Source organism: Halorubrum sp. T3, assembly GCF_000296615.1.
Taxonomy (GTDB): domain Archaea; phylum Halobacteriota; class Halobacteria; order Halobacteriales; family Haloferacaceae; genus Halorubrum; species Halorubrum ruber.
In genome coordinates, this window is the sequence record NZ_JH815329.1 from 463,911 (window position 1) to 575,702 (window position 111,792).

The following is a 111,792-nucleotide window of genomic DNA, read 5'->3' on the forward strand; positions in this document are numbered from 1 at the left end:
ACGGCGACGCCCTCGCGGTCGGCGGCCGCCTCGATCACCTCTCGGCCCATGCGGCCGCCCGCGCCGGTGACGGCGATTGACAGCTGCTCTCCGTTCATTCCGCCCCCTCCGCGGCGGGATCGACGGCCGTCGGGTCGATCGTCCCCGGCGCGCGCTCGTCGTACGTGGCCAGCAGCTCGCGGAGCGCGTCGCGGCGGTCCTCGGAGAGCCGCGAGAGCGGCGAGCGGACGTGGGGACCGCCCCGCCCGCGGAGGTGCATCGCCTCCTTCACCGGGATGGGGTTCGTCTCGGCGAACAGCTCGCGGACGAGCGGCGACAGCTCGTGGTGGAGCGTCCGCGCCCGGTCGTAGTCGCCCGAGAGCGCGGCGCCGACCATCGCGCAGGTCCGCTCGGGCTCGACGTTGGCGACCACGCTGATTGTCCCCGTGCCGCCGATCGAGAGGACGGGAAGCGTGAGGCCGTCGTCGCCCGACAGCACCGCGAACGACTCCTCGCGGGTGCGCTCGATCACCTCGCTTATCAGGTTCAGGTCGCCGGAGGCCGCCTTGTACCCGCGAATGTTCGGGTGTTCAGCGAGCTCGACCGTGACGTCGACCGGGATCGACTGCCCTGTGCGGCTCGGCACGTTGTAGACGATCTGCGGGATGTCGACCTCGTCGGCGATGGTCCGGTAGTGTTCGAGGAAGCCGGCGGGCTCCGGCTTGTTGTAGTACGGCGAGATGAGCAGCAGGCCGTCGGCGCCGGCGTCGGCCGCGCGCCGCGACAGCGACAGCGCCTCTGCGGTGTTGTTCGAGCCGGTGCCCGCGATGACGGGGATGTCGTCGAGGGCGTCCCGGACCGTCTCGATCACGGCGACGTGCTCGTCGTGGCTCATCGTCGCCGACTCGCCGGTGGAGCCGACTGGGACGACCCCGTCGACCCCGGCGTGTTCGAGGTACCGGGCGTTCGCGGCGAGCTGGTCGTGGTCGACTGCGCCGTCGTCGGTGAACGGCGTGGTCATCGCCGGGTAGACGCCCTCGAAGGGGGCGTCCGTCGTTTCGCTATCCGTCTCGTCCTGCGTCGCGTAGGGTGTCGTGGTGGTCGTGTCTGTCATGGGTGCTGCGATGGGTTCGGGTCGGTGAACGGACTGGTGCGCGCGGGTCGGGGGTCGTCCGGGACGGGGTCGCCACTCCCGCCGGCGGACGGCTCACGCGCGTTTTTTCGAGAAGAGCCGCGTCGCTACAGTCGACTGCGGACCGCGTGCGGACGCGGGTCGAGTCACACCGACATATGGATCGGTCGCGCGCTTATGCGTTGTGTCTCGGGTGGAAACTGCCGCGCGGTCGGTCGCGCCCCCGCTCGGAGACGGTCACGGGCCTGTTTCGCGGCGGCTCGCGGTCACGCCCCGAGCCGGTCCGCCAGTTCGTGGAGCGTCTCGACAGTGAGGTCCGGGTCGCCGTCGAACGGCTCCCACGGCGTTCCCTTCCTGTCGACCCACGCGGCCTGCATCCCGGCGTGGCTCGCGCCCAGCACGTCGAACCAGCCGGCGGTGGCGTGGACCACCTCGTCGATGGGCGTCCCGGTCCGGGCCGCGCCGTGGCGGTAGAGCTCGGCCGCCGGCTTGAACGTCTCCACCTCGTCGGCGCTGATCGCGTCCTCGATCAGGTCCGCGATGTCGGCGTGTTCGACCATCGACGCGAGCATCTCGGGGTCGCCGTTCGAGAGGACGTAGCAGTCGTACCCGGCGTCGCGGAGCCGTCCGATCGCGTCGCGCACGTCGTCGAACACCTCAAGCTCGTGGTACACCGCGAGGATCTCGTCGCGCTCGGCGTCCGAGAGGTCGACGCCGTGCGCCGCCAGCGCGTACGTCAGCGCGTCGCGGTTCATCTCGTAGAACGGCTGGTAGGCGTCGACCGCGTTCGCGACGAACGTGTACGCCAGCGACCGCGACCGCCACAGTCGCGACACCGGCTCGGGGTCCGGAACCCGGTCCGCGAGCGCCGCCTCGGCGGCCTCGACGTCCACGAGCGTGCTGTACGAGTCGAACGTCACCGTCGAGACGCGGTCGGGATCGAACGCCATACGCGGGGCCACAGCGGGCGGCCGGATAAGCGGCCGGGGCGCCGGCAGGATCCCCGCGATTCGACCGGCGAGATAGTGGCAGTCTGGACAACGGAGCCGCGCGGCTCGCACATTTATCCGGGGCGGGCGACTCTGGGAGACGCATGAGCGACCCTGCCGACGACGCCCCCGACCCGACCGACGGCGACGAAGTCCCCGACCCGACCGCCGAGGACGCGCCGGCCGCGCGCGACGAGGTCGACGCCGGCACCGACGCCGGCCGCCACGAGTACGACCCGGACGCCGAGCACGCGTTCCCCGACGAGCGGCTCAACGAGGTCCTCGCGCGGGTCGAATCGGACGAGGAGGTCGTCACCTACCTGGAGGCGCAGAACGTCAACCCGGTCGCCCGGAAGGGGTACAACGACCACGGGTCCAAACACGTCGAGATCGTCCGCGACCGCGCGCTCCGGCTGTATGACCTGCTCAAGTCCGGCGGCGTCGAGTTCAACGGCGCCCGCCAGCAGGGGTTAGAGGAGGCCGACGAGCCGGTGATCGTCGCGCTGGCGGCGACGCTCCACGACATCGGCCACGTCGTCCACCGCCACGACCACCCGTACTACTCGATCCCGCTGGCCGCGGACCTGCTGGACGACCTGCTGCCCTCCTTCTACGACGTGGCCGATCAGGTGCGGGTGAAGGCCGAGGTGCTCCACGCGATCCTCTGTCACCACACCGAGGAACAGCCGCTCACGCTGGAGGCGGGTGTCGTCCGGATCGCCGACGGCCTCGACATGGAACGCGGGCGCTCGCGGGTCCCCTACGAGGAGGGCGGCCGCGGGATCAACACCGTCTCCTCGCAGGCGATAGAGCGCGTCTCGCTCCGCGAGGGCGACGAGACGCCCGTTCAGGTCGTGATCCGAATGAACAACGCCGCCGGCGTCTATCAGGTCGACTCGCTGTTGAAGGCGAAGATCGACGGATCGCTGCTCGAAGACCGGATCCGGACCGTCGCGATCAACACCCATAGCGACGGGAACGACGGGAACGGACCCATCGTCGACCGTATCGAGCTCTAATCGGTCGCGGCCGTGCCGGACTGTCTGGACTCAGGGCCCCCGGAGCGTGTCGCCGGCCCCGTCCCGGTGGGACGCCTCGTCAGCGACGGTCGTCGCGGCGACGGTCGTCGTCTGCGCGAGGCGGTCGGGCGTGAGTCCCCCGCACAGTTGGCTCCCCTCCGCGGTTCCGCCGCCAAGGACGGGCGCCGCCTCGAACCCGTTCGAGCGCGCGCCCGTCGCCGCGATCCCCGGTTGATTGACGACGAGGCGGCCAGGGGCGAGCCGCTCCGCGGCGCGCCGGGCGCGGCGCTGCTGGGTGGTGTGGACCGCCGCGGCGTGCCGGGACCCGATCTCGGCGGCGAGCGCGGTCGCGGCGTCAAACCCGCTCCGCCCGTGGACCGCGACCGCCGGGATCCCCGGCAACGTCGCGAGGAGGTCGTCCGCGCCGTCGGGCTCGGCGACGAGGAAGGCCGCCTCGCGGGCCGCGCTCGGGAGGTCGAGCGCGGCCGCCAGCCACCCCGGCGAGTTCCCGCGGGGGTCGGTCTCGTCTTTCCCCCTGCCGAGGAGCGCGCGGAGTCGGTCGCGCTCTGCCGCGTCGAGGACGTACCCGCCCTCGTCTTCGAGCGCGGCGCACAGCTGGTCGACCGCCGGCGACACCGTGACGACCGCGGCGTCGCCCGCGGGGTGGGCGCCGAAGTCGTAGGTCGCCCCAACCGCGACCCGCGTCGCCACGGCCTCGGCCGGGACCGATCCGTCCGCGACGGAGACGACGCCGTCGGCACTGGTGGCGACGTTGGGCGTCCCGCAGCGCTGCCCCGCGGCGACCGTCGCCTCGGAGCCGGCCGCGACGACGAAGTCGGCCCGCTCGAACAGCGCGTCGGTCTCGGGCTTCGCCGCCGGCGCGGGCAGCATCGACACCGCGCCGGTCGGCGCGCCCGCGTCGGCGAGCGCGCGGCGGACGGTCTCGACGACGACGTCGCACGTCTCCACGGTCGACGGCGAGGGCGCGAACACGACCGCGTTCCGTGCGGCGAGCCCGTACAGCGAGAGGACCGCGGGGATCACGACCGGGTGCGTCGCGGGGACCGCCGCCCCGACGACGCCGGTCGGCCCGGCGACGGTCACCGTGCCCGCCGCCCCGTCGCGGTCGACCACGCCGGCGGTCGGGGCGTCCCGCACCGTCCGCCGGGCGGCGTCGAGCGCGGTCGCGATCTTCTCGGCCTTCGTTCCCGGGTGCCCCCGCCCGGTCTCGTTGACCGCCGACCGCGCGAGGCGGCTGACCGTCTCCCTGTCGGCCAGCCGCTCGCCGACCGACCGCACGAGCCCGTCGACGTCCTCCGGGGCCCACGCCGCCAGTTCGTCCGCCGCCGTCCGCGCGCTCGCGACGGCCCGCGACGCGCGGCTCGGCAGGTCCGCAGCACTCGTCCCGGACCGGCCGTCCGTCGGTTCGCGGGCGGCGCCCTCCGTCTCGGAGTCGGTGTCCGCGCGGTCGTCGGCCGCGCCCGTCTCGTCCGTCGGCGTCGGCTCTGCGGACTCGGCCGCCCGCTCCGCGTCCGGTCCGGTCGATTCCGCCTCGTCGAGCCCGGTCGACGCGCCCGATTCGTCTCTCCCGCCCGTCGGATCCCCGTCCATGGAGCCGACTGCGTCGGTATCGCCCTTATTCTCACCCCGTGAAACACTGTGTCACCGCGCGCCGAAGCCGTCACCGAAGAAACAGTTATGTCGGTGGGGGCGGTGCGGGGGGACGTATGACGGAGCCGTCGGAACTCGTGGGCGTCGTCGAGCGTCGCCTCGACTTCCTCGAACGGCTCACCGCGGGACCGCTGCGCAAGCACGAGCTCGTGGACGAGCTCGGCCACTCCCGGTCGACGGTGAACCGCGCGATAGACGAGCTGGAGGCCGCGGGGCTCGTCGCCGGCGAGACGGACGGCTACCGGACGACGCTCTCCGGCCGGCTGCTCGCGACCGAGTACCGCGAGTTCCTGACGACCGCCGACGACCTCGCGGCCGCGGGCGACGTCCTCGACCCGCTCGGCGCTGACGTCGACGTCGACCCGGCGGTCCTCCGCGAGGCGGAGACGTACCGCGCCGCGGCCCCGGACCCCTACCGACCCTTAGAGGTGCTCGACGAGGCGCTCGCCGACGCGGACGCGGTCGCCGCCGCGCTGCCCGCGTTCCCCTACCCCCGGCTCGCGGAGCGGCTCCGCCGCGCGGCCGCCGGGGGCGGGACCGTCGACCTGGCGCTGGGGGACCGGGCGTACCGGCACGCGGCCGAGCGCTTCGCGGACGACCTCGGCGCGGTCGCGCGCCGGGACGGCTGCCGGGTCGCCGCGGTCGACACCGTCGACGCGGGGATCGTCGCAGCCGGCGGGACCGCGCTGCTGCTCACCTTCGACGACGACGGCACGCTCCACGGCGCGGCGGCGTCGACCGAACCGGAGGCGGTCGAATGGGCGGAGACCGAGGTGCGCGGGCTGGTCGAGCGCGGACGCGACGCGGGCGGGGCGCTCGCGGCGATGGATCGCTCCGAGACGAAGCGCACGGAGGACGACCGAGCCGAGAGCGACCGAGCCGAGGGCGATCGGACCGGAGGCGACCGAGCCGGGAGCGAAGGGTCCGACGGCTCGGCCGGCGACGGCGGCGCTGACTCGTCCGACCGATCGGGTCGAGACGACGGGGCGAACGGGAGAGGATCGAGCGCCGCGGGCGGGCTCTTCGGGCGGATCGGTTCGGGCGGCGGCGGTCGGAGCGCGCTCTCGGCACAGGGGTTCCACGCGGTCGACGAGGAGCGGCTCTCCGGCGACCCGGACCCGTACGGACCGCTCCAGGCCACGGCGTCGTTCCCGGAGGTCGACGCGGGATACGTCCTCGAAAGGACGACGGTGCGCGACGGCGACCGACGCTCGATCGCCGGGCTGCTCGTCGACGGACTCGCCGAGGGGACGGACCACGCGCTGGTCGGCCCGCCGGGCAGCGGGAAGAGCACCGTCTGCCGAAGCGTCGCGGTCGAGTGGTACCGGTCGGGACGCGGCCCGGTGACGTACCGACCGGGCGACGGCGGCGACCCGTTTTCGGCGACGGAGCGGCTCCGCGAGCGCGTCACCGAGGGCGACGGCCACCACCTCGTCGTCGTCGAGGACGCCGTCGATCCGGGGGCTGCGGAGGCGTTCGGCGTCGCCCGCGAACTGGCCGACCGCGACGACGTGTCCTTCCTGTTCGACGCCCGCGAGGAGCCGTACGACGACCCCGACGGACTTCCGCTGTCGCCGGCCGACCTCCGTTACCGCAGGGAGGTGGCGACCGCGCGGATGCCGCGGCTCGACGGGCGCGAGGTGGAGCGGTTCGTCGACCACGTCGCCGACTGTACGGGCTCCGCGCCGGCGGCCGATCCGGCGGCGCTGCTCGACGACGTGCGGCGCGCCGACGACGAGCGCGTCGGCGAACTGCTCGCGCTCGTCCACCGCCTCGTCCGCGCGACCGGCGACGGCGCGACCGGCAACGGGGAAGCGGGCGAGAGGGCCGGCGGCACGCCGGGGACGGAGGCCGACGCGAGGGACGCGCCGGCCGGCCGCGACGACGCAGGCCCCGAGTCCGGACTGGAGGCGGCGGTCGCGGAGGCGGTCCGGGAGGTCCGGAACCGCCCGCCGCCGACCGCGGACGTCGCGGTGCTGGTGAACCTCCTCAACGTCGCCGGCGTGAGCGACGTCCGCACGCTCGCGTACGCGCTCGTCGACGGCCCGGACGGGAGCGCGGGATCGGAGACCGGGGCAGCGGGGACCGACGGCGAGGGGGCGGACCGCGACCCGTCGCCGACCGTCGACGGCGTTCGCCGCGCGCTCGACCGCCTCGTCGGGACGGCACTCGTTCGCTCGGGCGACGGGGAGTACCGCGCGGTCCACGACGAGTGGTCGGTGCTGTTCTTGGAGCGGCTCGTCGAACGGGAACCGGCGCCGGTCGTCGCCAGACGCGTGGGGCGGGCCGTCTCGCGGGTGCTCGCGCTCGCGGACGACCCTGCGCGCCGCTCGCGGATCCGCCGCGCAGTCGGCGGGGACGCGCCGACGGTGACCCGGATCGAGCGCGACCCGGGCGCGTGGGCGGCCGAGACTGTCCGGGCGGTGTACGGCGTCGGGCGCCGTTACCCCCGCCTCGCGCCGCTGTACGGGCGCGTGCGCTACGCATGGATCGACCTCCCGGACGCGTGCCCGGACGACCTGCGCGACCGGCCGCCGGAGTGGGTGGCGCGGATGTACGTCGAGGCCGGCGATCTCGACGGCGCGACGGCGGCGCTGGACGCGTGGCGCCCGGTCGACGAGGCCGGCGACGCCGAGCGACAGCGCGGGTACGGCGACGTGGCGCGGCGGCGCGGCGAGTACGACGCGGCGCGTGAGCGGTACGAGCGGGCCGAGGAGCTGTTCGCGACCGCGGGCGACCGCGGCGGCCTCGCGGCGGCGGTCCGGGGCCGGGCGCAGGCGGCGCACTTCGACGGCGACTACGAGGTGGCCTACGAGGCCGCCTCGCGGGCGTACGCTATCGCCGCGAGGGCGGGCGACCCGATCGCGCGGGCGAAGGCGCTGATGGACGTCGGGAACGCGCTCGACGGGCTCGACGGGACGGACGCCGTCCTCGACCACTACCGGGTCGCCGGCGACCTCTTCCGCGCCTACGACGACACCCACGGCGAGGCGAACGTCCGGGCGAACCTCGCGGTCGCGCTGCGGCGGCGCGGCGACCTCGACGCGGCCGAGCGCACGGCGAGGCGCGCGCTCGACGGCTACCGGACGGTCGGTGACGAACACCGCGAGGCCATCTCGCATTTGAACCTCGCGGCGGTCGCAGAGCAGCGCGGCGCCGTCGGCGAGGCGGTCGCCCACGCGTCCGAGGCGCGGGCCATCGCCGAGCGGGTCGGCTCGGACATGTACGAGGCGTTCGCGCTGAGCCACCTCGGGAGCGCGGCGCACCTCGCCGGCGACCTCGACCGGGCGGAGCGGTTCCTGACGGCCGCGCTCGACCGCCTCGACCGCCTCGGCGCCGACACGCGGTGCGCGATGGTGACCGCGATCCTCGGCGAGGTAGCGGTCGACCGCGGCGACCCGATCGAGGCGGAGCGGCGGATCCAGCGGACCGCGTCGTTGCTCGACGATCACGCCGGGCGGAAGCGCCTCGCCGAACTGGATCGGATCCGGGGACGGTTGGCACTCGCCCGCGGCGACGCCGAGACCGCGGCGACGGCGCTGACGGACGCGGTCGACGCCGCGAGGGCGGGCGGATTCACACAGGTCGAGGCGCAGGCGCTCGCGTCGCTGGGCGCCGCTGCGGCCGAGCGCGGCGACGCCCTCGCGGCGGCCGAGCGGCTGACCGCGGCCCTCGATCTGGGCCGCCGGATCGAGGACGCGTGGGCGACCGCTTCGGCGGCCGACCGGCTCGCCGACCTGCTCTCGGGGAGCGCCGCCGGGTCGAACTCGGTTGACTGCGAGGCCCTGACCGGGGCCCTTCGGGAGGCCCCGCCGGAAGCGGTCCCGGCGGAGTCGGCCGCGGAGCCTGCGGCGTACCGGAAGATCGCGGACCGCTGGCGCGTCGACGGCGACGGCGTCGCCGCGGCGTACCCCGCGCTCGGCTGAGCGACGAGTCGCGAGCGCCCGGGAGCGCCGTGAGCCGCACCGCGACCGGTCGGTGTCGCAATCGCTTTGGGGGCGCGCGGAGAACCGCGGCCATGACCGACGCCGACACGCTCGCGGACCTGCGGACCGCCGCCGACTACCAGTTCGGGGCCGGCGCGGGCGAGGCCCTGTTCCCGCTGGACGCTCCGCTCACCGTGCGCCGGTCGAGCGGCGGCCGCCCGCGACAGGTGATCGACGGCGATGTCGACGATACCCCCGGCAGCAGCGAGGGCGACCGGCTCGTCTCGTACGGCACCGACGGCCGGTTCACGCTCGGGCTCGCGGGCGGGAAGCGGATCGCCGAGGCGTTCGCCGAGCCGCGACACCGGATGGTCGTCGGCGAGGAGAGCGAGCCGTTCGTGCGCGAGGGGCGCAACGCGTTCGCGAAGTTCGTCACCGCGGCCGACGACGGGATCCGCCCCGGCGACGAGGTCCTCGTCGTCGACGAGAGCGGCGCCATCTTCGGGGTCGGCCGCGCCGAGCTCTCCGGCGCGGAGGCCGAGCAGCTCGGCTCCGGCGTCGCCGTGAAGACGCGCGACGGAAACTCCGCGGACGACGAATAGCGAATTTTTCTGCGGTGATTTCTCTGCGGTGGCGCGTGCCTGCGAGGCCGCCCCGCGGCCGAGCAGCACCGCGCGAGGGACGCGGCGAACGCGAGCGGCGCAGCCGCGAAGCGTGAGCCGCGAGGCTGGGGAGGTGTGAGGTGCGGTGCTGTGTTGGGCGGGACTCGAAGGGGCAGCCGCGAGGCGACCAGAGGTGACGCAAGCACCGCAGGAGCGAGCGACGCGAGCGACGAGGAGCACAGCGAACGTCTGGCCGCCTCGCGGCTGGGGCTTCGGGGGAGTTCGTGGCGATCAGTGGTTTATAAGCTCCTGTCGAAATCCTCAGCAAATGATATATTTTGGCCTCGTTGCGGTTAGTATAGAGGAAGAGACGAGCGATTTCGGGAGTAGGTGTCGTAGGTCGTGAGTAAGACCATTTATAGAGAGAATAGCGGTGTTGCTGTCGGCTGTTTATAAGTGATCAGCGCTGCTGGGATGACGATCTCCAAAGCCCCAGTCGCGACGGCTCGCGCGCCTTGCTGTGCTCCTCGCTCGGTCGCTGTCGCTCCCTCGCTGCGGTGCTTGCTGCGGCGTGCTTCGCCCTCGCGACTGCCCCTTTGAGTCCCGCCCCGCACAGCCCCGCACAGCACCTCACACCTCCCCAGCCTCGTCGCTGGCGGCTGCCGCCGCCAGCGACTCCCTCGCACCGTCGGTTCGCGGCCCTCCGGGCCGCTCACCGGGGCGCGCCACCGCCTGTCATTTATAAGTGCCCGTCGCTGTCGCTCACGACTATTTAAATACGACATCGCGGACGGCGATCTGCGATATCCACTCCCGCTACCGATCAGGAAGCAGCTCTAATCGACCGGCTGTTTCAGTCGATAATATGTCCGAAGGATAGGATTTCAACAGAGCCGTTTATACACCATATCGTCGTACAGCCTCGCGGCTGGGGCTTCGGTGGTGTTCACCACCGATCACCAGTTTATAAAGAAGAACTCGGACATCCGAACGACTTATAAGATCCCTGCGAGCCCCAACGCCTCGATCAGCGGGACGCCGGCGGCGAGCGAGCCGATCAGGTAGCCGCCGATCGCGCCGCCATTTAAAAGCGGAAGCCCCGCGTGCGGCCGGCCCTGAATCACCCAGCGCATGAGCACGAGCAGCCCCGCGAGCGTCCCGACCATCGCGAGCAGCGCGGGGAGGTTGACGCCGAGCAGCGGGACCGCGAGGTCGGCCGCCGGCGAGAACGTCGCCGCGCTCGCGATCAGCACCGTCGGGATGACGGCGTCGCCGAGGCCGATGAAGAAGGCGTCGCGGTCGCCGGCCTCGGCGGGGTCGGCGGTGTCCTCGCCGTCGGGACTCGCGTCGGCCTCGTCCTCCGAATCGGGGTCGGACGTCGGCTCTTCGCCCACGCCGGACGCCTCCTCACTGGCCGACTCGCCGTCGAGCAGCGAGTACGACAGCGACAGCGGGATCACTAACACGACGGGGATGTTCAGGTCCATCACGCCCTCCGCGAGCGACAGCATGTGTTCGGTGCCGTACACGGAGATCGCGTCGTAGACGGCGAGGACGGCGAGGAGGAGTAGCGCGGGCAGCAGGCCGAACGAGATGCCGAACAGCCCGGCGGCGCCCGCGCCCATCAACACTCCGGCGGTGTCGATCACGTACCACTCGGGGTGGACGAGGAGGCCGACCGCGACCGCGACCGCGGGGACGGCGGCCGCGAGCGGCGAGACGAGCGCGGAGAACACGTACCACGAGAGCCACGCCGAGGTGCCGACGATCAGCAGGCGGATCGCCCAGTCGAAGTCGTACCGGAACGCCGCCAGCATCAGCCCGGTCATCGCGACGATGGCGACGACGTACAGCACGCTGTTGGCGGGGTTCTCGGGGTTCTCGACCGCCTGATAGCCGCTCTCGGCGAACTCGGGGACCAGCGCCAGCGCGCCCACCTGGACGATCAGGAACAGCCCGACGACGAAGGCGACGCCGCGGTACTCGCGGGGAAACATTCGACCGTCGGTTCGTCGGCCGCGGGTTTCGTCCTTGCGCTTCGGCGCCGCACCCCGGGCTGCGCCCCGGTCCCACGCTCCGATGGCCGCCGCTGTCCGGTGACGCGAGACACGTACAGAAAGGGGTTCGGGCTCGGTGTGGGAGCGGGTGGACCCGAACCCAAGCCGACGGACGACGGACGGTGGAAGCGAGTGGCCGGCCGGCCCGCCCGGAACGGGATGGGGCCGACCGGATTCGTCCGCGGCGTTTACCTCCTCCTCCGAGCGACGTAAGAACCTACCGCCCGAGTTATCAGTACAGATACTCGGGGAGAGACGGGAACGCAACTGGACGAAGCGAGGAGGAAGTTAGGCGTCGAGGGAACGAGGGAAAGGGGTGGAAGTGGGAAGGGGAGGCGGGCGAAAGGCGAAGCGGCGGGAGGCGGACGGGCGGCGGCCGGACAGCGGACCCCCAGGCTGTCGTCGGCGACGCCGCCCTGTGGTCGGGACGGGCGCGCGGATCGATTAACGCCGAATCCCAACGAGAAAAGCGTCGGTCTTCGGCAAGAGACGGTATGTTCCTCACGCGTATAAATGTGTGAGATCCGGATCTGTGGGATCCGGACGTGTGCGACCCGGAACGTCCTCGACCTGAAGTCGATCGAAGGGCGCCTGCGGACGCCCTCAGCGGCGGTCGCGGAGTGCGGGGAAGTCTTCCCGGACCGTCGCGACCCGATCGGGGTCAACGGTCGCGGTGACGATGCCCGGTTCGTCCCCGACCGACGCGAGCGCGGTGCCCCACGGGTCGTACACCGCGCTCCGGCCACAGAGCGCGTCGTCGCCGAACCGGCCGCTCCCGTTGATTGCGGCGACGTACGCGAGGTTCTCGATGGCGCGCGCGCGGCCGAGCGTCCGCCAGTGTTCGATCCGCGGGTACGGCCACGCGCTCGGCACCAGCACGCACTCGACGCCCGCGTCGACCATCGCGCGGAACTGCTCCGGGAACCGGAGGTCGTAGCAGGTCGTCACGCCGACCGTGACGCCCCCGAGTTCGACCACGGGCGTTCGCTCGCCGGGCACCATCCGGTCCGTCTCCTCGGAGCCGTAGCCGAACAGGTGGTGCTTCCGGTAGACGAGGCGGCGCTCGCCGTCGGCGTCGAACAGCACCGCGGCGTTGGCGAGCCCCGATTCGGCCGGCACGTCGAGCCCATCGGCGGCCGACGCCGACAGGTCCTCGACGACCGTCCCCGCCAGCACCGCCACGTCCTCCTCGTCGGCCGCGGCCGCGAACCGGGCGAGCCGGTCGCCGGCGATACTCTCCGCGGCGCGGCCGTACGCGTCGAACGCGAAGTAGCCGACATCGAACAGCTCGGGCAGGACGACGAGGTCGGCGCCCTCCTCGGCGGCCGCCCGGACGCGGTCGAGCGCGCGCTCGACGTTCCCCTCGACGTCGCCGCCCTCGACGGCCAGCTGGACGCCGGCAAGCTTCATGCCGGCGAGGCCAGCGAGGCGCGGAGCGCGTCCTCCAAGTTGTCCAGCTCGGCGTCGAAGTTGCGCTTGAAGAAGGACTCGACGCCGGGGAGGTTCCCGTCGACGACGAACTCGTTGGCGAGCCGGCAGCCGCCGTCGTCGGTCTCCGTGATCTCGTGTTCGCCCGTGACGCGGAACGCCCGCGACTTCCCGACGAACTTCACTCGGTTCGGGGGGTCGCGCTCGACCTCCTCCGTCTCCACGTCGATCGTCGAGCGGATCATCGGTATCGGGAGCGCGACGTGCCAGGTCGCGTTCCGGTCGTCGTGAACCTCGAAGGAGTCCACCACGCTGATGGCGCCCGCGCGCTGCTCCGCGTCCGAGATGAACGCCCACACGTCGGCCGGCGGCGCGTCGAACTCGAACGTCCGGGAGACTCGAACGGTCATACGATCCCGTTTGGGGCGACGGGGGTTAAAAATGCGCGTCGACGGAGTCGGGTTCGGGGAACGCGTCGACGGATCCGTGGAACGCGGCGAGCGCGTCGGGACGCGACCGCGACCCTCCCCTCTCAGCCGTCCGGCGTCACGCGCCAGGTGGTCGACTTGGCGCGGCCCCACTTCTCGATGTCGACGTCGTCCGACTTCTCGGCGAGCCGCGGGAGCCGCGACCCCACCTGCTTCGCGGTGAGCCCGATCGCGTCGGCGATCGTCTTCGAGCGAACGTACCGCTCGCCACGGGTGACGCTGTCCGTGAGGTACGCGAGGATCCGCTGTTCCTCCTCGGTGTACTCGCTCATTATCAGACCTACGCGTCTGACGTCCTTAACGGTTTCTCGTCGTTCGGACCGGGCGACCGGTCCGCGCCGCGGATCGGTCGCTCAGTCGAACAGCTGGACCGCGCCGACGGCGAGCGTCGCGAAGACGAACGCGCCCGCGAACCCCCACGCCTTCCCGAGCTGTCCGGGGTACGCTAGCATCACCACGGCGCCGACGACCGCGATGGCGCCGAGCGCGAGCGCGACGCCGACCTCCTTGTCCGATTCGATGGAACCCTCGCTCATACGAACCGCTTCGCGGGGGACCACTTAGTTCATGCGAACCGCGCGACACGGGCCGGGGAGGGACCCCCGCGACAGCCGGGGCGGAGAGGAACCACCCGACAGCCGGGGCGGAGAGGAACCACCCGACAGCCGGGGCGCATGCCGGCGACGGCCGGGGCGCGGGCGATGCGCCGCGGTCAGATTATCTCGACGTGGTCGGACGCCTCGTTGAGCGCGAGATTCGCCGCGATCTCCGCGTTCCGCATGGCGTACTCCGCGGTGTGCTGGAGGCTGACGAGCACTTCTCGGGTCATGAGTAGCGTCTCGTTGTCCAGGTCGTCCGGCAGCTCGGCGAGGATCTCCTGTTCGCGGTCCTCCAGCCGCGAGAACAGGTCGCGGCACTCGACGGTGAGGTCGTAGTCGCGCTCGACGACCGCTCGCACCGCGAGCGCGGTCAGCTCGTCCACCTGGTCGGTGAACTCGCGGATCTGCCGCATCGTCGCGCTGTCGACGTCGAGGGTGTGCCCGTCGGCCTCCATCACGATCTCGGCGATGTCCTCCGCGTTGTCCGCGGTGAGTTCGAGGTTCTTCGCGACGGAGCGGTAGCCGATCAGGGGGAACCCCTCTTCGAGGCCGACCGCGCGCGCGAGGTTCGGGTTCTGGTAGGCGGTGAAGATGAGCCGGAGCAGGAGCACGAAGATCTTGTTCGCCTGCCGCTCGCGGTTGAGCGCGCGCTGCGCGAGGTCGGGGTTGCCGTGCGCGAGCGCTTTCACGCCCTCGCCCCGCATCGTCGAGCCCGTGTTCTCCAAGCGTTCGAGCAGGTTGTCGAGGGTGAAGTCCTCGGGGTCGACCGAACAGCGGATCGAGATGTCCTCCGGGGTCTCCTCAATGACGCCGAGCCCCATCAGCTGGGTCTCGGCCTTGTACACCGCGTTGATGTGCTCGCTGTCGAGCGTCCCCTCGCTGCGGACGTGGATCACGCGCCGCCCCAGCACGTACTGCGCGACGATCGCGCGTTCGAGCGAGCGCGCGTCGAGCCCGTCCGCGTTGATGACGGCCTCCGACTCCTCGGTGCTCACCGACTCGGGGAGCACCGTGAGCGTCCCCTTGCCGCCCATCCGCAGCGACACCTCGTCGCCCTTGTTCACGCCGTGTTCCTGTGCCCACTCGGCCGGGAGGGTCATCGCCAGCGTCGACGGCCCCAACCGCTGGACCTTCCGCGTTTCCATACGCGACCGTATCGCGGGATACACCTTAACCTTGTTCCCATGTTCATTATATGCTTCATCGAATATACAAGGGATGACGGTTGCGAGGGGGTCACACCCCGACACCGAGTTGCCCCCACGCCGGTCCCCGTGTCCCAGCCCGTGTCGTGCCGAGCGATCCGCGCGCTTATATCGATCTGGCGGAGAGAACGAGTATGACCGAGCGGGTGCTCGTCGTCGACGACTCCTCCTTCCAGCGGACCGTCGTCCGGGACGCGCTGGCGGACCGGTTCGAGGTCGTCGACGAGGCGGAGAACGGCGCAGAGGCGGTCGATCTCTTCGAGGCGTACGAGCCGGACGCGGTGTCAATGGACGTCGTGATGCCGGAGATGACCGGGATCGAGGCGACCGCCGAGATCAAGGACCGCTGGCCCGACGCGGTGATCGTGATGTGTACGAGCGTCGACCAGCAGGAGAAGATGATGGAGGCGGTGAAGGCGGGCGCCGACGGGTACGTGACCAAGCCCGTCGACGCCGACGAGCTGGTCGGCGAGTTCGAGAGCCATCTCGGGTGAGCAGCCCTTTTAAATGACGTCCAGTGGTCAGGCGTGATCGAACGACCGGAGGATCGCGGCGAGCGCGCTCGCCAGCTCCTCGAACCGGTCCATCTCCATCGAGTCGGTCGTCACCCACACGCCGTGGTCGTTGGCGATGACGCGCGTGAGGTAGCCGTTCTCGAAGACGCGGACCGTGAACCGGTAGTCGCCGAGCTGGGTGTCCGCGTACATCGACTGCGCGTGGAACCCCTGCCGCTCGTTCTCGGCGAACCCGACCAAGTCGGCGGTCCGGCTCAGGTCGCTGCGGAGGTACAGCTGCTCGACGTCCGCCTCCGTGAAGTACGTGAGGCTCCGCAGCTCGTCGCCCGTCGCCGTGCGGGCCGCGCTCAGTAGTTCGTCGGCGCGTTCGTCCGGTGGGTGAGACATACGACCACGATCAATGCTCACATACATGAGCGTGTGGGTGGCCGCAGCGTCGGCCGGCGACCGGGAGGGACAGAGTTTACCGACTCCCCCGTGATCGCTCGCCTGATGAGCGACCACGACGACGTCTGCGTCCTGTTGCCGACGATGAACGAGGCCGAGACGGTCGCACGCGTCGTCACGGACTTCCGCGACGCCGGCTTCGAGGAGGTCCTGGTGATCGACGGCGGCTCGACCGACGAGACGCGGTCGATCGCCCGCGAGGCCGGCGCGCGCGTCGTCGAGCAGTCGGGCCGCGGGAAGGGGCAGGCGGTCAGAGAAGCCGTCCGGGACCACGTCGCGGCCCCGTACGTGTTGATGGCCGACGCCGACGCCACCTACGACGCCGACGACGCCGCGGCGATGCTCGACCCCCTCTTCGAGGGCGAGGCCGACCACGTCATCGGCAACCGGTTCGCGGACATGCGCCCGGGCGCGATGACCCGGCTCAACCGGATCGGGAACCGCCTGATCAACCTTGCGTTCCGGGCGATCCACCGCGAGGGCTACCGCGACATCCTCTCGGGGTACCGCGCGTTCACCCGCGAGTCGTTCCTGCGGCTCCACCTCACCGCGGACGGGTTCGGGATCGAGACCGAGATGGCCGTCGAGTGCGTCAAGAACCGCGTCTCGGTCGCCGTGGTCCCGGTCACGTATCGGGAGCGACCCGGCGGCTCCGCGACGAACCTCCACCCGATCCGGGACGGCGGCGTGATCTTCCTGGAGCTGTACCGGAAGGCGAAGACGAACAACCCGCTGTTCTACTTCGGGAGCGCCGGCGCGGCGGCGACCGCGGCGGGGCTCGGGATGGGGGCGTTCGTGCTGTACCGGTACCTCGCGTTCGGTATCAGCCACAATGTCATCGCCGTCGGCGCGGTCGGCGCGACGATCCTCGGGATCCAGCTGCTCGTGTTCGGGTTCCTCGCGGACATGATACACTCCCTCCATCGCGAACAGATCGCGCGGTACGAGCGGGTGATCGGTGGTGAAGCAGCCGAGGGGCCGTCGGTCGCCGACGGCGACGGTCCGGCGGTTGAGGCCGATGGGAGCACCGAGGCGAACCGTCCGCGGTCGGCTTCTGGTTCCGAGCTCGCCGACGACGCCGGCCGGGACGGTCGCGGCGACTGAGGAACGCTCCCGCGACGGGTCGGGAACGGCCGGCACCGCACCGTTGTCTCCGGAAACTCTCCGGGAAGCGTCGGCTACTTGCGCGCGCGAGGCGAGAGCAGTCAATCGAATTAAATCTCACTCCTCCACCCGCGTCAAACTCTCCGATACGCGATGAAATATGCGGCGGTGGTCCGGTTTTCCCTTCGAATCAGCCAATTATCAAAACAGATGTAAGATGATCGTCCCCGACAACTGTTCCGAAGTCTGAAGTTTTTTATACATCCACTCGTAGTACATGGTATGCCACGGCGAAGCATTAAGGACCGTGAAGATCCCCGGCAGGTTAACCGGCGGCAATGGCTCGCTGCGCTCGGCCTCACGGGCGCTGTCACACTCGCGGGCTGTTCGGGCAACGGCGGCGACGGCGGTGACGGTGGCGACGGCACCGACAGTGACGGTAGTGACGGGGGTGACGGCTCCGACACGAACACCCAACAGGACGTGTACTCGACGGCGACCTCCGCCTCGTTCAGCACGCTCAACCCGATATACAACACCGAGAACGGCGCCGGCGACGCGATCGCTCGGACGCTCGACCTAGGGTACACCTTCGACGAGAACAACGAGTACGTCCCGCTCCTCTACGACATGTCCACCGAGGACGGCGAGGTGTGGACGTTCGAGATCCGCGAAGGGCTGGAGTTCAGCGACCCGTACGGGGAGGTGACCGCGAGCGACTTCGTCTACCTGATTCAGGAGATCCACCAGAGCAGTTGGGCGAACTCGGCCGCGACCACGAGCTGGCAGGGCGTTACCGTCGAGGAGACCGGCGAGTACGAGTTCCAGGCGACGCTGGCGAACCCGTCGCTCCTCTGGCCCGAGAGCTTCGACCCGCTCCTGTATCCGATCCCGCAGGAGCTCCTCGAACCGTACGTCGAAGAGGAAGACAGAGAGGGCCTTCAGGAGGACGAGGAGCTCCTCGAGCTTCAGTTCGCCGGGAACCTCGGTCCGTACGTGCTCGACGAGTGGGAGCGGGACGCCGGGACCCGGTACAGCCGGAACGAGGACTACTACCTCCAGGACGCCGACGACCTCCCGGACGTGTTCGACGACGCGCCGTACTTCGAGGAGTCGGAGATCCGAGTGATCCAAGAGGAGGCGTCCAGGCTCGGCGCCCTGGAGACGGGCGAGGTCGATTCGGCCGCGATTCCGCCGGAGCAGGTCGAGTCGTACCAGAACAACGACGAGATCTACGTCAACCAGGTCCCGCAGCCCTACAACGAGAAGATCTCGATCAACATGCGAGACAACGGGTGGAACACCGGCCCGGGGAACATGTTCCGGCACACCCCGTTCCGGCAGGCCATGGCGGCCGCGATCGACAAAGAGAGGCTAATCCAGGGCGTGTTCCGTGACTTCGCGGAGACGCACTTCACGTGGCAGCCGCGGTTCAGCGAGTTCTACCCGCCGGAAGACGACATTCCGAAGTTCGGCGTCGGCGACAGCTACGGGAGCGAAGTGGCTCGCGGACTGGCGGAAGAGGCGTTCGAGGAGTCGGAGTACGACTACAGCTTCGACGGCGAGACGATGGTCAACCCGGACGGGGACCAAATTCAGCTCGACATCTACCACAGCGCGGGCCAAGACACGGAACAGCTGATGGCCGAGTTCATCGCACAGGAGCTCGGCGAGAACCTCGGAATCGAGGTGAGCGTCGAGGCCATCGACGGCACCCGGTTCAACAACGAGTACTGGACCACGAGCGAATTCCCCACGCCGGAGCGGAACGACGAGGGCGAGATCACCGAGGTGCCGGAGGAACTCGTCGACACCGTGAACGGCGAGGAGGTCGAGTGGACGGCGCCCAGCGCCACCAACCCCGGTCCGCGCAACGTCACGAGCAACCAGGCGTGGGACATGTCGGTCGTGTTCGGACTGAACACGTACCCGCGGAACCCGCTCACCAACAGCGCCTTCTTCGACGGAGCGACGGCGTTCTACAATCCGGTCGGCTACTACCCCGGGTTCGACGCGCAGTCGCTGTTCGACCAAGCACAAGAGGCAACCTCACAGGAGGAGCTGGCGGACGCGCTCGTCGAGCTGTTCGCCAACCTCGCTGAGGAGCAGCCGTACATCATGCTCGCGTTCCCCGACAGCACGATCGGCTACCGCGAGGGACTCGAAGGGCCGATCGAGAACTTCTCGAACGGCTGGAACTTTGCGGCGTGGAGATACGAGTAGGACGACTCGTCTTCACCACACGGCATCTATCACAGCAACATGGGATTTGGAAGGTACGTAACCGCTCGCTTTCTTTGGGCCGGAGTTGTATCGCTAGTCATCACCACGGTCACGTTCCTGCTGCTGTCGGCCGCGCCGAACCCCGAAGTCCAGCAGGCGGCCACGCAGGCGGCGCTCCAGGGCGGAAATCCGGCGGAGGCGACCGAGCGGGCCAGAGAGCTACGGGGGCTCAACCAGCCGCTGTACGTCCGGTACCTCGATTTCATCCGGGGCGTGTACACCCTCGACTGGGGCTGGTCGATGAGCCGGAGCCAGCCGGTGATCGAGGCGGTCAAACAGTCGCTGTACTACACCGCGCAGTACTCCATCCCGTGGACGATCCTCACGGTCATCCTCGGACCGCTCGTCGGCGTCTACTCGGCCGCGAACATGTACAGCTGGAAGGATCACCTCGCGACCGGGTTCGCGTTCTTCGGATTCGCCATCCCGAACTTCTTCTTCGGGATCATCCTGCTTCTGATCTTCGGCGTCTGGCTCGAAGTCATCCCGATCACGTACGACACCACCGTACCGGTGTTCAGCATCGAAAACGCTATCCAGCTCACGATACCCGTATTCGTGCTGGTTACGGGCTCGATCGGGGCAGTCATGCGGGTCTCTCGGAACGAGTCGGCGGAGTTCCAGAACGCAGACTTCATGAAGACGGCGAAGGCGAAGGGCGTCTCACCCCTGCGGGCGTACGCCTACCACGTCATGCGGCCGACGCTCGTCCCGCTTTCGACGACGCTGGTCGGTCAGCTGCTCGCGCTGTTTCTGGGGTCTTCGCTGCTCGTCGAGGTCGTCTTCGCGATCCCCGGGCTTGGCCGACTGACGTACGAGGCGCTGGTCGCACAGGACACGAACCTCGTGTTGGGGACGACGCTGTTCTTCACGTTCGTCGCCGTCATCGGGAACCTCCTCGAGGACCTCGTGTTCACCGTACTCGACCCACGCATCAGCTACGATGACAGATAACACAAGGAAGAAAGATGGCAACTAAAAAATCCGAACAGTTCGACCAAATCGACTGGAACGAGATCTCGCGGTCGGGACGGTTCGATCTGTCGATCAACTCGATCGGGATGCTGTTGACGGCGCTCCCGGTCGTTCTACTGGCCGTTTACGACCAGTTTTTGATCGGGGACCGCACCCAGACGTTCGAGTTCATCGGAATCGAACGGGGACTCGCGAGCATCGACTTCTTTTTCATCTTCACCCTGTTTTTGGCCTTCTGGTACCTCGTCTTGCCGCTGTATCAGAACCCGCGGCGGACGCGGTACTACTGGAAGGAGTTCAAGCGCAACCGCCCGGCGCTCGTGAGCCTCGGCTGGCTCGGAATCGTGTTCGTCGGGGGTATCGTCGGACCGATCGTGATGGATCCACCCCAGCAGCAACTGCTCATCGCCTACCAGCCGCCGGTGTTCACCTCCGTCGTCGACACGACGCCGGCGACCTGCGTCGGCGAGGTGATGAACGGGCGGTGTTACGGCACGTGGGAACATCCCCTCGGCACGACGAACGCCGGCAAGGACGTGTTCACGATGATCGTCTACGGGATGTTGATCAGCATGCAGATCGCGTTCATCACGACGACCATCGTCGCCACGATCGGGATCTCGTTCGGCACCCTGAGCGCGTACGCGGGCGGGTGGGTCGACGAGATCATGATGCGGTTCGTCGACATCATCCTCTCGTTCCCGACGTTCCTGATGTTCCTGCTCATCCTGTACATCTACGGCGCCGGGCTCGGGATGTTCATCGTGGTGTTCTCGCTGTTCGCCTGGGGCGGGACCGCCCGGTACGTTCGGAGCAAGTCCCTCTCGGTGTCCGAAGAGGAGTTCATCAAGGCGAGTCGTATCAGCGGCGCGAGCACGTACCGCGTCATCCGCAGTCACGTGGTTCCGAACGTCGCGAGCAGCATCATCACGCAGCTCACGCTGCTCATCCCCGGCTTCCTGCTCGCGGAGGCCCAGCTCGCGTTCCTCGGGATCGGCGACTCGACGGTCCCATCGTGGGGCCAGCTCATCTCCGCGGGCCGGAGCGACCTCTCCTTCGCCCCGTGGATCGTGCTGGCACCCGGCATCGTGCTGTTCTTGACCATCCTCGCGTTCAACTTCCTCGGTGACGCGCTGTTGGACGCGCTGAACCCCGAAGCGGAGGCCGAGAACGAATAATGGCCGACGACCAACCACTACTCGAGGTCGAAGACCTCAAGACGACGTTCAGCACCGACAACGGAACCCTCACGGCGGTCGACGGGATCGACTTCAGCGTCGACACCGGCGAAACCGTCTGTATCGTCGGGGAGTCCGGCTCCGGCAAGACCGTCGCGACGGAGTCGGTCACCAGGATCATCAACACGCCGCCGGGCGAGATCGAGGGGACCGTCCGCTACAAGGGGCGCGACCTGTTGTCGCTCCCCGAGTCGGAGCTCCGACAGATCCGGGGCAACGAGATCGCCCACATCTTCCAGAACCCGCAGGAGGCGATGAACCACTGCTACACCGTCGGGTGGCAGATCACCGAGGCGCTCCAGATCCACCAGGACGTCTCCGACGAGGAGGCGCGCGCGAAGGCGGTCGATCTCATGGACCGCGTCGGGATCGCGAACGCGAGCTCGCGGTTCGACGACTACCCGCACGAGTTCTCCGGCGGCCAGAAGCAGCGCGTGATGATCGCGATGGCGCTCGTCGGCGACCCCGACCTGCTCATCGCCGACGAGCCGACGACGGCGCTCGACGTGACCGTTCAAGCGCAGATCCTGAAGCTCCTCAACGACCTCCAGGAGGAGTTCGAGATGGGAATCTTATTCGTCACGCACGACCTCGGCGTCGTCGCGGAGATCGCCGACCGGATCGTCGTGATGTATGCCGGGAAGGTGATGGAGCGGGGCGGCGTTCTCGACATCTTCGACCGCCCCACACACCCGTACACCCAGCAGCTGTTGGAGTGCCTGCCGGAGTTCGGTGGCACGGGCGGGGGCATACCGGGGACGCTCCCAGATCCGCACGACCCGCCGGACGGGTGTCGGTTCGCGCCGCGCTGCGAGTACGCCGAGGAGGCGTGCCGGACCGGCGAGCAGCCGGAGGAAGTTGAGGTCGAACCCGGACAGTGGGTCTCCTGTGTCCACTACGGCCCGGGCGGCGATCCCTCAGTGATCGGCGGCGAGGAGTTCGGACCCGCCGGCGAAACCGGCGCGGCCGACGGCGACAGCGAGGTGGGTCCCGCCGATGACTGAACCGCTGCTCACGGTGCGCGACCTGAAGAAGCACTACCCGATCCGGAAGGGGGTATTCAACCGGCAGGTCGGCGCCGCCCGCGCTGTCGACGGGATCAGCTTCGACATCGCGGAGGGCGAGACGCTCGGACTCGTCGGCGAGTCCGGTTGCGGGAAGTCGACCGCGGCGAGCTCCATCATCCACCTCGAAGAGCCGACCTCTGGTGAGGTCGTCTTCAACGGGAACGGCCGCGAGGGCGCGACGCGGAATCCCGACGGGAGCCACCCCAACGACGTGACGGAGTTCAGCGACGAGGAGCTGAAGGAGTTCCGACGAGGGGCCCAGATGGTGTTCCAGGACCCCTCCTCGAGCTTCGACCCGCGGATGTCGGTCGGCAACGCGGTCGGCGAACTCCTCAAGGTTCACGGGATGAGCGACCGCCACCGGCGCCGCGCGATCGTCGAGGACCTGCTCGAACGCGTCGGGCTCTCGGCGAGCGACTTCGACCGCTACCCGCACGAGTTCTCCGGCGGGCAGAAACAGCGGATCGCGCTCGCTCGGGCGCTCGTGTTGAACCCGGACCTCATCATCGCCGACGAGCCGGTGAGCGCCCTCGACGTCTCCATCCAGGCGGAGATCCTCTCGCTGATCAACGACCTCCAGGACGAGTTCGGGCTGTCCCTGCTGTTCATCAGCCACGACATGTCCGTCATCCGCCAGATATGCGACCGGGTGGCCGTGATGTACCTCGGCGAGATCGTCGAGATCGGGCCGGTCGAGGAGATCTTCACGAACCCGCAACACCCGTACACGGAGGCGCTGCTGTCGTCGATCCCGACGCCGGACCCGCGGGCGAGCGTCGGCGGCATCGAGCTGAAGGGGACCGTCCCCAGCCCGACGAACCCGCCGAGCGGCTGCCGGTTCCACACCCGGTGTCACAAGGTGATCCAGCCCGACGGCGTCGACGTCGATCAGGACGACTGGCGGGGGCTGTTGAACCTGCGCGACAAGATCAACACCGGAGAGATCGACGTCGAGCAGGTTCGAGAGAACGTCGCCGCGAGCGGAACCGAGCCGACGGACTCGGAAGTTCAAGCGGAGATCCGGCGGGAGTTCGACATCGGTGAGACGATAGACGACCCCGAGCTCGAGGAGACGCTCACGGAGGCGATGAACCTCCTGTTGGACGACAACGCCGAGATGGCCGGCGAATTCCTGTCCGACGAGGTCACGACTCCGTGCGCCCAGACCGAGCCCTCGAAGACGGCCCACGCGTCCGACCACGAGTCCGCTTGCCTCCTCCACGAGGACCGAGCGTCCGCGGAGCCGAACCCCGCGGACGACTGAACCGGGCGCCCTCACTCGGTCGCCGCAGCGACCGACGCCGGATCGACGCGTCGCGGCTCCGGGACGCTCGTTTTTTCCGAGGCCACCGCCACGTCGCCCCGAGAGTCGTCGCCGCCCTCGTCGGCGGCGCTCGGCGCGGCGAGCACCGCGGTCCCGCCGACGGAGAGGGGAGCGACGAGACCGGCCGCGAGTGCCGGCGCGTCGGAAAACGGGCGCCGGAGGACGACGCGCGTCTCCGCGTCCATCCCGCCCGCCTCGACCGCGGTCGCGGCGAGCGAACACAGTTCGCGGTGGCTGAACTCGCGCTCTGGCCCGACGATAGCGGCGTCATCCGGTTCGACGTCGCTCGGCGGCGTCCCCGGGTTCTCGCTCCACAGCTCCTGTTCCCAGTGCGTGGTCTCGGGACGCTCCGGCGATCCGCCGAACGCGGCGAGGTTCGTGCCCGGGGCCGGATCGAGGTCGGCGGCGGTCGCGACCGGCGCGAGGACGACGCGGTCGCCGGCGTCGATGCCCGCACGCGGATCGAAGCGGACCGGCGCGCCGACGGCGGCCGCGCCGAGGAACGCGAGCGTGGTGTGAAAGCCCGGCGTCGGGTCGACGGCGACGGTCGCGCCCCTGCGGACGCCGAGGTATCGGAGCACGTTCGCCGCCTTGTAGCCGTTCGTGATCAGGTCGTGGTGGCTCCGCTCCCGCCCGTCCGCCGTGACGAGCGCCGTATCGCGGGTGCGCCGGTCGCGCGCGAGCAGGTCCCCGACGAGTTCCATACGCGGTTCTCGGGGCGCGCGAGCCTTAACACTGCGGCGTCGACGGGGAAGGGTCAGGAGGGAGAGCGGGTCAGGGTGCGCCGGCGACGGCTATCATCGAGCCGGCGTCAAGGTGCGCCGGCGACGATCATCTTCGAGCCGTCCGCGGAGAAGGCGAGGTCGCGGGTAGACCCGGGGTCGACGCGGACCGCGTCGCCGGGGTCCAAGTCGACGGCGTCCCCGTCGACGGTGAGCGTTGCCTCGCCGTGGAGCAGCACGTACACCTCCTCGTGGTCGCCGTCGGCGTGGTCGTGTTCCATCCCCTCCCAGCCGTCGTCGGCCTCGACGACGGTCACGCCGAGGTGCTCGCAGTCGAGCGCGTCGCGGAGGAAGTACATCCCGGGCGCGCGCGGTTCGACGTCGTCGTAGGCCGTCGTGTCGTAGCCCATGCGTCGACGATGGGTCCGGAGCGCGGAAAAGGTACGGGCAGCGGAAGCTCAGAAGGAGCTCTTCAGCTTCTCGAAGAAGCCGCCGCCGACGTCGATGTCCTCGCCGCCGGCCTCGGCGAACGCCTCCAGCGCCTCGCGCTGTTCGTCGTTGAGCGACTCGGGGACGACGACGGCGACCTGGACGTAGAGGTCGCCGCGCCCGCGGCGCCGGAGCCGGGGCATCCCCTTCCCCTGAAGGCGGAACGTCTCGCCGCTCTGGGTGCCGGCGGGGACGTCCATCTCGACGCTGCCGTCGACCGTCTCAACCTCGATGGTGTCGCCGAAGACGGCCTGCGGGAAGGAGACGGCCTCGTTGACGCGGAGGTCGTCGCCGTCGCGCTCGAACCGGTCGCCGACGTCGACGTCGACCTCGATGAGCAGGTCGCCCTTCGGCCCGCCGTTTTCGCCGGGCGCGCCCTCGCGCTCCATCCGGAGGCTCTGTCCGGAGCGGATCCCGGCCGGAATCTCGACCGAGAGCGTCGCCTCCTCGCGGACGACGCCGTCGCCGCCGCAGTCGGCGCAGTCCTCGCTGTACAGCTCGCCCTCGCCCTCGCACCGAGGACACGTCGACGTCTGCTGGACGCGGCCGAGCGGCGTCTGCTGGACCTGCTGGACCTGTCCGCGGCCGTTACACTGCGGGCACGTCTCCACGTCCGCGTCCGGGGGGTGGCCCGCGCCGTCGCAGGTGGCGCAGGTCGTCGGTCGCGTGAGCGTGACCTCCTTGGTCGCGCCCTCGAACGCCTCCTCGAGGTCGATCGTCAGCCCCGTCTTGAGGTCGCGGCCCTGTCGCGGACGGTTGCCGCCGCCACCGCCGCCGCGACCGCCACCGCCGCCGAAGAACTGGTTGAAGATGTCCTCGAACCCGCCGGCGCCGCCCGCACCCCCTGCGCCGCCGAAGGGCCCGCCGGCGCCGCCGGGACCGGCACCGCCACCGCCGGTCGCGCCGCGCTTGTCGGCCTCGGTGAACCGGTCGTGGCCCATCTGGTCGTACTGCTGGCGCTTCTGCTCGTCGGTGAGCACCTCCTTGGCCTTCTGGATCTTCTTGAACCGCTCCTCGGCGTTCTCGTCGTCGCTGACGTCGGGGTGGTGTTTCGCGGCCTGCTTGCGGTACGCCTTCTTTATCTCCTCCTCGCTGGCGTCCCGCGACACGCCGAGGACGTCGTAGAAATCTTCGCTCATGCGTTGCGTTCGTTGGTTAGTGTTGATCGACGGGTCGATTTAAACGGCGGGGTCGGGGCGTCGAAAGTCAGCTCGGCGGGGGTTACTCCTCGTCGTCGTCCACGTCACCAGAACTGCGAAGCAGTTCTGGTTGGCTGATGAGAACGACTACTCGTCGTTCTCATCAACGTCCTCGAAGTCGGCGTCGACGTACTCCTCGTCGTCGCCGTCGGCGCCGGGACCGGCGCCGCCGGGGCCCGCCGCGCCGCCCGGACCGCCGGCGCCGCCCATGCCGCCCATCCCGCCGGGACCGGCGCCGCCCGCGCCGCCCGGACCGGCCTGCGCGGCCTGCCCCTCGTACATCTGCTTGCCGATCTCCTGGAGCTCCTCGGTGAGCGCCTCGGTGGCGGACTCGATCTCCTCGGTGTCGGCGTCCTCGTCTTCGAGGACCTCTTCGACATCCTCGATGGCCGCCTCGATGTCGGCGACGAGCTCGTCGTCGTCGAGCTCCTCCTCGTTCTCTTCGAGGAGGGTCTCGGCGCGCTGGATCGTCGTCTCGGCCTCGTTGCGGGCCTCGATCCGCTCGCGGCGGGCCTCGTCCTCCTCGGCGTGCTGCTCGGCCTCTTCTTGCATCTCCTCGATCTCCTCGTCGGAGAGGCCGACGCCCCCTTCGATGGTGATCGACTCGGCGTTGCCCGAGCCCTGGTCTTCGGCCTCGACGTTGACGATGCCGTTCTCATCGATGTTGAACGAGACCTCGATCTGGGGGGTTCCGGCGGGCGCCGGCGGGATGCCGGAGAGCTGGAAGGCGCCGAGCAGCTCGTTCTCCTCGGCGATCTCGCGTTCGCCCTGGAAGACGCGGACGTTGACGGAGGTCTGGTTGTCCGCGGCCGTGGTGAACACCTTCGACTCCTCGGTCGGGATCGTGGTGTTCTTCTCGATGAGCCGCTCGAAGAGGCCGCCCTTCACCTCGATACCCAGCGAGAGCGGCGTGACGTCCAGCAGGACGATGTCGTCGACGTCGCCCGAGAGCACGCCGCCTTGGACCGCCGCGCCGAGCGCGACCGCCTCGTCGGGGTTGACGTTCTTCTTCGGCTCCTGCCCGACGAGCTCCTCGACCTGCTCTTGGACCTGCGGCATCCGGGTGGAGCCGCCGACGAGGATGACCTCGTCGATGTCGGACTTCGAGTAGCCGGCGTCCGAGAGCGCCTGCTCGGTCGGCTCGACGGTGCGGTCGATGAGGTCGGACGTGAGGTTCTCGAACGTCGCGCGGGTGACGGACTGTTCGAGGTGGACCGGGCCGCTGTCGGTCGCGGTGACGAAGGGGAGGTTGACCGTGGTCTCCTTCTTGTTCGACAGCTCGATCTTCGCCTCCTCCGCGGCGTCTTTCAGCCGCTGAAGCGCCTGCCGGTCGTCGCGGAGGTCGATCCCGTGGTCGTTCTGGAACTCGTCGGCGAGGTGGTCGATGAGCGCCTCGTCCCAGTCGTCGCCGCCGAGGTCGTTGTCCCCGTTCGTGGCGACGACCTCGTAGACGCCGCCGCCGAGGTCGAGGACCGAGACGTCGAACGTGCCGCCCCCGAGGTCGTACACGAGGACGGTCTGGTCGGACTCGTCGTCGAGGCCGTACGCCATGGAGGCCGCGGTCGGCTCGTTGACGATGCGTTCGACCTCGAAGCCGGCGATCTCGCCGGCGTCTTTCGTCGCCTGCCGCTGCTTGTCGTTGAAGTACGCGGGGACCGTGATCACCGCCTTCTCGACGTCGTCGCCGAGGTACTCCTCGGCGTCGCGTTTGATCTTCTGGAGGATCATCGCCGAGACCTGCTCCGGCGTGTACTCCTCGTCGCCGATCTCGACGGTGTAGTCGTCCTCGCCCATGTGCCGCTTGATCGACTGGATCGTGCGGTCGGGGTTCTGGACGGCCTGGTTCTTCGCCGGCTTGCCGACGAGGCGCTCGTCGTCGTCGGCGAACGCGACGACCGAGGGCGTCGTCCGGTCGCCCTCGGCGTTGGCGATGATCTCGGGCTCGTCGCCCTCCATCACCGCGAACGCGGAGTTGGTGGTACCGAGGTCGATACCGAGAATCTTGTTGCTCGCCATCTTGCTCATAGGTAGCGGCTTGTTTCGGTTAAAGGTTACTAGATGCTGCCATTCGCCGGAACGAGAGAACCCGCTGCTGTCGTGCGATTTCTCGATCGTGTGAGTCGCTCACATCGGTGTCTTTATACAGATCCGCAAACGCAGCGGCTTTCGGGATCGCTCGCGGAGGGTTCGCGGGCGCGAGCGCGGACGTACATTCGGCGAAGTCGTGTCGCTGAGGCCCGGACCGCCGATTTAGATCCCGCTCACGAGGTCCTCGAGGACGGCCTCGGGGTCGTCCGCCTTCGCGACGCCGGAGGCCAGCAGGACGCCGGCGGCGCCGAGGTCGCCGGCGGTCGACACGTCCTCGCCCGTCGAGACGCCGGCGCCGCAGAACACGTCGACCGCGGGGTCGACGGCCTCGGCGGCCGCGACCGCGTCCTCGACGATCCCCGGGTCCGCGGTGGCGACGGAGACGTCGCCGCCGATGAGTTCCGGGGGCTCGACGGCGACTGCGTCCGGGCCGAGCGCGGCGGCGGCGCCGACCTGCGCGGGGTTGTTCGCGCAGACGATTGTCTCCAGGTCGGCGCGCTCGGCGGCGCGCACGGAGCCGTCGACGTCGGCGAGCTTCAGCCGGTTCTCGGAGTGGTTGATCAGCGTTCCCTCGGCGCCGTTGTCGGCGACGGCCTCGGCCAAGGTCGAGCCCGTGTGCGAGCCGTGCGCGTTCGGCGAGACGTGCTGGGCCCACGTCTCGACGCCGGTGTCCGCGACGCGGGCGACGTCGGCCGCCTGCGGCGAGACGGCGATCCGCGCGCCGGACGCCTCGGCGACGTCGCGGGCCGCGGTCGCTACCTCGATCGGATCGCACGGGTACGCCTTGAGGTTCACCAGGATGAACATACGCCCACTCGGGGAGCGCGGCGCAAATAGGTTCGTGCTTCGCGGCGCGCGTCTCGGTGCCCCGGACGAGCCCTCGACGCCGAGGGACGCGCCCCCGAGAGCAGAAACGTCCTTATACCCCGATGCTGTGGGTCCGGGCAAGGGATGTCCCTCATCGAGCTCATCGCGGGCGTGGAGGCGCACGAGGCCACGCTGACCGTGTTCAACGCCGATCCGGCGGTGACGGACGAGCTCCGGGAGCACTTCGCCGACCGCAACGTCCGGATCGTCGACGACCAGACCGCCTCCGGCCCGGAGGAGTTCGCCGTGCTAGCGCGGGACGGGGAGTTCGTCACGGCCGTGACCGTCGACGACCTGCTGTCGGGCACCGGCGAGGACGGATCGGAGGGCGCGAGGGGCGGGGACGACGCTCCGGGAGGCGCGGGCGCAACCGGGGACCGCGTCGGGCGGCCGGTGTTGGACCACCTCGACGAGACGATGTTCACCTCATACTCCCGCGAAGACATGGTCGCCGCGTCGCGGGAGATCGAGGACCGCGCCTGGCGGGTCGGCGACGGGGCGCTCCACGCGGGGTTCCAGACGCTCGACGTGCTCACCGGCGAGGCGGACACCTACGACCTGCTCGGCGAGAAGGAGCGGCTCGACGTCCACGCGTACGCGGCCGACGAGGGGGACGCGCCCGACGTCGAACACTACACCGTCCACGTCGGCGAGACCGCCGAGATCCGCGAGACGTGGTTCGTCGCGTACGACGGGGGCGGCTACGAGGACGCGAAGTGCGCGCTGCTCGCCGAGGAGCGCGCGCCCGGCGAGTTCTACGGCTTCTGGAGCTACGACCCCGAGACGGTCGACTACATCATCGACTACCTCACCGAGCGGTACGGCGGATCGGAGCAGACGGACGACGGCGGCGCGACGGCGTGACGGCCGCGAGCGTCCGACGACCCGCTCGTCGGAGCCTGGCGGTGCGTCGGAAGGAGGGCGCGGGCGACGGCCCGGTGACTAATCCTTCCGCTTGACGACGTCGCCGAGCGTCATCGTGCCAGCGTCGTTCGTCTCCCAGTCGGCGTCGTCGGACGACTGCCCCTCGACCAAGGAGATGTCGAGCGCGCGTTCGAGCTTGCGCTGGACCTCGTCGGTCGGGAGCGTGTCGCCGCGTTCGAGCTTGCGGATGAGACTCGCCTTCTCGTTGAGCTGGTCGGCGAGCTCCTCCTGGCTCAGCCCGCGCGACTCCCGCGCCTCCCGGATCCGCTCGTCGTAGTCGGTGGCGATCTCGTCCATGTCGTCGAACATGTCGCGTGGGCGGGTCGAGCCGCCGGAACTTCCGGACCCGCTCGACGAGCCGGACGAGCCGGACGACGAGGACGACTTCCCGGTGCTGGAGCTGGTGGAGTACTTGCCGCCGCCGGAGCTCGTCGACTCGTCGCGGACCTCGGTGCCGAAGTCCGTACACGAGCTACAGAGCTCCAGCTCGGCGCCTTCGACCTTCGTCGTCGTCAGCGAGGCCTCCTCGGCGCCGCACATCTCACACTGGGGCATACGCGACGCTAACGCTCCCGATGGTATAAAGGGTGTGCCGCGGCTCCGCGGCGCGGAGGGACGCACTCCGACTGCGTCCCGGCCGCAATCGTGCCGCGGTCGGTACCGACTTGTCGTCGCGGCCGGCAGGGTGGGGTATGGACGTACACGTCACGCGCTCAGAGCTCCGGGGGACCGCCCGCGCGCCGCCGTCGAAGAGCTACACCCACCGCGCGCTGCTCGCGGCCGGCTACAGCGACGGCGCGACCGTCGAGTCGCCGCTGATCTCCGCCGACACGCGGGCGACCGCCCGCGCGGTCACGGCGTTCGGCGGGTCGGTCGCGCCCGCCGGGAGCGAGCGCGGCGGCGACGGCGCGGCCGCAATTCCGGGCGACGCCGACGCGATCGCGGTTGAGGGGTTCGGCGGCCGCCCCGCCGTCCCGGACGACGTGATCGACTGCGCGAACTCCGGGACGACGATGCGGCTCGTCACCGCGGCGGCCGCGCTCGCGGACGGCACGACCGTCCTCACAGGCGACAGCTCTCTCCGATCGCGGCCGCAGGGACCGCTCCTCGACGCGCTCGGCGACCTCGGCGTGCGCGCGGAGTCGACCCGCGGCAACGGGCAGGCCCCGCTCGTCGTCTCGGGCCCGCTCGAAGGCGGCGCGGTCGCGATTCCCGGCGACGTCTCCTCGCAGTACGTCACCGCGCTGCTGATGGCCGGCGCGGTCACCGACGAGGGGGTCGAGGTCGAACTCACGACCGACCTCAAGTCGGCGCCGTACGTCGACATCACGCTCGAACTGCTCGCGGACTTCGGCGTCGAGGCGACCCCGGTCGACGCGGCGGGCGACCCGCTCGACGGCGCCGCCGGCGCCGCGGGCTTTTCCGTTCCCGGCGGGCAGACCTACGAGCCCGCGGGCGGCAGCTACGCCGTGCCGGGGGACTTCTCCTCTATCTCGTACCTGCTCGGGGCGGGCGCGGTCGCGGCCGCGCCCGGCGAGGCGGTCCGGATCGAGGGCGCGCGGCCGAGCGCGCAGGGCGACGCGGCCATCGTCGAGATCGTCGAGGAGATGGGCGCCGACATCGAGTGGGACCGCGAGGCCGGCGAGATCGCCGTCGAGCGCGCCGACCTCTCCGGCGTGACCGTCGACGTGGGCGACACGCCCGACCTCCTCCCGACGATCGCCGCGCTCGGCGCGGTCGCGGACGGCGAGACTCGGATCGAGAACTGCGAGCACGTCCGCTACAAGGAGACCGACCGCGTCGCCGCGATGGCCGAGGAGCTCGAAAAGCTGGGCGCGGAGACGACCGAGGAGCCGGACGTCCTCACGGTTCACGGCGACGCGAGCGATCTCACGGGAGCCACCGTCGACGGCCGCCACGACCACCGGATCGTGATGGCGCTGTCCGTCGCCGCACTCGCCGCCGAGGGGACGACGACCGTCCGCGGCGCCGAACACGTCGACGTCTCCTTCCCCGGTTTCTTCGAGACCATGGCCGACCTCGGGATGACCGTCGATCGCGACTGACGCGCGGAGAAGCCAATGATTATAGCCGTTCGCAATATACACAAGATTACATGGTGGCAGACAGCAGATGAGCGGCGAACCGTCGTCGAACGAAGGGGCGGGCGGACCGAACGCGGCGCTCGTCGTCGGCGTCGTGTTCTCGACGATCGTCGCGCTCACCGTGATCGCGTACACGGTGACGGTAAGCGCGGTCAACGCGTTAGCCGTCGACCTGCTCGCGTACCCGATCGCCGGGGTCGCGCCGTTCGTCGTGATCACGGGGGCCATCCTCACGATCCCGATCATGATCCCGACGGCGCTGGTCTCGATGAAGCGGCTGAGCTGACGTCGACAGCGGCGCCGAACATGTCGACGTCTCCTTCCCCGACTCCTTCGACGCGATGACCGACCTCGGGATGGCCGTCGAGCGCGACTGCGCGACCGAATAACCATTTATAAACAACCGGCTGTGCGGTGGCGCGTGCCTGCGAGCGGCCGCCACCGGCGGCCGCGAGGAGCACGCGCGAGGGAGTCGGGCGCTCCGAGGGCGACCGAAGGGAGCCCGAAGGATGCGCCCGACGAGGCTGGGGAGGCGTGAGGTGGTGCGGTCGCTGTGCGGGGCGGGACTCAAAGGGGCAGTCGCGAGGCGGCCGCAGGCGACGTAAGCACCGCAACGAGAGAGCGAACGAAGTGAGTGACCGAGTGAGGAGCGCAGCGAGCGTGCGGCCGCCTCGCGACTGGGGCTTTGGCGGTGTTCTTCGCCGATCCGCGATCGGTTATTTATAAGTAACCGGTCGGGGCTTTGGAGGCATTCACCGTCGATCTGCCAGTTCTTTTTTATAAGCGAGTGGCTGGGGCTCTGGCGGCAGTCACCGCCACTCCGCAATCGACGATTTATAAACGAGTGGCGGAGAGTTCGAACGTTCTCGCAGGGGGTACAAAGCCGACACCTTATCGGGACCGACGGGTACACAAGCCCGCCGGAACGAGAGGTCGATATGGACGACATCGACGTCGAACCCGTCGACCGGGTCGACGAGCCCGAAGACGAAGGTCCCGTTGAGCCGGCCGACGGCGACGAATCCCTCACCGTCGACGACGACCTCGCCGATCTGCCCGCGGGCGTCGACGCGCCCGACTACGTGCTGTACGGCGGGAAGGGCGGCGTCGGGAAGACGACGATGGCGGCCGCGACGGGGCTCGCCTCGGCCGCGGGCGGCGTCCGCACGCTCGTCGTCTCCACCGACCCCGCGCACTCGCTGTCGGACACCTACGAGGCGGAGATCCCCGCCGAGCCGGCGCGCATCCGCGAGGACGTGCCCCTCTACGCCGCGGAGATCGACCCCGACGCCGCGGTGGACGAGGGGATGTTCGGCGCCGACGGCGACCCGCTCGGCGGGCTCGGCGAGATGGGTGACGCGATGGGCGGGATGGGCGGCGAGGGGCCGATGGGCGGCGCGGGCGGCGACGCCGGGGGGGCGGGCGAGGACGGCGAGGGGCTCGGCGGCCTCCTCGGCGGCACGATGCCCGGCGCCGACGAGGCGGCGGCGATGCGCCAGCTGCTGGAGTACCTCGACGACCCGCGGTTCGACCGCGTCGTCGTCGACACCGCGCCGACGGGCCACACCCTCCGGCTGCTCCAGCTGCCGGAGATCATGGACTCGATGCTCGGCCGCGTGATGAAGCTCCGCCAGCGCTTCTCCGGGATGATGGACGGGATCAAGGGGATGTTCGGCGGCGGCGACGACGAGCCCGACCCCTCGGCCGACCTCGAGGAGCTGCGCGAGCGCATCGAGCGCCTCCGAGCGGTCCTGCGCGACCCCGACAAGACCGACTTCCGCGTCGTGATGATCCCCGAGGAGATGAGCGTCGTCGAGTCCGAGCGGCTCGTCGCGCGCCTCGACGAGTTCGGAATTCCGGTGAACACGCTCGTCGTCAACCGCGTGATGGAGGGCGTCGGCGACGTGACCGGCGGGGACGGGTCCGGGATCGACCCCGACTGGGTGGTCGAGCCGAACCCCGACACCTGCGAGTTCTGCGCGCGACGCTGGGAGGTCCAGCAGAACGCGCTCCGCGAGGCGACCGACCTGTTCCGCGGGCGCGAGGTGAAGCGGGTCCCGCTGCTCGCGAACGAGGTGCGGGGCGAGGCCGCGCTGCGGGTCGTGGCGGCCTGTCTGGACTGAGCTTCGAGCCGCCGGCCTTCTCCGCTGTTCGGCCTCGCTTCCGTCGCTACTCGGGCGCGCTCCCGAGCAGCCGGTCTCGGACCTGCTCCGCGACGCCCGTGAGGTGCGCCTGTCCGAACAGGCCGACGAGGACCGCTCCCGCCGTGTTGTACATGAGATCGAGTACGGTGTCGTCGAGCCCGTGTTGCGCGAGCGGCATGTCGATCCCCGTCTCGGTCGCGACGATGTCGAGCCCGAACTCGAACAGCTCCCAGAGGACGCCGAACGCGAGGACGATGAGGACGATGAAGACGAACGCGAACCGCGCCGGGATGCGGATCCCGTCGCTGTGGAGGTCGACCGCGCGCAGCGTCGTGTACCCGACCGCGGCGACGAGCGAGGCCGACAGCGCGTGCGTCATGTGGTCCCACCACTCGACGCGCTGGTAGAACCCGGCGGACCCGACCGTGTGGAGGAACACCGCCATCGTGATCCACAGGGCGAGCCACGGGTCCAAGGGGAGGTCGTACCGGCGCTCCAGCGTCGCCGGGATCAGCGTGACGAGGAAGGCGATGACCCCGTTGCTTATCGCCTTCTGTTCGCCCGCGAGGAAGCCGTACGCGACGATGGCGACGAGCAGGACCTGCATCGCGCCCGTGAGCCGCCGTTGCGAGGCGAGCGACGGACGGGGGAGCAGCGTCATCGGCGCACCACCCGCCGGATGACGCGGCGGAGGCGGCGCCCTCGCCCTCGGAAGTAGCCGTCGAAGAGGAGCCCGGCCGCGATCCCCGCCAGCGTGACGTAGATCCACTCGATCATCAGCGCGTCGTTCGTCGTCAGGAAGGCGGTGCCGACGCGCTGGTCGAGGTTCCAGCGTAACACCGTCCACACCGCCGCCGTCGCCAGCGTCGCCATCACGACGAACGCGACCGCGAACCAGTGCGTGAGCCGCAGCGTCGTGAACATGTGGAGGTCGACGGCGATCACGAGCGCCAGCGCCGCGATGGCGACGTACGTCGCGAACGTCCCCAGTTCGCCGCCGAAGACGGCCCGCACGAGGACGGGCAACAGCGCGAGGGTGACGAGCTCTGCCGGGAGCATCGCCCGCCAGTCCCGCGCCGCGACGGTCGGCGCGAGCACGACCGCGCCGAGCCCGACGACGATCATCGCCGAGAGCAGGTCGTAGTCGAGCGCGCTCTCGACCAGCACCCCCGTCAGGACCGCGATCATCGCCCACGCGACGAACGCGTTGAGCCGTCCGTCGCGGATCAGCTCCGTCAGTCGGTCCTCGACCGCATCCAACCTGTCGGCTAAGTCCTCGTCGCGCTCCGCGTCACCGACATCCGCCTCGGAGCCGGCGTCGGCGTCGCGGCGTCGGTCTCCGTCCATGTCCGATACGGAGGCCGGGGAGGGTAATAAGGGGTCGCTCCGGGCATCGGGACGGCCTCCGTCTCGGGCGCCGAACGGACGGCCTTTTATTCCGCACGTTCCTCGGATCCGTATGAACTGTCGGCGGTGTGGCACCCCCATCGAGAAGCCGGGGGACTACTGTCTCACCTGTAACACCGCCAACGCCGACGCCGTCGTCGCCGAGTTCGAGACCGACCGCGCGCACCTGACTATGCTCGACGAGGACGACGTGGTCGGCGAGACGACGGTCACCACGCGCCCGGAAGAGGGCGAGCGACTGAGCGAGGTCCAACTGCGGAACTTCGCGGGCCGCGTCGCCGACGAGATCCGACGGAAGCGCCCCGAGACCGTCTACGCCGCCGGCGAGCGCGAGCCGCTCCGCGAGACGCGGGCGCAGCTCCACCACGAGTTCTACCGCGTCCCCGACGGCGGCGCGAGCGGGAGCGGTCAGGGCGGGGCGGCGGCGGACTCCCGTGACGACCGCGAGGCGGACGTGAGCCCGGTCGTCGCGTGGGTGCTCGACCGTCGGGGCGACCGGTCGCTGGCGGTCGTCGAGACGCCGCCCCGGGAGAAGATCGGCGGGTCGCACTCGACGCTCATCGGCGACCGCAAGGGGCGGAAGGCCGTCCAGACCGTCGCGGAACACCCTCACGTCAAGAAGATCGTCCCCGGTCCCATCGACGCCGGCGGGACGGGCTCGCGGACGGGCCTCCGCGCGAAGGCGACGCGCGCGGGGACGAACGGCAACGTCCGACTCCTCTTGCGCGACGGCTCCAGCGTTCAGGAGAACCGGATCGTCACCACGGCGATGGACCGCGAGACCGGCGAACGCGTCCGCGAGGACCTCAACGAGGCGCTCCGCGACGCCGAGCTCCAGGACGCGTAGCCGCGAGCCACGGTTCCGGTCGGGTCTCGGCCCCAGTGTTCGGATCTGTCCCTCGATGCGTCGATCTCGGGCGTGCGGCCCGGAACCGACCGCTACCGACCGCCTCTCTGTCGCGAGGTTTTTCACGAAACCGGGCGTTGCGAGCGGTGTGAGTACCCTCGTTACGCTCGGTGCGGGCGTCGTCTTCGGCTTGGCGCTCGCGGCGCCGCCCGGCCCGATGAACGCGGTGATCGCCGAGGAGTCGGTTCTCCGCGGGCGTCTGGCCGGCTTCCGGGCCGGGCTCGGCGCGGCGACTGCCGACGCGATCTTCTTCGTCCTCGCGTATGTCGGCGTCGTCGCGGTCGTCGAATCGTTCCCGCTGTTACAGGGCGCGATGGTCGCGGTCGGCGGGGTCCTGATGCTGTATTTCGCTGTCGGCGCCGCCCGAGGGGCCCGAGAATCCTTCCGTCCGACCTCGGGCGATGATCCGATGGTCGCGGAGGGGAAGGGGTTCCGCAAGGCGCTGGTGCTCGCCTTGACCAATCCCTACCAGGTGCTGTTCTGGCTGACGATCGGCGTCGGCATGCTCCGGCCGGGCGAGCTCGACGTGCTCGCCCGGCTCCCCGTCGTCGGCGCGGACCTCGCCGGGACGCTCGTGGTCGCCACTGGCTCGCCGGCGCTCATCGGCGGGTTCTTCCTCGGCGTGCTGACGTGGATCGTGAGCTTCCCGACCGGGCTCGTCGCCGCCGAGCGCCGGATCGAGACGTTCGCGCCGCTCGTCGCCGTCGGCTCCGCCGTCGTGCTCGCCGGCTTCGGTGTCTACTTCCTCTACGACGCCGCGACGACGCTGGCGGCGCTCGGCGCGTAGCGGGCGCGGCCGAATCGACCGCGTCGCTCGGCGGCGTGCGACCGATCGATCGCCCGGGTCAACCGACGCTCGCCGGCGCACCGCGCCCGAGCGGTCCGCGACCGCATGGACAACGGCTTTGACCCGTCGGCGAGACCGGCCCGTATGTTCGAGAAGACGACGTGGATCAAGCTCCCGCGGAACGTCCTCGTGGGACACGACGTCATCGACGACCTCGGGGAGGCGGTCGGCGAGCTCTACCTGACGGGGCGGCCGCTGATCGTGACGAGCCCGACGCCCAACGACATCGCCGGCGACCGCGTCCGGGCGCAGTTCGACGACCCCGCGACCGCCGTCGTCGACGAGGCCTCCTTCGACGCCGTCGAGGAGCTGAAGGCGACCGCCGAGGCCGTCGACCCTGGCTACCTGATCGCCCTCGGTGGCGGGAAGCCGATCGACATCGCGAAGATGGCCGCCGACCACCTCGACGTCGGCTTCGTCTCCGTCCCGACCGTCGCCTCCCACGACGGCATCGTCTCCGGGCGCTCCTCGATCCCCGAGGGCGACACCCGCCACTCCGTCGCGGCCGACCCGCCGCTCGCCGTCGTCGCGGACACGACGCTCATCGCGGACGCCCCGTGGCGGCTCACCACCGCTGGCTGTGCGGACATCATCTCCAACTACACCGCGGTGAAGGACTGGCGGCTCGCCCGCCGCCTCCGCAACGTCGAATACAGCGAGTACGCGGGGGCGCTCTCGGAGATGACCGCGGAGCTGCTCGTCGAGAACGCCGACATGATCCGCCCGGGCTTAGAGGAGTCCGCGTGGGTGGTCGTGAAGGCACTCGTCTCCTCCGGCGTCGCGATGTCGATCGCCGGCTCCTCGCGGCCCGCCTCCGGCGCGGAACATCTCATCTCCCACCAGCTCGACCGGATCGCGCCCGGCAAGGCGCTTCACGGCCATCAGGTCGGCGTCGCCTCGATCATGACGGAGTACCTCCACAGCGGCGAGAACGGCCGGTGGAGTGCCATCCGCGACGCCCTCGACGAGCTCGACGCCCCGACGACGGCGAGCGAGTTGGGGATCGACGACGCGGAGCTGCTCGCCGCCCTGACGAGCGCCCACGAGATCCGCGACCGCTACACCATCCTCCAAGGCGGGATCAACGAGGAGGCCGCAGTCGAGGTCGCGACCGCGACGGGCGTCATCGAGCGGTAGTCGTGACGGCGCGGTCGCGGGCGAAACGTCTCGACCGCCGGGAGTACCCGAAGCCGACTTATCGCTCCGTTCCCTCCTCCCAATATGTCCACCGCCAGCGTTCGCAAGCGGGCCAAGGAGCGGGCCACCGCGATAACCGTCCTCCTCACCGTCGTCGGCTACGGCGCCGTCGGCGGCGTGTTTCTGGTCCCCGAGTTCCAGGCGCTATTCCCGACGCTCACACAGGAGACCGTGAACCTGCTCGCGCACGCAATCGCCGCCGTCAACACCGTCACCGTGATCACCCTCTCGCTCGGCTGGTACTGGATCCGCAACGACGAGGTGAAGAAACACGCGGCCGCGATGACGACCTCGTTCGGCCTCATCCTCCTGTTCCTCGGGATGTACCTCCCGAAGGTCGCCGGCGGCGGCACCAAGGAGTTCGTGCTGGACTCGGCGTACGGGTGGGTCCCGCTGTGGGACTGGGTGTACCCCGCGTACCTGATCATGCTCGCGATCCACATCATTCTCTCCGTGATCTCCGTCCCGGTCGTCCTCTACGCCATCGTCCTCGGGCTCACGCACACGGAGCCGGAGCTTCGCAACGAGACCCCACACCGGCGCGTCGGACGGATCGCCGCGGGCGCGTGGATCCTCTCGCTCGCGCTCGGCGTCGTCACCTACCTCCTCCTCAACCACCTGTACGACTCGACGTTCGCGGCCGCCGAGGCCGCGACGGTCCTCCTCCCGGCTGTGCCGGTCTGAGAGCTGCCGCCCTCGATCGCTCGCCGTCTCGTTCCTCGCTTCCGGCCGCCCCCGCCGCCACCGAAACGCTTGAGCGGCGGCCGCGACACGCCTACCCATGACCGACTGGATCGGCGAGACGTTCACGAGCGACGCGGGCTGGAACCACCTCCTCGACCTCGTCGACGTCGGCGACCGGATGGCCGGCTCTGCGGGCGAGCGCGAGGCCTTGGAGCTGACCCGCGACGCGTTCGCCGACGCGGGCGCGCGAAATGCGGCGATCGAGGAGTTCGAGATACAGGGCTGGGAGCGCGGCGACAGCGCGGTCCGGGACGCGACGACCGACGAGCCGGTCGCGGTCGGCCCGAACGAGTGTATCGCGCTGCCGCGCAGCCCGAGCGGCGAGGCGACCGGCGAGTTCGTCGACCTTGGCTACGGCGTCCCCGAGGACTTCGAGGCCGACTTGGAGGGGACAGTCGTGATGGTCTCGTCGGACACTCCGGACTCCGTCGACCGGTTCATCCACCGCCGCGAGAAGTACTACCGCGCGGTCGACGCGGGCGCCGCCGCCTTCGTCTTCGCCAACCACGTCGAGGGGACGCTCCCGCCGACCGGGAGCGTCGGGACCGCCGACGATCCGATTGGGGCGATCCCCGCGGTCGGCGTCTCGAAGGAGACCGGCGCCCGGCTCGCGCGACGCAACGAGGGCGACGACCTGACCGTCGCGGTCGACTGCGAGACGCCGACCGCGACGAGCGGAAACGCGGTCGCCGAGCTGGGGCCCGACACCGACGAGCACTTGATCGTCTCCTCGCACGTCGACGCCCACGACCTCGCGGAGGGCGCGATGGACAACGGGGCCGGCACGGCGACGATCGTCGAGGTCGCACGAGCGCTCGCGGCCCGCGAAGACGAGCTCGACGTGCGGGTCAAGTTCGCCGCGTTCGGCGCCGAGGAGGTCGGCCTCGTCGGCTCGTCGGTGGCCGCCGAGGCGGCCGACCGGGACGCGGTCCGCGCCGTCGTCAACGTCGACAGCAACGTGTTCGGCCGGACGCTCCGGCTCGATCACCACGACTTCGACGCGCTCGAAGCCGCCGCCGAGCGCGTGAGCGACCGCTTCGACCACCCGGTCTCGACGGGCGAGGAGCTGGTCCCCCACAGCGACCACTGGCCGTTCGTGAAGCGGGGGATCCCGGGGTACATGATCTCGGGCGAGACCGAGGGGCGCGGCCGCGGCTGGGGGCACACCCACGCGGACACGCTCGACAAGCTTGAGTCGCGGAACCTCCGGGAGCAGGCGATCCTCCTCACCGAACTCGTCGTCGACCTCGCCGAGACGGACGCGTCGATCCCGCGCCGGGACACCGATGAGATCGCGGCGGCGCTCGAAGCGGAGGGGAAGGCGACGGGGATGAAGCTCACCGGCGACTGGACGTTCTAAGCGGAGGGCGGAAAGGGAAACCGCGGTCGGGGGGCAGAGTCCGTCAGGCGACGACGAACTGGTTCCAGATCCCTTCGACGACGAAGAACAGCGCGAAGTACGACGACCACACTAACACGACGAGCGAGGCGGCGATCGAACTCTTCGGCGCCTCGATCTCCATGTCGTTGCGGGCCTCGACGTTGCGCGCCTCCAGCTCGAAGAAGTCGGCGATGAACATCGCCAGCACGAGCACCGCGAGGATCGTCCCTCTCACGGGCGAGTCGAGGATGAAGACGAACGACAGGAGGACGAGCCCGACGTTGGTGAACACGTGCGGCGTGTACGCCTCCACGCTGTCCGCCTCCTGTCCCTGATCGACGTGTCGCCTGTGCGCGAGGTGCCGCGTCGCGAGGTTCGCGACGGTCATCACGAAGATCGCGTACGGCAGCGCCGGCCCGGCGGCCGCCAGCCAGCCGAGGGGAACGAGGAACTGCAGTGGGTCCATATCCACCATTTCCGTTCACGACGTATTAGAGTGTTTCCGATCGGCGCGCTCGCGCGGGGGTCGCGGACGTCGTTGGGCGTGGGGGAGCAGCCCCCTCACTCCGCCGTCGCCGAGAGGAGATCGACCGTCGCCGCGATCTCGACGCCGACCGCGCGGTGCGGCTCGACGGTCCCGCGGCGCTCGCCGTCGACGACCAGCGCGACCGGTTCCGCCTCGCGCTCGACCGTGACGCGGACGCCGCCGCTCGCGACCCACGTCTCGGGGCGAGTCGTGAACGGCGAGACGGGAACGACCGAGAGGCCGCCGCCGGGCGACACCACGGGCCCGCCGGCCGCCGCCGCGTAGCCGTCGCTCCCGAGCGGCGTCGCGATCACGGCGCCGTCAGCGCGCACCGAGACCGACTCACCGTCGGAAAAGGCGATCCCGTACTCGGAGATCCGGGCCGGCTCCGTCGTCACGAAGGCGACGTCCGCGGCCGCGAACCGGCGGCGACCGTCGCCGGTGCCGTCGACCGCCAAGACCGGGTGCGGGACGCGAGCGAACCCGTCGACCGCGCTCGCCGATCCGCCGAGCCAGTCGTCGGCGTCCGCGATGCGGTCGGCCGCGAGGTCCGGGTTGACCGCGTGACGACCGTCCCCGATCGGGAGGATCGGACTCGAACGCCCGTCATCGGTCGCGGCCGCGCGCATCGCCTTCCGAAGCGCGGCGTCCCCGACGGCGACGACCGCGTCCGCCTCGGTGTGGTCGACGAGACGGGCGCCCGCGCCGTCGACCGCCGATCGGATCGCCGCTGCCGGGTCGCCGTCGCCGAGAACCGCGAGGCGGCGCGTCGGCTCACTCATGCGCGAGGCTGGGGTGAGCGGCGGTGAAAAGCTCTCGGTTCGTCGGCGAGGACCGTCGCCGCCGCTCTCGGGCGGCGGAACAGACGGAGAAAGCGAGACGAGGGGGTGCGTTCAGTTCGCGGCCGCGTCGTCGTCGCCGTCGTCGAGGGCGTCGCGGAGCTGCCGGCTGGCGGGGATGAGTACCCAGAACGTCAGCGCGCCGAGGATCATCAGCCAGAACAACACGTCGCCCGCGAGCAGACCGACCTCGCCGTACGCCGTGTTCACGCCCTCCGCCGGGTTCACGAGCTGTGACACCTGGTAGTACGACGGCGTCCGGTACCAGCCGCCGAAGGTGATCCACCCGAGACCGCCGATCGTGAACAGGGCGAAGCCCTTCATGAACTCGTCTGCCATTATCTCACGTTTCGCTGGGGTCGTCTTGAGACTTTCCCATCCCTTGTCCGCGGAACCGGGTCCCGAGCACGTACACGGCGGTCCCGAGGACGATGAAGCCGACGCCGGTGATCGCCAGTACCGCCACGAGCACGTCCTCCGGCGGCAAGATTCCGGCGCTGTCGAGCAGGTAGACGATGGTCGTCCGGACGAAGCTTATCTGAAGCGTCGCGGCGTCGATGAGCGTGAACCCGACGAAGTAGGTGACAACCGCGGCGAGCGTCGAGAAGACGGTGACGGCCTTGTACAGCCGGAAGGGGACGACGACTTCCCGGCCGCTCGCCCCCTCTCGCGGGCCCGTCGGCTCGTTGCGCGGGTCGGCGTCGTCGTCGGTCGCGATCGGATCGCCGGTCTCGTCGAACGCCTGCGAGGCGTCGCCGTCTGTTGAGGATGACATGGGAATACGGAGCGTCGGAACGGCGGGGGCGGGAGCCCGGCCGCGCTTCGGCAGCGGGACCGCAGCGGACTGGGTCGGCCGCTTACTTCGGCGGCCGCAGCATGTAGTACCGTCGGTTGAGGTCGTACATGTACCCTTCGCGCATCGTCTTCAACACCGCGTAGGTGATGACGCCGCCCGCGATCGGGACCATGAACACGAGCGAGAACAGCAGCTCGGTCGGGACCGGGAAGAAGTTCTGGATGGCCAGCACCGCCAGCGTGATCGCCAAGATTACCCCGGTCACGCCGAGCGCGGCCCACCCCGGCTCCTCGACGGGGCGACGTGCGTTGCCCTTGTTGAGGAAGGGGACGAGCGTGATGACGCCGAAGATGGCGCCGTGGGCGATGAGCCCGTACAGCTCGTTGGACACGATGATGTTACCGCCCAACACCGCGAGCTCGGGGTTGATCGGGCTGAGCTTCAGCAGGCCGAACGACCAGTAGAGGTACCAGTCGGGCAGGATGATCGCCGGCGTGGAGCCGGGGTTCGCCGGGTCGCCGAAGTGCGACGGCAGGATCGAGGCCACGAGCAGGATGACCCCGAGGAAGAACGACGTGATCGCGAGGTTCCGAATGGTCTCGTGGGGCCACGTCGGGAAGCCGAGCACGTCGCGCTCGACGTACGTCGACTCCGCGCGCAGGTCCTCGTCCTCGCGCCGGGAGCGCTCGAAGTACTGGTAGGTGAGCTGTGCGAGCCCCTGGCTGCGCTCCTTCCGGTCGGACCAGGTCGGCGTCTCGTCGTCCGGCGGGACCGTCGCCGGCGGGCCGCCGTCGGTCCGCGCCTCGTCGTCGGTGCCTCCGTCCGTCATGGGTGTGGTGTCGTCGGTCATTGGATTAGTGCGGCTCCGCGATGCCCTGCACCCAGACGATGCCGACGTGGATCGCGATGAGCGCGGTGACCACGAACGGCAACACGAACACGTGCAGGATGTACATTCTCACGAGCGTCGCCTGTCCGAGGGTGAAGCCGCCGAACAGCAGCTGGGCCGCCCACTCGCCCACGATGGGGGTCGCGAGGGCCAGTTCGACGCCGATCTGCGCCGCCCAGAAGGACAGCTGCTTCCACGGGAGGACGTACCCGGAGAAACCGAACAGCAGCGTCAGGGCGATGAGCACGACACCGAGGATCCAGTTGACCTCGCGCGGCTCCTTGTACGCGCCGGTGAAGTAGACGCGCAGCATGTGGAGGAACACCGCCGCCACCATGAACTGGGCCGCCCAGCGGTGGATCGACCGGAGCATGAAGCCGAACTGGACGTCTTTCATGATCATCACCATCGAGTCGTACGCGGCGGTGGGGTCGCCCTGCGCCGCCGCGCCCGCGGTCGACGGCGCGTAGTAGAACCCGAGCAGCGCGCCAGAGACCGCCGCGAGCAGGTACGCGATGATGGAGAGGGACCCGAGCGAGTACAACGGGTACCAGTACCAGAACTTGTTGTCGAGGTCGTACTGCTCGGTGTGGCTCTTCGGCATCTGGAGGTTCGCGCGGTAGTACATCGTCTCCAGCAGCTCGAGGTAGTCGACGATGCGAAGCCGCTTGTCCAGCCAGATGAGCGTGGTCAGGAACGCCGTCTCGATGGCCGTGAGGTCCTGACTCTTGAGCCACGCGTTGTGGTCCATGTCGTCTTGTTTTTTCAGGCTCATTGTCGAATCACTTCTTGTAGTACGGGTACACCGCGCGCTTCAGCGTCTCCGCGAGGCCGCCGGTGTCGATGCCTTTGCCCTCCTTGTCCTCTTCGCGGACGTACAGATCCTCCCACTTGCGGCGACGCTTTTTCACGATCATCACGTCCGGCAGGAACTCCTTCCGGTACAGGAGAAGGATGAACGCGAGATCAATAAAGATGAAGGCCAACAGCGCGCCGACGTACATGTTCCCCGCCTCCGTCGACGCCCACGCGGACATCAGTCCGTAGGTGAACAGGGCGACGAACACGACTTCGATGACGGTGAGGAGGACGATCGCGATCGCGGCGGCGGTGCTCTCGCGGGCCGGCTCGTATCGGTGGATATCGCCGTACGAGGAGCTGCCGGAGCTCATCTGGCACCTCCGTGGCCCGTGTGGGCCGACTCGCCGTACTTGAGCATGTAGAACGTGAACACGAACGTCATCCCGATGCCGAGGATCGCGGAGATGCCGACCCAGTGAGCGTGGAGGGGGACGCCGACCTTGGCGATGTCCTCCGGCCACCCGGTGCTCGCGCCGCCGGTCTCGACGGTGGCGACGTCCTCGCCGACGGCGAGGCCGCCGTGCATGCCAACCGCGGTGTGGGGCACGCAGTGGTAGTGGGTGATGCCGGCGTCCTCGCCGGACGTCTCGTACTCGTAGGTGGCCCCCTCCTCGCCGACGGGGTCGCCGCTGTCGAGGGCTGCCGGACCGCCGCCATCGACGGTCTGGACGTTGTGCGAACCCCCGGCGCCTGTCCATTCCCAGGTGATCGTCGTTCCCTCGTCAACCCACACCAGCGTCGGGTCGAACGCGAGGCCGTCGCTGCCGGCGCCGACCGAGATGGTCACCTCGTCCTGACCGCGGGCGTCGGTGTACGACCCGACGTTCCCGTCGGCCGCCCCGCTGGGCCAGTCGGGCTGTACCTCCTGTGCAGCCACCGTTCCGGTCGCCCCGGCGGAGGCCGCGACGGCGGCGGTCGCGCCGCCGGCCGTCCGCACGAAGTCCCGCCTTTTCATACAGGCTCACTCGGGACGGGGTTCGCTTAAACCCACCGACTGAAACCGCCGACGTGGAGCAGGTCTCGGGGGCTGAAACCGTCGAAATCGTCGGATTACTCCTCTCGGTCGCGCTCCGTTGCGTCGGCGTCCTCGTCGGTCACGGCGCCGTCTTCGACGGGGACGAACCCGGGCCGCTCCTTCGCCTCGCGGAGCGCGCGCAGCCGGTCCCGGTACTCCTCCGAGCGGAACCGGTCCGAGAGTCGCGCGTTCGCCACCATCGCGAAGAGGAAGAGGCCGACCAAGAGGAAGACGACGCCCATCGCCGGCGCGACGATCGTCCCGAGGTCGGCCACGGCGCTCGCGACGAGGAGCGCCGCGCCGGCGAGCACCTGTACCGCGGCGACGGCCTGCACCACGAGGTTGCCGAACTCGCCGGAGCCCTCCGGGACGCTGTCCGGGTGCGGAAGCGACCAGTTCTCCGGCGGCTCGGGCACCTCGTACGACTCCATCGCCGCGAGCGCGACGACCGGCTCGATGTCCCGAAGCACCGTCCCCTCGCCGCGCACCTCGCCCGTGGGGCGGATGATCGCGTACCCCTCGTCGGAGTAGACGAGGATGCGCTCCTCGCCGTCCTCGCGGACGCGCTCCAAGACGCCGAACACGTCGCGGGTCGCGATCCGCGACTTCAGCTCGGCGTCGACGCGCTCGAGGAGTCGGTCGCCGGTGATCCACGTGTCCGGGTCGAAGGCGGCGTCCCACTCCTCGGCGCTCATCTGCGCCATGTCGGAGGGGCCGAAGTCGTCGAAGTCGTACTCCGACTCGACGCGCTCGCGGAGGGCCTCGATGTCGGTCTCGTCCGCTCGCGTCCCCTCGGCATCGGCCGTCGTGGGATCGTCGATATCGCCCGTCGTGGGATCGTCGACGTCGGCCGCCGCGGATTGGTCGCCCTCGCCCGCCGCGGACTCGCCGTCGTCGGGTGACGTGCGGTCGTCCGAACCGTCGGACGCCGGATCGGCCGACTCCTCCGGCGGCGACTCCGACTCCGACCGCGTCGAGGTGTCCTCCATCACCCCGGCGCTACGTGCTCCTGACGCTAACTGTTTTCGTCCGCGCCCGGCCGCCGGGAGCCCGGGACCGCACGTCCGGAGACCGCACCGCCGGACGCGGATCGGGGGGCTTTACGCGCCGGAGCACGTAGCAGCTCGCATGGTCGACGAGTCGGTCATCGCGGCGCTCGCCGGGGTGTCCGTGACGACGAGCCTTCCCTTCCTCCTGTACGGCGCCTGGATCATGATCGACGCGGAGACGGTGTCGTGGAACGTGTTGATGCGGCACCTGCGGTATATCGTCGCGGGACTGGTGCTCACGACGGTTCCCATCGTCGGGTGGATGATCCCGCGCGTCCTCGAACAGCTGACGGGGATGGCGATCCTCCACGCGTTCTTCGGCGTTCAGGCGTACGCCCTCCTAGCGTTCGCGCTCACCGGGATCGTGCGGATCTTCCAGGCGAAGCGGAACGCGGACGCCTACGAGGATCTCGACGTCGACATCGACGAGATCCACGAGGACATGGGCCACTGGCGGAAGCGGCTCCGCGCCGGCGTCGCCGGCTTCATGCTGCTGTGGCTGTGCGCGTGGGTAACCGGGCTCTACCGGCTGTACACGCTCCACCTCGCGTCGATGATCTGACCGCGGCGCCCCGGCGAACGGTCTATTTGCTGCGCGTCGAAACCCGTCTCCCCGACCGACAGGTTCAATCCGGGTTTACCCGTAACAGGGGTATCGTGGCAGTCACCTTCGACCTCTTCGGGACCCTCGTCGACGTCGAGTACCCGTCCGACCCGGCGGAAGCGGTCGCGCGCGAACTGGAGTCCCGCGGCGTGACGGTCCCCGACGACTGGCACGTCGCGTACGGCGAGCAGCACGTCGAGGCGCCGGCGGGCGCGGAGGTCCCCCTCCCCGCGCACGTCGCCCGCGCGCTCGACTCCCGCGGCGTCGACGCGGACCAGAACGTCGCCAGACACGCCGTCATCGCGGCGTTCGACCCCGACGTGACCCGGCGCGACGGCGCGCTCGACGCGGTCCGGGGCGCCGCCGAGCGCGGCTCGGTCGGCCTGCTCTCGAACTGCGCCGTCCCCGAACTCGTCCCGCGGACGCTGATCCGCGCCGGGCTCCGCGGCGAGTTCGACGCGGTCACGACGAGCGTCGGCTGCGGCTGGCGGAAGCCCCATCCCTCCGCGTTCGAGGCCGCGGCCGAGGCGCTCGACACGACCACGACGGGACTCGTCCACGTCGGGGACGACCCCGAGACCGACGGGGGGATCGTCGCCGCCGGCGGCCGCTTCGTCGACGTGACGGAGACGCCGCTGTCGGAGGTCGTCGGCGAACTCGAAGCGGAGCCGTAGGCGGTTCGACGCGCCCCCGGACCGCGAAGTCAGTCGAAGTCGCGATCCGCCAGTCGTGCGCGCCACGCCTCGTCGACCCGCCCCTCCGCGACTAACTTCTCGACGTGCGCGGCGACCGTCGCCAGCGCGAGGTCCCGCACGCCGGAGATGTCCTTCTCGTAGGCGCCGTCGACGACCGCGTCGAGGTCGGCCGCGCCGCCGTCGATCGCGGCGATCACGTCGCGTTCGCGCGCCAAGCGGTGCTCGATCAGTCGGTCGCACGTCGCCACTGGGTCGTCGATCGCGGGCCCGTGTCCGGGGAGCAGTCGGTCGTAGCCGGCGTCGCGCACCCGTTCGAGGCTTTCGAGGTACGCGGACAGGTCTCCCTCGGGGGCGGTGACCGCGACGCTACCCTCCGCGACGGCGAGGTCGCCGCAGCACAGCACGGAGCGGGCCCCAGTCGCCGGGTCTCCGGCCCCGAACGCGACGTGGTCGGGCGCGTGTCCCGGCGCGTCGACGACGCGGACCGCGGTGTCCCCGACCGTCTCCCCCGGTGCGACCGTCTCGTCGGGCTCGACCCCGGCCGCCGCGGCGAACCGGTCCGCGTGCCCCTCGCGGGCGACGACGGTCGCGTCCGTCAGGGCGGCGTAGTCCGCGACCGCGCCGACGTGGTCCGGGTGGGCGTGGGTGACCGCGATCGCCTCGACCGGCGGGGCGTCGGCGGGGTCGGCCGGGTCGCTCGACGGGAGCGACCCGCGCGCCGCGAGCGCGGCGTCGAGCGCGTCGGTCCGGGCCGCCGGGTCGACGAGGAGCCCGTCGAGCAGGTACGCGTTCGTCGTCCCGCCGGGGGCACGCGTGTCGACGGGGACCTCGACGCGGGTGACCGCGGGGGAGTCGCCCGACTTCGGACCGTCGCCCGACATCGCTCAGTCCCCGCGGCCGAGCGACGACCGTACGGCCGGTCCGGGACCGGAGCCGGGGCGCTCGCGCCCCGGAATCGGCACGTCGGTGTCGCCGGCGACGGCGTACGCGGAGAGGTCGACGGTCCCCGGGGCGACCGCGTCGACGGCCTCGACGGAGTCGTACGGTCGGCCGACCACGACGTCGCCGGCCGTACTCCGGTTGATCCCCGGAATGGCGGTCAGCTCGTCCATCGAGGCCGCGTTGATGTCGAGCGGGTACGGGACGCCCGTCACGGAGCGGTAGCCGTGGTCGGTGATCGCCACGTCGATGGTCGTGCCGAGCTCGCGCTCGCCGGGCACCGCGACGAGGAGCGCGTAGGTGCCGAGCTGGCGACCGAACGTCTTGCCGTCCTGGTGGTATTCGAGGTGGAGGTCGGGCAGCACGGTCCCCGGCGGGACGACGCGGTCGAGCATCGGGTTGTCGATGGTCTCGCGGACCTCCCGCTTGTACGCCTGGAACTGGTCTTTGTGCTCCTGCGCGATGTCGGCGCCCGTCTCCGCCATTTCCGTGCCGGCGAACGCCATCACCTGCCGGATGTTGATCCGGCGGAGCATCAGCCCCTCGTCGTAGACGGTCTGGAGGAACTCCTTGTTGTGCTCGTACGTCTCGGGGCGCTCGCCGGTCAGCCCGTGGACGAGGTTGATCCCGGGGAGCAGCTTCGGCAGCCGCGGCGAGGCGTCCGGGCCGGTCGAGGGGCCGGTGACGCGCGTCGTGTCGCCGGGCGTCGTCTCCGGACTGTCGCCCGGGCGCCAGCCGCCCTCCTCGTTGACGACGCGGACGGCCTCTAAGCACTCCTCTGCGGTGACGAGCAGGTTGTTCTCCTCTTGGACCACCGGGTCGGCCGATTCGAGACCGAACGCCGCCGTGTCGCCGGGCGTGTTGTGCTCGGCGATGACGCGGATCGCCTCCCGGGAGGCCTCCGGGTAGTCGGTGATCGTCACCGGGTTCATGTTGTCGAGGTGGAGCGTCCGGAGGTCGGGCGCGACCTCGCGGATCCCGCCGTACAGCTCCCGGAGGGCGTCGGGGTTCGGCGCCTCGCCGTCGCCGCCGAACGCGAGGATGTCGGCCTGCCGCCCGAGCCGGAAGTGGCGCACCCCGCGGTCCGAGAGCGCGTCGACCTCGTCGACGACCGACCGGGCCTCCCGGAACGCCGGATCGCCGTACAGCGGCTCCGTACAGAACGAACAGCGGTACGCGCAGCCGCGCGAGGTCTCCATCTCGCAGATGAGGTAGTCCGGGTGGTTCGGGTGCTGCTCGACGACGAACGCCCCCCGCCGCGCCCACCGGTCGACCTCCTCGTTGGTCCGCATCCGGTTGCCGTACCCCTCTAATCCCTCGCGGACGAGGTCGTGGGCCGCGGCCTCGACGTCGCCCATCGCGACGAAGTCGTAGTCGAGGTCGTCGCGCTGCGTCTCCTGCGCGCCCGCGTTCTCCTCGCCGACGCCGAACCGCACCGGGCCGCCGAGCAGCGTCACGCCGTCGGCGGTCCAGCCCAGCTCGCGCACCTCGTCCGGCTCCGCGGGGGTGCCGCCGACGTACTTGCCGGGCACCGTCATCCCGCCGACGTACACCATGAGGTCGGCGTCCGCCACGTCGGCGTGTTTGCTCCGGTCCTCGCGGAGCTCGTCGATGGTGTGGTAGGTGATCTGCGACTCCGGAACGCCCGCGTCGACGAGCGCGCCCGCCGTGTACCGCGGGTACGTCGAGAGGTACGGCGGGACGCCGAAGTGGGCCGGCTCGTCGACGTACCCGTCGACGATCGTGACGGAGAGGTCGTTCGGGTCGGCCGGGAGCGACCCCCGGGCCGACGCGGGCGAATCGGTCATGTTACCCTCCGTAGTCGGCCGAGCGGGGAAAAGCGTGCGGAACGGTCGACCCGGCGCTCCGCGGCCGGCCACTTATAACAAAGCGCCCGGTAACGACGGCCATGCCCTCCGAGACGGTCGATCGGCGCCGACTGATTGGGCAGTACCTCTCGATCGGCGTCGTCTGCGCGTTCGCCGCGGTACAGTTCTACGCCGCTGACCCTAAGCCGTTGGGCGCCTCGCTCGCGTGGGCGACCGCCACCGCCATCTCCGTTGGACCGCTCGCGTGGCTGGCCCGGGACCGGCTCCCGCCGGACAGATACGAGACGCTGGCGTACGTCGCCGCGGGCGCCGCGATCCTCGTCGCGTCCGTCTGGCTCGGCGTATCGCTCGCGTTCGCCCCGGAGCTTTTCCCGTACGGGCCGGGCTTCGTCACCGGCGTCGCGTTCGGGGCCCTCGTCGTGTCGGTCGCGGAACGGACGGTCGTCCCCGAGCGGTACCGCGGACTGAAGGCGTGACCCGATCGGTTCCCCAATTGTTATGTTGTACTCCGATGAGGACCGGGTATGGTAGATGTTCCCGGGGAGACGGTCCGCGTCCTCAGCGTCCCGGAGAGCGGCGACGCGCGCTCCTTCGGGACGGAGTGGCCGAACGCGGAGTTCGACGTCACCGTTGAGTCGAGCATCGAGTCGGCGGTCGAACGGCTGCGGCGGAAGCCGGTCGACTGCGTCGTTGCCGGACATGATCTGCCCGACGGAGACGGGATCGAACTCCTCAGGGAGGTCCGGGACCGCGACCCCGAAGTGCCCGTCGTCCTCGCCACGGCGTCCGGTTCCGAACGGGTCGCGAGCGAGGCGATCGCGAACGGTGTCGCCGACTACGTCCCTCTCGACGCGACCGACGGGGGCGAAGGGCTGCGCGAGCGGGTCCGGCAGGCCGTGGCTCACGGTCGAAGCCGCGAGGCCGAGGAGGCCCGCAAACGCGACAGGCGGCGGTTGGAGACGCTCATCGGGAACCTCCCCGGATTCGTCTATCGCTGCCGGAACGCGCCCGGGTGGCCGATGGAGCTCGTCCGCGGCGAGAGCGAGCCGATCACCGGCTACACGACGGCGGAACTCGCGAGCGACGCGGTCGTCTGGGGCGAAGACGTCATCCATCCGGACGACCGGGAACGGGCGTGGGAGGTCGTCCAGGCGGCGATAGACACGGGCGAGGAGTTCGAGATCACCTATCGGATCCGCACGCGGGACGACGAGCTGCGCTGGATGTGGGAGCGCGGCTGTCTCGTCGAGTCCACCGTCGACGGCACCGCCGTGTTGGAGGGGTTCATCACGGACGTGACGGAGCGGAAGGAGTACGAGGCGGAGCTCGAACGTCGCAACGAGGAGCTGGAATCGTTCGCCAGCGTCGTTTCCCACGACCTCCGGAATCCCATCGCGGTCGCGAAAGGGCGAGTCGATCTGGCGCGCGAGCGGTACGACGATTCCGACCTCGACCGCGCCGCGCGCGCACACGACCGAACGCTCGAACGGATCGACCAGCTGCTCACGCTCGCGAGAAACGGGAAGCGGGTCACGGACGTCGAGCCGGTCGACCTCGACGACGCCGTCGACCGCTGTTGGTCGGGCGTCGCCACGGGGGACGCGAGCCTCGACGTCGAGGTGGACTCGACTGTCGACGCTGACCGTGAGCGGCTCGTCCAGCTCCTCGAGAACCTCGTGCGGAACGCCGTCGATCACGGGGGCGACGACGTCGCCGTCCGCGTCGGCGAACTCGACTCGACCGCGGGGTTCTTCGTCGCCGACGACGGGCCGGGGATACCCGAGGACCTGCGCGATCAGGTCTTCGAGGCCGGATTCACGACGGCCTCGGAGGGGACCGGATTCGGCCTGAGCATCGTCTCCCGGATCGCCGAGGCGCACGGTTGGAGCGTCGAGGCCGTTGACGGAGCGGAGGGTGCGCGGATCGAGGTGCGGACGGGCCCGACTCCTTGAAACGGCGACGCGACCGCCGCCGCCACGCCGTTTAAGCCGTCGCCGACACAATACGTCGATATATGCCATCGACGATGGAGGTCAAGTGCGTCAGCGACGACTGCGAGCTCGACATGTTCGAGAATCACTACACGTACGACGTGCCGGACGACCACGCGGTCGAGGACCTCTCGTGTCCGTACTGCGGGGGGAGCGACCTCGTCGAAATCGAGGTGTGAGCCCGTGAGCCGACTCGTCGAGACCGGTCGGTCCGCGCTCCGGAGCGCCCTCGAACGCGTCGGCCGCGGGTGGGGCCGCGTTCAGGAGCGCCGCCCGCTCTCGCACGACCTCCTCGAGAGCGACGACGCCTACCTCGTCGTCTTCGACGCGCCCGGCGTCCGCGGCGAGGACGTCGACGTCACCTTCCTCGACCGCACCGTTGAGGTAAACTTAGAACGCTTCCGCGACTTCTACGACGGCTACGACCTCGTGTTCCCGGGCCGCGGCGTCTCGCTGTCCGGGAGCGTCGACCTCCCGCGCGACGCCGACGTGACCCCGGAGGGCGCGAACGCGACGCTCACGCGCAACGGCACGCTCCACGTCGAGATCCCCAAACGCGGCGGGTCGAGCGACGTCGACGTCGTCGAAGAAGACGACTGACGCGGCGGCTGCCTTTTAAGTATCGTCCGTCCGGGTCGACAGCGACATCCCCTCGACGATCTCGAACTCCTCGTCGCCGTCGAACCGCCCCGGGTCGAACGCGCCGATCCACGGGGAGTCCGGATCCCCGAACCCGACGCCCGCGAGCGACGCGAGCACGCCCTCGGCGACCGTCTCGCCGATCGCCGGCGCGCGCATGAACCCGTGCCCCTGCCAGCCGGCGGCGACGAATAGGCTGGGGGCGGGAGCGCCATCCGCGTCCACCGGTCCGACGACCGGGTCGCCGTCCGGCGTCGCGGTACAGAGCCCGGCCCACGCTCGCGCGTCGGCGAGGTCGCGGTCGGTCCGCTCAGGCGAGTCGCCGCGGGCGAGTCGCTCGTCGAGGACCGCACCAACGTCCTCGCGGAACCAGTCGTCCGACTCGCGTCGGTAATCGTCGGGGTCGGCCGCGACCGGCTCCGTGCCGTCGCCCGCGAGCAGCCCCTCCGGGTGCGGGCGGAGGTACGCGTCCGCGGTGGCGTCGTAGACCATCGGCCCGTCGTACGGGCGGGAGGTCACGAGCGCCTGAACGCGGTAGGGGACGACCGGGACCGAGACGCCGGCGTCCGCGAGCAGCGACCGGGTGTGCGCCCCGGCCGCGACGACGACGGCGTCGAATGCGCGCGTTTCGGTCCCCGAACTTCCGTTTTCACCGTTGTGAATCGAGATTTCTCGCCCCGCGTCGGTCCGCGGACCGAGCGCGACAGCGGTCTCCGTCTCCATCGCGACCCCCTCCCGAGCGGCCCGTTCGCCGAGCGCGCGGACGTAGCTCGGCGGGTTGGTCCACCCCGCACCCTCGGCGACCGCCGCGACGCTGAGGTCGTCGGTGCGGATGGCGGGGAAGCGCTTACCGAGCGCGTCGGGGTCGACGAGCGACACCTCGCGGCCGTGCTCGCGCATGCGCTCGACCATCGCCGGGACGGCGTCGGCGTCGGGGTCGCCCTTGCGGACCGCGATCACGTACGGGCACGCGGAAAACGAGAACCCGGGCAGCGAGCGGTCGAACGCGCGGAAGCGCTCCAGCGCGCGGGCGCCGACCGCGGCGTCGACGTCCTCGGCGTAGGCGTCGTAGAGGACCCCCGCCGCGCGCCCGGAGCTCTCGGCCGCTAACTCCCCGCGCTCGAACAGCGTCACGTCGGCGCCGCGCGCCGCGAGGTCGCGGGCCGCCGTGACGCCGACCGCGCCGCCGCCGACGACCGCGACCGTCGGTGCGGACTCGTCTTCCTCGGTCATGCCCCGAGACACGCGAGCGACGACGAAAAGCCACCGGGACGGCGATAGAAACACTGCGGCGGCGCGCCTGCGAGCGGCCGCCTTCGGCGGCCGCGAGCCAGCCCGCGAGGGAGTCAGTCGCCGGAGCGAAGCGACGGCGACTGACGAGGCTGGGGAGGTTTGAGGCGCGGTTGCTGTGCTGGGCGGGGCGGGACTCAAAGGGGCAGCCGGGAGGACGAAGCCCGCCGACGTAAGCACCGCAGGAACGAGCGAAGCGAGTGACGAGGAGCGCAGCGAGGCGCGCGAGTCCTCCCGGCTGGGGCTTTGGAGGTGTTCTCCGCCGATCCGCCCGCGACGATTTATAAACAAGCGGCGGGAGCTTTGGAGGTGTACTCTGTCGGTCAGCGGTCACTTATTTATAAGCGACCGATTGGGAATTTGGCGGTTCTCCCTACCGATCTGCGGTCGATTATTTATAAGTAAACGGCTGGGAATCAGAAGCTGTTCTCCGGCGATCCGCGGTGACTCATTTATAAACAAGCGACTGAAACCACCACGCTATCGTCGACGCCGCCGATCACCGGACGACCGCCTCATCCACGATCTACTTATAACCCGAATCCGGTCGCGGCCTGCGAGGCCGCCGAGAGGTCGAGGTCGAGGTTGACGACGTAGGTGTGGATCGCCCAGAAGCCCGCCAGCTCGATCGCGGTGATGATCACGGTGACGAGGTCGGCGTACTTGCTGCTCGTCGTCACGCCGCTCGGCAGCCCGTACTCCTTGTCCGAGAGCGGGTGGAACAGCGCGATGCCGCGCCGGCTCCCGACCACGTCGAGGAGGTAGTGGGTCAACACGCCGATCCACACGTACTGGAGGTTCCCGAAGACGATCGGGTACGCGAGGAAGATCGCCAGCACCGGGAGGCTGTGGAGCGTCTTCCGGTGGCGCCCGAAGGCGGTGTCGACGTCGGGGAACAGCGCCCCCAACACGACCGGGACGGTGATCTCGGCGACGGTGGTCGCGGTCGCCGCGTCGAGGCCGGGCTCGACGATGAACCCGAGCCCGAGGGCGAGCAGCAGGCCGTTGAGGACGTGGCCGCGTTTGTTCATACCGCTCGCTGTGCGTGTCGATAGGTCAAACCACCGGATCGCGGCGACGGCGGTAGACGGCGCCTACCTCTCAGGGAGTCCCGGAGTTCGGGTCGAAAGAGCCACGGCGGGCGCGCCCGACCCGCCCGTATGGAGTACGAGGAGCCGAAGTTCTTCCACGTGATGCAGTACGCCGCGGCCGCCGACGGCGACGTCATCGACATGGTGAGCGGCAACCCCGACTGGGAGCCCCCTGCCGCGCTCCGCAACGCGCTCCGCGAGTACGCCGACTTGCCCCCCGCCGACTTCCAGTACCCGCCGAGCGACGGGCTCCGCGAGCTCCGGGAGGCGATCGCCGAGCGCCGCGGCGTCGATCCCGAGCGCGTGGTCGTCACCAACGGCACCGGCGAGGCGAACTACCTTGCCATGGCGCGCGCGCTCGACCGCGGCGCCGGCGACGAGGCGCTGCTCATGGACCCTGTGTATCCGTACTACCCCGGGAAGACCCATCTGCTCGGCGGGGAGCCGATGCTCGTCCCCACGGAGCGCGACGGCGGCCTCGATGTCGACGCGGTCCGCGAGGCCGCGAGCGAGGACACCGCCCTCGTCGTCCTCAACACGCCGAACAACCCCACGGGCGCCGTCTACGACCTCGACGCGGTCCGCGAGGTCGTCGGTGTCGCCGAGGCGGTCGACGCCGTGGTCGTCGTCGACGAGGTGTACGACCGGTTCGACCTCGCCGGCTCGTTCGAGTCCGCCCTCACCCTCGATTCGGACCGCGTGATCGTCACCAGCGGCTTCTCGAAGTCGATGGCGATCACGGGGCTCCGCGTCGGCTACGGCGTCTTCCCCGAGGCGCACGTCGACGCGGCCAATACGCGACACATGCTCGTGAACGTCACCGGCGCGCGCCCCTCCCAGTACGCGGTCCACCACGCGCTCGCCGAGACGCCGCCGGACTACTACGCCGAGTCGCGCGAGCTGCTCGCCGAGCGCGTCGACGCGTTCACCGACGCGCTCGACGCGGCCGGCGCGGAGTACAGCCGCCCGGAGGGCGCCTTCTACGTGCTCGCGCGCTTCGACGGGTTCCCCGGCACGATGGCGAACGTCAAGCGGCTGGTCGACGAGGCGGGCGTCGCCGGCATGCCGGGCGAGGCGTTCGGCACCGCCCGCGACGAGTGGATCCGGTTCGCCTTAGTGACGCCGCGCGCGACGGAGGCGGCCGAGCGGCTCGCGGACTACTTCGCCGACGGCGCGCCGGAAACGCCGGCCGACCCGCGGTGAGCGGCGACGCTATCGACCGGCTCTGATCCTCCTCTCAACCGGCCGCTTCATCGACCGCGGACTCGGCTCGCAGCGCCGACCGCGAGCAGGGCGAGGACCGCGACGACGACACCGAATCCGGGGCTCCCGTCGTCCGTGGTCCCGTTGTCGCCCGCGCCGTCGGAGCCGTTTCCGGCGTCGTCAGAGCCGTTCCCGTCATCCGTGTCGGTCCCGTCCGCCTCCGACGCGCTGTCGACGCCCTCGACCATCACCGGGTCGGAAGCGATGTCACCGTCCCGGGCGACGATCGTCCGGTTTCCGGCCGACGCTATGGACACGTCGACCTCGCCGCGGTCGTTGGTCTCCTCGACGGCCTCGCCGTCGACCTCGACCGTCGCGCCCGCGACCGGCTCCTCGTAGGCGTTCCGCACCGTCACGCGGGTCGTCTCGCCGACGAGGACGCGCTCGTTCGCCGGCGTGACGGTCAGCGCCGCGGTCCGCTGCGCGGTGGCGTTCACGCTCGCCGGCGACTCCCGCACCCTGACCCGCTCGGCCGAGGCCTCGTACCCCTCCTTGACGACCTCGACGCTGTAGGCGGCGTTCACGGGGACGTTGAGCGAGGCCGTCCCTTCGGTCACGCTCACCTCGCCGTCGTACACCGACGAGGAGACTCGGACCGCTCCCGTTTCGATCGGGATGGGCGGGTCGAAGTGGTCGTCGAGGGCGCGCACGTCGAGCGTCACGGTGCCCCGCTCGACGGCGACCGTCGTCGCCGTGTCCGGTCCCACCTCCACCTCGCGTTCCGCCTCGAAGTACCCCGGCTTCACGACGACGGCCTCGTACGCCCCCCGTTCGAGGCGCGCCGTCTCGTAGACGCCGTCGGCGTCGGTCTCGCCGCGGTCGACCGTCCGCCCGTCCTCGCGGATCCGCACCGTCGCGTCGGGCTGCGACCGGTTCTCGTCGTCGACAACGGTCACCGTCGCGGTCCCGCTCCGGGCGACGCCGAGCGCGACGCTCGACTCGCTCGCGTTGGCGATCCGGAGCGGTCGGTTCCGAACGTACGTGTCGTCGTCGACGTCCAGTTCGACGCTGGCGCCCTCGGGCACGTCGAGGAGCACGTTCCCGTTGTTCGCCGTCGTCCCCGACGCGGTGCCCGTCTCGCCCGCCTCGGTCTCCCACGTCGCCTCGACGGTCGCGCCGCCGACGGCGCCGCCGTCTTGGTCGGTCACCGAGACGGTGAGCGTCACCGGATCGGCGGCGAGCGCCCCGCCGGTCGCGGCGACCGCGACGAACAGTACTGCCGCGCCGACCAGCGTCGAACGTGCGACGTTCATACGCGACGTACGGACGCCGTCGGTATTGGTATAGGCCGATTACTCGCCCGGAGAGGGCGCAGACTGCCCCGTCGCCCGGGCGGTTCGACGGGCCGGCGGCCGCTGTGTACCCCTCAGCTACCCGCCGCCCCCGCCGAAGCCGCCCTTCCCCGCCTCGGCTTCCCGCTCGCGGCGCTCGCGCTCGTCGTCCGTGTCCGACGCCGATCGCTCCGACGTCGACCGCTCCGACGCCGACCGCCGCGCCGAGAGCGCCCACCCGAGCGCGTACGTCGCGACCGCGGCGACGATGCCCGCGACGGTGCCGAATAGCACCGCGCCGGCGACGAACGAGACGGCGGCCAGCGCCGGCCCGCCGAGGAGGGTGTACCCGAGGTTCTCGCGCACGACTCGCGGCATCTCCATAGCCGGAGCGTTCGGTTCCCGGCAGAAGTGTCTTGTCCCGTTCCGCCTCGTTCGAACCGTTCCGGCGAGTCCGCCGCCGCTGAACCGTTCCGGCGACTCCGTCGCCGCTGAACCGTTCCCACGACTCCGCCGTATTCAAATACGCGCGCGCAGACCAACGCGTATGGAGCAGATCGACGACCAGTACGCGCCCGCGGACGTCGAGTCCGCGGTCGACGAGTACTGGGACGAGCACGACGCCTACGAGGCGGCGAAAGAGGCGCACGCCGACGACCCGCCGTTCTTCTTCGTGGACGGGCCGCCGTACACCTCCGGGCAAATGCACCTCGGGACCGCCTGGAACAAGACGCTGAAGGACGCCGTCATCCGACACAAGCGGATGACCGGCCACCGCGTCACCGACCGCCCCGGCTACGACATGCACGGGCTCCCGATCGAGGTCAAAGTCGAGGAGGAGCTCGGCTTCGAGAACAAGCGGGACATCGAGGCGTACGGGATGGAGCCGTTCATCGAGAAGTGCAAGGAGTTCGCCTTAGAGAACCGGGCGGCGATGGACGAGGACTTCAAGTCGATCGGCGTCTGGATGGATTGGGACGACCCCTACGAGACCATCTCGCCCGAGTACATGGAGGCCGCCTGGTGGGCGTTCTCCGAGGTCGCCGACAACGGGCTCGTCGAGCAGGGGAAACGGTCCATCTCGCAGTGCCCGCGCTGCGAGACCGGGCTCGCCAACAACGAGGTCGAGTACGAGGACGTCGAGGACCCCTCCATCTACGTGAAGTTCCCGCTCGCGGACCGCGAGGGGAGCCTCGTCATCTGGACGACGACGCCGTGGACGGTCCCCGCGAACACCTTCGTCGCCGTCGACGAGGAGCTCACCTACAACGCCGTCCGCGCGGAGAAGGACGGCGAGGAGGAGCTGCTGTACGTCGCCGCGGAGTGTGTCGAGGACGTGTTACAGAAGGGCCGGTACGAGTCCTACGAGGTTGAGGCCGAGCTCACCGGCGACGAGCTCGTCGGCTGGGCGTACGACCACCCGCTCGCCGACCGCGTCGCCGAGTACCCCGACTTCGAGGGCGCGGGGCAGGTGTACGCCGCCGACTACGTGGAGGCCGACCGCACCGGGCTGGTCCACTCCGCGCCGGGCCACGGGGAGGAGGACTTCCACCGCGGCACGGAGCTCGGGCTCGATATCTTCTGCCCGGTCGGGCCGAACGGCGAGTTCACCGAGGCCGCCGGCGAGTACGCCGGCCAGTTCGTGCGCGACGCCAACGACGACATCGTCGACGACCTCGTCGCCGACGGCCACATGCTCGCGCACGGCACCGTCGAGCACAGCTACGGCCACTGCTGGCGCTGTGACACCGGGATCATCCAGCTCGTCACCGACCAGTGGTTCATCTCGATCACGGACGTGAAGGAGGACCTCCTCGACAACATGGAGGACTCCGAGTGGCACCCGGCATGGGCGCGGGACAACCGGTTCCGCGACTTCATCGAGGACGCGCCCGACTGGAACGTCTCCCGCCAGCGCTACTGGGGCGTCCCGATCCCCATCTGGGTGCCGGAGGACGCGGAGGCCGGCAACCTCGACGAGGAGATGATCGTGATCGGCACCCGCGAGGAGCTCGCCGAGCGCGTCGAGGAGGACATAGATCCCGACTCGATCGATCTCCACCGCCCCGCCGTCGACGACCTCACGATCGTCGAGGACGGAACGACGTACCGCCGGGTCGAGGACGTGTTCGACGTGTGGCTCGACTCTTCGGTCGCGACGTGGGGCACGCTCGGCTACCCGAGCGACGAGGCCGCCCACGACGAGCTGTGGCCCGCCGACCTCATCATCGAGGCGCACGACCAGACCCGCGGCTGGTTCTGGTCGCAGCTCGGGATGGGGACCGCCGCGGTCGATGAAATCCCCTACGAGGAGGTGCTGATGCACGGCTTCGCCAACGACGAGGACGGCCGCAAGATGTCGAAGTCGGTCGGCAACATCGTCACGCCGGAGGAGGCGATCGAGCGCGCCGGCCGCGACCCGCTCCGCACGTACCTCCTCAGCCATGACCAGCAGGGGGTCGACCTCGCGTTCGAGTGGGACGGGCTCGGCGAGATCCAGGGCAAGCTCAACATCCTCTGGAACGTGTTCCGGTTCCCCTTGGAGTACATGGAGCTCGACGGCTACGACCCCGCCGACGCGGACCTCTCGGACGGCGAGCTCGAGCTCGTCGACGAGTGGGTGCTCTCGCGGCTCCAGTCGGTCGAGGCCGAGGTCGCCGACGCGTGGGACGACTACCGCGTGAGCGACGCGGTCAACGCCGTGATCGAGTTCGTCACGCAGGACGTCTCGCGGTTCTACGTGAAGGCCGTCCGCGACCGCATGTGGGAGGAGGCCGACTCCGCCTCGAAGCGCGGCGCCTACGCCACGCTCGCGACGGTCCTCGACGAGGTGATCCGGCTGCTCGCGCCGATCGCCCCGTACCTCACCGAGCGGATGTACCAGCGGCTCGACGGCGAGTCGACGACCGTCCACGCGCTGTCGTACCCCGAGCCGGACGCCGACCTGCGCGACCCGGACCTCGAACGCGACGTGGCGGTCTTCCGCGACGTCGAGGAGGCGGCCGCGAACGCGCGCCAGCAGGCCGGCCGCAAGCTGCGCTGGCCCGTGCCGCGCGTCGTCGTCGAGACCGACGACGAGACGGTCGCGGCCGCGGTCGACCGGCTCGAAGCCCTGATTGCCGACCGCGTCAACGCCCGCGAGGTCGTCGTCACCGACGCCTTCGACGAGCTGGTCGAGACCGCGGAGCCGCAGATGGCCGCCATCGGTCCCGCGTTCGGCGGCGACGCGCAGAAGGTGATGGAAGCGGTCCAGGGCGCCACCCGCGCGGCGGTCGAGGGCGGCGAGGTCACCGTCGACGGCGAGCCGGTCGACCTCGACGACGAGATGGTCGAGTACGTCGCGGAACCGCCGGAACACGTCTCCGGCGCCGACTTCGAGGGCGGCACCGTCTACGTCGACACCTCGCTGACTCCCGAGATCGAGTCCGAGGGGTACGCCCGCGACGTGATCCGCCGCGTTCAGGAGATGCGCAAGGAGCTCGACTTGGACGTCGAGGCGCGGATCCGCGTCGGCGTCGCCGTCGACGACGAGCGCGTGGCCGGCTTCGTGGACGACCACGCCGACCTCATCGCCGGTGAGGTCCGCGCCGACGCCTGGCTGGACGACCCGATCGACGCCGCCGAGGCCGCGGGCGGCCTCGTCGAGGAGTGGACGGTCGAGGAGACGACCGTCACGATCGGAATCGAGCCGGTCGCGTAAGGGCTCGGTAGCTCCCCGCTCCCCCGGCTCCTTCTCCCGGCGGTACTGTGCCAACAGTTCGCATCCCGAAACCTATAGGTGCGTTCTTTACTCACGGTCGAACATGGATGTCCGGGCGGCTCGGCCCGACGACGCGGAGGACCTGCGAACGGCGGTCTCGCGAGCCCGCGAGGAGACGGTGTTCGACGACATCGGCGCGCCCCTGCTCGACGTGTCCGCCGCCGGCGTCCGCGAGGCCGCCGCCGAGGCGGAGTGGTCGTTTCTGATGGAAGACGTCGAGGAGGGCCCCGTCGGCATCGCGATCGCACACCCCGATCAGGGCGGGACGGAGGCGGAGCTGCTGGCGCTGTGGGTCCACCCGAACCGCGCGGGCGAGGGCGTCGCGGACGAGCTGCTCTCCCGCGTGGGGGACGCGCTCGTCGACCGCGACATCGAGGCGCTCCGCGCGACGGTCCCGCCGGACCGTCCCAGCGCGGAGGAGTTCTTCAGCGCGCACGGGTTCACGCGGCGGGGAACCCGCCGGGGTCCCGCCGGCGACGAGACGGTCGTCGTCGCGGACCCGCACACGCTCACGTAACCCGCGAGCGCGACGTCGGAAAACGGGGTTTTTGCGTCGGCTTACTTCAGGCGCTCCTGGAGGAACGAGGGGTGCGCCGCGGTGACGCCGTCGACGCCGAGCAGCTTCTCGGAGATGACGTCGCCGAGCTCGTCGCCGTCGCCGGCGCGGACCTCGGCCATCAGCATGTGGTCGCCGGAGGAGGTGTACAGCGCCTGGACCTCGTCGAGCGACTTCAGCTCGCGGGTTGCCTCCACGTACTGTCCGGAGTCGACGTCCATCCCGACCATGGCGATCGACTGCGACGAGAGCTTCTTCGGGTCGACCTCCGCGGAGTAGCCGACGATCACGCCCCGCTCCTCGAGGCGGTCGATGTACTTCCGCACCGTCGGCTTCGAGACGTCGGCCTGCTCGGCGATCTCTCCGCAGGACGCCTGTGCGTCCTCTTCTAACACGGAGAGGATCCGTTCCTCCGTCGATACGGTACTCATACTACTTCGTTTGTCACCAATGAAAAAATACCTTGCGAATCAAAAAACGAACGCACTGCGCCGTGAACGGCCGCCGGTCCCGCTCAGGCGTGTTTGTCGAGGAACATGTCGTGGGAGCGCTCCCACTCGTAGTCGTCGTCCCAGTAGCGCTCGGCCAGCGGCTCCTCGGGCATCTCGCCGATTTCCTGCTTCTCGGCCCCGTAGGAGGGTCGCTCCTCGTCGACGTAGAAGCGGCCGGTGAGCACCTCGCCCTCGTACAGCGACTCCTCCGTCTCGCGCATCATCTCGGCGGCCTCGACGCGGTCCGTCTTGTCGAACTCGTAGTCGTCGGACTCGTTGACGTCGATGTACGGGACGTACTGGCGCGCGTCCTTGTTCCACGTCGGACACTGGGTGAGGAAGTCGACGTGCGCGAACCCGTCGTGTTCGATCGCCTCGATGAGGATCTCCTTCGCCTGGTTCGGGTTCACCGCGGCCGTCCGGGCGACGTAGGAGGCGCCGGCGTTCAGCGACATCGAGAGCGGCTTGATCGGCTCCTTGGCGCTCCCGTGGGGCTGCGTCTTCGACTTGTGGCCCTTCGGGCTGGTCGGGGAGGTCTGCCCCTTCGTGAGCCCGAAGATCTCGTTGTTGAACACGATGTACGTCATGTCGTGGTTCTCCCGGGCCGTGTGGATGAAGTGGTTCCCGCCGATCCCGTAGCCGTCGCCGTCGCCGCCGGCGGCGATCACTTCGAGGTCGGGGTTCGCGAGCTTCGCGGCGCGGGCCACGGGCAGCGAGCGCCCGTGGATCGTGTGGAACCCGTACGTGTCGAGGTAGCTGTTCAGCTTGCCCGAACAGCCGATCCCCGTGCACAGCAGGGTCTCCTCGGGCGTGCGCCCGACCTCCGGCAGCGCCTGTTTCAGCGCCTTCAGGACGCTGAAGTCACCGCAGCCGGGACACCACGTCGGCTGCGGCTCCACGCCGGGGGTGTACTCGTCGCGGTCGATCTCTCGCTCCTCTCCGATCGCTGAAAACGTGCTCATTGGTTAGTCACCTGCGGCTGGGACGAAGGTGGTCTGATGACCGGACGCGTCGCCGTCGCCCTCGACGATCGCGGCCTCGAACCCGTCGACGACCTCCGCCGGCTCGAACGGGTTCCCGTTGTACTTCAGCAGGCTCGACAGCTTCTCACCGTACTGACCGAGGTTCTTCTGGACGAGCCCGCGGAACTGTCCGGACGCCGTCATCTCGACGACGAGGACCTCGTCGACGCTCCCGACGAACTCCCTGACCTGTTCGGTCGGGAACGGGAGCATGTCTGAGACGCCGTACGACTTCACCGATATCCCGGCGTCGTTGAGGCGACCGACCGCCTCCTCGACGGTCCCCTGCTGGCTGCCGAACGTGAGAATGCCGTACTCGGCGTCCTCGGCGCCGGCGTACGAGCCGGTGTCCTCCTGGTCGAGGTCGTCGCGGATCGCCTCCAGCTTCTGGGTCCGCCGGTCGATCTGCGCGACGCGGTTGTCGGGCGACTCGGCGATGTGCCCGGTGGGGTCGTGCTCGTTGCCGGTCGCGAGGAAGCGACCGCCCTTCTGGCCGGGGATCGACCGCGGGGAGACGCCGTCCTCGACGTCGTGCTGGAACCGGTGGAACTTCCCGTCGGGCGAGTGCGGCTCGTCGGCGAGCGCGTCCTCGGAGAGCGTCTTCCCGAGCGTCGGGTTCGGCTCGCGGTCGAAGTGGCTCTTCGGGACGTTCTTCAGCTCGCCGCCGAGCTTCTGGTCGTACAGGAGGATCGACGGGATCTGGTACTCGTAGGCCAGCCGGAAGGCGAGCCGCGACTGCTCGTACGCCTCCTCGACGGTCCCCGGGGCGAGGACGACCCGCTGGGAGTCGCCCTGCGAGGTGTAGAGGACGTGTTCGAGGTCGGACTGCTCCGGCTTCGTCGGCATCCCGGTCGAGGGGCCGGCGCGCATGGCCTCGACGAGGACGACGGGCGTCTCCGTCATCTCCGCGAGCCCGAGCGGCTCCGACATCAGCGCGAACCCGCCGCCGGAGGAGCCGGACATCGCCTTCACGCCGGCGTGCGAGGCGCCGACCGCGAGCGCGGCCGCCGCGATCTCGTCTTCCACCTGCTCGGAGATCCCGCCGAGTTTCGGCAGGTTCTGCGTCATGATGGTGAACACCTCGGTCCACGGCGTCATCGGGTAGCCGGCGATGAACCGGCAGCCCTCGTCGATGGCGCCGTAGGAGATGGCGTCCGAGCCGGACATGAGCAGCTGGGTCTCGTCGTGTTCGCCCGTCGGTACCGACACGTCCGGGGCGTTCACGTCGTACTCCTCTTTGACCTGGTCGTACGCGATCTGGAGGATCTCGAGGTTCGGTTCGAGGATCTTCTCCGGCATCGCGTCGCGCATGAGGTCCTGGACGTGGTCGAGAGCCATCCCGGTCAGCGCGCAGGTCGCGCCGACGCCGGCGGTGTTCCGCATGACCTCACGACCCTGATCGCGGGCGAGCCCGCGGAGGTCGAGGGGGTACACGTGCCAGTTGTTCTCTTCGACGCGCTCGTCGAAGTTCGGAATCTCCGAGGCGTCGAGGAGTCCCTCGTCGTAGACGATGACCCCGCCCTCGCGGAGCTCGTCGAGGTTCTCCGAGAGCGGCTTGATCTCCTCGTTGCCGTAGACGGCCTCCTCCTGCGGGTTGCGGGCGAACGAGTCGCCCAGCGCGAGCAGGAAGTTGTAGCCGTCGCCCCGGGATTCGACGGGGTCCGCCGACGCGCGGACCTCGGTGTAGGTGTGACCGCCGCGGATCCGCGACGGGTAGTGCCGATGCGTGAAGACGTTGAGCCCCGATCGCATCAAGGCCTTCGCGAAGTTCTGGCTTGTCGAAGCGATCCCGTCACCGGACCCCCCCGATATCCGCCAGATGAGTTCGTCGTCAGTCATAGTGGTGTGTGAGCCCGAGTGGGCCTCGTGGGTCGAAGTTGTGTTGGTTCCCTCTTAGGGCTTGCTATGGAATCCCAAGGGACAATCATGAAGGTCTATTAGGGTGCCACGCTGTCCCACGCCGCCGACCGGGGTTCCGCGCCCTTTTACTTCGACGCGCGCCGAGCGCTCGCATGCTCACGTTCATCGGGCTCGGCCTCTACGACGAGCGCTCCGTCACCGTCGAGGGACGAGAGGCGCTGCGCGAGGCCGACCGCGTCTTCGCGGAGTTCTACACCAGCCGGCTCGTCGGCGCCGACGTCGCCGACCTGGAGGCGTACCACGGCGTCGACGTCGAGGTCCGCGACCGCGACGGCGTTGAGCGCGACCCGGAGCCGATCCTCGACGCGGCCGCGTCCGGCGACGCCGCGTTCCTCACCGCCGGGGACACGATGATCTCGACCACTCACACCGACCTCCGGCTTCGCGCCGAGGAGCGAGGGATCGACACGCGGGTGATCCACGGCGTCACCGCGCAGTCGGCGGCGTCGAGCCTCACCGGCCTCCAGAACTACCGGTTCGGCAAGGCGACGACGCTGCCGTTCCCGTACGCGCACGGCGGCGACGACGTGCCCGCGAGCGTAATCGAGACGATCGAGGCGAACCGGGAGCGCGGGCTCCACACCGTCGTCTACCTCGACATCAAGGTCGGTACGGGACCGACCGGCCCCGACCCCGACCACGAGGAGTACATGACCGCGGACGTCGCCGCCGGGTTACTCGCCGACAACTGGGGCGACGAGCTCGCGGTCGTCGTCGCGCGCGCCGGCTCGCCGGACGCGGTCGTCGCGGCCGACCGCCTGAGCGCGCTCGCCGGCCGCGAGTTCGGCGACCCGCTCCACCTGCTCGTGATCCCCGGCGACCTCCACCACGTTGAGGCGGACGCCCTCGTCGGCCTCGCCGGCGCTCCGGAGTCGCTCGTCGGGGAGTGAGTCCCTCGCGGTCGGGCCCCGCAGCGGTCGCACCCCACGGCGGTCGGACCCCGCGACCGCCTCCCGCCGACCGGACGTTTGATTACCGTGCCTCGCGTTACCGCACTCCATGAACGACGTGCCCGTCGACCGGCTCATGTCGACCGACCTCACCACGATCGAACGCGGGGCCCCGGCGGCCGACGCGGCGAAGCGGATGCGCGACACTGGCGTCAGTTCGATCCTCGTCGTCGAGCCCGACGGGACGCTGGCCGGGCTGATCACCGCCACGGACTTCGTCGCGCTCGTCCGCGACAACGACCCGAAAGACCGGACGCCGGTCGAGGCGTTCATGACGACCGACGTCGTCACGGTGGGTCGCGAGGACACCGTCGCAGAGCTGGCGGAGCCGACCGCGCACGGGTACACCCACCTCCCGGTGACTGACGCCGACGGCAGGCCGATCGGGATGGTGTCGACGACGGACCTCACCGCGCACCTCTCGAAGGCGCGGTGACGGACCGGAACCGCGGCGCCCGCCCCGCGTTGTGCGTTCCGGAAGAGTAATGTGACACGGTAACACACGGCGAGGCATGGATCTCGACGACAGGACCCGCGTCGCGGACGTGATGTCGACCCCGCTGGAGACGATCGGCGCGTCCGCGCCGATCCGGGAAGCGGCGAAGCGGATGCGTGACGACGGCATCAGCGCGCTCGTCGTGACGACCGGCGGCGGGTGTATCGTCACACAGAGCGACGTCGTCGGGGCGGTCGCCGACGGGCGCGACCCCGAGGCGACGGCGGTCCGCGACGTGATGACCGAGGACGTGGAAACGGTGACGCCCGACCTCATGATGCAGGAGGTCGCCGCGATGATGACGATGTACGGCGTGAAACACCTCCCGGTCGTCGACGACGACTACGTCGGCATGGTCTCGTCGACAGACATCGCTGAACACCTCTCCTGAAAAGCGGCTCGACCGTCGACTCCGCCCGATTTCGCGCCGAAAGCGATCAGAGCAGTAACAGCGGCAACCCGGCGATCACGCCCACAGCGATCAACAAAAGGTTCCACAGGAACACGGGCCGCACCAGATCGCGCGCGATACTCGCCGCGAAGGCGGTCTTGATCAGGATGCTGGCGGCCGTGCCAGCGACCACGCCCGCGACCGCGGTGTCGACCCCGATCTGTCCGGTCCCGAGCAGCGAGACGGCCGTGGTGGTCGAGGTCCCGGACGACACCAGCCCGGCGAGGAAGGAGGTGGCGACGAACCCGCCCGCGCCGAACGTCTCCTCGGCGACCGCCGAGACGAGCAGCACGACGAGGAAGAGCGCGCCGAAGGTGAGCGCGTTGCCGAGGCTGAACGGGGAGGTGAGTTCCGCTTCCATGTTCGTCCGCCAGTCGCTTCGCCACACCGCGACCCCGATCCCCGCCAGCGTGATCGCGCCGAGGGGCATCCCGACGACGAGCGCCGCCTCCGGGACGAAGACGGCGACCACAGCGGCGTTGCGGAAGGCCATGGCCGCGTTCGCGAGGAGGATCGACCCCACCGCGATCTCGCGCAGGTCCGCCCGCCCCTTCGCGCGCTTCGCCATCTCGGCGACGACCGCGGTCGAGTTGACGAGCCCGCCGAAGAAGCCCGTCACCGCGTAGCCGCGCCCCTGATACCGCTTGACGAGGACGTAGTTGACGAAGCCGATGGCGCTGACCGCGACCACGAGCGACCAGACGAGCCGCGGCTGGACCGCGTTCCACGGGTCGATCGTCTCCGCGGGGAGGAGCGGAAAGACGACGAACGCGAGGATGGTGAACTCCACCGCGCTGCGGACCTCCTGCCGGGAGAGCCCCCACGCGAACGCGTGGAGCTCCCGCTTCAACACGAGCAACAGCGACGACAGCACCGCCACCGTCACGGACTCGATGAAGAGCCCCTCGGCGACGAGGACGCCGACCCCGTACGCGACGAGCATCGACGCCGACGTCGTCAGCGAGAGGCCGTCGACGTCGGCCTCGACGAAGCTCCGGACCGCGAGCAGGACCGCGCTGGCGACCACCAGCACGCCGCCAACGACGAGCAGCCCCGGCTCGTCGAGCAGCGAGAACACGGCCGCCGCGAGGCTGACGAGCGCGAACGTCCGGATCCCCGCCGACTTCTGGGACCACTCCCGCTCTAACCCGAGGAACATGCCGAGCGCGGTCGCGAGCACCAGCTTGGCGACGTTCGTCTCCAGGTAGACGAACGGGTCGACTCCGCTCAGCACCGCCGACCACCCCGTCGCGGCCGGGCTCCGCGGCCGGAGCCCGGCGATCCGTCCCGCATCCTCGCAGTCATGGTCGTTCGTACCCGTCGCCCACGTCTATAGCTTGCTATATAGTGCTATATATTTACGGGAGTTCTCCGGGACGTGACCGCCCTCGATCGCCCGCCGGTGCCGTCGTCCGGCCTCCGAGCTACCGGTTCGTCGGCTCGCGCGGGAGGTCGAGCGACTCCGTCAGGTCGTGTTCCTCGCCGGTGATGAGGTAGAGGACGTCCTCCAAGATCACCGCGAGCTCGGGCAGCTCGCGCACCGCGAGGAAGGTGATCGCGATGAGCGCCACGACCGCCAACAGCTGGCTCATGATCCGGTCGGAGATGAGGAAGGAGACGCGGTACGGGTCGGTCGCGCCGAACATCGTCAACACGAGGTCCGGGTACCAGTGCATGTACTGGTTGCCGGCCACCACGGAGATGAACGTCGTCCGGAGGATGTTCAGGACGTAGATGAGCGGGAGCGACACCGCGAGCGCGCGGAGCTTCCGGGAGAGCGGCGCCTCGACGGCGGCCACGAGGCCGCCGAAGATGGCCATGCTCCCGAGCCCCGTACACGCCAGCACGATGTGGATGATGACCGTGTGGCCGTCGTCGAGCGTCCACGAGTACGCCGCGTCGTACCCCTCGTTGCTCGTCACCGCCTCGGGCGCGTACCCGAGCAGGTCGATGAGCGCCCCCGTCTGCGAAGCCACGATTTCGATGAGGATCCGACGGGGCTCCGGCACCGCGACCCCGGCGAACGTGAACGCCGGAATCGTCTCGAACGGGAGGTAGATGAACAGCATGATCGCGATGGCCCGGGTGAGGGTGAAAAGCGACGCCCGCCCGTCGTACAGGAGGTACCCCGCGTACACGCTGGCGGGGAAGCCGACCAAGGCGAGGATCGACTCCACGTAGCTCTGGTGTTCGAACGCGAAGTACGGTACCGTCGACAGCCAGAACAGCCCGAACAGCGCCCACGTCGCGGCCGCGAGCGTCCGCCCCGCGGACAGCCCGCGGCTGTCGAGCAGCCACGCCGTCGCGAAGAGGATCGCGACGATCCACGCGAACGTGAACGTGTCGGGGATCACGCTCAACACCGCCGGCGCACCGTGGCCGAACATATCCGTTTCGTCCGTCGTCGTCGAATAAAGCCCTTGTCGTTGCGTGCGGGACCGACGTCAGAGCGCCGGACCGGTCCGTCGCGGCTCCGCCGTCCGTCGCGCCGCTCGCTCAATATGAGGAGCTATCGCTCCTCACTGTCGAGCACACGGATCTGGTCGCCGCGGACCGTTACCGGAATCGGCACGGTCGCCTCGTACAGCTCGACGGTCACCTGATCTTTCCCCTCGTCGATCCGCTGGACGCGCGCCTTCTCCCCTTTGAACGGGCCGGCGATCAGCTCGACGATGTCGCCCTCGCCGATCCCCTCCACGTCCGGGGTCGGCGAGAGGAAGTGCTCGACCTCCGAGAACGGGCTCTCGGCGGGCCCGTCGCCGCCCTGAATGACGCCGCGGGCGTGCGGGATCTCGTCGAGGATCCGCCCGAACGCGGTCCCGTCGGTCGCCTCGACCATCACGTAGCTCGTGAGCTGGTCGGGAGCGATGACGGCCTGGATCTCCGGCGCCTCCTTCTCGGCGAGCATGTCGGCGACGGTGCGCTCTTGGCTCGCCGTCGTCTTGACCGAGTAGATCGGCATTACGCGCCGACCCCCGGGAGCAGGCTCATGATCGCGAAGATCAGGAACCCGATGAACCCGATGAGCAGGATCCCGGCGCCGGCGATCTTCGACACCTGGAGGAACTCGTCGGTGCTCGGCGTGCTCGCCAGCTTCAGCACCCGAATGTAGCTGTTGAGGTCGTACGGAACGTCCATGTTACCAGCGGATTCGAGACGAGACGGTTTTTACCTTTTGATGCGCCCCCGGAGCGGTAACGGCGTCGCCGCGTCGCGCGGCGACCGGTCCGCGCGCCCGGCGACCGTCACTCCACGTAGTCGATGTCCTCGACGTCGCTCGGCGCGCCGCCCTCCGGCGGCTCGCCGTTGTTCCCGTAGATCTGTGGCGACTCGACGCCGGTCACGACGATCATCGTGCGCATCTCCCCCTCCAGCTCGTCGTCGACGGAGGTCCCCCAGATGATCCGCGCGTCGGGGTCGATCCGGTCGTAGATCTCCTCGACGACGCCCTCGGCCTCCTCGATGGACATGTCGGTGCCGCCGGTGACGTTCACCAGCGCGGAGTTCGCGCCGGAGATGTCGACGTCGAGCAGCGGCGAGCGCAGCGCGGACTTCACGGAGTCCTGCGCCTTCGAGTCGGAGTCGGACTCGCCGAGGCCGATCATCGCGACGCCGCCCTTCTCCATCACGGTGCGGACGTCGGCGAAGTCGAGGTTGACGAGCCCGGGCATCGTGATCAGCTCGGTGATCCCCTTCACCGAGCGCATCAGCACCTCGTCGGACACCTTGAACGCCTGCCGGACCGGGAGCTTCCCGACCGCGTCGAGCAGGCGGTCGTTGGGGACGACGATGACCGTGTCGCTCACGTCGCGGAGCCGCTCTAAGCCGGCCTCGGCGTTCGTCCGGCGGACCTCGCCCTCCGCGGTGAACGGCGTCGTGACGATGGCGATGGTCAGGGCCCCCGACTCGCGGGCGGCCTTCGCGACCACCGGCGCGGAGCCGGTCCCGGTGCCGCCGCCGAGCCCCGCGGTGACGAACACCATGTCGGAGCCGTCGATGGCGTCTTGAATCTCCTCTTGGGACTCGATGGCAGCCTCCTCGCCGACCTGCGGGAGGGAGCCGGCGCCGCGCCCCTGGGTCTTCTGCTGGCCCATGAGGATCTTCGTGTCGGCCTCGATGTTGACGAGGTGCTGGACGTCGGTGTTGGCCGCGACCAGCTTCGCGCCGTGGATCCCCTCCTCAGTCATGCGGTTGACCGTGTTGCCGCCGGCGCCCCCGCAGCCGACGACCGTGATGTTCGTCTGGAGGTCTTGGAGGACGTCCTGTAGCTCGTCGTCGGTCATCGTCCCGGTCTGTGGCGGCGCGCCGGCGCTCCCTCCGGCGGCGCTCTCGCCGGCTCCCCCGGCGTCGTCTGCGGGGGCCTCTTCGGCTTCGTCGATGGCGTCCTCAACGATGGAGTCCATTATGTGGTGAGGTTGCGACCCGGACGTATTTATTTTTGCCCGTTCGTCTGACTCGCGTCAGACACCGAAATCCCCGGCGTTCGCGGCCGACCCGAGCGCGTACGGCTCCCGCGGGCGAGCGGACGCTGCCGCGGGTGTTTATAAATTATTTCAGGCCGGAGGCGTCGATCGGGAACCGATCCGTGCGCGTCCGCGACACGTCCTCCGGCTCGACGGTCTCGCCGTCGACCGCGACGGCCTCCCCGTCGGCCAGCCGCCCGAACGCCGGACCCTCCGGGACGCCCCGTTCGGCCGCCAGCGCCGGGTCGAACGCCGTCTCGCTGGCGACGACCGCACCCTCATCGGGCGCCACCTCGACCGCGTCGTAGCCCGTTTCCAGCACCCCGGCAAGCCCCTCGACGAGCTCCGCGTAGCCCGGGGTCTCCGGTGCCGTCGCGAACGCGGCGCTCCCGACCGCGCGGGTACCGCCCTGCTCCGTGTCGAACGCGACGGCGACGCGCTCGACCGCCTCCCGCGCCGCGTCGGCGTCCAGCCCCTGCGCTCGCGCGAGCAGGTCCGTTGGGAGCTCGCGGACGCGGACCGCGTCGCCGACCGCCTCGGCGTCGCCGCGCTGCTCGCCGGCCAGTCTCGGTTCGACCGCGCCGAACCGCAGCCCCTCGTCGACGGGACCGATCTCTGCCTCCAGGTGCTCGACGAGCGGGAGCGGGGCGTCGCCGACCTCGCGGACCCACGTCTCGCTCACCACCCGGTGGCCGAGATCCTCGACGACCGCGGCGAGCTCGGGACGGTCACCGTCGATCACGGCGTGTTCGGCCCGGCTCCGATCGAAGGCGGTCTCGATCACGTCGCGGTTTGCCTCCGGCGCGCCGAGGTCGGCGAGCGCCCAGTCGGCGCCGACGTGACCCACCGCCCACTCCGTCTCCCGGACGATCCGGGTGAACCGCGGGGCGTAGTGGCCGCCGCCGAAGCCGACGACGTGGCGGGGACGACTCCCGGCGTCGGTGTCGCCGTCGCCGATCCCCTCGGCATCGCAGTCGAATAGGTCCGCGCCCGTCCCTCGCAGATCGAGGACCGCCCGCGCGACCGCCCGGGCCGCTTCCGGGTCCTCCCACTGCGGCTCGTCCGATCCCAGCTCGACGAACAGCGACGGGACGGCGACGTCCGTCGGGCCGTGGTGCGTGCACTCGATGCCGACCTCGTACCCGTCGGGCGCGTGCCGCGCGAGCGCCTCGACGACCCGCTTTTCGGAGCCGGGCGCGGCCAGCGCCAGCGACTCGGGCTCGCCGCCGTACTCGGCGCCGCCGAAGTTCCCGGTGACGTGCGCGGTGAGGAGTTCCCCGGTCTCGCCCGAGTGTCTGGAGACGAACGCGAGGAACTCGGGGTCGCAGTCGAAGGCGGCCGCCGGGTCCGAGAGGCGGATGTGGAGCTCGTCGAACTCGCGGAGCTCGAACCCGCCTGTCCGGTAGTAGGTCCCGCCCCCGTCGGCGTCGGGGCGCGAGCCGTCCTCGCGGGTCTCCCAGTCGCCGACTTCCAAGAGCCGCTCGCCGATGTGCGCCGAGGCGCCGTCGGCCCGGCTGACGACGATCGCTATCACGGCACCGGCTCCGCCGCCCGCGACCGAATACCCGTCGGTTCCGGTCGCCGGACCGACCTCACCGCGGTCGCGCCGAGCGGCGTCCGTCTCCCGCGCTACGGCAGCAGCAGGTAGACGAAGACCCCGTAGCCGACCGTGAGTACCGCGCCGTCGACGCGGGTGATCCGCTCGCGGTACGCCATCACCCCGACGATGGCAGCCGTGAACGCGAGCAGCGCGGGAAACTCGAAGCTGCGGACGCCCGGCGCGACGCCGATGGGGGTCACCACGGCGACGATGCCGATGACCGCGAGGATGTTGTAGATGTTCGAGCCGACGACGTTGCCGACGCTGAACTCCGCCTCGCCGCGCACCGCGGCCACGACGCTCGCGGCCAGTTCGGGCAGCGACGTGCCGAGCGCCAGCACCGTGAGCCCGATGAAGATGTCGGAGAAGCCGGCGGCCGCCAGAAGCGACTCGCTGCCGTCGATCAGCCACCGCGAGCCGAGGACGAGCGCGACGATGCCGCCGACGACCGCCGCGGCGTCGCGGGCCTTGGCGTCCGGCATCTCGTCCCGTTCGCTGTCGGTGATCGCGGACTGGTTCTCCTGGACGCGCCGCAGGACCGCGGCGGTGAACGCGACGAGCGCCGCGAGCAACACGACGCCGTCGACGAGCCCGACCCGGCCGTCCCAGCCGAGGCCGACGAGCAGCAGCGCGGCCAGCACCATGAACGGGACGTCCCGGCGGAACACGGTGTCGGAGACGTCGAGCGGGCGGATCAGCGCGGAGACGCCCAACACGAGCCCGATGTTCGCGATGTTCGAGCCGACGATCGCGCCGAGCCCGATGTCGGTCGACACCGTGACGGCGCCGAGCAGGGAGACGAACAGCTCCGGGGCGGTCGTCGCGAACGCCACGACGGTGACGCCGACGGTCGACGCCTTCAGCCCGACGGCGAGCGCGAGGTCCCTCGCGCCCGCGACGAGCAGTTCGGCGCCGGCGTAGAGGAGGGCGACGCCGCCGGCGATCAACAGCAGTTCGACGAGTGGCGACCCGGGCAGCACGGCTCTCGGTTCGCAACGGCGTTTCAAAAGGCTCGTGATCCCCGGTCGGGGGACGGCCGCGGCTGATCGCTTCGCGGTCGGGCACCCGTCTCCGTCTTCGGCGTCGATTCAGGCGTGTGCCGACCGGAACTCGCCGTGTTTCACGCCGATCGCGAACGCGAGCGCGCCGAAGACGAGCATCGACGGGACGACCATCATCAGCGTCGTCTGGAGGGGCATCATCCCCGCGCCGATGAGGCCGCCGGCGCCGATCGCGACGATCAGTACGAGGATCGCTGCCGCGCGTGGAAGGTCAAATTCCATAGCCACGGTACGTCGCGAGCGATGCTAAACGTTCGGTCTCCGGTGTCGGCGTCCGGTACGGGTAACGGGGCGCGATCGGCTCGGCGGCCGCGATCGACCGACGCCGCCTACGCCTCGATGATCTCGTCGTCCTCGTCGTCGGGGATCCGGATCTCGCCGTCGAGCGCGACCATCGCCCGCCCGCCGACGCGGACCCCCTCCGCCTCGACGCGCACGCGGACGTGACCCGGTCTGTCGACGAAGTGGCCCTGCTCGAACCGGAGCTCGTCGGGCTCGTCGCCGTCGAAGGCGTCGACGCGGCGGAGGTACCCCCCGACGGCCCCGCTCGCGGTGCCCGTGACCGGGTCCTCCGAGACGCCGAGCGACGGGACGAACGCCCGGCCGTGGAGCGTCGAGTCCGCGTCGAGCGCGTCGAAAGTGAACGCGTACACGCCCGCGGCGTCGAACTCCTCGGCGAGCGCTTCGACCGCCGCGTCGTCCGGGTCCGCCTCGCCGAGCCGTTCGAGGAAGTTCACGGGGACGACGAGGAACGGCAGGCCGGTCGACGCGACCGCGACGGGGAGGTCCGCGCCCACGTCGCGCAGCGCGGCGGGGTCGACGCCGAGCGCGTCCGCGACCCGGCCGAGGTCGACGTCGACGACCTCCACGCTCGGCGCCTGCTGGCGCATCCAGACGGTCCCGTCGTCGTCGTCGACCGCGACCGTGATGTCCCCGACGTTCGTGCGGACGGTCCGCTCGCCGCCGTCGATCGCCCCCTCGGCGAACAGGGCGCCGTAGGTCGCGATCGTGGCGTGCCCGCAGAGGTCCACCTCCGTCGTCGGCGAGAAGTAGCGGAGCCGGTCGTCGGCCGCGCCGTCGCCGGCCGAGTTATCGCCGTCACCGGCCGCCCCGTCGCCGTCGGTCAGAAACGCCGTCTCCGAGGCGCCGAGTTCGGCGGCGACCGCGGCCATCTGGTCGTCGCTCAGCCCCTCGGCGTCCGGGACGACGCCCGCGGCGTTCCCGGTCAGCGGCTCCGCGGCGAACGCGTCGACGAGCAGCACGCGTCGGGTCTCCATGTCGGCCCCTCTGAGGGTCACAGATAAAAAGCCTCCCGAGCGAGGCGGCGACCCGGTCGTCACGCGCCTCCGATCGATTACCGGCGGGGCGTTGACCGCCCGCCGCTCGGGGCCGTCGGCCTCGTGTTCGGCGGAGCGACCGATGTCAATCCTTTTGCCCTCGACCGCGGATGGGTGTGTATGGGCCTCTTCGACCGGCTGCGTGGGAGCGAGACGCCGCGGGTGGCGTTCATCGGGATCGACGGCCTCTCGTACCGGCTCGTCGCCGACAACCCGGAGACGTTCCCGACGCTGTCGGCGATCGCGGACGACGGCGAGGGCGGACGGATCGACAGCATCGTCCCGGCGGAGTCGAGCGCCTGCTGGCCGAGCCTCACGACCGGAAAGAACCCCGGCGAGACGGGCGTGTACGGGTTCCAGGACCGCGAGGTCGGCTCCTACGACACGTACGTGCCGATGGGCCGAGACGTCCAGTCCCCCCGGGTGTGGGACCGCGCGACCGACGCGGGGTTCGACGCGACCGTGATGAACGTCCCGGTCACGTTCCCGCCGCAGCGGACCGTCCAGCGGATGGTCTCCGGCTACCTCTCGCCCGACCTCGACGCGGCCGCGCATCCCGAGGAACTCCGGGAGAACCTCACCGAGAGCGACTACCGGCTGTCGGTCAACGCGAAGCTCGGCCACAAGGCGGACAAGACCGCGTTCCTGGAACACGCTCGCGAGACGCTCGACGCCCGGGCCGCGGCCTTCGAGCGCTACGTCGAGCGCGACGACTGGGACCTCTTCGTCGGCGTCTTCACCGCTCCCGACCGCGTCAACCACTTCCTGTGGGGCGACTACGAGGACGGCGGGACGTACCGCGAGGAGCTGCTCTCCTTCCACGCCGCGCTCGACGACCACATCGGGACGGTCCGCGAGGCGCTCCCCGACGACGTCACGCTCGTCGTCGGCTCGACGCACGGGTTCCGGCGGCTGCGCCACGACGTCTACTGTAACGAGTGGCTCGAACGCGAGGGGTGGCTCTCCTACGAGGGCGACGATCACGACGCGCTCGCCGACATCGACGACGACGCCCGCGCGTACTCGCTCGTTCCCGGTCGCTTCTACCTCAACGTGGAGGGCCGCGAGCCGAACGGCGCGGTCCCCGAGTCCGAGTACGAGGAGACGCGCGCGGAGCTGCGCGATGCGCTGGAGTCGTGGACCGGCCCCGACGGGAACCCGGTCGCCGACCGCGTCGTCGACCGCGAGACGGTGTTCCGCGGCGACCACGCGGCTATCGCGCCCGACCTCGTCGTCCTCCCGAACGACGGGTTCGACCTCAAGTCCGGGTTCCGCCCCCACGACGGCGTGTTCGACCCCAACGGACCTCGGACCGGGATGCACGCCTTCGACGACGCCGCGCTGTTCGTCGACCACCCGGACGCGACGGTCGAGGACGCGGACCTCCTCGACGTCGCTCCGACCCTCCTCCGGCTGCTCGACGTCGACTACGGCCGCACGGACTTCGACGGCGCCTCCTTGGTCTGAGCCGCCTCCGTCACCCTGCTTGAGCGACCGAATTGAAGTGAGTCCGCCCCCACCGGCCGGTATGGAGCGCACCCCCGACGGGACCCCCGTCGGCGTCGACGACCCGTACGCGGTCGCCGGCGTCTGCGACCACCTCACCGACGACGGCCGGTGCCGCTTCGCGCTCACGCGGGCGGGAGACGACCCCGAGTTCACGGCGGCTCGGCGCACGGACGGGTACGACTGCCACGTCGGCGCCGACGGCGAGTGGCTCAGGTGCCCGCACTACCGGTCGACGACGGACGCGAAGACCTGCGCCCGGTGCGGATTAGACGACGTGCGGCTGGCCCACGACGACTCGCGGCCGCTCGTGGAGGAACATCACCTCTCGTACGGCGGTGACGGAGACGACGGACACGAGATAACGGTCGGCCTCTGTCGCTGGTGTCACGCGAAGGTCCACGAGTCGATCGCTCGGATCGACGACGACGCGAGCCCGGGCCCCGAGGCGATCGCGGAACGCGAGGGACGGCGAGAGACCGAACGCTCGGCTTCGTCGTTCGAAACGGCCAGCGAGAAGTACGACCCCGAGGAGTAGGTCGATCGAGTCAGGCGTCCGATTTCGGCCGGACCAGGTTCGCCAGCGCGACGAGCAGGCCGAGGAACCACCCGAGCGGCACGGAGATGCCGATCCACATCAGCACGTAGCCGAGTCCGGGGAGCCCCCACTGCTCGCCGAACGTCTCCAGGTCGAACGCGCCCCGGAGAATATCGTTGATCCCGCCGACCGCGAGGAAGGTGTCGAGGATCCACTCGGCGAGGTCGTAGCTCGGCGGGAGGATCAGCCCCTCCAACGTCGGCGTGACGAGCGCGGCGACGACCGGCGGGAGGAACAGCGCCGTCATCGCGAACGGGTACGCGAGCAGGACGCTGACGAACCGCCCGCCGATCTTCGAGAAGCCGGCGGCGAGGGCGGACGAGACCACCGCCACCGCGCTCGCGGCGCCGACAGCGATCACCGCGTCGAACGGGAGCTGAAGGTGCGTGATCACCGTCAGCGTCCCCCAGACGACGGCGGCGACGAGCACGGCGCCGGCGACGCCGATGCGGGTGACCGCGGAGTCGAGCTTCGCTGCGTAAAAGCGCGTGGCGAACCCGACGAGCAGGAGGGGGTACGCGACCGCGACGAGCGGCGCGCCCAGCACCGCCCAGAGGTAGTAGCCGACCGACTGGACGGCCGTCTCGGGCTTCCACTTCCCCAAGACGGCGCTCGGGTCGAGCTGCCGCGGGAAGACCACCTCCATCCACGTCTCGTGGAGGCGAACCACGTCTAAGAAGAGCGCTTCCACCAGCCCGGTTTGTCCTCGTCGTTCCATTTGCCTCACGTCGCGCGCGGCCCGACGTGAACTTTGTGCCTTCGGCTGCGGGGTTCTCGCGACCGATAGCCGCGCCGATAGGCTTAAAGAACTGTGTAGACCTACCGGAACACATGAAACGACGTGGACTGCTCGCGGCACTCGCGGCGTCGACCTCGGTCGCTATCGCCGGATGCGCCGGCGAGGACGGGAGCTACGAGTTCGACGCGGAACCGGCGCGCGTTCCCGAGTCCGCGTACGCGGAGGGCTACTCCGGGGAGGATCCGGAGTCGTACACAATCGACCGCGAGTTCAACGTCACTGGCGTGAACGCGAAGGTCACGGCGACGACGTGGGTCGCCCGGTACACCAACTCGACGACCCAGTCGGCGCTGTTCGTGGCGAGTACGCCGAACGCCTCCGTCGCCGGACAGTCGGTCAATCCGCTGGTCAGGGTACAGGGTGCGGACCTCATCCGACGGCTCCTCAACCAGATCAATCAGCAGGACGTCGGCGGCGGCAACGCCGACATCCAAACGGACGACATCGAGGAGCGCGGCGAGGAGACCCGGACGATCCTCGGCGAAGAGGCCACCATCCCGGTCTTCGAGACGACGATCAGCGCCGACGTCGAGGGGACGGACAGCTCGAGCGGATCCGTCGAAGACGTCCCCGTTCTCCTGTACATCGCTACCGTCCAACACACCGCGGACGGCGCGGACAGCGAAGACGCGATCGCGATGGTCGGCGTCCACCCGGAACAGGCGTCCCAGCGCGAGCAGTTGCTCTCGATGATGGAAGCGGTCGAACACTGACCCGCCCCGGCGACTCCCCTCCCCGCTCTTCTCTCCCGTCAGGTTTCGGTCGTCCCGCACGAATCTCCGACCACGACCCGGTTACGAGGTGACGCAGTCATGCGATTATTTCTCCGAACGGAAGCTTTCGCGTCCGTAAGTCACTTATAAGCGATCGACCCGAGTGACAGATCCCGCGGTGTGACAAGAGCCGCTTCACGGGTCCCGGTCGGCTACTGACGCCGCGCCGCCCCGAGAGCGACCGCTCTGGCATCCGTGGCTCGTTCGCTATGATCCGGATGCGATCGCTTCAATGGCTGTGGGTCGGCGTCGTGGTCTGTGTCGTGGTGGGTGCTGTGGTTTTATCATTGGGAGTGACTACGGCCGGAGCTCAAACTTATGATTATAAACCTGTTTTAAATAAGACCGGCGACCCAGACACTATTCGAATAGATCAGTCTGAACAAAATATTAGCAATATAGAGATACTACTCCCAAATCAGAAAGATACTACGAACAAGATCAGATTATCTGTGAATTTAGCTAGTATTGAGTCAAGGGGAGCCAATACATCCTCGGCCTCAATGTCTATTAAGAATATTCAAAATGGATCTGTAATTAACACCACACAGGTGAAATCTGAGAATAAGACGCTTCTAACAGCAACTATCCGTCCAAATAGATCGAGTCGCTCAATCCAGATTGGCTCTGCTCAAATATCTGGAATGGATACAAGCAATGTTCAAAAATCAACCAATTTACAATATAATATTACTGTCACAAACAACTCTGATTTCTCTTCTATAGAATCTATGGCAGGAACAAGTACAGATTCGTTCAAGATAATCGATGGTACAATTGAAATTCATAATCAGGCTACCGGCTCACCTCAATTACATCAAGATAGTCGCACAACTATCGGCATAACAATCGATGATATCAGCGGCAACACAAACTCGACTCTTTTCATTACACGTGGTGATGATAATGAGATAATCGGTATTCGACGACTTCCGAAAAGTGTCCTCAAGACAAAGGAAACAGTTTCCGTTGGTACATCCTATCCGGGGGGAGATGTTAGGGGATATCTGATTGCGAACTCTACTTCTGGGATTTCTGACCGCGGTATTGGGGACTCCCTTCCTACTAACATAACTAATTCAGCGTTGTCAGCCGACGAGGGACGGATAGTAAATGCTGGTATTGATTTTTCTAATCTTTCTTATGATAACCCAAAAACAGATAGTATCACAGTCTCCAGTGCTAAAGTTTCTGACGCAATTGAGGATGAAACCCCATTTTTGGTTTCATTATATCCAGTCAACTCAACTGGACACATCCGACATAACGAGGCTGTTGCTAGTTCAAGAGTACTAACTGGATGGAATGAAGACGTTAAACTTTATTTTAATACTACAAGTGACGGAAGTGGTATTTTCCGAAGTAATCGCTATGCGGCGGCCATTCAGTTGGCATGTGGACATAGCGCTGGGGATTGGATTTCCCCAAAAGATTCTGAATTACTGCGGAACTCTGACCTGAATAATCACTTTGTTTCTGATGGTGTCGCAGATGCTGGCGTGATCTCAATAGATTCTATCCGCAAAGACGGGTCTAACTCAGAGGCTGTTCAAATCAAGCCCAATCACTCACTGGAAACACCTGTATACTCTGGTCAAATGATCTATTTTAACTCTTCGTTAAATGCGGAAGAAGTTGAATTACACAGACTAAACGAGGACAACACAACTCGCGTAGTGTCTGTGGGAACTCGATTAAACAATTCAGATCAAGTCGGCTATAATACGTCACTGCTCTCCTCCGGTACATATCATATTCACTCAAGAAAAGAAAACTCAGAGAAATTTCATATTATTGGAAAGCACAAAAAAGAGATCTCTCTAAGCGATATTTCAAATCAAGCTATGTATGGAAATCATATCAGAATCTCTCTGTCTCATCGTGTGCCAAGTTTGGAACTGATATTATCTAATACGAGTAGTAGCACCACTACAACACTCGAACTGACAACCACCGAGACGAGTCCGACACCAGTCACGCTCAACACGTACGCGTCGCCCGAATCCCCGTCGAAGTTCGTCACGACCGGGTCCGGCATCGACGTCGAATCGGTCACGGGCGATACCGCTCCGCTCTCGCCCGGGACGTACAACATCACGCTGCGGTCGGAGCACGGCACCGAAGTCGCCAACGACACCGCGACGGTCTCCGTGGAACCCCGCTCGACGAGCGACCTGACCGCGTACACCACGCGGTCGGTCGCACCCGGGGAGTTCGAAAACGTGACCGCGGTCCGGGAGGCGATTGCCGACGGAACGCTCACGCCGGCCACGGCCGCGACCGCGAACGACACCGTCGTGTACGCCGTGAACGCGAGCGGGCTGACGGGCCTCCCGGCGGCCGCGAACGCGTCGCTGGAGCGAGGTGCGGACCTCGACCGCCTTGACGGACTCTCGTTCGGCGTGGCGCCGACGGGGACGGACGACGGCAACGAGTCCACCGACGACGACGCGCTCGGTCGGACGCCGAACGGGTCCGCGGTCCACCTCGACCGGGAGGGCCTGTACCTCGTCGCCGACGGAAAACGCGCATTCGGCACCGAGACGGTCCCCGATCCCGGCGCGACGTTCCAGGCCGGGTTCCGAGTCGACGACGACCGACTGCGTCGGACCGCGGCGGACGACCGGCACCGCGCGACGACCGAGTTGACCTACGCCGCCGCCGCTCCAACCGACGGAGGTGCGGACACCGAGAGCGGCGACAACTCGACCGAAGCGACTGCCGACTCGGAGGCGTCGAGATCGACCGGCTCGGCGGGCGGTTCGGCCAGCAGCGGTTCGGCCGGCGGCGGCTCGGCCAGCGGTGGTTCGGGCGCGGGCGGCAGCGGTTCGGCCGGCGGCGGTTCGGCCAGCGACGGCTCGGCCAGCGTCGGCTCGGCCGGCGGCGGTTCGGCCAGCGGCAGTTCGGGCGCGGGCGGCAGCGGTTCGGCCGGCGGCGGCTCGGCCGGCGGCCCGAGCGGATCCGGAGGACCAGTCGGCCCGGCCGACTCGACCGGCGCCGGTAACGTCACGGACGCGGACGGTCCGGGTCCGACCGGAGGGTCGCCCGGTTCGGACGCGAACCGCCCGGCGCCGCGCCCCGGGGTGGGCATCTCGATCGCTCCCGGAGAGTCGGAGATTCCGCCGTCCGCGGGGCCGCCGGAGCTCCTCGGACCCAGCGGACGTGAGCGCGGCGCGGGCGACCCCTCGGCGGCCGGGTCTCGCTCCGAGAACGGTCGGTCGAACGACCCGGGTGGCGGCGAACGCGACGGCGCGACGTCGACGGAATCCACCGACTCGATCGAGCCGTCCGACTCGCCTGCGGCGGGCGACTCGTCCCCGGACGAGGCCGACGCGAGCGACCTCGGGTACGACGAGGCGCCGATCCGATCGACCGCGTACGACCTCCCCGGTTTCGACGCCGCCGCGTCGCTCGCGGCGCTGGCGGGCGCGTCGCTTCTCGCTCGGCGTCGCGGACGCGGATCGTGATCGCGCCGGCGCTCGTGATCGCGACGGCGGTCGTGACCGCGGGGTCGCGGTCGGCAGGGGCCCCGTCGGACCGGCTCACCGCGGGCGGTCTGCCGTCCCGCCGATCGCCGGTATCCTTTTGCTCGCCGGTGCCGTCTGTTCGGGTATGAGCGTGACCATCACACCGCCGGAGGAGCGCACGTGCGAGCTGTGCGGGCGCGATGAGCGGTGGGACGACGAGGCCGACGGGTGGCGCATCGCGGACGAACCCGGCAACGTCTACTGTATCCACGAGTGGGACATCAACGGCTCGTTCGTCCCCCTCGAAGAGTAGTCCCCGACTGGACGTTCCGCCACTCTGACCGGTATCCGTGAGACGGCCGAGGAGAATTCTTATAACCTCCGTCAACATGTGGCTCGTAGTGCGGAATTTCTGATCGATACTGGGGTATGTGATCTGGTCACCACCCGTGATGAATAATTACCTTATATTCCCTAATGTGTGTACGATGGATCCTACCCCTATCAGGGTCATACCTTTAACTGTTCACTCGTACGCGAGTGTATGACCAAGTCACGTAGTACCACCCGGGGCGTACGCGACTCGGAGTCCTCGGGTCAGGAGAGGGGGCTCGCGGCGCCGACGGACGACCGGTCGAACTGCGGCATCGGCGGGGTCGTCGACCTCGACGGCGCGCCGTCGCACGAGGCCGTCACGGACGCGGTCGAACTGCTCGAGAACCTCGAACACCGCGGGACGACCGGCGCGGAGGAGAACACCGGCGACGGCGCGGGGATCATGGTTGCGCGTCCGGACGAGTTCTTCCGCGAGGTCGTCGACGCCGACCTCCCGAAGGAGTACGCGGTCGGCTCCGTGTTCATGCCGCCCGAACCGGGCGTCCAGGCGGAGATCCACGACGTCATCGCCGAGGTGTGCGCCGTCTACGGGCTGGAGGTGCTCGCGTGGCGCTCCGTCCCGACCGATAACAGCGACCTCGGCGCCACGGCGCTCGACTCGGAGCCGGAGGTGTCGCAGGTGTTCGTCGCGCCCGTCGACGGCGCGGGGCTCGCCCAGCGATTCACCAGCGAGGAGGATCGGTCTGACGATGTCGATCCGGACTTGCTCGGGTTCGACCGCGCGCTGTACGCCGCCCGCCGCGAGATCGAGAACGCGGTGTCCGAGGTCGACGGCGCCGGGCGCTTCTACGTCTGCTCGCTCGACCGCCAGCGCGTCGTCTACAAGGGCCTGCTGAAGGGCTCGCAGCTCGACGGCTACTACCCGGACCTGACCGACGAGCGGTTCGCGAGCCACGTCGCCTTGGTCCACGCGCGATTCTCGACGAACACGCTCGGCGCGTGGCACCTCGCGCACCCGTACCGCAACATCGTCCACAACGGCGAGTTCAACACGATCAGGGGGAACGTCAACTGGATGCGGGCCCGCGAGAACGACCTCGAACACCCGGCGTTCGGGGCCGAGCTCGACACGATCAAGCCGGTGATCGACGACCCGAACCAGTCCGACACCGCCAGCGTCGACAACGCGCTCGAACTCCTGCTCCAGACCGACCGCGACCTCCCGCACGCGCTCCGGATGCTGATCCCGGAGGCGTTCCGCGGCGACGATCTGATGGACGACGACCGCGCCGACTTCTACGACTACCACGCCTCGCTCGTCGAGCCGTGGGACGGCCCCGCCCTCGTCATCGGCTTCGACGGCGAGCGCGTCGCCGGCGTGTTGGACCGAAACGGGCTCCGGCCCTGCCGCTACGAGGTGACGACCGACGACCGCCTCGTCGTCGGCAGCGAGGTCGGCGCGCTCCCGACCGAGCCCGCCGACGTGCGGCGCCGCGGTCGCCTCCAGCCCGGCGAGATCTTCGTCGCCGACCCCGAGGCCGGCCGGATCGTCCCCGACGACGAGGTGTTCGAGGAGCTCACCGACGAGAAGTACGGCGAGTGGGTCGAGGACGGCCAGGTCGACCTCGACGCGCTCACCGACGAGGACGGCGTCGCGGCCGGCATCGACGCTGAGCCTGTGGGGGAAGGAGACGATACGGGCGAGTCGAGCGAGGCGGACGACGAAGACGAAACTGAACCCACCGTCCGCGCCCACCAGGCCGCGTTCGGCTACACCACCGACTCGCTGAACCACCTCGTCGAGCCGATGGCGAAAGACGGGAAGGACCCGGTCGGTTCGATGGGCGACGACACGCCGCTCTCGGTGCTGGCCGACGTCGACCGCCCGCTCTTCACCTACTTCAAGCAGCTGTTCGCGCAGGTGTCGAACCCGCCGATCGACTACATCCGGGAGGAGCTCGTCACCTCGCTGGAGACGCGAATCGGCAACCAGCGCAACCTCCTCGACGAGACGCCGGAACACGCCGAGCAGATCGTCGCTGACTCGCCGGTCCTGACGGACGCCGAGACGACGGCGCTGCGAGACCTCCCCGGGCCCGGCGAGCGGACGCCGGGGGAGCGCGACGGCGGCGACGACGCGTCCGCCGGCCCCGAGTTCACCTCCGTCACCGTCGACGTCACCTACGACCGCGACGGATCGCTCGTCGACGCCGTCAGCCGGGTCCGCGAGGACGCCGCGGCCGCCATCGAGGACGGCGCCGACGTCGTCGTCCTCTCGGACCGCGCGGTCGGACCGGATCGGCTCGCGGTGCCGAGCCTGCTCGCGACCGGGGCGGTCCACCACCACCTCGTCCGCAAGGGGCTCCGCAACCGCGCGGGCGTCGTCGTCGAGTCCGGCGAACCCCACGAGGTCCACCACCTCGCGACGCTCGTCGGCTACGGCGCGGACGCGGTCGACCCGTACCTCGCGTACGCCTCCATCGCCGACGTGGTCGCCGGCCCGGACGGCGCCGACGAGAACGAGGCGCTCGCGGCGTACCGCCACGCGCTGGAGGACGGCCTCCTCAAGACGATGGCGAAGATGGGCATCTCGACGATGGAGTCGTACCAGGGCGCCCAGATCTTCGAGGCGGTCGGGCTCGACTCCGAGTTCGTTGCCGAGTACTTCGAGGGGACCGAGATCCGCACCGAGGGGATCGGGGCCGAGCAGATCGAAGACGACCTCCGCACCCGCCACGCGATGGCGTTCGGCGCCGACCCCGAGCTGGAGACGATCGGCGAGTACGAGCACCGCTCGTCGGGCGTGAAACACGGCTGGAACCCCCAGACTGTCGGTACGCTCCAGCAGGCGGTCCGCGGCGGCGACTACGAGCAGTACCAGGAGTTCGCCGAGCTGGTCAACGACCAGACCGAGGAGCTCCAGTCGCTGCGCGGCCTGCTGGAGTTCGACTCCGACCGCGACCCGGTACCGGTCGAGGAGGTCGAGCCCGTCGAGTCGATCGTCGAGCGCTTCTCGACCGCCGCGATGAGCCTCGGGAGCATCTCGCCGGAGGCCCACGAGAACAACGCCATCGCGATGAACCGGCTGGGCGCGAAGTCCAACACCGGCGAGGGCGGCGAACCGCCCGAGCGGTTCGACACCGAAAAAGAGTGTACCGTCAAGCAGGTCGCCTCCGGGCGCTTCGGCGTCACCTCGGAGTACCTCGCGAACGCCGAGGAGCTCCAGATCAAGATGGCGCAGGGGTCGAAGCCCGGCGAGGGCGGGCACCTCCCCGGGAAGAAGGTCAACGAGATGATCGCGCACGTGCGGTGTTCGACCCCCGGCGTCGGGCTCATCTCGCCGCCCCCGCAACACGACATCTACTCCATCGAGGACCTCAAGCAGCTCATCTTCGACCTGAAGGCCGCCAGCCCCGAGGCCGACGTCAACGTGAAGCTGGTGTCGGAGGCCGGCATCGGTACCATCGCGGCCGGGGTCGCAAAGGCGAACGCGGACGTCGTCCACGTCTCCGGCCACGACGGGGGTACCGGCGCCTCGCCGAAGACGTCGATCAAGAACGCCGGCCTGCCGTGGGAGCTCGGGCTCGCCGAGGCGAACCAGATGCTCCGCGCCACCGGACTGCGCGACCGCATTCGCGTGTCGGCGGACGGTGGGCTACGCACCGGGCGCGACGTCGCCGTCGCGGCCGCCCTGGGCGCCGAGGAGTACATCTTCGGTACCGCGTCGCTCGTCACCTCGGGCTGCGTGATGGCCCGGCAGTGCCACGAGAACACCTGTCCGGTCGGCGTCGCCACCCAGCGCGAGGACCTCCGCCAGCGGTTCCCGGGACAGCCCGACCACGTCATCAACTACATGACGTTCATCGCGCAGGAGCTCCGAGAGATCATGGCCGAGCAGGGGTACACCGAGCTGGAGGAGTTCATCGGGCGCCCCGAACTGCTCTCGCAGCGCGAGACCGACCACGAGAAGGCGAAGCATCTCGACCTGTCGGCGGTCATCGCCGAGCCCGCGGGCGAGTCCCGCACGAAGGTCCGCGAGCAGGCCCACGACGGCATCGACGACCTGCTCGACTGGGACCTCATCGACGAGGCCGCGCCCGCCATCGAGGACGGCGCGCCGGTCGCGCTCACCCGCGACATCCGCAACGTCGACCGCGCGGTCGGCGCGACGCTCTCGAACCGCGTCGTCTCCGAACACGGCGGCGAGGGGCTCCCGGACGACACCATCTCCTGCCGGTTCGACGGCGAGGCGGGCCAGAGCTTCGGCGCGTTCCTCGCGCCGGGGATCACGATGGAGCTGTCCGGCGCCGCCAACGACTACGTCGGCAAGGGGCTCTCCGGCGGACGCCTCGTGATCGACACGCCCCCGGAGGCGGCGTACGACCCGACCGAGAACGTCGTCGCCGGCAACGTCTGCCTCTACGGCGCCACCTCCGGCGAGATGTACGTCAACGGCGTCGCGGGCGAGCGGTTCGGCGTCCGCAACTCGGGCGTCCGGGCGGTCGTCGAGGGCGTCGGCGACCACGGCTGCGAGTACATGACCGGCGGCGTCGTCGCCGTCCTCGGCGACACGGGCCGCAACTTCGCAGCCGGGATGTCGGGGGGCGTCGCGTACGTGTACGACCCCGACGACCGCCTCGACGACCGCGTCAACCGCGGGATGGTGTCGGTCTCCGAGACGCTGGAGGGGTCCGACGAGCGGATGCTCCGCCGCCTCGTCGAGAACCACCGCGCGTACACCGACAGCGAGCGCGCGGCCGACCTGCTTGACGACTGGGAGGCCGCGCTCGACGACTTCGTCCGCGTCTTCCCCGACGCGTACGCGGAGGTCATCGCGGAGGGCAAGGGCGCCGACGTGCGCGAGGAGCCGCCCGCGCCCGCCGCCACGGTGCCCGGCGCCGACGCCGACGCGACCGGGCAGGCGTCGAGCGACGACTGAATTAAAAGGAACCGCGCGCTACTCCAGCGTCTCCGAGTCCACTTCGCTCTCCGTCGCCCGCTCGACCGCGCGGTCGACGTGGCGCTCGCGGGCGCGCTCGACGAACTCCTCCGGCAGCTCGTCTATTTCGCCGGCCTGAACGCCCCAGAGCTTCGCGTAGAGGCCGTCCGCGGCGAGCAGCTCGTCGTGGGTGCCGCGCTCGACGACCTCCCCGTCCTCCAACACGAGCGCGGTGTCCGCGTCCGTCACCGTCGAGAGGCGGTGCGCGATGACGAAGGTGGTGCGGTCGGCCGCCAGTCGGTCGAGCGAGCGCTGGATCAGCATCTCCGTCTCCGTATCGACCGCGGAGGTCGCCTCGTCCAAAATCAGGATCGCGGGGTCCTGAAGCACCACCCGGGCGATGGCGAGCCGCTGGCGCTGGCCGCCCGAGAGCTTCACGCCGCGCTCGCCGATCCGCGTCTCGTAGCCGTTCGGCAGCGAGGAGATGAACTCGTGGGCCTCCGCGGCCTTCGCGGCCTCGACGACCCGCTCGCGGATCGCCTCCGCGTCGTGTCCATCGCTGTCACCTTCTCCCCCGCCCGCCTCGTCGATCCGCGTGAACCGCCCGTAGCGGATGTTCTCGGCGATGGTGCCGTCGAACAGCGTGGTGTCCTGCGCGACGTAGCCGACCGACGAGCGGAGGCTCTCGACGGTCACGTCGCGGACGTCGTGGCCGTCGACGCGGATGGCGCCGTCGGTGACGTCGTACAGCCGGAGGAGCAGCTTGAGCAGCGTCGACTTCCCTGCGCCGGTCGGGCCGACGAGCGCCACGGTGTCGCCCGGCTCGGCCGTGAAGGAGACGCCCCGGAGGACCTCCTCGTCGGCGTCCTCGGGGTCGACGAGTGCGTTCTCGGGGTACGCGAAGGAGACGTCGTCGTACTCGACGGCTCCCCTGACGCCGCCGTGGTCGGGGTCGCCGGTTGGGGTCACGCCACCGTCGTTCCGGGTTCCGCCGTCGTTTCGGGCCCCGCCGTCGCCTTGCGCACTGCTGCCGAGTTCGACCGCATCGTCGTCGTCCTCGATGCGGACCGGGATGTCGCGCAGGCCGAACACGCGCTCGCAGGAGGCCTTGGCGTTCTCGTACTGGTCGATGATGTTCGACACCTCCGCGAGCGGGGCGACGAACTGCTGGGTGAGGAGGACGAAGGTGACGAAGGTGCCGACGGTGAGTTCGGTCGTGAACGGGCCCGGCGGGCCGTTCGCGAGCCAGAAGCCGCCGACGGCGAAGGTAGCGGCGAAGGCGAGCCCGGCGAGCAGCTCCATCCCGGGCCGGTAGACGTAGTTGAGCCGGAGAATCGCCATCGTGCGCTGGAAGTACGAGTAGGAGGCGTCCTCGACGCGCTCGCTCTCGTGGGCCTCCGTGTTGGAGGTCTTCACTAACTCGACGCCCGACAGCGCGTTTTCGAGGGCGGTGTTGAGGTCGCCGACGACCGAGCGCTGCGCGACGTAGCGGGGCTCGACCGCCCGCATGAACCAGAGCGTGAAGAGGAACATCAGCGGGACCGCGGCGAGGGTGACGATCGCGAGCTCGTAGTTGTAGTAGACGAGGACGCCCGCGATCCCCACGAGCATCACGCCGAGGCGCGCGGAGTTCTGGAGGGCGTTGTCCAAGAAGACCTCCAGGTTCGAGGCGTCGTTGTTGAGGACAGACATGACCTCCCCGGTCTGTTTGTCGTCGAAGAAGGTCATGTCGAGCCGCTGCATCTGGTCGAAGGAGTCGGTGCGGACCGCGTGCATCACGCGGTGGGCGAAGTTGTTCGCGGCGATGCCGTAGACGTACGTGAACACGCCCGTCACGATGAACGACCCGAAAATGAGGATCACCGAGAGGCGGAACTGCGCGCCCGCCTCCGTGGGGAGCCACGCGTCGGGGACGATCGGGAGCGTGTAGGGGCCGGAGCCGGTGAAGACGGCGTCGATGGCGACGCCGAGGACGACCGGCGGGATCAGCCCCGCGACGCGGGCGACGACGTTGGCGGCCATCCCGATCACGAGCCAGTGGGCCTCCGAGGCCCCGTACTCGCGGAACAGCCGGCCGAGGGGTCGGTCCACCCGGTCGCGGTACACTTCGAAGGCGTTGCGCTCGTCGGCAGCCATAGGCGTACGAGCGCCGGAGGCCCCATGTATCCGGCGGCTTCGGCGGCCCGTTCCGGGTTCCGACGATCGCGGTACTCGACTCGGCGATCTCTTATAAAGAACCGACCGAGTGCGGTGGCGCGTGCCTGCGAGCGGCCGCCCCCGGCGGCCGCGAGGAGCACGCGCGAGGGACGCGGCGACCGGAGCGAAGCGGAGGGAGCCGCGAGGCTGGGGAGGTGTGAGGCGCGGTTGCGGTGCGTTCCCGCGAGCGAAGCGAGCGGGAGCACGGAAGTCGCAGCCCGCGCAGCGAAGCGAGCAGGAACGTCTTCCAGAGGGGCGGGACTCAAAGGGGCAGCCGCGAGGACGGCGCAGGCGACGTAAGGACCACAGGGAGCGAGCGAAGCGAGCGACCGAGGACCGCAGCGAGCGTGCGCCGTCCTCGCGGCTGGGGCTTTGGAGGTGTTCAACGCCGTTCTGCTGTCAGCTATTTATAAACGAGCGGTTGGGGCTTTGGCGGTGTTCAACGCCGATCCACCAGCTACCATTTATAAATGCCATAGCTCGACGCCTGAAGCGGCGACCGACTCGTCTCAGCGAGAGTGATCTGGTCGCCGGACGGTTTAATAAGCGCCGCTCGAACCCCAGTACGTGGACGAACTCGTCGTGAGTACGGAGGTGTACGCCGACCCGGAGGAGGTGTACGCGTTCCTGCTTGATTTCCCGCAGTACGCGAACTACTCCGAGTACCTCCGCGAGGTCCGAACCGTCACCGGCGACGGCGGTCCCGGGACCAAGTACGCGCTCACGTTCGCGTGGTGGAAGATCTCCTACACCGCCCGCTCGGAGGTGACCGGCGTCGCCCCGCCGAAGCGGATCGACTGGGAGATCACGAAAGACATCGACGCCGGCGGCTGTTGGCGCGTGACACCGCCCGAGAGCGTCGAGCGCGACGACGACGCGGACGCGACCGACGATGCCCCCTGCGAGGTCGCGCTCGAAGTCGCGTTCGACCCCGGTTCGGCCAGCTCCGACGCCCTCGACCTCCCGCGGCTCGTCTCGTTCGACTGGGTGTTGAAGAAGGCGATCCCGCTGATCAGAGACGAGGCCGAGCAGGTCGTCGAGCGCGCCGTTCAGGACTTAGAGGGGTCGACGCGAGACGTCGACCTCGACGTGTACGTCGATTCCGACCGGATCTGAGCACGGGCGGAGCGCGGCCTCGTCGGTCCGCGATTCGAAGCCCTTAAGATATTCACCGCGGAACGAACGAATGCGTTCGCGGGCTCGTAGATCAGTGGTAGATCATCCCCCTGGCACGGGGAAGGCCCGGGGTTCAAATCCCCGCGAGTCCATGATTTTGCGCCGCGAGCAACGTCGCGAGCGGCGCAAATCTGTAACGAGCGGGGTTTGAACCCTACCAGTCGCGCGCAGCGAGCGACGCGAGCGAGCACGTCTGGTTCCGGTTCAAATCCCCGCGAGTCCACTCCTGCGCTCACTTCGTTCGCTTAGTCGTTCCCTCGCGTGGTCCCACTCGCTTGCTCCGTTCGCTCGCGGGACCCCCGCGAGTCCATTCGATTCCCTCCGGTCGCCTCATTTCCTCGTTCTCTTGCGACGCAGCGGTCGACAAGGTCGCCGATACCGGCGGTGAGCGGCGTAGAAGGAACTCGCGTGTGACAGCGTCAGCGATGCTCGTCGATCCAGCGACACCACGCGTCGAAGTCCTCTGCGCCGCACTGATCCGCGATCGACTGGAGCGTCCCGATCTTCACCCGGTCGTGTAGCGGGACGGTGACGGTTCGGACCTCGCCGGTGTCGGGGTTCGTGTACTTCAGAATCGCGTGGCTTCCGCGCTGTCGGTCTTTGCGGTAATTGAAAGAGGTGAGACGGTGACGATCTCTCGGCCGGAGAAGTTTCGCGGTGGACCGCTCATTCCTCGAACCAGGGAGCGTCCGGCTCTGGCGCGTTCGTGTCCGCCTCGCGGGCCTCCTTCGTCAGTTCGACCGCCTCGTCGAGGTTCGAAAGCGCCTCCTCACGCGTCTCACCTTGGCTGGCGACGTTCAGCTCTTGATCGATCGCCGACCATCCCCCCTCGTCCTCCTCGATCAGGCGGATCTCCCGGCCAGTACTCATGGATGGTGGTAGTCGTCACCGTGGAATAAGCGTTCTGTCGCTTCGAACACCGTTTTCGAACGCCCGGGCCGCGGACGGTTCGATCCCCGGGACACAAAACTGGGCTCGGGATCGAGAGTCTCTCCCGGCGAGACGGGAGCACTCCGTTCGCCTTCCCGCACGAACGCTAAAGTGAAATCGCGACAGACGACCAGCCGACCGTGCTGACCGACGCCGAGGAACGACTCGTCGAGGACGTCTTGGAGGTGGGCGAGGTCATCGAGCGGGACACGTTCGAGTTCATGATCGAGGAGGGCCTCCCCGCGGAAGAACTCCGAGTTCTCGGCAGCGACGGCAGCGCCGAAACGGCCATCGAGAGCCTCGAATCGAAGGGACTCGTCACCACCGAGCGGGTCGAGGAGACGGTGCGCGACAGCAGCTCACCGGAGGAATCGATCCTCATCCCCGGGACGGACTTCGAACGCGTCGAGCGCCGGTACGTCTACTTCACCGACGAACTCGAAGCGCGGTATCGGGAGTAGCTCGCCGCCCGAACTCTATCCCGGCCACGCCTCCCGCTCCCGCCTGTCCGCCTCGCTTGTGAGCTCCGGCGGCACCTCCTCTAACAGCACCGACGCCAGCGACGCGCCGACGTGCCACGCGACGACCTCCTCGTCTAACTCCTCCAACCGCACGTCCTCCTGCCCGTAGTACTCGCCCGCGACCGAACAGGACCCGCCGCCGTCAGAGAAGCAGACGTCGCCGGCCTCGTCGTAGGTGATCTGGACGTGCGCCTCGCGCGCGCTATCGACGAACTCCCACGCGAACCCGTCGCTCCCGGCGACGTCCTCGCGCGCCGCGAAGTAATCGAGCGCGGCGGCCACCTCGTCCTCGACTGGGCCCGTGACCGCGCCGTCGTCGGCGCGCAGGTGGACCTTCACCGGCTGGTGCGTCGCGAGCGTGCTCGTCGCGCTCATCAGGCCGGCGGGCTCCTCGCCGTGTTCGAGCCCCTGAACGTGGCCGAGCTCGTGGGTGATCGTCGCGTTCATCTCCGCGTCGGAGATCCGCGGGTCGACGGTCGCGGTCATCGGCGTCCGCGGCTCGTCGACGAGGAGGTCCGCGCAGCCGAAGTACCGCGTCTCGTTGGTCTCCTCCACGCCGCACCGCTCTACCTGATCGAACCGGAGGACGATGTCGGCGTCCGCTTCGTCGCCGACGCGCTCGTAGGCGACCGGGTAGCCGAGGTAGCGCTCGTCGCTCCGCTCCCAGTAGCCCGTCGCGGCCGCGACTACGTCCGAGACGTTCCGGTCGACCGCCTCGTCGTCGACGTAGAGGTCGAGCGTCGTCTTCCCGTACGGACTCGGGTGGATAACCGAGACGGCCCGCTCGCGCGTTCGGTTCGCGGTCGTCACGACGACCGGGTAGTCGCCGCCGTCGAGCCGCACGTCCGCGAACGTGACGGACGCCTCCGCCTCCGCGCCGCCGTCGAGCGCCACGGTCCGGTTCGCGCTCGCGCCGGTCCCGTACCGGATCCGAACGGTCTGGTTGCCCGCTAAGTCGCCGATGTTAGTCACGGTCGCCGTGACGGTGAGGTCCTCGCCGTACGCCACGCTCTCGGGGGCCTCGATGTCCGAGACCGCGAACGCCGCCGGCCGCGCCTCCTCGACGACGACGGCGCGGGTCGCGCTCGCCTCGCCAACGGTCACCCTGATCTCGTGTTCGCCCGGGTCGAGCGCCGCGGCGTCGACCGCGGCCGTCACCCGCATCGTCCCGTTCGCGGGGACAGTCCGGTTCTCCGCGAGCAGCGTCGCGTCGCCGACGCGGACCGTCACCCGAACCGGGTCGAGCGTCGCGTTCGGGCTCTCCGACCCCCCGCTCCCGCCCCCGTCGCTACTGCTGTCGCCGCCGTCGTCCGCGAGGCCCTCCCACCGCGCGGTCGCCTCGATCGTCGCCCGCTCGTCGTGCCCGAGCGACTCCGGCGCGTCGACGGACTCGATCGACGGCGACGGCGCCCCGAGGGGGCCGGCCATCTCCCCGCCGAGCCCGCCGCAGCCGGCGAGGACGACGAGCAGGGCGACGGCGGCGACGGCGCTTGCGTTACGCATTGGTCGTCCTCCCCTCGGAACCGCACACGGATAACGTTCGTTTCAGCTGTCGATCAGCTGTGCGGACCGCTCACCGCAGCGTCGACGTCGGGACGACCGACGGGAGCACGCCGCCGCCGGTCGCGTCCTCGACGACCGCCTCGGCGACGTGTTCGCCGCTGAGCAGGCACATCGGCATCCCGATGCCGGGGTTGGTGTACGCCCCGACGTAGTAGAGGCCGTCGACGCCGGGCGCGCGGTGCGCGGGGCGCAGCGGCCCCGTCTGTTCGAGCGTGTGCGACAGCGCCAGCGCGGTTCCGCGCGGCGCGTTGAACCGCTTTCGGAAGTCGGAGACGCAGGCGGTCTCCTCGAAGACGATCCGGTCGCGGAAGTCGACGCCAGCGTGTTCGGCGAGGTCGTCGAACACTAAGTCGCGGAACCGCTCGCGCGTCTCCGGGTCGTCCGCTAACCCGGCCGCCAGCGGCACGAGGAGGAAGACGGCCTCGTGGCCGTCGGGCGCCGCCTCGGGGTCCGTCTTCGAGGGGACGTGGACGTAGTACGCGGGGTCGTCGGGCCACGCCGGGTCGTCGAAGATGGCGTCGAAGTGGGGGCGCCAGTCGGTCGGGAACACGAGGGTATGGTGGTCTAAGTCCACGTCGCCCTCGACGCCGAGGTACGCGAGGTACGCCGAGGGCGCGTACGTCCGCGACTCCCAGTAGGACTCGCGGTCGACGGTCCCCTCCGGAAGGAGGTCGCGCTCGACGTGCGGCGGGGGCGCGTTCGCGACCACGCGATCGAAGCGGTCGCTCCGCGCCGTCGCAGGCGGATCGCCGTCTCCCCGGCGCCGCTCCGTCTCGACAGTGAACTTCGGGACGGACGCGGCGACCGACGGCTCGATCGCGGTCACCGGCTCGCTCGTTCGGATTGAGACGCCGAGCTCGCGGGCGAGGTCGGCCATCGCGTCGACGACGCTCGCGATCCCCCCGACCGGGTGGTAGACGCCGAGATTCATGTCGACGTGGCTCATCAGCGTGTAGATCGCGGGCGTGTTGTACGGCGACCCGCCGAGGAAGACAAGCTTGTACTCCGCGATCTGGCGCAGCTTCTCGCTGTCGAAGTAGTCGCTGACGTAGTCGTCCATCTCGCGGAGCTTCGGCAGCGCACGCCCGGACCGGAACACGTCGGCGTCGACCATGTCGCGCAGCCGCGATCGGCTCGGGTAGACGAACCGGTCCATACCGAGCTCGTACGCCTCCGCGGCGTCGGCGAGGTAGTCGTCCAAGACCTCTCCCGCGCCCGGCTCGTAGGACTCGAACAGCGCCTTCTGTCCCTCTCGGTCGGCCGGCATCGACGCGCGGTCGCCGTCCTTCCAGATCACCTCGTACAGCGGGTCCAACTCGATCAGGTCGTAGTAGTCGTCGGTCGACCGCCCGAAGTGCTCGAAGAACCGGTCGAACACCTCCGGCATGAGATACCACGACGGCCCGGTGTCGATCCGGAACCCGTCGCGCTCGATCCGCCCGGCGTACCCGCCGGGGTGGTCGTTGCGCTCGAACAGCGTCACGTCCGCCCCGGCGTCGGCGAGGTAGCTGGCCGCGGAGAGACCGCCGAACCCGGCGCCGACGACCGCGATCGACTCCCCGGCCAGCGGCTCCGCGGCGTCCGACAGGCCCGCGTCCGGTTGGGGTGTCATCACCTCCGGCTACGCGTCCGGGAACGTTTACCCTGCGGTCATACCATGTTAGGGAAGCCGCGGTCGGGCGGCTCCCTCGGAAACTGCCGTCTGCTCACTCCCCGTCCCCGACGCCGTCCCCCTGGAGCCGTCGGGCGCCGAGCGCGAACAGCCCCAGCCCGACCAGGTAGAGCCGCCACCCGCTGCTCGCGACCGGGAACCGCCGGTCGACCGGCTCCTCGACGTCGACGTCCGGGTCGCGCGGCTGGACCGGGTTGCTGACGTGGACGGACTCGCTGGTGCCGCCGGCGCCCGCGTCGACCGTCCGCGACCCCGTCTCCGGGTCGACGCGCACGTCGACGAACGTCTGGACGAACCCGTCGGCCGTCGAGTAGAGAACCTCCCCGTTTAGCTGGAAGAAGCGGTCGCGGAGCGGCCAGAACGCGTTCACCCCGTCGAGGTGCGTCCAGTCGAGCGCGACGTGCGCGAAGACGTGGACGAAGACGGCCCCCCACGCGACCGCGACCCACCGCGGCGAGAGCCGCTCGCGGACGACCGACCGCTCGCGGACGCGCGTGTCGTAGTACAGCCCTAACGCGGCGACCGCGGGGAGGACGAAGTTGTGCCCGACGGTGCGGTGCGCGCCCGCCATGACCACCCCGAGGAAGCTGTCCGCCTCCGGCAGGACGAGGACGACCAGCAGGACCGCGAGCGCCCGCCGGTCGTAGTACGCGCCGAGTAGTCCGGCCGCGAGCAGCAGCGCGAACCCGGCGTGGACGACCGTCGAGGGCATTCAGCGGCTCACCCCGCCGTCGGTTGCCCCGCCCCCGCCGCGCCCCCGGAACCGGACCGCAAGCGTCGCGGCCGCGGCGGCGACCACCACCAGCTGCGACCCGCCGTCGACGACCCGGAACTCGCGGTCGGCGCCCGGGTTGAGGCCGGGGCGCCCATCGGGGTTGACCCACGAGGCGACCGGGTCGGCGACCGCGCCGCCGGCGGTCCGGAGCGGCAGGACCCCGGACCCGTCGCTGCCGAGCGCGAGGAACGTCTGGACGACTCCCTCCTGCGTCGAGAACAACAGTCTCCCGCGGACGACGTAGCGCGCGTCCTCCAGCGGGTAGAGGAGCGCCGCCCCCTCGCCGGCGAACAGCGCGGACCCGATTCCGGCGACGACGAACGACGCGAGCGCGACCCACGCGACCCGCACGCCGCGCCGACCGAAGCGGCCGCGGAGCCGCGACTCGCCGCCCGGGCGGCGCTCGGTGTCCCAGTACAGCAGTCCACCCGCGAGGAGAGGGAGCCAGACCGCGTGGAGGAGGGCGTTCGTCGCGCCGGGGACAACGAGGCTCGCGGCCGCGTCAAGGGAGGGGACGAGCGCGGCCGCGACGACGACCGCGACCGCGCGCCGGTCGAAGGCGAAGCCCAGCAGCGCGGCCGCGAGCAGCGCCCCCACGGCCGCGCTCACGAGCGTCGGCGCCATACCCGTCCTGACGCTCGGAGGCGAATAAGCGCTCCGGGCGGATCAGTCTCGGTCGTCCCGGTCCGCGTCGGGGTCGGCGGGGTCTGCGTCGAACTCGAAGCCGTCAGCGTCCGAGTCGGACTCCTCGCCCGACTCGGTCTTTTCCTCCGAATCGCGGTCGCCGTCGCGGTTCCGGCCGGTATCGCCCTCGCGATCGGCCGCGTCGCCGTCGACGGTGACGCGCCCGGCGTCGCCCGGCGGGCGGTCGCCGCTCCCGACGTCCTCGCCGAGCAGCGCGACGGCCATCAGTCGGGTGCCGCCCGCGATCAGGTTCGTCAGGTGGAGGCCGACGAGCAGGCCGACGGCCCCGAGCCCCGCGGCGAGGGCGGCCTCGGGCGCGGTGTCGATCGCCCACACCGCCGGCTCGCCGTTCACCTCGCCGAACGTCGTCTCGTACGGGTACCGGACGGGGGCGCCGACGAGTGAGAGCGCCTGCGCGAGGACGGCGAGCGGCGCGAACGCCACCACGGTGACCCAGAACTTCAGCGAGATGAACCCGAGCCCGCGCCACGTCGACGGCGCCGACAGGTAGGCACGAACGGTCGCCGTCGCGCCCGCCGAGCCGTCGTTGGCGGCGGCCGGGAGGTCGTCCGCCGCGGATAGGTCGGTGCCGAGCAGGCGGTTCGCCAGCCAGCGTTCGAGCCCGGCGACGAGCCGCGAGCCGACGACAGCCGCGATCAGGAGGCCGATCCCGACGAGGACGACCGAGAGGAGGACCCCGAAGACGAGCGCAAACGATCCGATTCCCGAGTAGAGGAACCCTAGCGGAACCGCGATCAGCAGGTACAGCAGGTGACGATACGTGCGCCCGTCGGCGATGACGCCGACGACGGGGAGGGCTGCGAGCGGTCGGAGGGAGACCATACCGCGACTGGTTCCTCGCCCGACAAAAATCGCTCGCTCGACGGCGGCGGGGCCGTCGATGCGAGACTGCGCCCGGAACGACCGCCGCCCACCGCGCGCGACCTAACCGAGGAAGAAGTCGATGGCGTTGCCGGACGACTGGCCCTTGTACAGCTCGGAGTAGCCGCACTCCGCGCAGGAGACGACGACGAACCGCCGGTTCTGGACGTCGAACATCTTGGTGAGGCCGGTGCCGCTGGTGGCGATCTCGTCGGTCTCCGTCTCGGTGCCGCCGCACTTCGGGCAGCCGTCGTCTCCGGCAGCCAGCGACTCGGGCCGTTCTCCCGTGTGAGCCGAGTCGGGAGCGGCGCGATCGCCGTCCCCCGCGTCGTCCCATTCGTCGTTCGGTTCGTCGCCGAAGACGGAGTACTCCGTCTCCTCGTCGTTGTCGGAGGGCATCGGTGCCCCCTGCTCCCGCGATCGCTAAACCTCTTGTGGCGTTACGGAAGTGCGAGGAGAAAGCCCCGCCCTTCAGGGCGGGGATGAATCCGACAAACGATGATACAAACCACCGACGATAGCACGGCCTGATATTCCAACAGATATTTACTATAGCATACTTAATTACAACTGTAATGGTCACGGTGACTGTCACCGCGAAGTTCCACAATCCATCCCTCTCACGGCGGAAAGAGTGGCAACGCGCCACTCGACTCTACCGTGACACCAAGCAATTCTGTATCGATGGATGGGAGAACGGCGACTTCGGGAAGTCCGTGACCACGGCCACCATCGACAACGACCTCTACTCGGCCATTCAGAACCAAGCCATCCGTGAGGCGAAATCCGACCACAACAAGGACGGGGAAGTTCGCTACCGAGAGAGTCAACCGTTCGCCATCAACAACCAGAACTGGCAGATCGACACGACCGAGAACGGCACAGTCGTCGTCGGCTTCCCGTGCGTCTCCCAATGGTGGTACACACCGATAGAGGTGTACGACGATATTGCCGACCCCGTAGACCGACTGGTTGAGGGTGACGCTGACAAGACCCGCCTACAGATCTACCGTCGCGGCGACGACTGGTACTGTACGTTCAACGTGGAATACGACACCGATACGTCGGGTGAGACGCCTATCGGTGTCGATATTGGCGAACGGCATATCCTCGCTGTGACCGCCTACGGTGAGGACGAATCAATGCTGGTGTCTGGTGGTGAGGCGAAGTACGTTCGACGCAAATATCGTTCCCTACGCGATTCGCTCTCGGAAGCGGGTGCGCTTCGCGCACGTAACCGTGTAGGTGACAAAGAACAGCGTCGAATCAAAGACCTGAATCACAAACTCTCCCGTCGCCTCATCACGTTCGCGGAACAGTTCGAGAATCCTGTCATCCGGATAGAAGACCTCGAAGGTATCCGCGGGGACAGTTCGTGGTCGGGCGTTCACTCGTGGCATTTCCACCAACTCCAACAGTTCATCACATACAAAGCCGAGCGGGCTGGGATCCGCGTCGAGAAGGTCGATGCGTACCATACCAGCCAACAGTGTTCGGCGTGTGGTTCGATGGGAACCCGTGATGGCGACCACTTTTCGTGTTCGGAGTGCGGTCGAGGACGCCACGCGGACCTGAACGCTTCAGAGAACATCGCACAACGGGAGGGTGAACCATGTACGGCGTAGCAGTTCGGCTGACGCGAACCGTACTACCTCGCTGGTTGAATAGCCAGCCGTCTTCGACGCTCGCTGTATGCGGGGAGGAAGGCCCCATTGACAGGGCTGTACGCGCTGGAAAGCACACCGTTGGTCACAACTCGGTGGCGACCGTTGACGGCCCACGCGAAAGCGTCCTTGAGGCCCGAGGAAACGCGCAACCTGAATATCCACTTTGTGGAATCCTCGCGCTTTAGCGCGGGGAGGATGTCAACTGCCGGTCCCTCTGTAACGCTACTCGTCGATCTCGTCGACGAGCCCGTCGGCGACGCCGGTGTAGCCGGCGGGCGTCAGCGCCTTCAGCTCCGCGCGGACCTCGCCGTCGACGTCGAGATCGTCGAAGAGGTCGCGGAAGTCGTCGAGCGTCACCGACCGGCCGCGGGAGAGCGCCTTCACGCGCTCGTAGGCCTCGGTGTCGCCCTCGCGGCGGAGGATCGTCTGGACCGCCTCGCCGATGACCTCGGGGGTCGCGTCCAGCTCCTCGCGCATGACGGTCTCGTTCGGAACGACCTTCGCGAGTCCGTCCGCGGCCTTCGAGTAGCCGATCAGGCAGTGGGCGAGCGCGGCGCCGACGTTGCGCTTGACGGTCGAGTCGGAGAGGTCGCGCTGGAGCCGCGAGGTCGTCACGTAGTCGGCGAGGAAGGTGAGGTCGGAGTTCGCCTTCGAGAGGTTCCCCTCGCTGTTCTCGAAGTCGATCGGGTTCACCTTGTGGGGCATCGTCGACGACCCCGTCTCGCCCTCGACGGCCTCCTGCCCGAGGTAGCGGTCGGAGACGTACAGCCACGCGTCGAGGTCCAAGTCGAGGAGGACGTTGTTGACGCCGCGAAGCGCGTCGAACAGCGCCGCGAGGTCGTCGCAGGGGTTCACCTGCGTCGCGAGCGCGGTGTGTTCCAACTCCAAGCCGCGCACGAACGACTCGGAGAACCCTCGCCAGTCGACGTCGGGGTAGGCGGCGTGGTGCGCCGCGTAGGTTCCCGAGGCCCCCGCGAGCTTCCCGGAGAGGTCCTCGTTCGCGACGACGACCCGCCCCAGCGCGCGGCCGAGCCGCGCGGCGTACACCGCCATCTCCTTCCCGAAGGTCGTCGGCGTCGCGGGCTGGCCGTGCGTGCGCGCCAGCATCGGCGTGTCCCGGTGTTCGTGGGCTAACTCGACGAGGGCGTCGCGCACCTCGCGGACCGCGGGGACGATCACCTCGCTCACCGCAGGCTTGAGGAGGAGCCGGTGCGCGAGGTTGTTCACGTCCTCGCTCGTGAGCCCGAAGTGGATCCACGGGTACAGCGACTCGGCGTCGTCGAGCGAGGAATCGTTTTCATCGGCAATCTCGGCCAGCCGGACCCGGAGGAAGTACTCGACCGCCTTCACGTCGTGGTTGGTCGCGTCGTACCCCGCGGCGCCATCGGTCTCCAGCGCCTTGATCAGGCGCGCGTCCTCGGCCGAGAACTCCTCGTAGATCCGGCTGAGCGCGGCCTCCGTCGTCTCGTCGAAGCCGATCGGGATCGCGTCGAGCGCGCCCAGCGCGAGCAGGTACTCGACCTCGACGCGGGTCCGCGCGCGCATCAGCGCGGCCTCGCTGGCGTACGGGGACAGCGGCGCCGTCCGGCCGGCGTACCGGCCGTCGAGCGGCGAGACGGCCGCGAGCGGGTCCGACCGGGACAGCCCCGAGATGGTGGCCTCGGCCGTCGGTTCGGAGTCGTCGGTCATGTCCGCGACTGCCCCCGGCGCCAGCAAAAGCGTGTCGATGGGGCGACGCACGGACGTGGATCCGAATCCGCCTCGAATCGCCCGAAAATCACATTTCGATCCCCGATCATGTATACTACCGCGGCGCGGACCGCAATCGATATACCCGATCGGTCGGACCGTCGAGTATGAAGATCGCGGGACTCGCGAGCAACCGGGGACGGAACCTCAGACACATCGCCGACGCCGCGCCCGGCGGGGCGGAGCTGTCGGTCGTCCTGACGAACCGCGAGCAGGCGCCCGTGTTAGGGGCCGCGACCGAGCGCCGGATCCCGACCGAGGTCGTCGAGCGCGACGAGGGCGAGTCGCGCGAGTCGCACGAGCGCCGGATCGTCGAGCGCCTCTCCGACTACGACGTCGACCTCGTCTGTCTGGACGGCTACATGCGCGTGCTGACCGACGAGTTCCTCGACGCCGTCCCGACGACGCTGAACGTCCACCCCTCGCTGCTCCCGGCGTTCCCCGGCACGGACGCCCACGAGCAGGTGCTGGAGGCGGGCGTCCGGTCCACCGGCTGTACGGTCCACGTCGTCACCGAAGAGGTCGACGCCGGCCCGGTCGTCACCCAGGAGCCGATCCCGGTGTACGAGGACGACGACGCCGACTCGCTGAAGGCCCGCGTCCTCCGCGAGGCGGAGTTCACGGCGTACCCGCGGGCGGTCCGCTGGTTCGCCGAGGACCGCGTGACCGTCGAGCGCGACGCCGACGGGAATCCGAAGCGCGTCGCCGTCGAGGGCGACGTGGGCGGCGACTTCCCCGAGCGGCGCTTCGTTTCGGAGGAGCGGACCGCCTCGCTGCGCTACGGCGAGAACCCGCATCAGGACGCCGCCCTGTACGTCGACGACGGCTGCGAGGAGGCCAGCGTCGTCGACGCGGACCAGCTGAACCCCGGCGCGAAAGGGATGGGGTACAACAACTACAACGACGCGGACGCCGCCCTCGACCTCGTCAAGGAGTTCGACGAGCCCGCGGCCGCGGTGATCAAGCACACGAACCCCGCGGGCTGCGCGGTCGGCTCGGACCTCGCGGACGCGTACGACCGCGCGCTGCGCACCGACGCGAAGTCGGCGTTCGGCGGCATCGTCGCGCTGAACCGCGAGTGCGACGCCGACACCGCCACCGCGGTCGCCGACTCGTTCAAGGAGGTCGTCGTCGCGCCCGGCTACACCGACAGCGCGCTCGACGTGCTCCGCGAGAAGAAGAACCTCCGCGTGCTCGACGTCGGGCCGCTCGGCGAGGGCGAGGACCACTTCTCCGAGCGGTTCACGGAGAAACCCATCGTCGGCGGGCGCCTCGTCCAGGAGCGCGACCGGCAGTCCCCGACCGCCGACGACTTGGAGGTCGTCACCGAGCGCGAGCCGACCGACGAGCAGATCGAGACGATGCTGTTCGCGTGGAAGACGCTGAAACACGTCAAGTCGAACGGGATCCTCTTCGCGACCGGCACGGAGACGGTCGGCGTCGGCATGGGGCAGGTGTCCCGCGTCGACGCCGTGACGCTCGCGGCGATGAAAGCCGAGAAGGACGCGGAGGGGAAGTCCGCAGAGGGCGCCGTGATGGCCTCGGACGCGTTCTTCCCGTTCCCGGACGCGGTCGAGGAGGCGGCCGACGCCGGCATCGAGGCGATAATCCAGCCCGGCGGCTCCGTCAACGACGAGGACGTGATCGCCGCGGCCGACGAGCGCGACATGGCGATGGCGTTCACTGGGTCGCGCTGCTTCCGGCACGACTAACTGCGGAGAGCCGAGGCCTGCCGCCGGCCGGGTCCGCCCTCGTGCCGCACCCCTACTCCGGCCAGTCACTCGGGACGTACTGGTCGAACTCGGGGTCGGTCGAGCGGGCGAGCGGTCGGAACGCCCGCTCCCCGTCGACCCGGAACTCCTCGATCCGCGACTGCCCGGGACCGGTGAGGTAGCCGACGTAGGACATCGCGAGCGGGTACGCCGCGTCGTGTCGCGCGGGGTTGACGGGGATGACGGCGTACTCGTTCCGGAGGAGCGGCGGCGGGTCGTCGATGCCGGCGTCGACGTGGCGCGTTAGGGCGCCGTCGCCGCCCACGGCGAGGAAGGTACCGCGGTCGACGAGGGTGTAGGCGCCCGACTGCTGCGCGGTCGTCAGCGTGTCGCCCATTCCCTGACCGGTTTCGAGGTACCACTCGCCGCCGGGATCGACGCCAGCCTCGTCCCAGATCCGGCGCTCGCGGATGTGGGTTCCCGACCGATCACCCCGCGACAGGAACGTCGCCTCCGCGTCGGCGATCGATTCGAACGCCGACAGCGGGTCCTTTCCGGCGACGCCCGCGGGGTCGTCGGGCGGCCCGACGACCAGGAAATCGTTGACCATCACCCGCCGTCGATTGATCCCGTGCCCCTCCCTGAGGAACTCGTCCTCCAGCGGGCGAGCGTGGACGAGCACGACGTCGCAGTCGCCGTCCCGGGCGGTGCGGAGCGAGGCGCCCGTCCCGCGCACGACCGACTCCACGGCCGCGCCGAACCGGTCGGCGTATCCTCGGTTCAGGACGGGGAGCAGCCCGCTGTCGTACGCCGTCGTGGCAGTGGCGAGCGTCAGCGAGCCGAGGTCGGACGGGCGCTCCTCGGTCCGATTCGTACAGCCGGCCAGCGAGGCGGCACCGCCGAGGCCGAGCGCCCGCACGTACTGTCGACGGCGCATGCGATGTAGTCGAAATCGAACACACTTTCCTATGAATTAACCGGACATTATTTCGACGCGGGAACGCCGCACGTCACGGGTCGGCGCCGCGCCCGACTCGCGTCTCGCCCGCCTGAAACGATAACCCCACGCGGACCGCCGGATCGACGGCGCTTTTTTCTCGGGCTCCCCTCGTCTCGGATCGGAGACGACCGTGGCCCAGTTCGGCAACTCGGTACGGCTGCTCGGGGACCGGGAGTTCGCGGCGCTCGCCGGGACCGCGTTCGCCCGTAGCCAGGCGTACTCGACGATCCTCATCGCCCTCGCGCTGTACGCGGACCTGTTCGGCACCACCGGGTTCATCGAAGGGCTGTTCGGCACCGCGTTCGCGATCGTCCAGTTGGTCATCGTCCTCCCGCTGGGCCGGAAGGTGGACACCGGCAACGCGAAGCGGTGGCTGCTCGGCGGCTTCCTGATCAACGTCGCCGTCTTCGTCGGCTTCGCCTTGGTCGACAGCTCGGTTCACATCATCCTCGTGCGGATGGTCCAGGGGCTCGGCGCGAGCGTTCTCTGGATCACGGGCGCGACGGTGATCGGCGAGATCAGCCCGGACGACGAGCAGGGGCGCTGGCTCGGCTCGTACAACCAGTTCGCCTCCTTCTCGTCGCTCGCGGGCGACCTCGTCGGCGGCTACCTGCTGTACGCGTACGGGTTCACGGAGACGTACCTCGTCTTGACCCTCGTCACGCTCGCCGCGTTCGCGCTCGTCTTCGCGTTCCTCCGCGACAACCCCGGCGGCCGGAAGGACCCCGAGGACGCGGGCGGGATAGAGACGTTCCGGTCGCTGCTGGAGCTCCCGATGTTGCGCGCGCTCGTCTTCTTCCGGTTCACCTTCAGCGTCGGCAAGATGGCGGTGATCATCTTCCTCCCCATCTACGCCCGGACGACGTTCGGCATCTCGGCGTTCGCCATCGGCTGGATCATGGCGGGCGGGAAGGCGACGAAGGCGCTCACGCAGGGGTTCGTCGGCGACCTCACCGACCGCTACGAGCGCACCTACCTGTTCGTCGCGGTCGGGGCGCTGCTGTACGGCGTCGGCACCGCGATCATCCCGCTCGCGGCGTACTTCGACGGGACGCTCGCGCCGGTCACCGTCTCCTATCTCGGCGACTCCCAGACCCTCGGCGGGGCCTTCTTCGCGCTGTTCACCGCCTACTCGCTGCTCGGAATCGCCGACTCGATCCGGCTGCCGGCGAGCATGTCGCTGTTCGTCAGCGAAGGGGAGCAGTACGACTCCGTCGCCAGCGCGATGAGCCTGCGCTCCGTCTCGTGGAAGGTCGGGCAGGTCGTCGGGCCCGTGCTCGTCGGCACCACGATGGACGCGACGACGACCGAGACGGGGTTCCTGCTCGCGGCCGCGTTCATCGCGTTCGCAACCACGGGCTTCGCGTGGCAGGCGCGGGCGGCCCACCGCGCGGACCGGGACCCGGGACCGGCGGTCCCGAGCGACGACTGAGGCCGGCCCCGGTCGTCGCCCGCGAGCGACCGCTTACAGCGTGTAGTCGTGCTCGCCCGTCTCGGACTCTAAAAAGGCCGTCAGCAGGTCGATCGTCGCCTCGACGTCGCCGCCGTCCGCGGTCTCGGTGACGGTGTGGAGGTACCGCGTCGGGATAGAGATCGCGCCGACGGGCTTCGCGCCCGCCGTGTTCTGGAATCCGGCGGTGTCGGTACCCCCCGCGGGCAGCACCTCGTGCTGGTGGTCGATCCCCTCGTCCTCCGCGACCTCGGTGAGCCGCCCGTGGACCTTCGGGCTGGTGATCACCGAGGAGTCCTTCAGCTTCACGGCGGTCCCCTCGCCGAGTTCGGTGACGGCGTCGGCCGGGTCGCCGACCTGCGGCACGTCGTTGGCGACGGTGACGTCCAGTGCGACGGCGAGGTCGGGATCGATGTCCACGCCGAGCGCCCGCGCGCCCCGGAGCCCGACTTCCTCTTGGACCGTCGCCGCGAAGTGGATCGTCACGTCGGGGTCGTCGATCCGCCGGGCCGCCTCCAGCATCGCGAACAGGCAGATCCGGTCGTCGAGCGCCTTCCCCGTGACGCGGTCGCCCATCCGCGTCGTGGTCTGGTCGAGGGTGACGAGGTCGCCGACGCTCACCGCCTCCTCGACCGCCTCGGCGTCGCGGCCGAGGTCGATGAAGACGTCCTTCACCTCGTCGTCCTTCTCCTGCTGCTCCTCCGTGAGCGTGTGCGGCGGGACAGAGCCGATGACGCCCGTCAGGTCCTCGTCGCCGTGGACGGTGACGCGCTGCGCGCGCAGCACCCGGGCGTCGAACCCGCCGAGCGGGTCGACCTGGACGAACCCCTCGTCGGTGACGTGGCGGACCATGAACCCGATCTCGTCCATGTGGGCCGCGACGGCGACGGAGTAGTCCGAGTCGCCCTCGATCGTGCCGACGACGTTGCCCATTGCGTCCGTCCGGACGCGGTCGACGCTGTCCGCGAACTCGCGGCGGACGATCTCGCGGACGTCGTCCTCGTAGCCGGGGACGCCGCGCGCCTCGGTTAACTCTCGGAGCAGGTCGAAGTCGAAGTCGAACTCGCGTGGCATGTCTTCACCTGTCCGCGCCAGCGACAAAGGTCCGCAGGATCCGGCACGACCGTCGGCCTTCGCCGAACCGCGAGTGATCCGATATTTAAATAACCGTGAACGGCGACGAGAGTTGTTTATAAATGAATCCGCGGTGGCGCGTGCCTGCGAGCGGCCGCCAAAGGCGGCCGCGAGGAGCACGCGCGAGGGAGTCGGCCGGCCGGAGCGCAGCGGAGGCCGGCCGACGAGGCTGGGGAGGTGTGAGGTGCGGGGCTGTGCGGTGCCGGGGCGGGACTCAAAGGGGCAGCCGCGAGGACGGCGCAGGCGACGCAAGCACTGGAGGGAGTGAGCGAAGCGAACGACCGAAGCGCGTGGTTCGAGACGCCGGAGGCGTCTCGTCATCCCGAAAATCTCCGATTTTCGGGCGACAGCGAGCGTGCGCCGTCCTCGCGGCTGGGGCTTTGGTGGCGGTCGCGGTCGATTCGCAGTCAACGATTTATAAGCGAGCGGCTGGGGCTTTGGTGGCGGTCGCGGTCGATTCGCAGTCAACGATTTATAAGCGAGCGGCTGGGGCTTTGGCGGCTGTCGCAGTCGATTCGCAGTCAACGATTTATAAGCGAGCGGCTGGGGCTTTGGCGGCTGTCGCGGTCGATCCGCAGTCAACTCCCAACTGAACGGGCGCCTCAAGACCGATCTCCGCGGTATACAATTCAAATCGGTAGCTCGGCATCCGCGCCGACCACGCGGTCCGGTTCGGCGGGCGCGCGCCAGTCGGTAGTCCGCTCCAACAGCTGGACGACCATCCGGCCGGTCACGCCCCAGACCGTGTAGCCGCCGACGTGGAAGTAGTGGACGCGGTGGTCGCCGTACTCCGGGTGGCCGACGCGGCGCTCCGACTCGTAGTTCGCGGGGTCGGTGAGCGCGTCGACGGAGAGGATCGCCACCTCCGCGACCTCCGACTCGTCGGGGACGTACTCGCGGTCGGGCGCGACGCCGACGAACGGGCGGACCGCGTACTGCGACGAGGTGCGCGTGTCGTCGATCCGACCGAGGACGTCGACCTCCGTCGGCCGCATCCCGACCTCCTCGTCGGCCTCGCGCAGCGCGGTGTCGGTCAGCGTCCGGTCGATCGGCTCGCGGCCGCCGCCGGGGAAGCTCATCTGTCCGGGGTGTTCACCGAGGTGCGCGGCGCGCTTGGTGAAGAGGAGGTGAGCCTCGCCGTCGCGCGCGATCACCGGCGCCAGCACCGCGGCCTGCCGCCGCCCGGCGAGCGACTGCGGCGCGTGTCGACGCAGCCCCGACAGGTCCATGGGCGGGTTAGGCGACGCGAGGCGGTTAACGTTTCCCCGGATTCCGTCCGCGCGGGACGTGATCTGTCCGCAAGCCTGGGGCGGACCGCGCCGCGGCGGTCGGGTTCGGACCTTTTAAGCCCGCGACACCCGCTTTCGAGAGTAATGAGCGACGACGACCAGGAACTCGGGATCACCGAGTCCAAGACGCACAACACCGGCGAGTGGTACGCCGAGGTCGTACGGAAGGCCGGGCTGGCCGACTACGGGCCGGAGGGAATGAGCGGCTTCATCGTCACCCGCCCGCGGGCGTACGCGGTCTGGGAGCGGCTCCAGGGGTTCCTCGACGCGAAGTTCAAGGACACCGGCGTCCAGAACGCCTACTTCCCGCTGTTCATCCCCGAGTCGTACCTCGAACGAGAGAAGGACATCGTCGAGGGGTTCGACCCCGAGGTCGCGTGGGTCGACGAGGCGGGGAACAAGGAGCTCGAAGAGCGGCTCGCGGTCCGCCCGACCTCCGAGTCGATCATCACGCCGTACATCAGCCAGTGGGTGCGGAGCCACCGCGACCTCCCGCTGCGCGTGAACCAGTGGTGCTCCGTCGTCCGGTGGGAGGCGACCGAGACGAAGCCGTTCTTCCGCACGAAGGAGTTCCTCTGGCAGGAGGGTCACACCGCGCACGCGACGCACGAGGACGCGTGGGCGGAGACGATGACGCGGCTCGACCAGTACGAGTCCGTCTACGAGGACCTGCTGGCGCTGCCGGTCCTGAAGGGACAGAAACCCGACCACGACAAGTTCCCCGGCGCGGACACGACGACGACGGTCGAGGCGCTGATGCCCGACGGGAAGTCGGTTCAGGCGGGCACCTCCCACCACCTCGGCCAGTCGTTCGCGGAGGCGTTCGACATCACCTACTCGGACGAGGACGAGGAGGAGCGCACCGCCCACACCACCTCGTGGGGGCTCTCGTGGCGCGCGCTGGGCGCGCTGATCATGACCCACTCCGACGAGCAGGGGCTCGTCCTCCCGCACACGGTCGCGCCCACGCAGGTCGTCGTCGTCCCGATCTGGCAGGAGGACACGAAAGACGACGTGCTGGAGTACGCCGAGGGCGTGGCCGACGAGCTCGACGACGCCGGGATCCGCGTCGAGCTCGACGACCGCGACGAGCGCAACCCCGGGTTCAAGTTCAACGAACACGAGCTCAACGGGATCCCGCTCCGGATCGAGATCGGTCCCCACGAGGTCGACGACGAGGAGCTCACCCTCGTCCACCGGCCCGACGGCGAGAGCGTCGAGGTCGACCGCGAGGGCGTCGCGGAGACCGTCCGCGAGGAGTTCGACGAGATATACGCCAAGCTGTACGCGACCGCCGAGGAGACGCTCGACGACGGCGTGCGCGAGGCGGACGACCGCGCCGAGATCCTCGGCACGCTCGGGCAGCACGGCGGCTACGTGAAGGCGCCGTGGTGCGGCGACGAGGCCTGCGAGGAGCCGATCAAGGAGCCGCTGGCCGCCGAGATCGTGATGGTCCCGTTCGAGGACGAGGACCCCCTCGCCGACGGGGACCACGGCGAGACCTGCGCGATGTGCGACGACGACGCCGAGCGGACCGCCTACTTCGCGAAGACGTACTGAACCGCGACGGCCCGACGCCGCGGCGGCGATCCCGCGGACACGCGACTCCTCCGATATCCAACCGTCCCCGCCACGTCCTACGATTAATCCGCGTTGATCCGGCTTAACGGAGTTTCGGGTATATAGGGAGGGAGCGTGTACACGCAGGTAATGAACCGATGGATTGCGAGCCTCGTCGTCGTGGCCGTCACTGCGGCGGTGATCGCCGGGGCCGCCGCGGCCGCGCCGGCGGGCGTGACGACCGCACAGACCGATTCGCCGAGCGACGGCGAGAACGGAAGCACCGCGAACGCGTCGACCGACCTCAGTCCCGGTGAGCGGCTCGCGGGAGTCGTCGGCGTTCAGGGCGCCGAGATCGAAGGCGAGGTCGAGTCGCGCGCCTTCGAAGTCGGGCTCCGGGAGGCCGAGACGAACGAGAGCCGCGCCGCCGTCGTCGCGGAGCGGCTGAACCGGACCGAGGAGCGGCTCGCGGAGCTGGAACAGCAACAGCGGGAGCTCCGTGAGCGCCGCGAGGCCGGCGAGTTGAGTCAGGGCGCATACGCCGCGCGGATGGCGACGACCACCGCGCGGATCGAGACGCTCTCCCGGGGGCTGAACCGAAGCGCGAGCGCGGCCGCCGAGCTCCCGCCCGCCGTCCGCAACGAGACGGGC

105 protein-coding genes, 1 tRNA gene and 1 pseudogene (2 of these 107 running past the window's edge) are annotated in these 111,792 nt (G+C 69.4%); 47 read left to right on the top strand and 60 right to left on the bottom strand.

The window, feature by feature from the left end:
• The 3 genes from dapB to B378_RS0104485 all read right to left on the bottom strand — a co-directional run.
• On the bottom strand, nt 1-98 hold the 5' portion of the coding sequence (gene dapB, locus B378_RS0104475; RefSeq protein ID WP_017342622.1) for a 4-hydroxy-tetrahydrodipicolinate reductase. The gene continues 691 nt to the left of window position 1, outside the view; 98 of the gene's 789 nt are visible here — the first part of the coding sequence; the start codon lies at nt 96-98; the stop codon falls past the left edge of the window.
• Entirely contained in the window at nt 95-1,093 is a 999-nt protein-coding gene (gene dapA, locus B378_RS0104480; RefSeq protein WP_017342623.1) for a 4-hydroxy-tetrahydrodipicolinate synthase, read from the bottom strand. Before dapA ends, dapB begins: the two co-directional genes overlap by 4 nt.
• Nucleotides 1,094-1,377: 284 nt before the next feature.
• The gene (locus B378_RS0104485) at nt 1,378-2,061 is read right to left on the bottom strand and encodes a haloacid dehalogenase type II (RefSeq protein ID WP_017342624.1); all 684 of its coding nucleotides are present in this window, start codon (nt 2,059-2,061) and stop codon (nt 1,378-1,380) included.
• 143 nt (nt 2,062-2,204) lie between these two features.
• Here B378_RS0104485 and B378_RS0104490 point away from each other — a divergent pair, with 143 nt between their 5' ends.
• Nucleotides 2,205-3,119: an HD domain-containing protein gene (locus B378_RS0104490; protein ID WP_017342625.1), complete on the top strand. Its 915-nt coding sequence runs from the start codon at nt 2,205-2,207 to the stop codon at nt 3,117-3,119.
• 30 nt (nt 3,120-3,149) lie between these two features.
• On the opposite strand, the gene B378_RS0104495 is transcribed toward B378_RS0104490, so the two are convergent.
• Nucleotides 3,150-4,730 carry an aldehyde dehydrogenase family protein gene (locus B378_RS0104495; protein WP_017342626.1) on the bottom strand — a complete coding sequence of 527 codons (1,581 nt, stop codon included), beginning with the start codon at nt 4,728-4,730 and terminating at the stop codon, nt 3,150-3,152.
• A gap of 116 nt (nt 4,731-4,846) precedes the next feature.
• Between B378_RS0104495 and B378_RS0104500 the strand changes: the two genes are divergently transcribed.
• Entirely contained in the window at nt 4,847-8,716 is a 3,870-nt protein-coding gene (locus B378_RS0104500; protein ID WP_020480112.1) for a tetratricopeptide repeat protein, read from the top strand.
• A 92-nt stretch (nt 8,717-8,808) separates the two neighbouring features.
• Complete coding sequence (locus B378_RS0104505) at nt 8,809-9,318, top strand: PUA domain-containing protein (RefSeq protein ID WP_017342627.1); 510 nt, start codon at nt 8,809-8,811, stop codon at nt 9,316-9,318.
• Nucleotides 9,319-10,313: 995 nt separating this feature from the next.
• Here B378_RS0104505 and B378_RS0104510 read toward each other — a convergent pair.
• The 6 genes from B378_RS0104510 to B378_RS0104535 form a co-directional block, all read right to left on the bottom strand.
• Entirely contained in the window at nt 10,314-11,315 is a 1,002-nt protein-coding gene (locus B378_RS0104510) for a presenilin family intramembrane aspartyl protease PSH (protein ID WP_017342628.1), read from the bottom strand.
• Between the two features lie 663 nt (nt 11,316-11,978).
• Nucleotides 11,979-12,785 carry a carbon-nitrogen family hydrolase gene (locus tag B378_RS0104515; protein ID WP_017342629.1) on the bottom strand — a complete coding sequence of 269 codons (807 nt, stop codon included), beginning with the start codon at nt 12,783-12,785 and terminating at the stop codon, nt 11,979-11,981.
• Nucleotides 12,782-13,213 (bottom strand): CoxG family protein, encoded by a 432-nt coding sequence (locus tag B378_RS0104520; protein WP_017342630.1) that lies wholly within the window; start codon nt 13,211-13,213, stop codon nt 12,782-12,784. The genes B378_RS0104515 and B378_RS0104520 overlap by 4 nt, the downstream gene beginning before the upstream one ends.
• 122 nt (nt 13,214-13,335) lie before the next feature.
• Nucleotides 13,336-13,563 (bottom strand): hypothetical protein, encoded by a 228-nt coding sequence (locus tag B378_RS0104525; RefSeq protein ID WP_004598402.1) that lies wholly within the window; start codon nt 13,561-13,563, stop codon nt 13,336-13,338.
• A gap of 81 nt (nt 13,564-13,644) precedes the next feature.
• The gene (locus tag B378_RS0104530) at nt 13,645-13,827 is read right to left on the bottom strand and encodes a hypothetical protein (protein WP_004598401.1); all 183 of its coding nucleotides are present in this window, start codon (nt 13,825-13,827) and stop codon (nt 13,645-13,647) included.
• A gap of 176 nt (nt 13,828-14,003) precedes the next feature.
• Nucleotides 14,004-15,035, bottom strand: a complete 1,032-nt coding sequence (locus tag B378_RS0104535) for a phosphate uptake regulator PhoU (protein ID WP_017342631.1) — start codon at nt 15,033-15,035, stop codon at nt 14,004-14,006.
• A 194-nt stretch (nt 15,036-15,229) separates the two neighbouring features.
• Between B378_RS0104535 and B378_RS0104540 the strand changes: the two genes are divergently transcribed.
• The gene (locus B378_RS0104540) at nt 15,230-15,589 is read left to right on the top strand and encodes a response regulator (protein WP_017342632.1); all 360 of its coding nucleotides are present in this window, start codon (nt 15,230-15,232) and stop codon (nt 15,587-15,589) included.
• 27 nt (nt 15,590-15,616) lie between these two features.
• Here the strand turns inward: B378_RS0104540 and B378_RS0104545 are convergent, their stop codons facing one another.
• A complete protein-coding gene (locus B378_RS0104545) occupies nt 15,617-15,997 on the bottom strand; it encodes a hypothetical protein (protein ID WP_017342633.1) in 381 nt (126 codons plus the stop codon).
• A gap of 105 nt (nt 15,998-16,102) precedes the next feature.
• Here B378_RS0104545 and aglJ point away from each other — a divergent pair, with 105 nt between their 5' ends.
• The 6 genes from aglJ to B378_RS0104575 all read left to right on the top strand — a co-directional run bounded on the left by aglJ (nt 16,103) and on the right by B378_RS0104575 (nt 23,988).
• Complete coding sequence (gene aglJ / locus B378_RS0104550) at nt 16,103-17,161, top strand: S-layer glycoprotein N-glycosyltransferase AglJ (protein ID WP_017342634.1); 1,059 nt, start codon at nt 16,103-16,105, stop codon at nt 17,159-17,161.
• A gap of 282 nt (nt 17,162-17,443) precedes the next feature.
• Nucleotides 17,444-19,384 (top strand): ABC transporter substrate-binding protein, encoded by a 1,941-nt coding sequence (locus B378_RS0104555; protein WP_017342635.1) that lies wholly within the window; start codon nt 17,444-17,446, stop codon nt 19,382-19,384.
• Nucleotides 19,385-19,423: 39 nt separating this feature from the next.
• Nucleotides 19,424-20,398, top strand: a complete 975-nt coding sequence (locus tag B378_RS0104560) for an ABC transporter permease (RefSeq protein ID WP_026046179.1) — start codon at nt 19,424-19,426, stop codon at nt 20,396-20,398.
• Nucleotides 20,399-20,412: 14 nt separating this feature from the next.
• Nucleotides 20,413-21,597 (top strand): ABC transporter permease, encoded by a 1,185-nt coding sequence (locus B378_RS0104565; protein ID WP_017342637.1) that lies wholly within the window; start codon nt 20,413-20,415, stop codon nt 21,595-21,597.
• A complete protein-coding gene (locus B378_RS0104570; RefSeq protein WP_017342638.1) occupies nt 21,597-22,661 on the top strand; it encodes an ABC transporter ATP-binding protein in 1,065 nt (354 codons plus the stop codon). Before B378_RS0104565 ends, B378_RS0104570 begins: the two co-directional genes overlap by 1 nt.
• The gene (locus B378_RS0104575; protein WP_017342639.1) at nt 22,654-23,988 is read left to right on the top strand and encodes an ABC transporter ATP-binding protein; all 1,335 of its coding nucleotides are present in this window, start codon (nt 22,654-22,656) and stop codon (nt 23,986-23,988) included. Before B378_RS0104570 ends, B378_RS0104575 begins: the two co-directional genes overlap by 8 nt.
• 11 nt (nt 23,989-23,999) lie before the next feature.
• Here B378_RS0104575 and B378_RS0104580 read toward each other — a convergent pair whose 3' ends face one another.
• The 5 genes from B378_RS0104580 to tpiA form a co-directional block, all read right to left on the bottom strand.
• Nucleotides 24,000-24,752, bottom strand: coding sequence for a hypothetical protein (locus B378_RS0104580; RefSeq protein WP_017342640.1), 753 nt, complete (start codon nt 24,750-24,752; stop codon nt 24,000-24,002).
• A 107-nt stretch (nt 24,753-24,859) separates the two neighbouring features.
• Nucleotides 24,860-25,180 (bottom strand): cupin domain-containing protein, encoded by a 321-nt coding sequence (locus tag B378_RS0104585; protein ID WP_017342641.1) that lies wholly within the window; start codon nt 25,178-25,180, stop codon nt 24,860-24,862.
• 48 nt (nt 25,181-25,228) lie between these two features.
• Nucleotides 25,229-26,398 carry a molecular chaperone DnaJ gene (gene dnaJ / locus B378_RS0104590; protein ID WP_017342642.1) on the bottom strand — a complete coding sequence of 390 codons (1,170 nt, stop codon included), beginning with the start codon at nt 26,396-26,398 and terminating at the stop codon, nt 25,229-25,231.
• 147 nt (nt 26,399-26,545) lie between these two features.
• Complete coding sequence (dnaK, locus tag B378_RS0104595) at nt 26,546-28,483, bottom strand: molecular chaperone DnaK (protein ID WP_026046180.1); 1,938 nt, start codon at nt 28,481-28,483, stop codon at nt 26,546-26,548.
• A 225-nt stretch (nt 28,484-28,708) separates the two neighbouring features.
• Nucleotides 28,709-29,353 (bottom strand): triose-phosphate isomerase, encoded by a 645-nt coding sequence (tpiA, locus tag B378_RS0104600; protein ID WP_017342644.1) that lies wholly within the window; start codon nt 29,351-29,353, stop codon nt 28,709-28,711.
• Between the two features lie 144 nt (nt 29,354-29,497).
• Between tpiA and B378_RS0104605 the strand changes: the two genes are divergently transcribed.
• On the top strand, nt 29,498-30,277 hold the full coding sequence (locus B378_RS0104605; RefSeq protein WP_017342645.1) for a DICT sensory domain-containing protein: 780 nt from the start codon (nt 29,498-29,500) through the stop codon (nt 30,275-30,277).
• A 78-nt stretch (nt 30,278-30,355) separates the two neighbouring features.
• On the opposite strand, the gene B378_RS0104610 is transcribed toward B378_RS0104605, so the two are convergent.
• Complete coding sequence (locus tag B378_RS0104610; protein ID WP_017342646.1) at nt 30,356-30,892, bottom strand: multiprotein bridging factor aMBF1; 537 nt, start codon at nt 30,890-30,892, stop codon at nt 30,356-30,358.
• A gap of 137 nt (nt 30,893-31,029) precedes the next feature.
• On the opposite strand from B378_RS0104610, the gene aroA reads away from it, so the two are divergent.
• From aroA to B378_RS0104625, 3 genes are all read left to right on the top strand, one after another.
• Complete coding sequence (aroA, locus tag B378_RS0104615; protein WP_017342647.1) at nt 31,030-32,403, top strand: 3-phosphoshikimate 1-carboxyvinyltransferase; 1,374 nt, start codon at nt 31,030-31,032, stop codon at nt 32,401-32,403.
• Between the two features lie 67 nt (nt 32,404-32,470).
• Nucleotides 32,471-32,728 (top strand): hypothetical protein, encoded by a 258-nt coding sequence (locus B378_RS0104620; RefSeq protein ID WP_017342648.1) that lies wholly within the window; start codon nt 32,471-32,473, stop codon nt 32,726-32,728.
• Nucleotides 32,729-33,380: 652 nt separating this feature from the next.
• Nucleotides 33,381-34,565 (top strand): TRC40/GET3/ArsA family transport-energizing ATPase, encoded by a 1,185-nt coding sequence (locus B378_RS0104625; RefSeq protein WP_017342649.1) that lies wholly within the window; start codon nt 33,381-33,383, stop codon nt 34,563-34,565.
• A gap of 46 nt (nt 34,566-34,611) precedes the next feature.
• On the opposite strand, the gene B378_RS0104630 is transcribed toward B378_RS0104625, so the two are convergent.
• Both B378_RS0104630 and B378_RS0104635 read right to left on the bottom strand, forming a co-directional pair.
• The gene (locus tag B378_RS0104630) at nt 34,612-35,247 is read right to left on the bottom strand and encodes a hypothetical protein (protein ID WP_017342650.1); all 636 of its coding nucleotides are present in this window, start codon (nt 35,245-35,247) and stop codon (nt 34,612-34,614) included.
• Nucleotides 35,244-35,933, bottom strand: coding sequence for a hypothetical protein (locus tag B378_RS0104635; RefSeq protein WP_017342651.1), 690 nt, complete (start codon nt 35,931-35,933; stop codon nt 35,244-35,246). Before B378_RS0104635 ends, B378_RS0104630 begins: the two co-directional genes overlap by 4 nt.
• Before the next feature lie 112 nt (nt 35,934-36,045).
• Between B378_RS0104635 and B378_RS0104640 the strand changes: the two genes are divergently transcribed.
• From B378_RS0104640 to B378_RS0104660, 5 genes are all read left to right on the top strand, one after another.
• Nucleotides 36,046-36,840, top strand: a complete 795-nt coding sequence (locus B378_RS0104640) for a DUF2103 domain-containing protein (protein WP_017342652.1) — start codon at nt 36,046-36,048, stop codon at nt 36,838-36,840.
• A gap of 148 nt (nt 36,841-36,988) precedes the next feature.
• Nucleotides 36,989-37,687, top strand: coding sequence for a LysE family translocator (locus B378_RS0104645; protein ID WP_017342653.1), 699 nt, complete (start codon nt 36,989-36,991; stop codon nt 37,685-37,687).
• A gap of 144 nt (nt 37,688-37,831) precedes the next feature.
• Nucleotides 37,832-38,884: an NAD(P)-dependent glycerol-1-phosphate dehydrogenase gene (locus B378_RS0104650; RefSeq protein ID WP_017342654.1), complete on the top strand. Its 1,053-nt coding sequence runs from the start codon at nt 37,832-37,834 to the stop codon at nt 38,882-38,884.
• A gap of 84 nt (nt 38,885-38,968) precedes the next feature.
• A complete protein-coding gene (locus B378_RS0104655; RefSeq protein ID WP_017342655.1) occupies nt 38,969-39,628 on the top strand; it encodes a DUF420 domain-containing protein in 660 nt (219 codons plus the stop codon).
• Between the two features lie 97 nt (nt 39,629-39,725).
• The gene (locus B378_RS0104660; RefSeq protein WP_017342656.1) at nt 39,726-41,048 is read left to right on the top strand and encodes a M28 family peptidase; all 1,323 of its coding nucleotides are present in this window, start codon (nt 39,726-39,728) and stop codon (nt 41,046-41,048) included.
• A gap of 43 nt (nt 41,049-41,091) precedes the next feature.
• On the opposite strand, the gene B378_RS0104665 is transcribed toward B378_RS0104660, so the two are convergent.
• From B378_RS0104665 to B378_RS0104705, 9 genes are all read right to left on the bottom strand, one after another.
• The gene (locus tag B378_RS0104665; protein WP_017342657.1) at nt 41,092-41,535 is read right to left on the bottom strand and encodes a hypothetical protein; all 444 of its coding nucleotides are present in this window, start codon (nt 41,533-41,535) and stop codon (nt 41,092-41,094) included.
• A gap of 95 nt (nt 41,536-41,630) precedes the next feature.
• Nucleotides 41,631-42,377, bottom strand: coding sequence for an NAD(+)/NADH kinase (locus tag B378_RS0104670; RefSeq protein ID WP_017342658.1), 747 nt, complete (start codon nt 42,375-42,377; stop codon nt 41,631-41,633).
• Nucleotides 42,378-42,488: 111 nt separating this feature from the next.
• Entirely contained in the window at nt 42,489-42,773 is a 285-nt protein-coding gene (locus B378_RS0104675) for a hypothetical protein (protein ID WP_017342659.1), read from the bottom strand.
• 4 nt (nt 42,774-42,777) lie between these two features.
• Complete coding sequence (locus B378_RS0104680) at nt 42,778-43,209, bottom strand: hypothetical protein (RefSeq protein ID WP_017342660.1); 432 nt, start codon at nt 43,207-43,209, stop codon at nt 42,778-42,780.
• 82 nt (nt 43,210-43,291) lie between these two features.
• Nucleotides 43,292-44,080, bottom strand: coding sequence for a cytochrome b (locus tag B378_RS0104685; protein ID WP_026046181.1), 789 nt, complete (start codon nt 44,078-44,080; stop codon nt 43,292-43,294).
• Nucleotides 44,081-44,084: 4 nt separating this feature from the next.
• Nucleotides 44,085-44,894, bottom strand: coding sequence for a cytochrome bc complex cytochrome b subunit (locus tag B378_RS0104690; RefSeq protein ID WP_026046182.1), 810 nt, complete (start codon nt 44,892-44,894; stop codon nt 44,085-44,087).
• A gap of 7 nt (nt 44,895-44,901) precedes the next feature.
• Complete coding sequence (locus B378_RS0104695) at nt 44,902-45,291, bottom strand: hypothetical protein (protein ID WP_017342662.1); 390 nt, start codon at nt 45,289-45,291, stop codon at nt 44,902-44,904.
• Complete coding sequence (locus tag B378_RS0104700) at nt 45,288-45,935, bottom strand: halocyanin domain-containing protein (protein ID WP_017342663.1); 648 nt, start codon at nt 45,933-45,935, stop codon at nt 45,288-45,290. The genes B378_RS0104695 and B378_RS0104700 overlap by 4 nt, the downstream gene beginning before the upstream one ends.
• A 95-nt stretch (nt 45,936-46,030) precedes the next feature.
• Complete coding sequence (locus B378_RS0104705) at nt 46,031-46,984, bottom strand: hypothetical protein (protein ID WP_017342664.1); 954 nt, start codon at nt 46,982-46,984, stop codon at nt 46,031-46,033.
• Nucleotides 46,985-47,123: 139 nt separating this feature from the next.
• Between B378_RS0104705 and B378_RS0104710 the strand changes: the two genes are divergently transcribed.
• Together B378_RS0104710 and B378_RS0104715 are read left to right on the top strand one after the other, a co-directional pair.
• Nucleotides 47,124-47,606, top strand: coding sequence for a hypothetical protein (locus tag B378_RS0104710; RefSeq protein WP_017342665.1), 483 nt, complete (start codon nt 47,124-47,126; stop codon nt 47,604-47,606).
• A gap of 95 nt (nt 47,607-47,701) precedes the next feature.
• On the top strand, nt 47,702-48,322 hold the full coding sequence (locus B378_RS0104715) for an HAD family hydrolase (RefSeq protein ID WP_017342666.1): 621 nt from the start codon (nt 47,702-47,704) through the stop codon (nt 48,320-48,322).
• 29 nt (nt 48,323-48,351) lie between these two features.
• Here the strand turns inward: B378_RS0104715 and B378_RS0104720 are convergent, their stop codons facing one another.
• Both B378_RS0104720 and B378_RS0104725 read right to left on the bottom strand, forming a co-directional pair.
• Nucleotides 48,352-49,224, bottom strand: a complete 873-nt coding sequence (locus B378_RS0104720; protein WP_017342667.1) for an MBL fold metallo-hydrolase — start codon at nt 49,222-49,224, stop codon at nt 48,352-48,354.
• A 3-nt stretch (nt 49,225-49,227) separates the two neighbouring features.
• The gene (locus B378_RS0104725) at nt 49,228-51,090 is read right to left on the bottom strand and encodes a radical SAM protein (protein WP_017342668.1); all 1,863 of its coding nucleotides are present in this window, start codon (nt 51,088-51,090) and stop codon (nt 49,228-49,230) included.
• Between the two features lie 101 nt (nt 51,091-51,191).
• Here B378_RS0104725 and B378_RS0104730 point away from each other — a divergent pair, with 101 nt between their 5' ends.
• The 4 genes from B378_RS0104730 (at nt 51,192) to B378_RS0104745 (ending at nt 53,702) form a co-directional block, all read left to right on the top strand.
• Entirely contained in the window at nt 51,192-51,587 is a 396-nt protein-coding gene (locus B378_RS0104730) for a hypothetical protein (RefSeq protein WP_017342669.1), read from the top strand.
• A gap of 48 nt (nt 51,588-51,635) precedes the next feature.
• Nucleotides 51,636-53,063 (top strand): hybrid sensor histidine kinase/response regulator, encoded by a 1,428-nt coding sequence (locus B378_RS0104735; protein WP_017342670.1) that lies wholly within the window; start codon nt 51,636-51,638, stop codon nt 53,061-53,063.
• 62 nt (nt 53,064-53,125) lie between these two features.
• Complete coding sequence (locus B378_RS17015; RefSeq protein WP_017342671.1) at nt 53,126-53,281, top strand: hypothetical protein; 156 nt, start codon at nt 53,126-53,128, stop codon at nt 53,279-53,281.
• A gap of 4 nt (nt 53,282-53,285) precedes the next feature.
• Nucleotides 53,286-53,702: an Hsp20/alpha crystallin family protein gene (locus B378_RS0104745; RefSeq protein ID WP_017342672.1), complete on the top strand. Its 417-nt coding sequence runs from the start codon at nt 53,286-53,288 to the stop codon at nt 53,700-53,702.
• Between the two features lie 15 nt (nt 53,703-53,717).
• On the opposite strand, the gene B378_RS0104750 is transcribed toward B378_RS0104745, so the two are convergent.
• A complete protein-coding gene (locus B378_RS0104750; RefSeq protein WP_017342673.1) occupies nt 53,718-54,974 on the bottom strand; it encodes an FAD-binding oxidoreductase in 1,257 nt (418 codons plus the stop codon).
• A gap of 587 nt (nt 54,975-55,561) precedes the next feature.
• The gene (locus B378_RS0104755) at nt 55,562-56,062 is read right to left on the bottom strand and encodes a metal-dependent hydrolase (RefSeq protein WP_017342674.1); all 501 of its coding nucleotides are present in this window, start codon (nt 56,060-56,062) and stop codon (nt 55,562-55,564) included.
• Nucleotides 56,063-56,191: 129 nt separating this feature from the next.
• Here B378_RS0104755 and B378_RS0104760 point away from each other — a divergent pair, with 129 nt between their 5' ends.
• Complete coding sequence (locus B378_RS0104760; RefSeq protein WP_017342675.1) at nt 56,192-57,325, top strand: pyridoxal phosphate-dependent aminotransferase; 1,134 nt, start codon at nt 56,192-56,194, stop codon at nt 57,323-57,325.
• Nucleotides 57,326-57,372: 47 nt separating this feature from the next.
• On the opposite strand, the gene B378_RS0104765 is transcribed toward B378_RS0104760, so the two are convergent.
• Together B378_RS0104765 and B378_RS0104770 are read right to left on the bottom strand one after the other, a co-directional pair.
• A complete protein-coding gene (locus B378_RS0104765) occupies nt 57,373-58,638 on the bottom strand; it encodes a carboxypeptidase regulatory-like domain-containing protein (protein ID WP_017342676.1) in 1,266 nt (421 codons plus the stop codon).
• 117 nt (nt 58,639-58,755) lie between these two features.
• Nucleotides 58,756-59,040, bottom strand: coding sequence for a hypothetical protein (locus B378_RS0104770; RefSeq protein ID WP_017342677.1), 285 nt, complete (start codon nt 59,038-59,040; stop codon nt 58,756-58,758).
• A 163-nt stretch (nt 59,041-59,203) separates the two neighbouring features.
• Here B378_RS0104770 and ileS point away from each other — a divergent pair, with 163 nt between their 5' ends.
• Together ileS and B378_RS0104780 are read left to right on the top strand one after the other, a co-directional pair.
• Nucleotides 59,204-62,356 carry an isoleucine--tRNA ligase gene (gene ileS / locus B378_RS0104775; RefSeq protein ID WP_017342678.1) on the top strand — a complete coding sequence of 1,051 codons (3,153 nt, stop codon included), beginning with the start codon at nt 59,204-59,206 and terminating at the stop codon, nt 62,354-62,356.
• 103 nt (nt 62,357-62,459) lie between these two features.
• Nucleotides 62,460-62,933 (top strand): N-acetyltransferase, encoded by a 474-nt coding sequence (locus tag B378_RS0104780; RefSeq protein ID WP_017342679.1) that lies wholly within the window; start codon nt 62,460-62,462, stop codon nt 62,931-62,933.
• A 41-nt stretch (nt 62,934-62,974) separates the two neighbouring features.
• Here B378_RS0104780 and lrpA1 read toward each other — a convergent pair whose 3' ends face one another.
• The 3 genes from lrpA1 to B378_RS0104795 form a co-directional block, all read right to left on the bottom strand.
• The gene (gene lrpA1, locus B378_RS0104785; protein ID WP_017342680.1) at nt 62,975-63,403 is read right to left on the bottom strand and encodes an HTH-type transcriptional regulator LrpA1; all 429 of its coding nucleotides are present in this window, start codon (nt 63,401-63,403) and stop codon (nt 62,975-62,977) included.
• An 83-nt stretch (nt 63,404-63,486) separates the two neighbouring features.
• Complete coding sequence (locus B378_RS0104790) at nt 63,487-64,425, bottom strand: thiamine pyrophosphate-dependent enzyme (protein ID WP_017342681.1); 939 nt, start codon at nt 64,423-64,425, stop codon at nt 63,487-63,489.
• A 3-nt stretch (nt 64,426-64,428) separates the two neighbouring features.
• Nucleotides 64,429-66,324: a 2-oxoacid:acceptor oxidoreductase subunit alpha gene (locus B378_RS0104795; RefSeq protein ID WP_017342682.1), complete on the bottom strand. Its 1,896-nt coding sequence runs from the start codon at nt 66,322-66,324 to the stop codon at nt 64,429-64,431.
• A gap of 173 nt (nt 66,325-66,497) precedes the next feature.
• Between B378_RS0104795 and dph5 the strand changes: the two genes are divergently transcribed.
• From dph5 to B378_RS0104810, 3 genes are all read left to right on the top strand, one after another.
• On the top strand, nt 66,498-67,295 hold the full coding sequence (gene dph5 / locus B378_RS0104800; RefSeq protein ID WP_017342683.1) for a diphthine synthase: 798 nt from the start codon (nt 66,498-66,500) through the stop codon (nt 67,293-67,295).
• Nucleotides 67,296-67,404: 109 nt separating this feature from the next.
• Entirely contained in the window at nt 67,405-67,791 is a 387-nt protein-coding gene (locus B378_RS0104805; protein WP_017342684.1) for a cyclic nucleotide-binding/CBS domain-containing protein, read from the top strand.
• 76 nt (nt 67,792-67,867) lie between these two features.
• On the top strand, nt 67,868-68,242 hold the full coding sequence (locus B378_RS0104810; RefSeq protein WP_017342685.1) for a CBS domain-containing protein: 375 nt from the start codon (nt 67,868-67,870) through the stop codon (nt 68,240-68,242).
• Between the two features lie 46 nt (nt 68,243-68,288).
• Here B378_RS0104810 and B378_RS0104815 read toward each other — a convergent pair whose 3' ends face one another.
• The 9 genes from B378_RS0104815 to B378_RS0104855 form a co-directional block, all read right to left on the bottom strand.
• On the bottom strand, nt 68,289-69,536 hold the full coding sequence (locus tag B378_RS0104815; RefSeq protein WP_017342686.1) for a DUF4010 domain-containing protein: 1,248 nt from the start codon (nt 69,534-69,536) through the stop codon (nt 68,289-68,291).
• A gap of 190 nt (nt 69,537-69,726) precedes the next feature.
• Nucleotides 69,727-70,689, bottom strand: a complete 963-nt coding sequence (artA, locus tag B378_RS0104820) for an archaeosortase A (protein ID WP_017342687.1) — start codon at nt 70,687-70,689, stop codon at nt 69,727-69,729.
• Nucleotides 70,690-70,811: 122 nt separating this feature from the next.
• Nucleotides 70,812-71,264: a transcription elongation factor Spt5 gene (locus tag B378_RS0104825; protein ID WP_017342688.1), complete on the bottom strand. Its 453-nt coding sequence runs from the start codon at nt 71,262-71,264 to the stop codon at nt 70,812-70,814.
• Nucleotides 71,264-71,440, bottom strand: coding sequence for a protein translocase SEC61 complex subunit gamma (locus B378_RS0104830; protein ID WP_017342689.1), 177 nt, complete (start codon nt 71,438-71,440; stop codon nt 71,264-71,266). The genes B378_RS0104825 and B378_RS0104830 overlap by 1 nt, the downstream gene beginning before the upstream one ends.
• Nucleotides 71,441-71,547: 107 nt before the next feature.
• A complete protein-coding gene (gene ftsZ / locus B378_RS0104835) occupies nt 71,548-72,705 on the bottom strand; it encodes a cell division protein FtsZ (RefSeq protein WP_017342690.1) in 1,158 nt (385 codons plus the stop codon).
• A gap of 145 nt (nt 72,706-72,850) precedes the next feature.
• Complete coding sequence (locus tag B378_RS0104840; RefSeq protein WP_017342691.1) at nt 72,851-74,299, bottom strand: D-aminoacyl-tRNA deacylase; 1,449 nt, start codon at nt 74,297-74,299, stop codon at nt 72,851-72,853.
• Nucleotides 74,300-74,394: 95 nt separating this feature from the next.
• A complete protein-coding gene (locus tag B378_RS0104845; RefSeq protein WP_017342692.1) occupies nt 74,395-75,345 on the bottom strand; it encodes a calcium/sodium antiporter in 951 nt (316 codons plus the stop codon).
• Between the two features lie 108 nt (nt 75,346-75,453).
• The gene (locus tag B378_RS0104850) at nt 75,454-75,648 is read right to left on the bottom strand and encodes a hypothetical protein (RefSeq protein WP_017342693.1); all 195 of its coding nucleotides are present in this window, start codon (nt 75,646-75,648) and stop codon (nt 75,454-75,456) included.
• Between the two features lie 107 nt (nt 75,649-75,755).
• The gene (locus B378_RS0104855) at nt 75,756-76,703 is read right to left on the bottom strand and encodes a PhzF family phenazine biosynthesis protein (RefSeq protein ID WP_017342694.1); all 948 of its coding nucleotides are present in this window, start codon (nt 76,701-76,703) and stop codon (nt 75,756-75,758) included.
• Nucleotides 76,704-76,883: 180 nt separating this feature from the next.
• On the opposite strand from B378_RS0104855, the gene B378_RS0104860 reads away from it, so the two are divergent.
• Nucleotides 76,884-78,230, top strand: coding sequence for an alkaline phosphatase family protein (locus tag B378_RS0104860; protein ID WP_017342695.1), 1,347 nt, complete (start codon nt 76,884-76,886; stop codon nt 78,228-78,230).
• 61 nt (nt 78,231-78,291) lie between these two features.
• A complete protein-coding gene (locus B378_RS0104865; RefSeq protein ID WP_017342696.1) occupies nt 78,292-78,807 on the top strand; it encodes a hypothetical protein in 516 nt (171 codons plus the stop codon).
• A 10-nt stretch (nt 78,808-78,817) separates the two neighbouring features.
• Here B378_RS0104865 and B378_RS0104870 read toward each other — a convergent pair whose 3' ends face one another.
• Nucleotides 78,818-79,558 carry a hypothetical protein gene (locus tag B378_RS0104870; protein WP_017342697.1) on the bottom strand — a complete coding sequence of 247 codons (741 nt, stop codon included), beginning with the start codon at nt 79,556-79,558 and terminating at the stop codon, nt 78,818-78,820.
• 140 nt (nt 79,559-79,698) lie between these two features.
• Between B378_RS0104870 and B378_RS0104875 the strand changes: the two genes are divergently transcribed.
• The 4 genes from B378_RS0104875 (at nt 79,699) to gltB (ending at nt 89,181) form a co-directional block, all read left to right on the top strand.
• Nucleotides 79,699-80,379: a DUF6517 family protein gene (locus tag B378_RS0104875; RefSeq protein WP_017342698.1), complete on the top strand. Its 681-nt coding sequence runs from the start codon at nt 79,699-79,701 to the stop codon at nt 80,377-80,379.
• Between the two features lie 2,003 nt (nt 80,380-82,382).
• Nucleotides 82,383-83,906, top strand: a complete 1,524-nt coding sequence (locus tag B378_RS0104885) for a hypothetical protein (RefSeq protein ID WP_026046183.1) — start codon at nt 82,383-82,385, stop codon at nt 83,904-83,906.
• A gap of 145 nt (nt 83,907-84,051) precedes the next feature.
• Nucleotides 84,052-84,219: an HEWD family protein gene (locus B378_RS17020; protein WP_017342701.1), complete on the top strand. Its 168-nt coding sequence runs from the start codon at nt 84,052-84,054 to the stop codon at nt 84,217-84,219.
• 231 nt (nt 84,220-84,450) lie between these two features.
• The gene (gltB, locus tag B378_RS0104895; protein WP_017342702.1) at nt 84,451-89,181 is read left to right on the top strand and encodes a glutamate synthase large subunit; all 4,731 of its coding nucleotides are present in this window, start codon (nt 84,451-84,453) and stop codon (nt 89,179-89,181) included.
• An 18-nt stretch (nt 89,182-89,199) separates the two neighbouring features.
• Here gltB and B378_RS0104900 read toward each other — a convergent pair whose 3' ends face one another.
• Nucleotides 89,200-91,317 (bottom strand): ABC transporter ATP-binding protein, encoded by a 2,118-nt coding sequence (locus B378_RS0104900; protein ID WP_017342703.1) that lies wholly within the window; start codon nt 91,315-91,317, stop codon nt 89,200-89,202.
• Between the two features lie 438 nt (nt 91,318-91,755).
• On the opposite strand from B378_RS0104900, the gene B378_RS17025 reads away from it, so the two are divergent.
• The 3 genes from B378_RS17025 (at nt 91,756) to B378_RS0104910 (ending at nt 92,645) form a co-directional block, all read left to right on the top strand.
• Entirely contained in the window at nt 91,756-91,899 is a 144-nt protein-coding gene (locus tag B378_RS17025; protein WP_192812439.1) for a hypothetical protein, read from the top strand.
• 45 nt (nt 91,900-91,944) lie between these two features.
• Nucleotides 91,945-92,493, top strand: a complete 549-nt coding sequence (locus B378_RS0104905) for an SRPBCC family protein (RefSeq protein WP_017342704.1) — start codon at nt 91,945-91,947, stop codon at nt 92,491-92,493.
• An 80-nt stretch (nt 92,494-92,573) separates the two neighbouring features.
• Nucleotides 92,574-92,645 (top strand) — tRNA-Ala (locus tag B378_RS0104910).
• 327 nt (nt 92,646-92,972) lie between these two features.
• Here B378_RS0104910 and B378_RS15785 read toward each other — a convergent pair.
• Together B378_RS15785 and B378_RS0104920 are read right to left on the bottom strand one after the other, a co-directional pair.
• A pseudogene (locus B378_RS15785) lies at nt 92,973-93,223 on the bottom strand (type II toxin-antitoxin system HicA family toxin).
• Nucleotides 93,220-93,423, bottom strand: coding sequence for a type II toxin-antitoxin system HicB family antitoxin (locus B378_RS0104920; RefSeq protein WP_017342706.1), 204 nt, complete (start codon nt 93,421-93,423; stop codon nt 93,220-93,222). The pseudogene B378_RS15785 and the gene B378_RS0104920 overlap by 4 nt, the downstream one beginning before the upstream one ends.
• A gap of 200 nt (nt 93,424-93,623) precedes the next feature.
• Here B378_RS0104920 and B378_RS0104925 point away from each other — a divergent pair, with 200 nt between their 5' ends.
• Nucleotides 93,624-93,944, top strand: a complete 321-nt coding sequence (locus tag B378_RS0104925; protein WP_017342707.1) for a hypothetical protein — start codon at nt 93,624-93,626, stop codon at nt 93,942-93,944.
• A 15-nt stretch (nt 93,945-93,959) separates the two neighbouring features.
• Here the strand turns inward: B378_RS0104925 and B378_RS0104930 are convergent, their stop codons facing one another.
• The 6 genes from B378_RS0104930 to B378_RS0104955 form a co-directional block, all read right to left on the bottom strand.
• Nucleotides 93,960-95,507: a matrixin family metalloprotease gene (locus tag B378_RS0104930; RefSeq protein WP_017342708.1), complete on the bottom strand. Its 1,548-nt coding sequence runs from the start codon at nt 95,505-95,507 to the stop codon at nt 93,960-93,962.
• Between the two features lie 70 nt (nt 95,508-95,577).
• Complete coding sequence (locus tag B378_RS0104935; protein WP_017342709.1) at nt 95,578-97,179, bottom strand: NAD(P)/FAD-dependent oxidoreductase; 1,602 nt, start codon at nt 97,177-97,179, stop codon at nt 95,578-95,580.
• 94 nt (nt 97,180-97,273) lie between these two features.
• Nucleotides 97,274-97,951 carry a metal-dependent hydrolase gene (locus B378_RS0104940; protein WP_017342710.1) on the bottom strand — a complete coding sequence of 226 codons (678 nt, stop codon included), beginning with the start codon at nt 97,949-97,951 and terminating at the stop codon, nt 97,274-97,276.
• Nucleotides 97,952-98,638 (bottom strand): hypothetical protein, encoded by a 687-nt coding sequence (locus B378_RS0104945; protein WP_017342711.1) that lies wholly within the window; start codon nt 98,636-98,638, stop codon nt 97,952-97,954.
• 42 nt (nt 98,639-98,680) lie between these two features.
• Nucleotides 98,681-99,541: a sensor domain-containing protein gene (locus B378_RS15790; protein ID WP_017342712.1), complete on the bottom strand. Its 861-nt coding sequence runs from the start codon at nt 99,539-99,541 to the stop codon at nt 98,681-98,683.
• Between the two features lie 102 nt (nt 99,542-99,643).
• The gene (locus B378_RS0104955; RefSeq protein WP_017342713.1) at nt 99,644-99,979 is read right to left on the bottom strand and encodes a zinc ribbon domain-containing protein; all 336 of its coding nucleotides are present in this window, start codon (nt 99,977-99,979) and stop codon (nt 99,644-99,646) included.
• 176 nt (nt 99,980-100,155) lie between these two features.
• On the opposite strand from B378_RS0104955, the gene B378_RS0104960 reads away from it, so the two are divergent.
• Nucleotides 100,156-101,205 (top strand): RNA-guided endonuclease TnpB family protein, encoded by a 1,050-nt coding sequence (locus B378_RS0104960; protein ID WP_017342714.1) that lies wholly within the window; start codon nt 100,156-100,158, stop codon nt 101,203-101,205.
• Between the two features lie 264 nt (nt 101,206-101,469).
• Here the strand turns inward: B378_RS0104960 and purB are convergent, their stop codons facing one another.
• A complete protein-coding gene (gene purB / locus B378_RS0104965) occupies nt 101,470-102,936 on the bottom strand; it encodes an adenylosuccinate lyase (protein ID WP_017342715.1) in 1,467 nt (488 codons plus the stop codon).
• Nucleotides 102,937-103,103: 167 nt separating this feature from the next.
• Between purB and purH the strand changes: the two genes are divergently transcribed.
• Nucleotides 103,104-104,708 carry a bifunctional phosphoribosylaminoimidazolecarboxamide formyltransferase/IMP cyclohydrolase gene (gene purH / locus B378_RS0104970; RefSeq protein ID WP_017342716.1) on the top strand — a complete coding sequence of 535 codons (1,605 nt, stop codon included), beginning with the start codon at nt 103,104-103,106 and terminating at the stop codon, nt 104,706-104,708.
• Between the two features lie 52 nt (nt 104,709-104,760).
• On the opposite strand, the gene B378_RS0104975 is transcribed toward purH, so the two are convergent.
• Entirely contained in the window at nt 104,761-105,645 is an 885-nt protein-coding gene (locus B378_RS0104975) for a substrate-binding domain-containing protein (protein WP_017342717.1), read from the bottom strand.
• Nucleotides 105,646-105,838: 193 nt separating this feature from the next.
• On the opposite strand from B378_RS0104975, the gene B378_RS0104980 reads away from it, so the two are divergent.
• Complete coding sequence (locus B378_RS0104980) at nt 105,839-107,140, top strand: MFS transporter (RefSeq protein WP_017342718.1); 1,302 nt, start codon at nt 105,839-105,841, stop codon at nt 107,138-107,140.
• A 33-nt stretch (nt 107,141-107,173) separates the two neighbouring features.
• On the opposite strand, the gene B378_RS0104985 is transcribed toward B378_RS0104980, so the two are convergent.
• The gene (locus B378_RS0104985) at nt 107,174-108,232 is read right to left on the bottom strand and encodes a M42 family metallopeptidase (protein WP_017342719.1); all 1,059 of its coding nucleotides are present in this window, start codon (nt 108,230-108,232) and stop codon (nt 107,174-107,176) included.
• A 443-nt stretch (nt 108,233-108,675) separates the two neighbouring features.
• On the opposite strand from B378_RS0104985, the gene B378_RS16325 reads away from it, so the two are divergent.
• Entirely contained in the window at nt 108,676-108,885 is a 210-nt protein-coding gene (locus B378_RS16325) for a hypothetical protein (RefSeq protein ID WP_082224242.1), read from the top strand.
• 36 nt (nt 108,886-108,921) lie between these two features.
• On the opposite strand, the gene B378_RS0104990 is transcribed toward B378_RS16325, so the two are convergent.
• Nucleotides 108,922-109,521: a CoA pyrophosphatase gene (locus tag B378_RS0104990; RefSeq protein WP_017342720.1), complete on the bottom strand. Its 600-nt coding sequence runs from the start codon at nt 109,519-109,521 to the stop codon at nt 108,922-108,924.
• Nucleotides 109,522-109,665: 144 nt separating this feature from the next.
• Between B378_RS0104990 and proS the strand changes: the two genes are divergently transcribed.
• Together proS and B378_RS0105000 are read left to right on the top strand one after the other, a co-directional pair.
• Nucleotides 109,666-111,141, top strand: coding sequence for a proline--tRNA ligase (proS, locus tag B378_RS0104995; RefSeq protein WP_017342721.1), 1,476 nt, complete (start codon nt 109,666-109,668; stop codon nt 111,139-111,141).
• A gap of 150 nt (nt 111,142-111,291) precedes the next feature.
• A protein-coding gene (locus tag B378_RS0105000; protein ID WP_017342722.1) for a hypothetical protein crosses the window boundary here: on the top strand, nt 111,292-111,792 show its 5' portion. 669 nt of this gene lie beyond the right edge of the window; the window shows 501 of its 1,170 coding nt (coding positions 1-501); its start codon is at nt 111,292-111,294; its stop codon lies beyond the right edge, outside the window.

What these genes read in the sequence shown, in the direction of transcription:
- B378_RS0104675 (WP_017342659.1), bottom strand. Translation starts at nt 42,773, where the DNA reads ATGGCAGACGAGTTCATGAAGGGCTTCGCCCTGTTCACGATCGGCGGT.
- B378_RS0104855 (WP_017342694.1), bottom strand. Translation starts at nt 76,703, where the DNA reads ATGGAGACCCGACGCGTGCTGCTCGTCGACGCGTTCGCCGCGGAGCCG.
- B378_RS0104875 (WP_017342698.1), top strand. Translation starts at nt 79,699, where the DNA reads ATGAAACGACGTGGACTGCTCGCGGCACTCGCGGCGTCGACCTCGGTC.
- B378_RS0104665 (WP_017342657.1), bottom strand. Translation starts at nt 41,535, where the DNA reads ATGGACCCACTGCAGTTCCTCGTTCCCCTCGGCTGGCTGGCGGCCGCC.
- B378_RS0104735 (WP_017342670.1), top strand. Translation starts at nt 51,636, where the DNA reads ATGGTAGATGTTCCCGGGGAGACGGTCCGCGTCCTCAGCGTCCCGGAG.
- B378_RS0104685 (WP_026046181.1), bottom strand. Translation starts at nt 44,080, where the DNA reads ATGACCGACGACACCACACCCATGACGGACGGAGGCACCGACGACGAG.
- B378_RS17020 (WP_017342701.1), top strand. Translation starts at nt 84,052, where the DNA reads ATGAGCGTGACCATCACACCGCCGGAGGAGCGCACGTGCGAGCTGTGC.
- B378_RS0104630 (WP_017342650.1), bottom strand. Translation starts at nt 35,247, where the DNA reads ATGACGCTGCTCCCCCGTCCGTCGCTCGCCTCGCAACGGCGGCTCACG.
- dnaK (WP_026046180.1), bottom strand. Translation starts at nt 28,483, where the DNA reads ATGAGCAAGATGGCGAGCAACAAGATTCTCGGTATCGACCTCGGTACC.
- B378_RS0104770 (WP_017342677.1), bottom strand. Translation starts at nt 59,040, where the DNA reads ATGGAGATGCCGCGAGTCGTGCGCGAGAACCTCGGGTACACCCTCCTC.
- B378_RS0104490 (WP_017342625.1), top strand. Translation starts at nt 2,205, where the DNA reads ATGAGCGACCCTGCCGACGACGCCCCCGACCCGACCGACGGCGACGAA.
- B378_RS0104700 (WP_017342663.1), bottom strand. Translation starts at nt 45,935, where the DNA reads ATGAAAAGGCGGGACTTCGTGCGGACGGCCGGCGGCGCGACCGCCGCC.
- B378_RS0104790 (WP_017342681.1), bottom strand. Translation starts at nt 64,425, where the DNA reads ATGAGCACGTTTTCAGCGATCGGAGAGGAGCGAGAGATCGACCGCGAC.
- dph5 (WP_017342683.1), top strand. Translation starts at nt 66,498, where the DNA reads ATGCTCACGTTCATCGGGCTCGGCCTCTACGACGAGCGCTCCGTCACC.
- lrpA1 (WP_017342680.1), bottom strand. Translation starts at nt 63,403, where the DNA reads ATGAGTACCGTATCGACGGAGGAACGGATCCTCTCCGTGTTAGAAGAG.
- B378_RS0104695 (WP_017342662.1), bottom strand. Translation starts at nt 45,291, where the DNA reads ATGAGCTCCGGCAGCTCCTCGTACGGCGATATCCACCGATACGAGCCG.
- B378_RS17015 (WP_017342671.1), top strand. Translation starts at nt 53,126, where the DNA reads ATGCCATCGACGATGGAGGTCAAGTGCGTCAGCGACGACTGCGAGCTC.
- ftsZ (WP_017342690.1), bottom strand. Translation starts at nt 72,705, where the DNA reads ATGGACTCCATCGTTGAGGACGCCATCGACGAAGCCGAAGAGGCCCCC.
- B378_RS0104850 (WP_017342693.1), bottom strand. Translation starts at nt 75,648, where the DNA reads ATGGAATTTGACCTTCCACGCGCGGCAGCGATCCTCGTACTGATCGTC.
- B378_RS0104680 (WP_017342660.1), bottom strand. Translation starts at nt 43,209, where the DNA reads ATGTCATCCTCAACAGACGGCGACGCCTCGCAGGCGTTCGACGAGACC.
- B378_RS0104765 (WP_017342676.1), bottom strand. Translation starts at nt 58,638, where the DNA reads ATGAACGTCGCACGTTCGACGCTGGTCGGCGCGGCAGTACTGTTCGTC.
- B378_RS0104565 (WP_017342637.1), top strand. Translation starts at nt 20,413, where the DNA reads ATGGCAACTAAAAAATCCGAACAGTTCGACCAAATCGACTGGAACGAG.
- B378_RS0104510 (WP_017342628.1), bottom strand. Translation starts at nt 11,315, where the DNA reads ATGTTTCCCCGCGAGTACCGCGGCGTCGCCTTCGTCGTCGGGCTGTTC.
- B378_RS0104710 (WP_017342665.1), top strand. Translation starts at nt 47,124, where the DNA reads ATGGTCGACGAGTCGGTCATCGCGGCGCTCGCCGGGGTGTCCGTGACG.
- B378_RS0104545 (WP_017342633.1), bottom strand. Translation starts at nt 15,997, where the DNA reads ATGTCTCACCCACCGGACGAACGCGCCGACGAACTACTGAGCGCGGCC.
- aglJ (WP_017342634.1), top strand. Translation starts at nt 16,103, where the DNA reads ATGAGCGACCACGACGACGTCTGCGTCCTGTTGCCGACGATGAACGAG.
- B378_RS0104755 (WP_017342674.1), bottom strand. Translation starts at nt 56,062, where the DNA reads ATGAACAAACGCGGCCACGTCCTCAACGGCCTGCTGCTCGCCCTCGGG.
- B378_RS0104780 (WP_017342679.1), top strand. Translation starts at nt 62,460, where the DNA reads ATGGATGTCCGGGCGGCTCGGCCCGACGACGCGGAGGACCTGCGAACG.
- B378_RS0104555 (WP_017342635.1), top strand. Translation starts at nt 17,444, where the DNA reads ATGCCACGGCGAAGCATTAAGGACCGTGAAGATCCCCGGCAGGTTAAC.
- dnaJ (WP_017342642.1), bottom strand. Translation starts at nt 26,398, where the DNA reads ATGAGCGAAGATTTCTACGACGTCCTCGGCGTGTCGCGGGACGCCAGC.
- dapA (WP_017342623.1), bottom strand. Translation starts at nt 1,093, where the DNA reads ATGACAGACACGACCACCACGACACCCTACGCGACGCAGGACGAGACG.
- B378_RS0104940 (WP_017342710.1), bottom strand. Translation starts at nt 97,951, where the DNA reads ATGCCCTCGACGGTCGTCCACGCCGGGTTCGCGCTGCTGCTCGCGGCC.
- artA (WP_017342687.1), bottom strand. Translation starts at nt 70,689, where the DNA reads ATGTTCGGCCACGGTGCGCCGGCGGTGTTGAGCGTGATCCCCGACACG.
- B378_RS0104830 (WP_017342689.1), bottom strand. Translation starts at nt 71,440, where the DNA reads ATGGACGTTCCGTACGACCTCAACAGCTACATTCGGGTGCTGAAGCTG.
- B378_RS0104955 (WP_017342713.1), bottom strand. Translation starts at nt 99,979, where the DNA reads ATGCCCTCCGACAACGACGAGGAGACGGAGTACTCCGTCTTCGGCGAC.
- B378_RS0104690 (WP_026046182.1), bottom strand. Translation starts at nt 44,894, where the DNA reads ATGAGCCTGAAAAAACAAGACGACATGGACCACAACGCGTGGCTCAAG.
- purB (WP_017342715.1), bottom strand. Translation starts at nt 102,936, where the DNA reads ATGACCGACGACTCCGAACCGACGGCCGAGGCCACCATCTCGGGGCTG.
- B378_RS0104730 (WP_017342669.1), top strand. Translation starts at nt 51,192, where the DNA reads ATGCCCTCCGAGACGGTCGATCGGCGCCGACTGATTGGGCAGTACCTC.
- B378_RS0104540 (WP_017342632.1), top strand. Translation starts at nt 15,230, where the DNA reads ATGACCGAGCGGGTGCTCGTCGTCGACGACTCCTCCTTCCAGCGGACC.
- B378_RS0104620 (WP_017342648.1), top strand. Translation starts at nt 32,471, where the DNA reads ATGAGCGGCGAACCGTCGTCGAACGAAGGGGCGGGCGGACCGAACGCG.
- B378_RS0104530 (WP_004598401.1), bottom strand. Translation starts at nt 13,827, where the DNA reads ATGAGCGAGGGTTCCATCGAATCGGACAAGGAGGTCGGCGTCGCGCTC.
- B378_RS0104930 (WP_017342708.1), bottom strand. Translation starts at nt 95,507, where the DNA reads ATGCGTAACGCAAGCGCCGTCGCCGCCGTCGCCCTGCTCGTCGTCCTC.
- B378_RS0104985 (WP_017342719.1), bottom strand. Translation starts at nt 108,232, where the DNA reads ATGCCACGCGAGTTCGACTTCGACTTCGACCTGCTCCGAGAGTTAACC.
- B378_RS0104525 (WP_004598402.1), bottom strand. Translation starts at nt 13,563, where the DNA reads ATGAGCGAGTACACCGAGGAGGAACAGCGGATCCTCGCGTACCTCACG.
- B378_RS0104610 (WP_017342646.1), bottom strand. Translation starts at nt 30,892, where the DNA reads ATGCCCCAGTGTGAGATGTGCGGCGCCGAGGAGGCCTCGCTGACGACG.
- B378_RS0104960 (WP_017342714.1), top strand. Translation starts at nt 100,156, where the DNA reads ATGGTCACGGTGACTGTCACCGCGAAGTTCCACAATCCATCCCTCTCA.
- B378_RS0104860 (WP_017342695.1), top strand. Translation starts at nt 76,884, where the DNA reads ATGGGCCTCTTCGACCGGCTGCGTGGGAGCGAGACGCCGCGGGTGGCG.
- B378_RS0104760 (WP_017342675.1), top strand. Translation starts at nt 56,192, where the DNA reads ATGGAGTACGAGGAGCCGAAGTTCTTCCACGTGATGCAGTACGCCGCG.
- proS (WP_017342721.1), top strand. Translation starts at nt 109,666, where the DNA reads ATGAGCGACGACGACCAGGAACTCGGGATCACCGAGTCCAAGACGCAC.
- B378_RS0104580 (WP_017342640.1), bottom strand. Translation starts at nt 24,752, where the DNA reads ATGGAACTCGTCGGGGACCTGCTCGCGCGCGACCGGCGCACCCGCGAT.
- B378_RS0104625 (WP_017342649.1), top strand. Translation starts at nt 33,381, where the DNA reads ATGGACGACATCGACGTCGAACCCGTCGACCGGGTCGACGAGCCCGAA.
- B378_RS0104655 (WP_017342655.1), top strand. Translation starts at nt 38,969, where the DNA reads ATGTCCACCGCCAGCGTTCGCAAGCGGGCCAAGGAGCGGGCCACCGCG.
- purH (WP_017342716.1), top strand. Translation starts at nt 103,104, where the DNA reads ATGAAGATCGCGGGACTCGCGAGCAACCGGGGACGGAACCTCAGACAC.
- B378_RS0104825 (WP_017342688.1), bottom strand. Translation starts at nt 71,264, where the DNA reads ATGCCGATCTACTCGGTCAAGACGACGGCGAGCCAAGAGCGCACCGTC.
- B378_RS0104575 (WP_017342639.1), top strand. Translation starts at nt 22,654, where the DNA reads ATGACTGAACCGCTGCTCACGGTGCGCGACCTGAAGAAGCACTACCCG.
- B378_RS0104750 (WP_017342673.1), bottom strand. Translation starts at nt 54,974, where the DNA reads ATGACCGAGGAAGACGAGTCCGCACCGACGGTCGCGGTCGTCGGCGGC.
- tpiA (WP_017342644.1), bottom strand. Translation starts at nt 29,353, where the DNA reads ATGTTCATCCTGGTGAACCTCAAGGCGTACCCGTGCGATCCGATCGAG.
- B378_RS0104945 (WP_017342711.1), bottom strand. Translation starts at nt 98,638, where the DNA reads ATGGCGCCGACGCTCGTGAGCGCGGCCGTGGGGGCGCTGCTCGCGGCC.
- B378_RS0104495 (WP_017342626.1), bottom strand. Translation starts at nt 4,730, where the DNA reads ATGGACGGGGATCCGACGGGCGGGAGAGACGAATCGGGCGCGTCGACC.
- B378_RS0104805 (WP_017342684.1), top strand. Translation starts at nt 67,405, where the DNA reads ATGAACGACGTGCCCGTCGACCGGCTCATGTCGACCGACCTCACCACG.
- gltB (WP_017342702.1), top strand. Translation starts at nt 84,451, where the DNA reads ATGACCAAGTCACGTAGTACCACCCGGGGCGTACGCGACTCGGAGTCC.
- B378_RS0104605 (WP_017342645.1), top strand. Translation starts at nt 29,498, where the DNA reads ATGTCCCTCATCGAGCTCATCGCGGGCGTGGAGGCGCACGAGGCCACG.
- B378_RS0104520 (WP_017342630.1), bottom strand. Translation starts at nt 13,213, where the DNA reads ATGACCGTTCGAGTCTCCCGGACGTTCGAGTTCGACGCGCCGCCGGCC.
- B378_RS0104720 (WP_017342667.1), bottom strand. Translation starts at nt 49,224, where the DNA reads ATGTCGGGCGACGGTCCGAAGTCGGGCGACTCCCCCGCGGTCACCCGC.
- B378_RS0104515 (WP_017342629.1), bottom strand. Translation starts at nt 12,785, where the DNA reads ATGAAGCTTGCCGGCGTCCAGCTGGCCGTCGAGGGCGGCGACGTCGAG.
- B378_RS0104975 (WP_017342717.1), bottom strand. Translation starts at nt 105,645, where the DNA reads ATGCGCCGTCGACAGTACGTGCGGGCGCTCGGCCTCGGCGGTGCCGCC.
- B378_RS0104795 (WP_017342682.1), bottom strand. Translation starts at nt 66,324, where the DNA reads ATGACTGACGACGAACTCATCTGGCGGATATCGGGGGGGTCCGGTGAC.
- B378_RS0104535 (WP_017342631.1), bottom strand. Translation starts at nt 15,035, where the DNA reads ATGGAAACGCGGAAGGTCCAGCGGTTGGGGCCGTCGACGCTGGCGATG.
- B378_RS0104670 (WP_017342658.1), bottom strand. Translation starts at nt 42,377, where the DNA reads ATGAGTGAGCCGACGCGCCGCCTCGCGGTTCTCGGCGACGGCGACCCG.
- B378_RS0104935 (WP_017342709.1), bottom strand. Translation starts at nt 97,179, where the DNA reads ATGACACCCCAACCGGACGCGGGCCTGTCGGACGCCGCGGAGCCGCTG.
- B378_RS0104900 (WP_017342703.1), bottom strand. Translation starts at nt 91,317, where the DNA reads ATGGCTGCCGACGAGCGCAACGCCTTCGAAGTGTACCGCGACCGGGTG.
- B378_RS0104660 (WP_017342656.1), top strand. Translation starts at nt 39,726, where the DNA reads ATGACCGACTGGATCGGCGAGACGTTCACGAGCGACGCGGGCTGGAAC.
- B378_RS15790 (WP_017342712.1), bottom strand. Translation starts at nt 99,541, where the DNA reads ATGGTCTCCCTCCGACCGCTCGCAGCCCTCCCCGTCGTCGGCGTCATC.
- B378_RS0104500 (WP_020480112.1), top strand. Translation starts at nt 4,847, where the DNA reads ATGACGGAGCCGTCGGAACTCGTGGGCGTCGTCGAGCGTCGCCTCGAC.
- B378_RS0104485 (WP_017342624.1), bottom strand. Translation starts at nt 2,061, where the DNA reads ATGGCGTTCGATCCCGACCGCGTCTCGACGGTGACGTTCGACTCGTAC.
- B378_RS0104865 (WP_017342696.1), top strand. Translation starts at nt 78,292, where the DNA reads ATGGAGCGCACCCCCGACGGGACCCCCGTCGGCGTCGACGACCCGTAC.
- B378_RS0104570 (WP_017342638.1), top strand. Translation starts at nt 21,597, where the DNA reads ATGGCCGACGACCAACCACTACTCGAGGTCGAAGACCTCAAGACGACG.
- B378_RS0104560 (WP_026046179.1), top strand. Translation starts at nt 19,424, where the DNA reads ATGGGATTTGGAAGGTACGTAACCGCTCGCTTTCTTTGGGCCGGAGTT.
- B378_RS0104650 (WP_017342654.1), top strand. Translation starts at nt 37,832, where the DNA reads ATGTTCGAGAAGACGACGTGGATCAAGCTCCCGCGGAACGTCCTCGTG.
- B378_RS0104990 (WP_017342720.1), bottom strand. Translation starts at nt 109,521, where the DNA reads ATGGACCTGTCGGGGCTGCGTCGACACGCGCCGCAGTCGCTCGCCGGG.
- B378_RS0104810 (WP_017342685.1), top strand. Translation starts at nt 67,868, where the DNA reads ATGGATCTCGACGACAGGACCCGCGTCGCGGACGTGATGTCGACCCCG.
- B378_RS0104920 (WP_017342706.1), bottom strand. Translation starts at nt 93,423, where the DNA reads ATGAGTACTGGCCGGGAGATCCGCCTGATCGAGGAGGACGAGGGGGGA.
- B378_RS0104585 (WP_017342641.1), bottom strand. Translation starts at nt 25,180, where the DNA reads ATGGGCTACGACACGACGGCCTACGACGACGTCGAACCGCGCGCGCCC.
- B378_RS0104725 (WP_017342668.1), bottom strand. Translation starts at nt 51,090, where the DNA reads ATGACCGATTCGCCCGCGTCGGCCCGGGGGTCGCTCCCGGCCGACCCG.
- ileS (WP_017342678.1), top strand. Translation starts at nt 59,204, where the DNA reads ATGGAGCAGATCGACGACCAGTACGCGCCCGCGGACGTCGAGTCCGCG.
- B378_RS0104635 (WP_017342651.1), bottom strand. Translation starts at nt 35,933, where the DNA reads ATGGACGGAGACCGACGCCGCGACGCCGACGCCGGCTCCGAGGCGGAT.
- B378_RS0104640 (WP_017342652.1), top strand. Translation starts at nt 36,046, where the DNA reads ATGAACTGTCGGCGGTGTGGCACCCCCATCGAGAAGCCGGGGGACTAC.
- B378_RS0104705 (WP_017342664.1), bottom strand. Translation starts at nt 46,984, where the DNA reads ATGGAGGACACCTCGACGCGGTCGGAGTCGGAGTCGCCGCCGGAGGAG.
- B378_RS0104505 (WP_017342627.1), top strand. Translation starts at nt 8,809, where the DNA reads ATGACCGACGCCGACACGCTCGCGGACCTGCGGACCGCCGCCGACTAC.
- aroA (WP_017342647.1), top strand. Translation starts at nt 31,030, where the DNA reads ATGGACGTACACGTCACGCGCTCAGAGCTCCGGGGGACCGCCCGCGCG.